At 72.6% G+C, this 115,343-nt stretch carries 100 protein-coding genes and 1 riboswitch (1 of these 101 running past the window's edge); of the genes, 36 read left to right on the forward strand and 64 right to left on the reverse strand.

The window, feature by feature from the left end; translation table 11 throughout:
• A partial coding sequence (glgX, locus tag ACFPZN_RS15485; protein ID WP_378282650.1) for a glycogen debranching protein GlgX occupies positions 1-1,248 on the reverse strand: 1,248 nt, incomplete at its 3' end.
• Between the two features lie 252 nt (positions 1,249-1,500).
• Between glgX and ACFPZN_RS15490 the strand changes: the two genes are divergently transcribed.
• Together ACFPZN_RS15490 and bfr are read left to right on the forward strand one after the other, a co-directional pair.
• Complete coding sequence (locus ACFPZN_RS15490; protein WP_378282651.1) at positions 1,501-1,818, forward strand: (2Fe-2S)-binding protein; 318 nt, start codon at positions 1,501-1,503, stop codon at positions 1,816-1,818.
• Between the two features lie 107 nt (positions 1,819-1,925).
• Complete coding sequence (gene bfr, locus ACFPZN_RS15495) at positions 1,926-2,423, forward strand: bacterioferritin (protein ID WP_378282652.1); 498 nt, start codon at positions 1,926-1,928, stop codon at positions 2,421-2,423.
• A 68-nt stretch (positions 2,424-2,491) separates the two neighbouring features.
• Here bfr and ACFPZN_RS15500 read toward each other — a convergent pair whose 3' ends face one another.
• From ACFPZN_RS15500 to ACFPZN_RS15510, 3 genes are all read right to left on the reverse strand, one after another.
• Entirely contained in the window at positions 2,492-3,529 is a 1,038-nt protein-coding gene (locus ACFPZN_RS15500) for an adenylate/guanylate cyclase domain-containing protein (protein WP_378282653.1), read from the reverse strand.
• Positions 3,530-3,764: 235 nt separating this feature from the next.
• Positions 3,765-4,643, reverse strand: a complete 879-nt coding sequence (locus ACFPZN_RS15505; protein WP_378282654.1) for a biotin--[acetyl-CoA-carboxylase] ligase — start codon at positions 4,641-4,643, stop codon at positions 3,765-3,767.
• Positions 4,644-4,723: 80 nt separating this feature from the next.
• Positions 4,724-7,321 (reverse strand): phosphoenolpyruvate carboxylase, encoded by a 2,598-nt coding sequence (locus ACFPZN_RS15510; protein ID WP_378282759.1) that lies wholly within the window; start codon positions 7,319-7,321, stop codon positions 4,724-4,726.
• Between the two features lie 100 nt (positions 7,322-7,421).
• Between ACFPZN_RS15510 and ACFPZN_RS15515 the strand changes: the two genes are divergently transcribed.
• From ACFPZN_RS15515 to ACFPZN_RS15530, 4 genes are all read left to right on the forward strand, one after another.
• Positions 7,422-9,020 (forward strand): acyl-CoA carboxylase subunit beta, encoded by a 1,599-nt coding sequence (locus tag ACFPZN_RS15515; protein ID WP_378282655.1) that lies wholly within the window; start codon positions 7,422-7,424, stop codon positions 9,018-9,020.
• Positions 9,021-9,065: 45 nt separating this feature from the next.
• Complete coding sequence (locus ACFPZN_RS15520; RefSeq protein ID WP_378282656.1) at positions 9,066-9,308, forward strand: acyl-CoA carboxylase subunit epsilon; 243 nt, start codon at positions 9,066-9,068, stop codon at positions 9,306-9,308.
• A 216-nt stretch (positions 9,309-9,524) separates the two neighbouring features.
• Positions 9,525-10,589, forward strand: a complete 1,065-nt coding sequence (locus ACFPZN_RS15525; RefSeq protein WP_378282657.1) for an NYN domain-containing protein — start codon at positions 9,525-9,527, stop codon at positions 10,587-10,589.
• 89 nt (positions 10,590-10,678) lie between these two features.
• Positions 10,679-11,926 (forward strand): YncE family protein, encoded by a 1,248-nt coding sequence (locus tag ACFPZN_RS15530; protein WP_378282658.1) that lies wholly within the window; start codon positions 10,679-10,681, stop codon positions 11,924-11,926.
• Positions 11,927-11,941: 15 nt separating this feature from the next.
• Here the strand turns inward: ACFPZN_RS15530 and ACFPZN_RS15535 are convergent, their stop codons facing one another.
• From ACFPZN_RS15535 to ACFPZN_RS15580, 10 genes are all read right to left on the reverse strand, one after another.
• Entirely contained in the window at positions 11,942-15,226 is a 3,285-nt protein-coding gene (locus tag ACFPZN_RS15535; protein WP_378282659.1) for a hypothetical protein, read from the reverse strand.
• A 10-nt stretch (positions 15,227-15,236) separates the two neighbouring features.
• Entirely contained in the window at positions 15,237-15,701 is a 465-nt protein-coding gene (locus ACFPZN_RS15540) for a TadE/TadG family type IV pilus assembly protein (RefSeq protein WP_378282660.1), read from the reverse strand.
• On the reverse strand, positions 15,698-16,138 hold the full coding sequence (locus ACFPZN_RS15545) for a TadE/TadG family type IV pilus assembly protein (protein WP_378282661.1): 441 nt from the start codon (positions 16,136-16,138) through the stop codon (positions 15,698-15,700). The genes ACFPZN_RS15540 and ACFPZN_RS15545 overlap by 4 nt, the downstream gene beginning before the upstream one ends.
• Positions 16,135-16,566, reverse strand: coding sequence for a TadE family protein (locus ACFPZN_RS15550; protein WP_378282662.1), 432 nt, complete (start codon positions 16,564-16,566; stop codon positions 16,135-16,137). Before ACFPZN_RS15550 ends, ACFPZN_RS15545 begins: the two co-directional genes overlap by 4 nt.
• 2 nt (positions 16,567-16,568) lie before the next feature.
• Complete coding sequence (locus ACFPZN_RS15555) at positions 16,569-16,790, reverse strand: Flp family type IVb pilin (RefSeq protein ID WP_378282663.1); 222 nt, start codon at positions 16,788-16,790, stop codon at positions 16,569-16,571.
• 37 nt (positions 16,791-16,827) lie between these two features.
• Positions 16,828-17,745: a type II secretion system F family protein gene (locus ACFPZN_RS15560; protein WP_378282664.1), complete on the reverse strand. Its 918-nt coding sequence runs from the start codon at positions 17,743-17,745 to the stop codon at positions 16,828-16,830.
• A 97-nt stretch (positions 17,746-17,842) separates the two neighbouring features.
• Complete coding sequence (locus ACFPZN_RS15565; RefSeq protein WP_378282665.1) at positions 17,843-18,865, reverse strand: type II secretion system F family protein; 1,023 nt, start codon at positions 18,863-18,865, stop codon at positions 17,843-17,845.
• The gene (locus ACFPZN_RS15570; protein ID WP_378282666.1) at positions 18,855-20,156 is read right to left on the reverse strand and encodes a CpaF family protein; all 1,302 of its coding nucleotides are present in this window, start codon (positions 20,154-20,156) and stop codon (positions 18,855-18,857) included. The genes ACFPZN_RS15565 and ACFPZN_RS15570 overlap by 11 nt, the downstream gene beginning before the upstream one ends.
• Positions 20,157-21,161 (reverse strand): hypothetical protein, encoded by a 1,005-nt coding sequence (locus ACFPZN_RS15575; RefSeq protein ID WP_378282667.1) that lies wholly within the window; start codon positions 21,159-21,161, stop codon positions 20,157-20,159.
• 2 nt (positions 21,162-21,163) lie between these two features.
• Positions 21,164-22,144 carry a hypothetical protein gene (locus ACFPZN_RS15580; protein WP_378282668.1) on the reverse strand — a complete coding sequence of 327 codons (981 nt, stop codon included), beginning with the start codon at positions 22,142-22,144 and terminating at the stop codon, positions 21,164-21,166.
• Positions 22,145-22,536: 392 nt separating this feature from the next.
• Between ACFPZN_RS15580 and ACFPZN_RS15585 the strand changes: the two genes are divergently transcribed.
• Positions 22,537-27,159: an FtsK/SpoIIIE domain-containing protein gene (locus ACFPZN_RS15585; RefSeq protein WP_378282669.1), complete on the forward strand. Its 4,623-nt coding sequence runs from the start codon at positions 22,537-22,539 to the stop codon at positions 27,157-27,159.
• Positions 27,160-27,166: 7 nt separating this feature from the next.
• Here the strand turns inward: ACFPZN_RS15585 and ACFPZN_RS15590 are convergent, their stop codons facing one another.
• From ACFPZN_RS15590 to ACFPZN_RS15605, 4 genes are all read right to left on the reverse strand, one after another.
• A complete protein-coding gene (locus ACFPZN_RS15590) occupies positions 27,167-27,721 on the reverse strand; it encodes an exonuclease (protein ID WP_378282670.1) in 555 nt (184 codons plus the stop codon).
• 156 nt (positions 27,722-27,877) lie between these two features.
• A complete protein-coding gene (locus ACFPZN_RS15595) occupies positions 27,878-28,399 on the reverse strand; it encodes a DinB family protein (protein WP_378282671.1) in 522 nt (173 codons plus the stop codon).
• Between the two features lie 102 nt (positions 28,400-28,501).
• On the reverse strand, positions 28,502-28,771 hold the full coding sequence (locus ACFPZN_RS15600) for a WXG100 family type VII secretion target (protein ID WP_378282672.1): 270 nt from the start codon (positions 28,769-28,771) through the stop codon (positions 28,502-28,504).
• Between the two features lie 231 nt (positions 28,772-29,002).
• Positions 29,003-29,542, reverse strand: a complete 540-nt coding sequence (locus ACFPZN_RS15605) for a hypothetical protein (protein WP_378282673.1) — start codon at positions 29,540-29,542, stop codon at positions 29,003-29,005.
• Between the two features lie 104 nt (positions 29,543-29,646).
• Here ACFPZN_RS15605 and ACFPZN_RS15610 point away from each other — a divergent pair, with 104 nt between their 5' ends.
• The 3 genes from ACFPZN_RS15610 (at position 29,647) to ACFPZN_RS15620 (ending at position 33,253) form a co-directional block, all read left to right on the forward strand.
• Positions 29,647-29,889, forward strand: coding sequence for a type B 50S ribosomal protein L31 (locus ACFPZN_RS15610; RefSeq protein ID WP_378282674.1), 243 nt, complete (start codon positions 29,647-29,649; stop codon positions 29,887-29,889).
• Between the two features lie 135 nt (positions 29,890-30,024).
• On the forward strand, positions 30,025-31,791 hold the full coding sequence (locus tag ACFPZN_RS15615; RefSeq protein ID WP_378282675.1) for an acetyl/propionyl/methylcrotonyl-CoA carboxylase subunit alpha: 1,767 nt from the start codon (positions 30,025-30,027) through the stop codon (positions 31,789-31,791).
• 163 nt (positions 31,792-31,954) lie between these two features.
• Positions 31,955-33,253 carry a hypothetical protein gene (locus ACFPZN_RS15620; RefSeq protein WP_378282676.1) on the forward strand — a complete coding sequence of 433 codons (1,299 nt, stop codon included), beginning with the start codon at positions 31,955-31,957 and terminating at the stop codon, positions 33,251-33,253.
• 386 nt (positions 33,254-33,639) lie between these two features.
• Here the strand turns inward: ACFPZN_RS15620 and ACFPZN_RS15625 are convergent, their stop codons facing one another.
• On the reverse strand, positions 33,640-35,025 hold the full coding sequence (locus ACFPZN_RS15625; protein WP_378282677.1) for an NAD(P)H-quinone dehydrogenase: 1,386 nt from the start codon (positions 35,023-35,025) through the stop codon (positions 33,640-33,642).
• Positions 35,026-35,121: 96 nt separating this feature from the next.
• Between ACFPZN_RS15625 and ACFPZN_RS15630 the strand changes: the two genes are divergently transcribed.
• Genes ACFPZN_RS15630 through ACFPZN_RS15640 form a run of 3 tightly spaced genes read left to right on the forward strand, consistent with a single transcriptional unit; the run spans position 35,122 to position 38,044 of the window.
• Entirely contained in the window at positions 35,122-35,574 is a 453-nt protein-coding gene (locus tag ACFPZN_RS15630; RefSeq protein WP_378282678.1) for a gamma-glutamylcyclotransferase family protein, read from the forward strand.
• A 10-nt stretch (positions 35,575-35,584) separates the two neighbouring features.
• Positions 35,585-36,385: a purine-nucleoside phosphorylase gene (locus ACFPZN_RS15635; RefSeq protein WP_378282679.1), complete on the forward strand. Its 801-nt coding sequence runs from the start codon at positions 35,585-35,587 to the stop codon at positions 36,383-36,385.
• A 3-nt stretch (positions 36,386-36,388) separates the two neighbouring features.
• On the forward strand, positions 36,389-38,044 hold the full coding sequence (locus ACFPZN_RS15640; protein WP_378282680.1) for a phospho-sugar mutase: 1,656 nt from the start codon (positions 36,389-36,391) through the stop codon (positions 38,042-38,044).
• Between the two features lie 99 nt (positions 38,045-38,143).
• On the opposite strand, the gene ACFPZN_RS15645 is transcribed toward ACFPZN_RS15640, so the two are convergent.
• The 5 genes from ACFPZN_RS15645 to ACFPZN_RS15665 form a co-directional block, all read right to left on the reverse strand.
• Entirely contained in the window at positions 38,144-38,779 is a 636-nt protein-coding gene (locus ACFPZN_RS15645; protein ID WP_378282681.1) for a PH domain-containing protein, read from the reverse strand.
• A 7-nt stretch (positions 38,780-38,786) separates the two neighbouring features.
• Positions 38,787-39,872, reverse strand: a complete 1,086-nt coding sequence (locus ACFPZN_RS15650) for an adenosine deaminase (RefSeq protein WP_378282682.1) — start codon at positions 39,870-39,872, stop codon at positions 38,787-38,789.
• A gap of 48 nt (positions 39,873-39,920) precedes the next feature.
• Entirely contained in the window at positions 39,921-42,767 is a 2,847-nt protein-coding gene (locus tag ACFPZN_RS15655) for a hypothetical protein (protein ID WP_378282683.1), read from the reverse strand.
• Positions 42,768-42,806: 39 nt separating this feature from the next.
• On the reverse strand, positions 42,807-45,575 hold the full coding sequence (locus ACFPZN_RS15660; protein WP_378282684.1) for a hypothetical protein: 2,769 nt from the start codon (positions 45,573-45,575) through the stop codon (positions 42,807-42,809).
• A gap of 349 nt (positions 45,576-45,924) precedes the next feature.
• Positions 45,925-46,152 (reverse strand): hypothetical protein, encoded by a 228-nt coding sequence (locus ACFPZN_RS15665; protein WP_378282685.1) that lies wholly within the window; start codon positions 46,150-46,152, stop codon positions 45,925-45,927.
• 168 nt (positions 46,153-46,320) lie between these two features.
• Here ACFPZN_RS15665 and ACFPZN_RS15675 point away from each other — a divergent pair, with 168 nt between their 5' ends.
• A complete protein-coding gene (locus ACFPZN_RS15675; protein WP_378282686.1) occupies positions 46,321-47,412 on the forward strand; it encodes a sensor histidine kinase in 1,092 nt (363 codons plus the stop codon).
• Between the two features lie 135 nt (positions 47,413-47,547).
• Here the strand turns inward: ACFPZN_RS15675 and ACFPZN_RS15680 are convergent, their stop codons facing one another.
• The 5 genes from ACFPZN_RS15680 to ACFPZN_RS15700 form a co-directional block, all read right to left on the reverse strand.
• Positions 47,548-48,801 (reverse strand): serine hydrolase domain-containing protein, encoded by a 1,254-nt coding sequence (locus ACFPZN_RS15680; protein ID WP_378282687.1) that lies wholly within the window; start codon positions 48,799-48,801, stop codon positions 47,548-47,550.
• Between the two features lie 397 nt (positions 48,802-49,198).
• Positions 49,199-49,846: a VanZ family protein gene (locus ACFPZN_RS15685; protein WP_378282688.1), complete on the reverse strand. Its 648-nt coding sequence runs from the start codon at positions 49,844-49,846 to the stop codon at positions 49,199-49,201.
• 275 nt (positions 49,847-50,121) lie between these two features.
• Positions 50,122-50,313: a DUF397 domain-containing protein gene (locus ACFPZN_RS15690; protein ID WP_378282689.1), complete on the reverse strand. Its 192-nt coding sequence runs from the start codon at positions 50,311-50,313 to the stop codon at positions 50,122-50,124.
• Entirely contained in the window at positions 50,313-50,501 is a 189-nt protein-coding gene (locus tag ACFPZN_RS15695; protein ID WP_378282690.1) for a DUF397 domain-containing protein, read from the reverse strand. The genes ACFPZN_RS15690 and ACFPZN_RS15695 overlap by 1 nt, the downstream gene beginning before the upstream one ends.
• Positions 50,492-51,286 (reverse strand): helix-turn-helix domain-containing protein, encoded by a 795-nt coding sequence (locus tag ACFPZN_RS15700; RefSeq protein WP_378282691.1) that lies wholly within the window; start codon positions 51,284-51,286, stop codon positions 50,492-50,494. The genes ACFPZN_RS15695 and ACFPZN_RS15700 overlap by 10 nt, the downstream gene beginning before the upstream one ends.
• Positions 51,287-51,482: 196 nt before the next feature.
• On the opposite strand from ACFPZN_RS15700, the gene ACFPZN_RS15705 reads away from it, so the two are divergent.
• Both ACFPZN_RS15705 and ACFPZN_RS15710 read left to right on the forward strand, forming a co-directional pair.
• Positions 51,483-51,875, forward strand: a complete 393-nt coding sequence (locus ACFPZN_RS15705; RefSeq protein ID WP_378282692.1) for an ATP-binding protein — start codon at positions 51,483-51,485, stop codon at positions 51,873-51,875.
• Between the two features lie 300 nt (positions 51,876-52,175).
• On the forward strand, positions 52,176-52,955 hold the full coding sequence (locus tag ACFPZN_RS15710; protein ID WP_378282693.1) for a methyltransferase domain-containing protein: 780 nt from the start codon (positions 52,176-52,178) through the stop codon (positions 52,953-52,955).
• A 238-nt stretch (positions 52,956-53,193) separates the two neighbouring features.
• Here the strand turns inward: ACFPZN_RS15710 and ACFPZN_RS15715 are convergent, their stop codons facing one another.
• Together ACFPZN_RS15715 and ACFPZN_RS15720 are read right to left on the reverse strand one after the other, a co-directional pair.
• Positions 53,194-53,538 (reverse strand): dihydrofolate reductase family protein, encoded by a 345-nt coding sequence (locus ACFPZN_RS15715; protein WP_378282694.1) that lies wholly within the window; start codon positions 53,536-53,538, stop codon positions 53,194-53,196.
• Between the two features lie 321 nt (positions 53,539-53,859).
• On the reverse strand, positions 53,860-54,489 hold the full coding sequence (locus tag ACFPZN_RS15720; RefSeq protein WP_378282695.1) for a TetR/AcrR family transcriptional regulator: 630 nt from the start codon (positions 54,487-54,489) through the stop codon (positions 53,860-53,862).
• 293 nt (positions 54,490-54,782) lie between these two features.
• Here ACFPZN_RS15720 and ACFPZN_RS15725 point away from each other — a divergent pair, with 293 nt between their 5' ends.
• The 4 genes from ACFPZN_RS15725 to ACFPZN_RS15740 all read left to right on the forward strand — a co-directional run bounded on the left by ACFPZN_RS15725 (position 54,783) and on the right by ACFPZN_RS15740 (position 58,820).
• A complete protein-coding gene (locus ACFPZN_RS15725; RefSeq protein ID WP_378282696.1) occupies positions 54,783-55,601 on the forward strand; it encodes an alpha/beta hydrolase in 819 nt (272 codons plus the stop codon).
• An 18-nt stretch (positions 55,602-55,619) separates the two neighbouring features.
• The gene (locus ACFPZN_RS15730; protein ID WP_378282697.1) at positions 55,620-56,975 is read left to right on the forward strand and encodes an ABC transporter substrate-binding protein; all 1,356 of its coding nucleotides are present in this window, start codon (positions 55,620-55,622) and stop codon (positions 56,973-56,975) included.
• Between the two features lie 229 nt (positions 56,976-57,204).
• Positions 57,205-58,002, forward strand: a complete 798-nt coding sequence (locus ACFPZN_RS15735; RefSeq protein WP_378282698.1) for a carbohydrate ABC transporter permease — start codon at positions 57,205-57,207, stop codon at positions 58,000-58,002.
• Complete coding sequence (locus ACFPZN_RS15740; RefSeq protein ID WP_378282699.1) at positions 57,999-58,820, forward strand: carbohydrate ABC transporter permease; 822 nt, start codon at positions 57,999-58,001, stop codon at positions 58,818-58,820. The genes ACFPZN_RS15735 and ACFPZN_RS15740 overlap by 4 nt, the downstream gene beginning before the upstream one ends.
• Positions 58,821-58,895: 75 nt before the next feature.
• On the opposite strand, the gene ACFPZN_RS15745 is transcribed toward ACFPZN_RS15740, so the two are convergent.
• The 8 genes from ACFPZN_RS15745 to ACFPZN_RS15780 form a co-directional block, all read right to left on the reverse strand.
• A complete protein-coding gene (locus ACFPZN_RS15745) occupies positions 58,896-60,173 on the reverse strand; it encodes a thymidine phosphorylase (RefSeq protein WP_378282700.1) in 1,278 nt (425 codons plus the stop codon).
• On the reverse strand, positions 60,174-60,578 hold the full coding sequence (locus ACFPZN_RS15750; protein WP_378282760.1) for a cytidine deaminase: 405 nt from the start codon (positions 60,576-60,578) through the stop codon (positions 60,174-60,176).
• Positions 60,575-61,933, reverse strand: coding sequence for an ABC transporter permease (locus tag ACFPZN_RS15755; RefSeq protein ID WP_378282701.1), 1,359 nt, complete (start codon positions 61,931-61,933; stop codon positions 60,575-60,577). The genes ACFPZN_RS15750 and ACFPZN_RS15755 overlap by 4 nt, the downstream gene beginning before the upstream one ends.
• Positions 61,930-63,351 carry an ABC transporter permease gene (locus ACFPZN_RS15760; protein ID WP_417281728.1) on the reverse strand — a complete coding sequence of 474 codons (1,422 nt, stop codon included), beginning with the start codon at positions 63,349-63,351 and terminating at the stop codon, positions 61,930-61,932. Before ACFPZN_RS15760 ends, ACFPZN_RS15755 begins: the two co-directional genes overlap by 4 nt.
• Complete coding sequence (locus tag ACFPZN_RS15765; protein ID WP_378282762.1) at positions 63,348-64,868, reverse strand: ABC transporter ATP-binding protein; 1,521 nt, start codon at positions 64,866-64,868, stop codon at positions 63,348-63,350. The genes ACFPZN_RS15760 and ACFPZN_RS15765 overlap by 4 nt, the downstream gene beginning before the upstream one ends.
• A 175-nt stretch (positions 64,869-65,043) precedes the next feature.
• A complete protein-coding gene (locus ACFPZN_RS15770) occupies positions 65,044-66,099 on the reverse strand; it encodes a BMP family lipoprotein (RefSeq protein ID WP_378282702.1) in 1,056 nt (351 codons plus the stop codon).
• A 355-nt stretch (positions 66,100-66,454) separates the two neighbouring features.
• The gene (locus ACFPZN_RS15775; protein WP_378282703.1) at positions 66,455-67,924 is read right to left on the reverse strand and encodes a M20 family metallopeptidase; all 1,470 of its coding nucleotides are present in this window, start codon (positions 67,922-67,924) and stop codon (positions 66,455-66,457) included.
• Between the two features lie 100 nt (positions 67,925-68,024).
• On the reverse strand, positions 68,025-69,191 hold the full coding sequence (locus ACFPZN_RS15780) for a glutamate--cysteine ligase (protein ID WP_378282704.1): 1,167 nt from the start codon (positions 69,189-69,191) through the stop codon (positions 68,025-68,027).
• A gap of 570 nt (positions 69,192-69,761) precedes the next feature.
• Between ACFPZN_RS15780 and ACFPZN_RS15785 the strand changes: the two genes are divergently transcribed.
• Entirely contained in the window at positions 69,762-71,018 is a 1,257-nt protein-coding gene (locus ACFPZN_RS15785) for a D-alanyl-D-alanine carboxypeptidase family protein (RefSeq protein WP_378282705.1), read from the forward strand.
• A 126-nt stretch (positions 71,019-71,144) separates the two neighbouring features.
• Positions 71,145-71,570, forward strand: a complete 426-nt coding sequence (locus ACFPZN_RS15790; RefSeq protein WP_378282706.1) for a nuclear transport factor 2 family protein — start codon at positions 71,145-71,147, stop codon at positions 71,568-71,570.
• On the opposite strand, the gene ACFPZN_RS15795 is transcribed toward ACFPZN_RS15790, so the two are convergent.
• The 4 genes from ACFPZN_RS15795 to ACFPZN_RS15810 all read right to left on the reverse strand — a co-directional run bounded on the left by ACFPZN_RS15795 (position 71,540) and on the right by ACFPZN_RS15810 (position 75,748).
• Positions 71,540-72,694: a YihY/virulence factor BrkB family protein gene (locus ACFPZN_RS15795; protein ID WP_378282707.1), complete on the reverse strand. Its 1,155-nt coding sequence runs from the start codon at positions 72,692-72,694 to the stop codon at positions 71,540-71,542. The two genes, ACFPZN_RS15790 and ACFPZN_RS15795, sit on opposite strands and share 31 nt — an antisense overlap.
• A 77-nt stretch (positions 72,695-72,771) precedes the next feature.
• Positions 72,772-73,317, reverse strand: coding sequence for a 2'-5' RNA ligase family protein (locus tag ACFPZN_RS15800; protein WP_378282708.1), 546 nt, complete (start codon positions 73,315-73,317; stop codon positions 72,772-72,774).
• A 235-nt stretch (positions 73,318-73,552) separates the two neighbouring features.
• The gene (gene trpS, locus ACFPZN_RS15805) at positions 73,553-74,662 is read right to left on the reverse strand and encodes a tryptophan--tRNA ligase (protein ID WP_378282709.1); all 1,110 of its coding nucleotides are present in this window, start codon (positions 74,660-74,662) and stop codon (positions 73,553-73,555) included.
• Between the two features lie 12 nt (positions 74,663-74,674).
• The gene (locus tag ACFPZN_RS15810) at positions 74,675-75,748 is read right to left on the reverse strand and encodes a hemolysin family protein (RefSeq protein WP_378282710.1); all 1,074 of its coding nucleotides are present in this window, start codon (positions 75,746-75,748) and stop codon (positions 74,675-74,677) included.
• Between the two features lie 266 nt (positions 75,749-76,014).
• Between ACFPZN_RS15810 and ACFPZN_RS15815 the strand changes: the two genes are divergently transcribed.
• The 3 genes from ACFPZN_RS15815 to galK all read left to right on the forward strand — a co-directional run bounded on the left by ACFPZN_RS15815 (position 76,015) and on the right by galK (position 80,400).
• Positions 76,015-78,126: a zinc ribbon domain-containing protein gene (locus tag ACFPZN_RS15815; protein WP_378282711.1), complete on the forward strand. Its 2,112-nt coding sequence runs from the start codon at positions 76,015-76,017 to the stop codon at positions 78,124-78,126.
• Between the two features lie 121 nt (positions 78,127-78,247).
• On the forward strand, positions 78,248-79,222 hold the full coding sequence (gene galE, locus ACFPZN_RS15820; RefSeq protein ID WP_378282712.1) for a UDP-glucose 4-epimerase GalE: 975 nt from the start codon (positions 78,248-78,250) through the stop codon (positions 79,220-79,222).
• On the forward strand, positions 79,219-80,400 hold the full coding sequence (galK, locus tag ACFPZN_RS15825; protein ID WP_378282713.1) for a galactokinase: 1,182 nt from the start codon (positions 79,219-79,221) through the stop codon (positions 80,398-80,400). Before galE ends, galK begins: the two co-directional genes overlap by 4 nt.
• A 40-nt stretch (positions 80,401-80,440) precedes the next feature.
• On the opposite strand, the gene ACFPZN_RS15830 is transcribed toward galK, so the two are convergent.
• The 5 genes from ACFPZN_RS15830 to ACFPZN_RS15850 form a co-directional block, all read right to left on the reverse strand.
• Complete coding sequence (locus tag ACFPZN_RS15830) at positions 80,441-83,170, reverse strand: hypothetical protein (RefSeq protein WP_378282714.1); 2,730 nt, start codon at positions 83,168-83,170, stop codon at positions 80,441-80,443.
• Positions 83,167-84,987 (reverse strand): HSP90 family protein, encoded by a 1,821-nt coding sequence (locus tag ACFPZN_RS15835; RefSeq protein ID WP_378282715.1) that lies wholly within the window; start codon positions 84,985-84,987, stop codon positions 83,167-83,169. Before ACFPZN_RS15835 ends, ACFPZN_RS15830 begins: the two co-directional genes overlap by 4 nt.
• A gap of 181 nt (positions 84,988-85,168) precedes the next feature.
• Positions 85,169-86,158, reverse strand: a complete 990-nt coding sequence (locus ACFPZN_RS15840) for a malate dehydrogenase (protein ID WP_378282716.1) — start codon at positions 86,156-86,158, stop codon at positions 85,169-85,171.
• Between the two features lie 332 nt (positions 86,159-86,490).
• The gene (locus ACFPZN_RS15845; RefSeq protein WP_378282717.1) at positions 86,491-87,708 is read right to left on the reverse strand and encodes an NADP-dependent isocitrate dehydrogenase; all 1,218 of its coding nucleotides are present in this window, start codon (positions 87,706-87,708) and stop codon (positions 86,491-86,493) included.
• An 81-nt stretch (positions 87,709-87,789) separates the two neighbouring features.
• A complete protein-coding gene (locus ACFPZN_RS15850) occupies positions 87,790-88,275 on the reverse strand; it encodes a DUF3017 domain-containing protein (protein WP_378282718.1) in 486 nt (161 codons plus the stop codon).
• A gap of 268 nt (positions 88,276-88,543) precedes the next feature.
• On the opposite strand from ACFPZN_RS15850, the gene ACFPZN_RS15855 reads away from it, so the two are divergent.
• Positions 88,544-89,272: an FHA domain-containing protein gene (locus tag ACFPZN_RS15855; RefSeq protein WP_378282719.1), complete on the forward strand. Its 729-nt coding sequence runs from the start codon at positions 88,544-88,546 to the stop codon at positions 89,270-89,272.
• A 113-nt stretch (positions 89,273-89,385) separates the two neighbouring features.
• Here ACFPZN_RS15855 and ACFPZN_RS15860 read toward each other — a convergent pair whose 3' ends face one another.
• The 4 genes from ACFPZN_RS15860 to purN all read right to left on the reverse strand — a co-directional run bounded on the left by ACFPZN_RS15860 (position 89,386) and on the right by purN (position 93,070).
• Complete coding sequence (locus ACFPZN_RS15860) at positions 89,386-90,237, reverse strand: bifunctional methylenetetrahydrofolate dehydrogenase/methenyltetrahydrofolate cyclohydrolase (protein ID WP_378282720.1); 852 nt, start codon at positions 90,235-90,237, stop codon at positions 89,386-89,388.
• 61 nt (positions 90,238-90,298) lie between these two features.
• A riboswitch (ZMP/ZTP riboswitch) is annotated at positions 90,299-90,385 on the reverse strand.
• Between the two features lie 29 nt (positions 90,386-90,414).
• A complete protein-coding gene (locus ACFPZN_RS15865) occupies positions 90,415-90,594 on the reverse strand; it encodes a hypothetical protein (RefSeq protein ID WP_378282721.1) in 180 nt (59 codons plus the stop codon).
• Positions 90,595-90,777: 183 nt separating this feature from the next.
• A complete protein-coding gene (gene purH / locus ACFPZN_RS15870; RefSeq protein ID WP_378282722.1) occupies positions 90,778-92,328 on the reverse strand; it encodes a bifunctional phosphoribosylaminoimidazolecarboxamide formyltransferase/IMP cyclohydrolase in 1,551 nt (516 codons plus the stop codon).
• Positions 92,329-92,398: 70 nt separating this feature from the next.
• Positions 92,399-93,070, reverse strand: a complete 672-nt coding sequence (gene purN / locus ACFPZN_RS15875; RefSeq protein ID WP_378282723.1) for a phosphoribosylglycinamide formyltransferase — start codon at positions 93,068-93,070, stop codon at positions 92,399-92,401.
• 169 nt (positions 93,071-93,239) lie between these two features.
• Here purN and ACFPZN_RS15880 point away from each other — a divergent pair, with 169 nt between their 5' ends.
• A complete protein-coding gene (locus ACFPZN_RS15880) occupies positions 93,240-93,710 on the forward strand; it encodes a DUF4190 domain-containing protein (protein WP_378282724.1) in 471 nt (156 codons plus the stop codon).
• Between the two features lie 29 nt (positions 93,711-93,739).
• On the opposite strand, the gene ACFPZN_RS15885 is transcribed toward ACFPZN_RS15880, so the two are convergent.
• From ACFPZN_RS15885 to sucC, 3 genes are all read right to left on the reverse strand, one after another.
• Positions 93,740-95,491, reverse strand: a complete 1,752-nt coding sequence (locus ACFPZN_RS15885) for a cell division protein PerM (protein ID WP_378282725.1) — start codon at positions 95,489-95,491, stop codon at positions 93,740-93,742.
• 189 nt (positions 95,492-95,680) lie between these two features.
• Positions 95,681-96,568, reverse strand: a complete 888-nt coding sequence (gene sucD, locus ACFPZN_RS15890; RefSeq protein ID WP_378282726.1) for a succinate--CoA ligase subunit alpha — start codon at positions 96,566-96,568, stop codon at positions 95,681-95,683.
• Positions 96,569-96,570: 2 nt separating this feature from the next.
• Positions 96,571-97,761 carry an ADP-forming succinate--CoA ligase subunit beta gene (gene sucC, locus ACFPZN_RS15895; RefSeq protein WP_378282727.1) on the reverse strand — a complete coding sequence of 397 codons (1,191 nt, stop codon included), beginning with the start codon at positions 97,759-97,761 and terminating at the stop codon, positions 96,571-96,573.
• A gap of 423 nt (positions 97,762-98,184) precedes the next feature.
• Between sucC and ACFPZN_RS15900 the strand changes: the two genes are divergently transcribed.
• A complete protein-coding gene (locus ACFPZN_RS15900) occupies positions 98,185-99,693 on the forward strand; it encodes a glycoside hydrolase family 15 protein (RefSeq protein ID WP_378282728.1) in 1,509 nt (502 codons plus the stop codon).
• Positions 99,694-99,702: 9 nt separating this feature from the next.
• Here the strand turns inward: ACFPZN_RS15900 and ACFPZN_RS15905 are convergent, their stop codons facing one another.
• Positions 99,703-100,470, reverse strand: a complete 768-nt coding sequence (locus ACFPZN_RS15905; protein ID WP_378282729.1) for a TSUP family transporter — start codon at positions 100,468-100,470, stop codon at positions 99,703-99,705.
• Between the two features lie 209 nt (positions 100,471-100,679).
• Here ACFPZN_RS15905 and ACFPZN_RS15910 point away from each other — a divergent pair, with 209 nt between their 5' ends.
• Positions 100,680-101,936: a Tm-1-like ATP-binding domain-containing protein gene (locus ACFPZN_RS15910; RefSeq protein WP_378282730.1), complete on the forward strand. Its 1,257-nt coding sequence runs from the start codon at positions 100,680-100,682 to the stop codon at positions 101,934-101,936.
• A gap of 114 nt (positions 101,937-102,050) precedes the next feature.
• Positions 102,051-103,058 (forward strand): cytochrome c-type biogenesis protein, encoded by a 1,008-nt coding sequence (locus ACFPZN_RS15915; protein WP_378282731.1) that lies wholly within the window; start codon positions 102,051-102,053, stop codon positions 103,056-103,058.
• A gap of 19 nt (positions 103,059-103,077) precedes the next feature.
• On the opposite strand, the gene ACFPZN_RS15920 is transcribed toward ACFPZN_RS15915, so the two are convergent.
• Together ACFPZN_RS15920 and pcrA are read right to left on the reverse strand one after the other, a co-directional pair.
• Positions 103,078-103,626: a GNAT family N-acetyltransferase gene (locus tag ACFPZN_RS15920; RefSeq protein WP_378282732.1), complete on the reverse strand. Its 549-nt coding sequence runs from the start codon at positions 103,624-103,626 to the stop codon at positions 103,078-103,080.
• A gap of 36 nt (positions 103,627-103,662) precedes the next feature.
• Positions 103,663-105,924 (reverse strand): DNA helicase PcrA, encoded by a 2,262-nt coding sequence (gene pcrA, locus ACFPZN_RS15925; RefSeq protein ID WP_378282733.1) that lies wholly within the window; start codon positions 105,922-105,924, stop codon positions 103,663-103,665.
• A 393-nt stretch (positions 105,925-106,317) separates the two neighbouring features.
• Between pcrA and ACFPZN_RS15930 the strand changes: the two genes are divergently transcribed.
• Both ACFPZN_RS15930 and ACFPZN_RS15935 read left to right on the forward strand, forming a co-directional pair.
• Positions 106,318-107,658 (forward strand): gluzincin family metallopeptidase, encoded by a 1,341-nt coding sequence (locus ACFPZN_RS15930; protein WP_378282734.1) that lies wholly within the window; start codon positions 106,318-106,320, stop codon positions 107,656-107,658.
• 71 nt (positions 107,659-107,729) lie between these two features.
• Entirely contained in the window at positions 107,730-108,017 is a 288-nt protein-coding gene (locus ACFPZN_RS15935) for a hypothetical protein (RefSeq protein ID WP_378282735.1), read from the forward strand.
• 1 nt (position 108,018) lies between these two features.
• Here the strand turns inward: ACFPZN_RS15935 and dhaM are convergent, their stop codons facing one another.
• From dhaM to dhaK, 3 genes are read right to left on the reverse strand one after another with little or no spacing between them, the layout of a single operon-like run.
• On the reverse strand, positions 108,019-108,399 hold the full coding sequence (dhaM, locus tag ACFPZN_RS15940; RefSeq protein WP_378282736.1) for a dihydroxyacetone kinase phosphoryl donor subunit DhaM: 381 nt from the start codon (positions 108,397-108,399) through the stop codon (positions 108,019-108,021).
• Positions 108,400-108,411: 12 nt separating this feature from the next.
• The gene (gene dhaL, locus ACFPZN_RS15945) at positions 108,412-109,026 is read right to left on the reverse strand and encodes a dihydroxyacetone kinase subunit DhaL (protein WP_378282763.1); all 615 of its coding nucleotides are present in this window, start codon (positions 109,024-109,026) and stop codon (positions 108,412-108,414) included.
• Between the two features lie 5 nt (positions 109,027-109,031).
• Entirely contained in the window at positions 109,032-110,027 is a 996-nt protein-coding gene (gene dhaK / locus ACFPZN_RS15950; protein WP_378282737.1) for a dihydroxyacetone kinase subunit DhaK, read from the reverse strand.
• 133 nt (positions 110,028-110,160) lie between these two features.
• Between dhaK and ACFPZN_RS15955 the strand changes: the two genes are divergently transcribed.
• A complete protein-coding gene (locus ACFPZN_RS15955) occupies positions 110,161-110,844 on the forward strand; it encodes a PIG-L deacetylase family protein (RefSeq protein WP_378282764.1) in 684 nt (227 codons plus the stop codon).
• Between the two features lie 67 nt (positions 110,845-110,911).
• Complete coding sequence (locus ACFPZN_RS15960; protein WP_378282738.1) at positions 110,912-111,385, forward strand: SRPBCC family protein; 474 nt, start codon at positions 110,912-110,914, stop codon at positions 111,383-111,385.
• Between the two features lie 9 nt (positions 111,386-111,394).
• Here the strand turns inward: ACFPZN_RS15960 and ACFPZN_RS15965 are convergent, their stop codons facing one another.
• Positions 111,395-111,928 (reverse strand): AAA family ATPase, encoded by a 534-nt coding sequence (locus ACFPZN_RS15965; protein WP_378282739.1) that lies wholly within the window; start codon positions 111,926-111,928, stop codon positions 111,395-111,397.
• Positions 111,929-112,109: 181 nt separating this feature from the next.
• On the opposite strand from ACFPZN_RS15965, the gene ACFPZN_RS15970 reads away from it, so the two are divergent.
• Complete coding sequence (locus ACFPZN_RS15970; RefSeq protein ID WP_378282740.1) at positions 112,110-113,033, forward strand: TIGR03564 family F420-dependent LLM class oxidoreductase; 924 nt, start codon at positions 112,110-112,112, stop codon at positions 113,031-113,033.
• 21 nt (positions 113,034-113,054) lie between these two features.
• On the opposite strand, the gene ACFPZN_RS15975 is transcribed toward ACFPZN_RS15970, so the two are convergent.
• A complete protein-coding gene (locus ACFPZN_RS15975) occupies positions 113,055-113,687 on the reverse strand; it encodes a LuxR C-terminal-related transcriptional regulator (RefSeq protein WP_378282741.1) in 633 nt (210 codons plus the stop codon).
• A gap of 176 nt (positions 113,688-113,863) precedes the next feature.
• Between ACFPZN_RS15975 and ACFPZN_RS15980 the strand changes: the two genes are divergently transcribed.
• Positions 113,864-115,072: an RNA-guided endonuclease InsQ/TnpB family protein gene (locus tag ACFPZN_RS15980; RefSeq protein ID WP_378282742.1), complete on the forward strand. Its 1,209-nt coding sequence runs from the start codon at positions 113,864-113,866 to the stop codon at positions 115,070-115,072.
• Here ACFPZN_RS15980 and ACFPZN_RS15985 read toward each other — a convergent pair.
• Positions 115,069-115,343 carry the end of an ATP-binding protein gene (locus tag ACFPZN_RS15985; protein WP_378282765.1) on the reverse strand. 898 nt of this gene lie beyond the right edge of the window, so the window shows 275 of its 1,173 coding nt (coding positions 899-1,173); the start codon falls outside the window, past its right edge; it ends in the stop codon at positions 115,069-115,071. The two genes, ACFPZN_RS15980 and ACFPZN_RS15985, sit on opposite strands and share 4 nt — an antisense overlap.

Genomic DNA, 115,343 nt, shown 5'->3' on the forward strand with positions numbered 1-115,343 from the left:
GGTGTCGCGGTACTTGCCGTTCCACTCGGTCCACAGCGGCGGGAAGTTGCCGACCTGGTAGCCGCCCTCGCCCACGTCCCACGGCTCGGCGATCAGCTTGACCTGCGACACCACCGGGTCCTGGTGGACGAGGTCGAAGAACGCCGCCAGCCGGTCCACCTCGTGCAACTCCCGGGCGAGGGTGGCGGCGAGGTCGAAGCGGAACCCGTCCACCCGCATCTCGGTGATCCAGTACCGCAGCGAGTCCATGATCAGCTGGAGCACGTGCGGGCTGCGCATCAGCAGGCTGTTGCCGGTGCCCGTGGTGTCCATGTAGTAGCGCGGGTCGTCCTCCACCAGCCGGTAGTACGAGGCGTTGTCGATGCCCCGGAACGACAGCGTCGGGCCCAGGTGGTTCCCCTCGGCGGTGTGGTTGTAGACGACGTCCAGGATCACCTCGATGCCGGCCTCGTGCAGGGCCTTCACCATCGCCTTGAACTCCAGCACCTGCTGGCCCCGGGTCCCCGAGGCCGCGTAGCCGTTGTGCGGGGCGAAGAAGCCGATGGTGTTGTAGCCCCAGTAGTTGCGCAGCCCCCGCTCCACGAGGCTGTCGTCGTGGACGAACTGGTGCACCGGCATCAGCTCGACGGCGGTCACGCCCAGCTTCACCAGATGGTCGACGATCACCGGATGGCCGAGCGCCGCGTACGTGCCGCGCAGCTCCGGCGGGATCTCCGGGTGGAGCCTGGTGAGCCCCTTCACGTGCGCCTCGTAGATCACCGTCTCGTGGTACGGGGTGCGCGGCGGCCGGTCGTCGCCCCAGTCGAAGTAGGGGCTGACCACCACCGACCGCATCGTGTGCGGCGCCGAGTCGAGATCGTTCCGGGACCACGGGTCGCCGAACCGGTACCCGAACAGTGACTCGTCCCAGTCGACCTCGCCCTCGATCGCCATCGCGTACGGGTCGACCAGCAGCTTGGACGGGTCGCACCGGTCGCCCCGGCGCGGGTCGTACGGGCCGTGCACCCGGTAGCCGTACCGCTGGCCGGGCATGATCCCGGGGATGTGGGCGTGCCAGACGAAGGCGTCCACCTCCGGCAGCGCGATCCTGGTCTCCCCGCTCGCCGGGGCGCCGCCGGGACCGGCCGGCCCGTCGAACAGGCACAGCTCGACCCGCTCGGCGACCTCGGAGAACACCGCGAAGTTGGTGCCGGTCCCGTCGAAGTGGGCCCCCAGCGGATACGCCTCCCCCGGCCAGACCTGTGCCACGTCCCGCCCTCCCGTCGTCGGGACGGATGCTTCCCCCCAAGGCCTTTCTCACACCGGCGGAAACCGCACCGGAACGCCCACCGGGCCTGGCCTGGGAGAACGTCGCGGGCGGGCGCGCGGGTGGGGTCCAGGCGGTTCGCGGGAGAAAAGAACCGGATGCCACTGGTCAGAACGGACATCGGTGGGTTACCTTAGGGGAGCCTTACCTTAATGAGGGTCCCCTAACCCCCGGGCTGAAAGGGCTGTCGCCGGATGTACGTCTGCATCTGCAACGCCGTCACGGAAGACGACGTGCGTGGCTGCCTCGATGGCGGCGCCTGCTCCCCCAAAGAGGTCAAGGCCGCCTGCGGGATGAAGCCCGGATGCGGGACGTGCACCAAGCGGCTGTACTCCCTCATCAGCGAGTACCGCACCGCCAGCGACCTGGTCGACGCCATCACCGGCGGCCCCGCGTCCCCGGTGATGCCCGCCGAGAGCACCGAGCCGATCCCGGTCGCCGGGCCGACGCTCAGGGTGCGCCGGTCCAACGGAGCCACGGGAAGGGGGGCCGCGCCCACCGCCGCCGCCTAGAGCACCGCCGCCGGAACCCCGTTCCGGTCATGTTTCGGTGAGGAACATGGACCGAGCGGGGGGTTAGTGCTGTCCAGATCTCGGCGGCCATGCGAACATGGTGATCCATGGAAGGCGACAACGAGATCATCGGGCTGCTCAACGAGCAGCTCACCGCCGAGCTCACCGCGATCAACCAGTACTTCCTGCACGCCAAGATGCAGGAGAACTGGGGCTACGTCCGCTTGGCCAAGTACACCCGCGACGAGTCCTTCGACGAGATGAAGCACGCGGAGCGGATCACCGACCGCATCCTCTTCCTCGAAGGGCTGCCCAACTACCAGAAGCTCGGCACGCTGCGGATCGGCCAGACCGTGGTCGAGCAGCTCAAGGCCGACCTCCAGGTCGAGCTGGAGGCCGTGGCCCGGCTGCGGCCCGGCATCGAGCTGATGCGCTCACGCGGCGACGTGACCTCCGCCAGGATCTTCGAGGACATCCTGGCCGACGAGGAGGAGCACATCGACCACCTGGAGACCGAGCTGAGCCTGGTCGAGGCCCTCGGCGAGCAGAACTACCTCCAGCGCCTCACCGACGCGCCCGGTGAGGGCATGAGCTCTCCCAACTGACGCCCCGCGGGCCCGGGGGGGGCTTGGGGATGCCCGCACCGGAGTGGACGGCCCCGCGCTGGGGGCGTTCACTCCGTCTCGGGGGCCCCGGAGGGCCGCCCTCCCGCACGGCGCAGCACGTAGGGCTGGATGATGCCCAGCCCGCGGACCGGGCGGCGGACGATCCGGGTCGTGGTGAAGGCGGGCACGTCCGCCAGGTGGGCGGCGAGCTCCTCGTCGATCACCACCGACCCGGGGCGGGCCAGGGAGGTCAGCCGGGCGGCGAGGTTGACGGTGGTGCCGAACACGTCGCCCATGAGCGGCAGGACGGGACCGTAGGCCGCGCCGACGCGGACGTCCGGCACCTCGGTCTCGTCCTTGATCGCGGCGGCGATGGCCAGCGCGATCTCCCCGCCCACGGCGGGGTCGTCGGCGCAGAACAGCACCTCGTCACCGAGCGTCTTCACCAGCCGGCCGCCGCAGGAGGCGACGATGTCGGAGGCGGTCTCCTCGAAGCGCTCCACCACCCGGGCCAGTTCCAGCTCCTCCAGCTCCCGGCTCATCTGGGTGAAGGAGACCATGTCGGCGAAGCCCACCGTGAGGGGGGCCCGCGCGGCGGTGGACCCGGGCTCCCGCGTCGCGGAGGCCGCGATGGCGCGGGTGCCGGCCGCGGCGAGCTGGCGCCGCCAGGCGTGCACGACGAGCGGCTCGAACTCCTCCATGTGCTTCTCGGCGATCTCCACGATGGTGCGGACCGCCCCGGGATCGGCCTCGCCGGACGGGTCGCCGATCGTGCCGCTGAGCAGGTTGACCTGCCACTCCGCGAGGCGGGTCATGGTCTGGCCGAACGCCCGCACCAGGCGGATCACGCCGTCCTCGTCGAGGAAGCCGTCGTCCATGAGCCGGCGGATCCGGTACAGCGCCGCGACGTCGCCCTCGGTGTAGGCGATCTCGCCGTCGGGCATCGAGGGGTAGCCGAAGGCCCGCCACACCCGGCCGGAGAACTCCCTGGTGACGCCGGCGAGCCGGACCGCGTCGACGCGGGTGTACCGCAGCTCGCCGCCGAGCAGGAGCTCTTCGATCTCCTTCGGATCCGGCGAAGAGCCCGGCCCGCCCTCTGCTGGCATCTCCCCTGCCCCTCAGCGCGCCGGCGGCGCGCTGGACGCCGGCGGCGACGTGGTCGAGTTCCGCGACATATCGTGGCAGACGCGGCCGTCCGCGGACGAAGGTCCGCCGCATCCGTCCGCGCGCGCCTGATCACCCACGTTGTGGGCCTCGCCACTTACTTTAGGCGGACATAAACCAGGCTTTCGGCTGTTCTTGTAATGATCTCGCTCATGCGTTCGATACACGCCGGGTCTCCTATGAGGGCCTCAGATGCACCACGTCCCCGGCGCCCACCGCGCGCTCGCCCTGCTCGGGGCTGACCACGACCAGGCGGCCCGCGTCGTCGACGTCGGCGGCGGCGCCCCGCAGCGTCCCGCCGCCGGGCAGGTCCACCCGCACGTCCTGGCCCAGCGTGACGCACAGGTCCTTGTAGGCGGTGCGCAGCCCGCTGGTCTCCGGGTCGCCGCCGAGCGCCGTCCACTCCCGGTACCACGTCTCGAACTCCCGGAGGATGGCGCGCAGCAGCGGCGCCCGGTCGCTCAGCGGCGCCCCCTCGATGGCCAGCGACGTGGCGGTGGGCACGGGCAGCTCGTCCTCCCGCAGGCCCACGTTGAGGCCGACGCCGACGACCACCGCGTCGTCGACCATCTCGCCCAGGATCCCGGCCAGCTTCCGATCGCCCACCAGCAGGTCGTTGGGCCACTTGAGCCGGATGTCGACGGCCACGTCCTCCCGGTCGCCCTCCTGGGCGAAGAACCCGGCCCCGGCCTCCGACCACGCCGTCATCCGCCGCACCGCCACCGCGACGGCCACCCCCGTCAGCAGCGGCACCCAGCCGAGCCGTTCGGCGGGCACCGAGGGCCGCAGGAGCATCGAGAACATCAGCCCCGAACGCGGCGGCGCCGCCCACGGGCGCCCCAGCCTCCCGCGCCCCGCGGTCTGCAGCTCCGTCGCCAGCACCGTACCCTCCGGCGCCCCCTCACGGGACGCGGCGGCCAGGTCGGCGTTGGTGGACCCCGTCTCCGGTACGACCCGCACGTCCCGCCACAGTGCGCCGGGCCGCACGAGCGCGCGCCGCAGCGCCCCCTCGTGCAACGGAGGACGATCAAGGTCGCCATACGGTGAGTCACTCACTGCTTCATTGTGGAGGGCCGACCCTCCACACCACCCGGCGGGTGGCCCCCGGGGTCAGCCCGTGTTGTCAGCCCGTGTTGTCAGCCGGTGTTCTGGAGGCCCGCCGCCACTCCGTTGACGGAGAGGAGGAGGAGTTCCTCCAGGTGGTCGCGTTCGGTCTCGTCGGCGACGCCTGCGCGCAGCGCGGCCAGGGCGCGCAGTTGCAGGTGGGAGAGGGCGTCCACGTACGGGTTGCGCAGCTCGACGGCGCGGGAGAGGACCTTGCGGTTCTCCAGGAGGCGCTCGTGGCCTGTCACTCCCAAGACGAGGGTGCGGGTGCGGTCGTACTCGGCCAGGACGGTCTCGCTCAGTTCGGGGCGTTCGCCCAGGGCCAGGTAGCGCTCGGCGATGGCGCGGTCGGACTTGGCCAGGCTCATTTCGGCGTTGTCGAGGAGGGCGGCGAACAGCGGCCAGGCTCCGTAGGCCTCCCGGAGTTCGTCCAGGTCGCGGCCGCCGTCTGAGACGGCGGCGAGGCCGCTGCCCAGGCCGTACCAGCCGGGGAGGTTGACGCGGGTCTGCGTCCAGGCGAACACCCAGGGGATCGCGCGGAGGTCCTCCAGGCCGCGGGCCGCCTTGCGGCGGGCCGGGCGGGAGCCGATGCGCAGTTCGGCGATCTCCTCCAGCGGGCTGACGCGGGCGAACCAGGCGGCGAAGCCGTCGGTCTCGATCAGCGAGCGGAACGCGGCGCGGGCCGCGTCGCTGATCTTGTCGGCCAGCGGTCGGTAGCGGGCGGCGGCGCGGCGGGCCCGGTCCTGGACGGCGCCGGTGTCGGCCAGCAGCACCGCGTTGGTCACCTGCTCGACGTGGCGGCGGGCGATCTGCTGGTGCCCGTACCGGGCGAAGATGACCTCGCCCTGCTCGGTGACCTTGAAGCGGCCCGCGACCGAGCCGGGCGCCTGGGCGAGGATGGCGCGGTTGGCGGGGCCGCCGCCGCGGCCGAGGGAGCCGCCGCGGCCGTGGAAGAGGGTCAGCGTGATGTCGTTGGCCGCGGCCCAGGAGGTGAGGGCCTCCTGGGTGTCGTACAGGCGCAGCGTGGCGCTGGTGGGGCCGAGCTGCTTGGCCGAGTCGGAGTAGCCGAGCATGACCTCCAGGCGGCGTCCGGTTTCGGCCAGGCGCCGCCGGACGGCGGGCAGCCCGAGCATCCCCTCCAGGACGGCGGGCGCGCGTTCCAGGTCCTCACCGGTCTCGAACAGCGGGATCACGTCCAGGACGGGCGCGTTGTCGCCGAGCGAGGCGGCCAGCTCGTGGACGGCCGCGATGTCGCCGGCCGACCGGGTGAACGACACGACGTAGCGGCTGCACGCCCGCACCCCGAACCGCCGCTGGATCCACGCCACGACCCGGAGGGTCTCCAGGACCTCCTCCGACATCTCGCTGAGAGGTTCGCCCGACTTCAGTTCGGCCAGGGTCCGCTCGTGGACCTCGGAGTGCTGGCGGATCTCCAGCTCGGCCAGGTGGAACCCGAACGTCTCCACCTGCCAGATCAGCTGCTGGACGCGGCCGTAGGCCAGGCGGGCGGCGCCCGCGTCCGCCAGCGACCCGCGCACGATCGTCAGGTCGGACAGCAGCTCGTCGGGCGAGCCGTAGGCCAGGTCGGCGTCGCGTTCGCGGGTGGCGGCGATCCGGGCCGCCGCGTACAGCAGGTACTGCCGGTGCGGCTCGTCCGGGGACCGCTTGGCGACCCCGTCGATCAGGCCGGGCTGGGCGGTGCGGGCCGCCGCCAGCGCCTCGCGCAGCGCGGGCGAGGCGGGCGTGGTGGAGGCGTGCACGGTCAGCTCGCGGCCGATGCGGGCGCAGGCGGTCTCCAGGGCGCGCAGCACGTGCTCGGCCTGGATCATCACCGCGTCCCGGGTGACCCGCGCGGTCACGTACGGGTTGCCGTCCCGGTCGCCGCCGATCCAGCTGCCCAGCCGGACGTACGCGCGCGCCTTCGGGGGACGGGTGCCGGTGCCCTCGGGGTCGAGGGCGGCGTCCAGGGAGCGGTAGATCTCCGGAACGGTCCGGAAGATCGTCTCGTCGAACGCGGCCATCGCGGTGCGGACCTCGTCCAGCGGGTCCATCTGGGTGTGGCGGCGCAGCGCGGTCCGCCACAGCAGGTCGATCTCCTCGCGCAGCCGCCGCTCCAGGTCGGCGGCCTCGGCGGCGCCCGGTCCCGCGTTCAGCTGGCCGAGCAGGTCGCTGACCCGCTGGATGGAGGTGACCACGGCGCGGCGGCGGGCCTCGGTCGGATGCGCGGTGAACACCGGGTGGAACTCCAGCCCCGCGATCGCCTCCGCCAGCCGCTCCTCCCCGCCCTCGGACGCGCGGATCCGCTCCACCGCGGCGGGCACCGAGCTGGGCACGGCCGCGTCCTCGGTGTCGCGCTCGCGCAGCGTCCGGATCCGGTGGTGCTCCTCGGCCAGGTTGGTGAGGTGGAAGTAGACGGTGAACGCGCGGGCGACCTGCCCGGCACGTTCCAATGACCAGCCGTCGACCAGCGCCGCCACCTCCGCGCCGGCGATCTCGCCGCGGCGGGCGGCGATCACCGCGTGCCGGAGCCGTTCGACGTCGTCCAGCAGCGCCTGGCCGCCGTACTCCACGAGGCCGTCGCCGAGCATGGCGCCGAGCAGGCGGACGTCGCGGCGCAGCGGTTCGGGCATGTCCTGCCGGAGGGTGTCGCGCGTGTTGGTAGCCACGCGCCCCAGGTTATGGGTCGCCCCGCCGCCGATCGCCCATCAGCCTCCGGTTACTCTGACCGGCATGGCGATGGAAGCTCCTGAACCCGCGGCGGAGATCGATATCCACACCACCGCGGGAAAGATCGCGGACCTGGAACGGCGCCGGTACGAGGCCGTGCACGCGGGCTCGGCGCGCGCGGTCGAGAAGCAGCATGCCAAGGGCAAGATGACCGCCCGGGAGCGGATCGACGCGCTGCTCGACCCCGGCTCGTTCGTCGAGTTCGACGAGATGGCCCGGCACCGCTCCACCAACTTCGGGATGGAGAAGAACCGGCCCTACGGCGACGGCGTCGTCACCGGGTACGGCACCGTCGACGGCCGGCACGTCGCGGTGTTCAGCCAGGACTTCACCGTTTCGGGCGGGTCCCTCGGCGAGGTGTTCGGCGAGAAGATCTGCAAGGTCATGGACCACGCGATCAAGACCGGCTGCCCGGTGATCGGGATCAACGACTCCGGCGGCGCGCGGATCCAGGAGGGCGTGGTCGCGCTCGGCCTGTACGCGGAGATCTTCAAGCGGAACGTGCACGCCTCCGGCGTCATCCCGCAGATCTCGCTGGTCATGGGCCCGTGCGCGGGCGGCGCGGTGTACTCCCCCGCGATCACCGACTTCATCGTGATGGTCGACCAGACCTCGCACATGTTCATCACCGGCCCGGACGTGATCAAGACGGTCACCGGGGAGACGGTGACGATGGAGGAGCTGGGCGGCGCGCACTCGCACAACACCCGGTCGGGCGTGGCGCACTACGAGGGCTCCGACGAGGCCGACGCGGTCGAGTACGTCAAGGCGCTGCTGTCCTACCTGCCGTCCAACAACCTGGCCGACCCGCCCGCGTTCGACGTGGCGGTCGACCTGGCCGAGGAGGAGGCGGACGAGGAGCTGAACACGATCGTCCCCGACTCGCCGAACCAGCCGTACGACATGAAGACCGTGATCGGGCACGTGCTGGACGACGGCGAGTTCCTGGAGGTCCAGGAGCTGTTCGCGCCCAACATCGTGGTCGGTTTCGGCCGGGTCGAGGGGCACTCGGTCGGCGTGGTCGCCAACCAGCCGATGCAGTTCGCCGGGACGCTGGACATCCACGCCTCCGAGAAGGCCGCCCGGTTCGTCCGGACCTGCGACGCGTTCAACATCCCGGTGCTGACGTTCGTGGACGTGCCCGGCTTCCTGCCCGGCACCGACCAGGAGTGGAACGGCATCATCCGGCGCGGCGCCAAGCTGCTGTACGCCTACGCCGAGGCCACCGTCCCGCTGGTCACCGTGATCACCCGGAAGGCGTACGGCGGCGCCTACGACGTCATGGGCTCCAAGCACCTGGGCGCCGACATCAACCTGGCCTGGCCGACCGCGCAGATCGCGGTGATGGGCGCGCAGGGCGCGGTCAACATCCTGTACCGGCGCGAGCTGGCCTCGGCCGACGACCCGGACGGCCGCCGCGCCGAGCTGATCACCGAGTACGAGGACACGCTGGCCAACCCCTACATCGCGGCCGAGCGCGGCTACATCGACAACGTGATCAAGCCGTCGGAGACGCGGGGGCAGATCATCCGGGCGCTGCGGTCGCTGCGCGAGAAGCGCAAGACGCTGCCGCCGAAGAAGCACGGCAACATCCCCCTCTGACCCCCGTGTTGTGATCACCCGACGTGCCGTGAAGGAGACGACGACGTGAGCAGCGCCGCCGGCAAGCCGTACCTGCAGATCGTCCAGGGCGACCCGAGCCCGGAGGAGGTCGCGGCGCTGGTGGCGGTGCTGACGGCCCGCGCACGCGCGCACGCCGCGGCGGCCGGGGGCGGGGAGCGGCGCGTCTCCCGCTGGGCCGACCGCTCCCGGCTGCTGCGCGGCCCCGTGGCGGAGGCGCAGCGGCCGCGCGGCGCGGGGGCCTGGCGGGCCAGCGGCCTCCCACGCTGACTCCGGCCCCGCGCCGGGACGGTCTCCCCGCGCGGGGTCGTTTCCCCCTTTTCCGGGGGCCACAGGGTCACGATCCCCCATCGGCCGCACACCCGGCGTAACGTGGCTGAACGCACACACATTTCGTGTGGACGCCGTGCGTGGGGCCATGCTGTGAGGACATCTAACCGTGGTTCGCACCCAGGACAGGCCCGTGCACGAATAAGGTGAAAGGCCATGGCCACCTCGGAGTTCGTTCCACAGCCCGCGCGTTACGCCGTTTTCGTCGACGCGGGATACCTCTACGCGGCCTCCGGTGCGCTGCTTCTCGGCTGCAGTTCGCGGCGCGAGTACCGGGTCGCCGCGGAGAAGCTGATCAAGGCCTTGACCAGTCATGCCGACAGCCAGTTGCTGGGCGAGCTGCTGCGGGTCTACTGGTTCGACGCCGCGCCCAAGCGGCAGCCCACGGTCGACCAGCGGGTGATCGCCAACCTGCCGCTGGTGAAACTGCGGCTGGGCAACCTGAACGCGCAGGGCCAGCAGAAGGGCGTGGACGCGCAACTGCGCGCCGATCTCGAGGCATTGGCCCGGCACCGGGCGATCACCGACGCGGTGCTGCTGGCCGGCGACGAGGACATGCTGCCGGCCGTGGAGGCCGCCCAGCGGTACGGCGTGCGGGTCCACCTGTGGGGCGTGGAGCCCACGCACGGCTCCAACCAGGCCGAGTGGCTGGTCTGGGAGTCCGACACGGTCGAGGTGCTGCCCGCCGACTTCCTCCGCCCCTACTTCACCAAGGCCAAGGTCCTGCCCGTCGCCGCCACCGCCCCGGCCGTGCGCGAACCGGTCGCCCCCGGGCGCACCCCGGTGCCGTCGCCGTCGCAGGTCTTCGCGGGGCGCACCCCGGCGGTCAAGCCGTCACACGCGGCGGCGGCCGTCCGCGCGGGCGCCGTCCCGGCCACGGCGGGCGCGCCCGCGTCCCCGGCCACGGTCGCCGCGGCGATGAACTCCACCGCGACGGCGCCGCCCACTGACGGCAAGCTCGGCCCCGACCGCGACCACATGCTGGAGATCGGCGAGCACGTCGCGCAGAAGTGGCTGTTCGAGCGCGGCCGCGACAACATCCGCGACCTGCTGCCCGGCCCGATCCTGCCGCCCGTGATCGACAAGGAGCTGCTGATCGAGGCGGAGAAGGAGCTCGGCTCCTCGCTGCGCCCCTACCAGGAGGCCCGCACCTGGCTGCGGGACGGCTTCTGGGAGCGGGTCTACCGCGAGTTCGGCATCGGAATCGGCAAGTCCGGCTAGCGTCCGGCGCGTCCGCTTGAGGACGATCGGCGGACGCGTTTGGTGATGAGCCGTACACGGGGCGTGCCGGAGGGGGTACAGTCCCGCCCGTGATGGGGGCACGCCGCGCACCGCGACCGGAGGCCCGTCGCCGGGCCGCCCCGGGACGGGCGGCGACCGCGACCCTCGCCTGCCTGGCCGCGGCCGGGCTGGTGGCGACCGGGTGCGGGTCGCCGGTGCCGTTCTACCGTCCGGGACGCGGGGCGCCGGACGCGCCCGCGATCGCGCTGGGCGGCCCCGCGCCGTACGCGCCGGACGGCGGCGGGCGCGGGAAGGGGAAGCACGTCGACGCGGCCGCGCCGCCCGGTGTGAACGTGTACGCCGCGACCGGCCCCGGAATGCTCGGGCCGGAGGCGCGGAGCCTCCCGCCGCGGGTGTACGTCCCGAACGCCGGCACCGGCACCGCCGACGTGATCGACCAGCGCACCGGGCGGCTGCTCGGCCGGGTCCGCACCGGCGGCGCGCCGTCCCAGATCGTCCCGGCCTGGGACCTGCGGCGGCTGTGGGTCGCCGATCCCGGGCACGGCCGGGTGCAGCCCATCGGCCCCCGCTACGCGCACCGCGGCCGGGCGCTGCCGATCTCCCGCCCCGGGCCGCTCTACTTCACGCCGGACGGCCGCGCCGCGCTCCTCATGGCGGGCCGTCACTCCGGCATCGATCTCCGCGACCCGCGCACGATGCGCCCGCTCGGGACGATCCGGCTGCCGTGCGCGGGCGCGCAGCGCGCCGACTTCGCCGCCGACGCGACGTACCTGGTCACGGCGTGCCCGTCGGCGGGCACCGTGGTCCGGGTCGACCCGTCCCGGCGGGCGGTCACCGGGACGCTGCGGCTGCCCGCCGGGGCGCGCCCCGCCGACCTGCGGCTGTCGCCGGACGGCGCCATGTTCTACGTCACCGACGCGGCGAAGGGCGGCCTGTGGCTGATCGACGCCGCGGGCTTCCGGACGGCCGGGTTCGTCCGCACCGGGCCGGGCGCGCAGGGGCTGGTGCTCGGCCGCGGGTCGCGCCTGCTGTACGTGCTGGGCGGCGACGGGACGGTGGCGGCGCTCGACCTCGCCACCCGGCGCGTGACGCGGCTGTGGCGGGTGCCGGGCGGGGGCGCCGCCGTCCCGGGCGGTGTGACCGCCGACGGCGCGGAGCTGTGGCTGGCGGCCCCGGCGGCGGGCATGGTGTACGCGCTGTCGACCCGGACGGGCCGTCCGGTGCACGCGGTCCGGGTCGGGGGGCGGCCCGGGGGCCCGTGCGTCCACCCGCAGCCCGCCCGCTACTCGCTCGGCGGCCCCGGCCTCTACCGCTGAGCGCGCCGGGCCTCTTCAGCGGGCCGCGACCTGCCGCCACTGCGGCATGAGCTCGTCCACCAGCGCCTCGGTCTCGGGCTGGAGCTGGTCGAGCAGCGGGTCGCGGACGACCCGGTTGCGCAGCTCGTCCACCACCACCCGCACCTGCGTCTCGTCGCCGGTGGCGTGGGTGGCGCGGAGCAGGTCACGCCACAGGCCCTCGTCGTCGGGGGCGAGCCGCAGCCCGGCGCGGGCGGCGCCGACCGCGCCCCGCAGGTCGTTCTCGTCCAGCCGCAGCAGCACCAGCCGGTGCGCGACGTCGATGACCCGGGCGGTCGCCTCGTACTCCAGGTCGTCGGCGGCCAGCCAGCCGTACCGGCCGCGCGGCCTGCCGGACAGCACCGGGCCCCGCACCAGGTCGAGCGCGTACGACATGTAGGCGGTCTCGGACGCCGGTTCGGCCGCCGACCGCCACACCAGCCAGCGGAACACCGCCCAGTCGACCCGCACCTCCGAGCCGAGCCTGATCCGGCCGCGGTCGTCGTAGTACAGGTTCGGGCGGCCGCGGGCGTCGCGTCCGAGCCAGTCGGAGACGCGGGCGACGCAGGCGTCCCGCACCCCGGTGGTGACGCCGCGCGGCCAGATCGCCCCGCCCAGCACGGTCGGATGCGCCCCGCCCGGGTGGGCCGCCAGGTAGATGAGGACCTCGGTGCACAGCGCCCGGCGGCTCTCGTCCATCGGGCCGGGCGCGTCGATCTCGATCGGGCCGAGGATCCTGATGTCGACCGACGACTGCCCGCCGTCGGGCGCGCCGGGCATCCCGGCCCCCGGCGCCTCCGCGACGGCCAAGCCGCCGGGCGCGGGACCCACGCCGGGGCCGGGGCCGAGCGCGGGCAGCGGCACCGACTCCAGCCGCGACGCGCCGCGGAACAGCTCGCCGAGGCCGCGGTAGTGCTCCTCGGGCACCAGCTGCGCGTCCACCTCGAAGCCGAGCACGCCCGCCTGCAGCCGCCCGCCGGCGTCGACGTCCCACGTCCAGGTCGCGCCCTGCACATCGCCGGGGACGAGGTAGCCGGCCGCCATCCGGGTGCCGGTGCGGGCCAGCGCGACCAGCCGGTCGGCCTCCCGCTCGGACGGCTCGTCCGCCATGATCAGGTAGTGCGGCATCCACGCCTCGCCGAACACCCCGCGGCTGCGGCCGGTGAGCACCGAGTCCATCCCGGAGGCCGCCAGCGCCTGCCGCACCTCCTCGCCGCGCCCCTCCAGCTCGGGCAGCGCCTCGTCCAGCACGGCCACCGTCCGGACCCGGTCCGGCGCGACCTCCGCCAGCGTCTCGCCCAGCTCGCCGCCGAAGCCCACCAGCGTGATCCGCATGTGGTCGGACCAGCGGTTGGTGGCCAGCTCCAGCGCCAGCGCCGCCAGCACCGACCGCCGGGTCTCCGCCGGGCCGCGCAGCGCGATCAGCCCGTGCGCGGCCTCCAGGTCGACCAGGATCCGGCCGCCGGGGTTGGTGCCGATCGAGACCAGCCCGGGGTAGGGGGCGAGGACGTCGCCGAGGTCGGCGGCGTCCAGGACGCCGAGCGCGTCGGCGGTCAGCCGCCACACCTGGCCGTCGTCGTGGGCCTGCCAGGGCGCGGGCGGGTTGCGGTCGGCGGGCGCGATCCACAGGTCGAGGCTGCCCGAGCCCAGATGGACCCCGTACACCGTGGGCAGCGCCCGGCCGCCCGCCGCCATCGACTTGGACAGGTGGCGCAGCCCCAGGTCGAGCAGGCGGGCGCCGTCGTCGTCGGCGCCGACGCGCAGCGCGTGCTCGGCCGCCGCGGCCGCCCCCTCGGGCCGGACGATCATGTGCCCGAACGCGCGGTGCCACATCTGCGTCCGGCGGCGCCGGCCCAGCGCGCCGAGCACGCCCGCGGCCAGCAGCGAGGCGGCGGCCAGGCCCTGCGGCCAGCTCATGTCGAACGGCAGCGCGGTGTCGTGCGCGTGGACGGCGTCGCGTCCCGGGACGGTGGCGCCGCCGGTGCCCGCGCCGCCGCCGAGCTCGTCGGTCGGCCGCGGCGCCGGGGTCCTGCTCTCCTGCTTCTGCTCCGGCGGCTGCGGGACCGGCTTGGGCGCCGGGGCGGGCGGCGGTACGGGCGCCGACGTGGACGGCAGCTCCGGCTCGGTCGGCTCGGCGGCGGGCGACTCCGGCGTGGGCACGCCGCCGTCCGGGACCTCCGCATCCGGCACCTCCGTCCCGGGAGCCTCCGAGCCGGGGACCTCGACGCCCGGGATCTGCGCGCCGGGCTCCTCCGGCCCGCCGCCGCCCCGCGTCGGCTCCGGATCGGGCGCGGGCGTGCGGTCGTCCGGACGGGGCGCGGGCGCGGGCTGCCGGTCGGGCTGGGGATCCGGCTGCGGGTCCGGCTGCGGATCGGGCGCCGGGGCCTTGTCCGGGACGGCGTGACCGTGCCGGAAGTAGTCGTTCAGGTCCTTCACCGGGACGACCTCGGCGTGCTTGGCGTCCGCCGGCATCTCCAGGATCCAGCCGGGCCGGATCAGGCTGGCGATGTTCAGCCTGCTGCCGTCCGGCTGCACGTGCCCCTTGTTGAGCTCGAAGACCTCCTTGTAGCGGCGGCCCTCGCCCAGGCACTTCTCGGCGATCTCCCAGAGGCTCTCGTGGTGCCGGCCCTCGGGCGGCTGCACCCGGTAGATCTTCGTCGTGGCGGTCTTCTCGATCGGCTGCGCGGCCTCGGCGACCGGCGCGGTGCCGGGCGCCCGCTCCACCGGCCGCTCCGGCGGGGCGGCCGCGATCGGCCGGAACTCCTGCGCCTGGGTCTGCACCGGCCGGTGCTGGTGCAGGTCCTTGCCGCCGCCGAACGCGGGCACGATCGTGGTGGTGGCGGTGAACAGCAGCAGCGCCGCGACCACCAGCCGGTGCACCAGCGACTGCGTGCCGCCCGCCAGCGGCACCCGGGCGGGCACGCCCACCCCGCGGATCCCCGCGTACACCTCCACGACCACGCACAGCGCCAGCTGCAGCCACGCCAGCCAGACCAGCGCCACCAGGATCGGGATCAGCGAGCTGTCGCTGATCGGCTGGGACAGGTCCGACAGCGTCGGCACCCGGTCGGGGATCGGCGACTCGAAGAAGGTCAGCAGCGCGAACGGCACCCCGGCCAGCAGCGCCACCAGGGCCGCAAGCGCGCCCAGCCCGGCGAGCACGTCGCCGGCGCCGCGCCGCCCGCGCACCCGCACGGGCTCGGGTGCGCCCTGCCCCAGCCGCCTCCCCGAGGCGTCCCGGACGCCCTCGGACCGCCTGCCGCCTGCGTGCCGTGCCGTCATCGGGTGTCCCCTACTGGTCCTCGTCGGTGACTGGTCGGGCGGACGCCGTCGAGGTCATCGTAAACTCCCCCAGTCCAGGCACGATGCCCAGCAGCTGGAGCCGCACCGTCAGCTGCACGGTCACGTCCACCTGCTCCTCGTCGGCCTCGCAGCGCGACCCGGTCACCTCGTCGTCGTAGCTCGCCACCAGGTCGCACGCCGCGGCGCGGGCGCGGGCCGGGTCGATCACCGGCTCCCCGGTGCGGCGCAGCGCGTCGGTGTCGATCTCGTTGGCGCCCGCGCGGGCGGCCTGCTCGGCCACGTCCGCCGCGCGCTGCCGGGCGTGGATCGCCAGCCCGCCGTCCACCAGCAGCCCGGCCAGCAGGAACACGGCCGGGGTGAACAGGACGACGTACATCCCGATCGTCCCGCGGTCGCGCAGGTCGCGCGGCACCCGCAGGCGGCGCGGCATCGTCAGGCGGCTCGGGCGCCTCATCCGTCGTCCCCGGTGCCGCCGCGGTAGGTGAAGGTGTCGATCGGGGCGAGCGCCTTGCCGCGCAGCGTCTTGCTGCCGGGCAGCCCGATGAACGAGAGGTCGGCCAGGTCGACGTCGCAGGTGATGGTCACCGCGACCCGCCCGCCCGGTCCCCAGTCGGTGGTGTCGGTGACCACGACCGGGCCGCCCGCGCACCAGTCGCGGCCGGTGAGGTTCGCGGACGCGGCCTCCTGCGCCAGCCGCTCGGCGGCTCCCGCGCTGCGGGCGATGGACGCCGAGCGGACGGCGTCGCGGGCCGCGCCGTCCACCTGGCTCTGCGCGTCCACCATCCGGCCCGCCCCGGCCAGCAGCATGAGGAACACCACGAACAGGGGCGTGACCAGCACCATCTCCATCGACATCGAGCCGCGGTCGGCGCCGTCCCGGGGAGGTCTCACGGGGCGCCTCCCCCGCACGCCACGCCCTCGCCCACGTCCGGGCGGAAGCACTCGATGGGGCCCTGCGAGCGCTGCGAGACGCGGAAGGTCATGAACGGCACGACCCGGACCGCCTCGCCGCTCACCTCGACCCACCGCTGGTCACCGGTCTCCCCGCTGCTCACCCGCAGCCCGCTGATGAGATTGCGGCCGATCTTCTGCACGTCGCCGGCCGCCTTCTCCTCGGCCGCGCCCTCCCAGCCGCCTCCGACCGGCCGGGTACGGGCCTCCCGCGCGCCCGCCTGCGCCGCCGCGAGGGCGACGTGGCGCGCGTGGTACACCATCGCGAACTGCACCACGGCGAGCATCACCAGGATCAGGATCGGCGTCAGCAACGCCCACTCGATCGACGACGCACCGCGGTCGCGGCGGTCCCGGCGCCGCGCCACCACTACTCCGTCCGGATGCTGTTGGCCTTGTTGACGATCAGGTTCCGGATCGTCGCGCCGATGGTGATCGCGATGACCGCGAGGATCGCGGTGATGATCGCCCATTCGATCGCCGAGGCCCCCTTGCCGCGCTCCGGCTCGTTGCGCAGCCGGTCGACGCGGCAGCCGACCAGGGCCCGCAGATAGACGACGACCGGGTCGTTCCATGGATTGATCGGACCCACACATCCTCCTTCAGGGGTTACTAGGCTCGCGTTTCCGTCAGGCCGCCATCACCCGCATCAGCGCGGGGTAGGCGAGGAAGACCAGGAAGGCGGCGCAGAGCAGGAGCTGCGCGACGAGCATCGACTGGGACCGCTCGCCGGCCTTGCCCTCCAGCTCCGACAGCTCGCGGCTGCGCATCGACGCGGCCCGGGCCGCCAGCGACTTGCGGATCTGCGCGCCGTCGTCGGCGACCAGCGCCAGCGCGCCGGCCATGTCGCGCAGCTCGGCGATGTCCAGCTCGTCGCCGAGCCGGCCCAGCGCCTGCCACGGGGTCTGCCCGGTGATCCGGGCGTTGGCGAGGGCGTCCCGGATGCGGTGCATCGCCCAGCCCTCGCCCACGTTGGACGCGGTCATCAGCGCCTCGGGGACGCCCCGCCCGCCGGCCAGGTTCATCGACACCAGGTCCAGGAACGCGCCGACGACGTGCCGGAAGTCCTGCCGCCGCCCGGCCGCCTCCTGCCGCAGCTGCATGTCGGGGAAGAAGAAGAACAGCACCGCGAAGAACACGCAGATCCACACCGGGACCTGGAACGACACCCCGGCGCCCAGCAGCGCGAAGTAGGCCACCACGACCGGGATGACCAGCAGCGCGCCCGCCGGCAGCAGGAACTTGGTGGCCAGGAAGCCTTCCAGGGAGCGTTCGGTGATGGCCAGGTCGGCGCGGATCGAGCGCAGCTTCCAGCCGCGCGACTCGCAGTACCGGGCCAGCTCCGCGCCGACCTTCGCGCGCAGCGTGCCGACCTTGTCGTGGCTGGGCGACATGCGGCGGGCGTCGGCGTCGTCCAGGTCGCGGCGGCGGGCGGCGTCGAAGGCGGCCAGCCGGGCCGACAGCCCCGGCCGGGCCGGGAAGATGGCGCGGACGAACAGGTAGAGCCCGGCGCCCACGAGGGCGCCCGCGAGCAACGGACCGGTCACGTCACACCACCCCGACGAAGAAGCGACGTCCGGCCATGGTCACACCATCCCCATGCCGCGCACAACGCCCCGGGCTGCGCGGTTCCGGTCGGTTCCCTCACTGGGCACCGCCTCCGCCCGCGTCCATCGTGTGGCGGCCGCGCAGCACGCTCTGGCCGTCCTTGGCCGCGCCCTTGGACTGCCAGGCGGCGAACGTCGTGGGCACCTCCCCCGGAACCCCCGGACGGGCCGTACCGGACGTGGTGAGGAAGCGGCTGGGCATCTCGTACTTGGCCAGGCGCCGCAGCCACAGGAAGCCCGCCCCGTACAGCGCGATCACCAGGCACAGCACGAGCTGGCCGAGGAGGTCGTCGTACGGCTCGACGTAGGAGTGGTTGAAGACGGCCAGGCCGATCGCCGTCCCGACCGAGACGCCGACGACGATGCGGACGCTGCGGCGGGTGGCGCGCCGGTCGGCCTCGACCCGGCGGCGCATGTCCAGCTCGGCGCGCGCGGACCCGGCCAGCGCGCCGAGCATGTCGCGCAGCCCGGGGCCGCGCAGCTTGGCGTTCAGGATCAGCGCGGCGATGACCAGGTCGGCGGACGGGTCGTCCAGGTCGTCGGCGAAGCGGCGCAGCGCGTCCGGCAGCGGGACGCGGGTGTGCATCCGGTCGACCAGCGTGCGCAGCGGCTGCTGCAGGACGGGCGAGGAGGCGCGCAGCGAGGCGGGGATGGCCTGCTCCAGGCCGACCGCGCCGGCGATGGTGTCGCGCAGCGACTCCGTCCACGCGGCGAGCGCCTCCAGCCGCGCCATGCTGCGGCGCTCCTCCGACGCGCCGCCCGCCAGGCCGTTCCAGGCCAGGACGAGCACGCCGGTGCCCGCGGCCGCGATCGGCCACCGGGTGACGACCAGCACCGCCAGGCCGACGATCACGGCGAGCGCGGTGCGGGTGGTGAGGGTCTTCACCAGCTCCTCGCGGCTGCGCCTGGGCGGCGGCCCCGAGCGGGCGGGCAGCCCGCGGATCGCCAGGGCCAGCAGCAGGAGCCCGCCGCCGGCGAGCGCGCCGGCGGCGATGGCCAGCAGCACGTCGGGCGCGTACATCACCGCGCTCCGCTCGACGTCGGGAGCGTCACCAGGCACCTCCGGCGGCGACGTCGTAGCCGAACTCGGCGAGCTCGTCGGCGCAGGCGATCGGCGCGGCGGGCACGGCGACGCCGTCCGGCCCGGCGGCGAAGATCTCCGACGACAGCACCCGGCCGTCCGCGCCCGTCACCTCGCGGACGCTGGAGACGAACCGGCGCAGCCGCCCGCCCCGCGCGTACTCGTTGCGCTTCTCGATGAACACCACGAAGTCGATGGCGCCCGCGATCAGCATGTGCGTCGCCTCGACCGGCAGCCGCTCCTCCGACTGGATCGCGTACGTGGCGATCCGGTTGAAGACCTCCATCGAGGAGTTGGCGTGGATGGTCGACAGCGAACCGTCGTTGCCCTGCGTCATCGCGTTCAGCATGGTGACGATCTCGTCGCCGAGCACCTCGCCGACGATGACCCGGGACGGGTTCATCCGCAGCGACCGGCGGACCAGCTCGGCCATCGAGATCGCGCCCTGCCCCTCGGAGTTGGGCAGCCGCTGCTCGAAGGCGACGCAGTTGGGGTGCAGCTCGGGGAAGGCGTCCAGGCCCAGCTCCAGCGCCCGCTCCACGGTGATCAGCCGCTCGTGCGCGGGGATCTCGTTGGCGACGGCGCGCAGCAGGGTGGTCTTCCCGGCGTTGGTGGCCCCGGCGAGCATGATGTTCTTGCGGGCGTGCACGGCGGCCTTGAAGAAGTGCCCGATCTCGGGGGTGAACGTGCCGTTGCCGACCAGGTCGGACAGGAACACCTTGCCCAGGCGGGCGCGGCGGATCGACAGCGCGGGCCGCACCGTCACGTCCATCACCGCCGACAGCCGGGAGCCGTCGGGCAGCCGCAGGTCCAGCTGCGGGTTGGCGGTGTCGAACGGCCGCGACGACAGCCCGCTGTAGGCGGCCAGGATCTGGATGAGCTCGACCAGCTCCTCGTCGCTCTCGGCCACCGGCTCGCCCATGACCTCGCGGCCGTCGGCGTACCCGATGAAGACCCGGTCGCAGCCGTTGATGTCGATGTTCTCGATCTCGGGGTCCTCGAGGAGCGGCTGGAGGCGGCCGACGCCGAACAGCGCCGCGTGCACGCCGGCGGCCAGCGCCTCCTCCTCTTCGGCGTTCGGCGGGCGCCGCCCGGAGGTGATCTCGCCGCGCGCGAACTCCTCCAGCACCTGGCCGATCAGGGCGCGCGCGAACTGCCGCTCGTCCTCCCCGGTCATGGGCGGGAGGCCGCTCGCGGCGTCGAGGCGGCGCTGCTGGGCCAGCCGGTCGCCGACCTCCTGGCGCAGCCGCTTGACCAGGCCGTGATCCACCTAGAGCCTCCCCTCCTGGTACTGCTGCCGCTCGGGCGGTCGCGCGAGCGGTTCCTGGACGCCGGGTCGTTCGTGGGGTTGGGGAGGATGCCCGGGAGCGGGCGGTGCGCCGGGGACGGCCTGGGCCGCGGGCGGCACGGGGCCGGCGTGGACGGCGGTGCCGAGGCGGCCGATGAGCGTGGCCGCGACCTCGCGCGCCGAACGGATCAGCAGCGAGCGGTCGAGCCGCCCGCCCCACCGCCCGGACAGCAGCTCCGCGCCCTTGGGGTCGAGCGCCAGCCCGCCCAGCACCGCCACCGGGGGCGGCGCGGGACCGTACCCGGGCCCGGGGCCGCCGGGGGACGCGGCGTCCTGGCCCTGCAGCCGGCTCTGGACGCCCGCGACGATCCGGTCGACCTCGGCGATCGAGGCGCGGAAGTCGCGCGGATCGGCCAGCACGACCACCCCGATCGGCGGGCCGCCGCGCAGCTCGGACGCCAGCGCAGCCACGCGCTCGCGCAGGTGGGCCACCTGCTCCAGGGTCGCGCGGGTGAACAGGACGACCATGTCGGCCTCGCGCAGCAGGTCGTTCAGCGGGGCTCCGGCGCCGAGCCGGCCGCAGTCGGCCAGCACGTCCACCGGGGACAGCCCGGCGAACGCCCGCCCGAGCGGGCCCCACAGCCAGGTCATGGCCTGCGCCTGCTCGGCGTTGGTGATCCCGACCAGCACGTCGAGCCCGCCGACCAGCCGCTGGCAGTGCTCGGCGATCTGGTCGGGGCGCAGCCCGCGGCGGGCGGTGGCGGCCAGGCTGAGCAGGCCGCGGGACGGGTTGAGCATGCCGCCGTCGCGCGCCCCGCCCCGTCCGGCGGGGTCGTCGGCGGAGGCCGGCAGCCGGTAGACGAGGTCGCCGCCGGCCTGGTCGCACTCGGCGACCAGCACGGGACGCGGCCAGACCGCGCCGAGCGCGACGGCCGCCGTCGTGACGCCCGGCGCCCCCTTGTCGGCCGCGAGCGCGATGAGTGCCACGGTCAGTCCCCGCCCGTGCCGTTCGGGGCCTGGCCGCCGCCCGGACCCTGGTTCGGTGCGCTTCTCGGTGCGCCGGTCGTTCCGCCGTTCGCGCCGCCGGTCCCGCCGGTCGTGCCGCCGCCGTTCTGCGCGGGGGTCTGGCCGCCGCCTCCGGCCGGGGGACTCTGCGAGCCCTCCGGCTGCGCGGGACGCTCGGTGCTGGGCGGCGGCTGCTGCGGCTGGCCGCCACCGGTCACCCGGGTGCCCTCCGGGATCAGCGCGACCGCGACCGAGCCGGCCGAGGCGGCCTGGGTCACCGCGGGGGCCTCGTTGGGCGGCACCGCCACGTCCACCGTGGTCTGGTCGCCGCGCAGCCGGCCGCTGTCGCCGCCCTGCGACACGCCCACCACGATCGCGTCCGCCGACAGGACGGTGCCGGCGCGGGGGCCGCCGCCGGTGCCGCCGCCGACCGCGTACAGGCTGACCCGCTTGCCGGTCTCCAGCCCGCGCGAGGGGAACTGGCCGGGTTTGAGCGCCAGCCCGAGCACGACCCGGCCCTTGGCGGCGTCGTCGGTGCGGCTGACCATGCGGTTGGTGAGCAGCGCGCCCTGGACGAGCGGGACGGCGGCGTAGGCGCGGGCCACCGCGGCGCGCTCGGTCCAGTTGATGTAGTAGTCGGCGCCGGTATCGCTGACCTGCACCTCTTCGAGTGCGCTGAGCGGGATCCGCTGCCCGGCCGCGACCGGCTGGGCGACCCGGATCGCCGAGACCCGCTGCCCGCTGGCCATGACCAGGTAGGCGCTGGTGAGCGCGCCGCCGAGGATGAGGAGCACCGCCAGCGCCGCGAGCGCGGGCTTGCGTTCGCGCGGGGCGACCGGGAGCCGCTGCCCGCCCGAGGCGCCCAGCCCCGACCGGCCGAGGCCGTCGCCGCCCTGGCCGCCGGCCGGACTGGTCGCGATGCCGCCCGCGACGGCCGACTGGTTGGACTTCATGGGACTGCCCACGCGCTCCCTTCCCGCCCCTGCGGGCCCCGCCCCCCGCGGGATCCCCGTTTCACCGGGCGATCCATGCTTGCGGTGCCGGTCATGCCGCGTCAATGGATTCGGCGAGGTGAAGCCTGGCCGTAACGTGATGCACACCCTTGACCAGCATTGACGCTGATCACATGCTTTCTTACGAACAGTCACAGAAATCACTGACAACTCGTGGCCGATTTCTGCTATTACGGAACGGATATGCCATGGGAGCAACATCACCTTGTACGGCGAGGCAAGGCGCGTAAGTACCGCGGGTAAGGCCATGGGCGCCCTTCGCGGGCAAGACCGCAAGCTCCGCCTCGCCGGGCGGGCCGAATTATTAAGCTGACCCGAGCGGCGGCGCGCCAGGGAGGGCTCGAATGCGGATCTCGTTCACGGCACTGACCGGCCAGGGGCCCCGGGACGTCGTGATCGACCTCGATTCCGAGGTGACCGTCGGCAGCGTCGCCCGGTCGCTGTCCGCCGCGCTCGGCGGCGCGGACGGCGAAGGCGTTCCCGCGGGCAGGGGGCCGGGCCCGGTCCCGCTGAAGCCGCGCTTCTCGAAGGAGTCGCTGCCGAAGCTCGCCGCGGGCGGTTCCGGCGCGGTGCTGGCGGCGGACGGTTCTCGCCCGGCCCCGAGCGCGAACGGCGCGAGCGGGGCCGGCGGCGCGGGCGCGGCGCTGTGGATGGACGGGCGGATGCTCGACCCGCAGGCCCGCGCCGTCCGGGAACTGCGGGACGGCGCCGTCGTGGCCGTCGAGCAGCGCACCGCCGCCGCCACCGTCCTGGCCGAGCCCACCGGGGTGGTCGAGGTGCGCGTGGTCGCCGGGCCCGCCGCGGGCACGGTGCACCGGCTCGGGCTCGGCGCCGCGGCGCTCGGGTCGGGCGGCGACGTGGACGTGACCATCGACGATCCCGCCGTCCCGGCGCGGGCGCTGCGCGTCACGGTGGGGCGCGGCGACGTCCAGGTCGAGTCGACCTCGCAGGCCATGGGCGGCGGCGCGCTGCTGGACGGCGAGCCGCTCTCCGGCGCGACGGCGTGGCCCGACGGGGGCATGCTGGCCGTCGGCTCCACCATCCTCACCCTCGCCCGCAGCGCCGCCCCCGACGCCCACCTGGAGCCGCTGCCCGAGGGCGGGCTCGCGTTCAACCGCCCGCCGCGCCTCAACCCCGCCGGGCGCGAGCGCCGCCTGGAGGTGCCCAAGCGTCCCGAACGCAATCCGCGCGAACGCCTGCGCCTCTTCGGCGCGCTGCTGTTCTCCGCGTTCGGTCTCGTCATGGCCTTCGCCCTGGGGCAGTGGTGGTGGGCGCTGTTCGCGCTCGCCTGGCCCGTGATGACGGTGGGCGAGTGGATCGGCGACCGGGTGCACGGGCGCAAGTCGTACAAGAAGGCGCTGAAGGAGTACCAGGGCAAGGTCGCCGAGTTCGGGGGCAGGCTCGACCGGCTGCGCAAGGAGGACGAGGCCGAACGGCGCACCGTCCACCCCGACCCGGCCGAAGTGCTGCTCACCGCCACCGGTCCCAGGCGGCGCCTGTGGGAACGCCGCATCACCGACGAGGACACGCTGCACCTGCGTCTGGGCCTGGCCGACCTGCCCGCGCGGATCGAACTCGCCGGGCTCGACGACGACCGGTCCGTTCCCGCCGATCCTGAACTGGGCGACGTGCGCGTGCCCACGGCGCATCTCGTGCCGGTCGCGCTGCCCCTGCCCCAGCTCGGAGTCATCGGCCTCACGGGTCCGCGGCACGCCTCACGCGCGCTCGCGCGCTGGATGGTGGCGCAGGCCGCCGTCCTGCACAGCCCCCGCGACCTGGCCATCGTGGTGCTCAGCGCCGACCAGGACGCGGGCGAGGAGTGGAACTGGGTGCGGTGGCTGCCGCACTGCGCGCCGCGCGAGGGCGAGGAGTGCATGGCCCTGGTGGGCACCGACCCGGAGTCGGTCGCGCACCGCATCACCGAGCTCGCCATACGGGTGACGGAGCGGCGCCGCACGGCGCAGGCGTCCTCCGGTTACTTCGGGCAGGGCAAGCCGGCCGAGAACGTCCCGTACAACATCCTCATCGTGCTGGACGGAGCCCGCGCGCTGCGGCGCGTCCCGGGGATGCCCATGCTCCTGTCGCGCGGCCCGGAGTACGGCCTGTACGCCATCTGCGTGGACGACGAGGAACGCCTCCTGCCCGAGGAGTGCACGGCCGTCGCCGCCTGGGATCCGCAGAGCCCCGAAACGCTGCGGCTCCGCGGCCGCGGCCTCGACGTGCTGGGGCCGGTGCTGGCCGACCAGGTCTCCCCCGCGTGGACCGACCGCGTCTCGCGCGCGCTCGCCCCGGTGCGGGACGTGTCGCGTGAGGACGCCGCGGAGGCCATCCCGTCCAATGTCCGGCTCCTGGACGTGCTCGACATGGCCACCCCCACGGCGGAGCACGTCCTGGCGTCGTGGGCGCGCACGGGCGGCCGCACCACCCGCGTCCCCATCGGGCTCGGCACCGACGGCACGCACCGGATCGACCTGCGCGCCGACGGGCCCCACGGCCTCATCGCCGGCACCACCGGCGCCGGCAAGTCCGAGCTGCTCCAGACCCTCATCGCGTCCCTGGCCGTGGCCAACCGCCCGGACGAGATGACGTTCGTCCTCATCGACTACAAGGGCGGCGCCGCGTTCAAGGACTGCGCCAGGCTCCCCCACACCGTCGGCATGGTCACCGACCTCGACGGCCACGCCACCGAACGCGCCCTGGAATCGCTGGCCGCCGAGCTGCGCCGCCGCGAGGAGATGCTGCTGCACGCGGGCGCCAAGGACATCGAGGACTACAACGACCTCCGGGCCCGCACCCCGGCCCTGGCGCCGATGCCCAGGCTCGTCCTGGTCATCGACGAGTTCGCCGCCATGGTCACCGAACTGCCCGACTTCGTGGCGGGCCTGGTCGACATCGGGCGCCGGGGGCGTTCCCTGGGGGTGCACCTCATCCTCGCCACGCAGCGTCCCGCGGGCGTGGTCACGGCCGACATCCGCGCCAACACCAACCTGCGCATAGCGCTGCGCGTCACCGACCCCGACGAGTCCACCGACGTGCTGGACGCAGCAGAGGCCGCCGGCATCTCCAAGGCGACCCCCGGCCGCTGCTACATCCGGTCGGGCGCTTCAGAGCTGCACGCCGTCCAGTCCGCGCGCGTGGGCGGACGGCGTCCCGGTGCGACGGCCTCCGACCAGGCGACCGTGCTGCCCGTGCCGTGGCAGGGCCTGGGCCGCCCTATGCCCGCCCCGCGCGAGGCCGCCGACGACACGATGGTCACCGACCTGGCCGTGCTCGTCCACGCCGTCGACGAGGCCGCCCGGCGCGCCGATATCCCGCGCCAGCCGTCCCCCTGGCTCAACCCACTGCCGGAGCAGGTCCGCCTGGCGCCCCGTACGGCGGCCGGCGGCTCGGTGGTCGACGTCCCCCCGATCCCGTTCGGCATCACCGACCTGCCCGCCGTGCAGAGCAGGGAGCCGCTCAGCCTGGACCTCGCCAACGGCGGCCACCTCTACCTGGCGGGGTCCGCGCAGTCGGGACGCTCCACCGCCCTGCGCACCATCGCCGGTTCCCTGGCGGGCGCGTGCTCGCCCTACGACGTGCACCTGTACGCCGTCGACTGCGGAGCGAACGCGCTGCTCCCCCTGGTCGGGCTCCCGCACTGCGGCGCCGTCGTAACGCGCGACCAGCTCGACCGCTGCGAACGCCTCCTGACCGCGCTCGCCGCCGAAGTGGCCCGGCGCCAGCAACTCCTGGCCGAAGCGGGCTTCGCGTCCCTCACCGAACAGCGCGCCTCCGTGGCCGCCACCGACCGCCTCCCCTACATGGTCCTCCTGCTGGACCGCTGGGAGGGCTTCATCGGCGCGTTCGAGAACTACGACTACGGCCGCCTGGTCGACGCCGTCCTCCGCCTCCTGCGCGAAGGCGCGTCCGTGGGACTGCGCGCCGTCTTCACCGGCGACCGCACCGGCCTCAGCGGGCAGATCTCCACCGTGTTCGACCGCCGCCTCATCCTGCGCATGGCCGACCCCAACGACTACGGGTACGCGGGCGTCCAGGAGAAGCAGGTCCCCGCGTCGATGCCGCCCGGACGCGCGCTGGAACTCCTCACTCCCGGCGTCCCCCTGCGCGAGTCGCAGATCGGCCTGCTCGGCGACGACCCGTCCGGCACCGCCCAGGTCGCGGCCCTCCAGGACTTGGCCCGCGCCTGCGTCACCCGCTACGGGCGGCTTCCGCGCAGGCAACGCCCCATCCACGTGGACGAACTGCCCGTCCGCGTCACCTACCGGGAGGCGATGGCACTCGACCAGGACTTCCTGGCCCCGTCCCCGCTCTGGACCCTCGTCGGCGTTGGCGGGGACACCCTCGCCCCCGTCGGCATCGACCTGCTGAACGAAGGCCCGGGGTTCGTGGTGGCGGGCCCGCCCCGCTCCGGCCGTTCCACCACGCTCCGCACGATCGTGCACTCCTTCCTGGACCCGACCGTCGCCGGAGGGCTCGTCCCGGTCGTCCTGGTCACCCCGCGCCGTTCACCGCTGCGCCTGCTGGCGGGCCGTCCCGGCGTCCTGGGCCTGCTCACCGGCGACTCCGAGGCCGACGACCTCATCGCCGCCATCGGCGACGAGCACCGCTACGTCGTCGTGGTGGACGACGCCGAACTCCTCGACGAGACCGAACTCGACGACTCCCTCCGCGACATCCTCCGCACCGCCCGCGACGGCGAGCACGCCGTCGTCATCGGCGGCACCACCGAGGACCTCGGCCGCGGCTACCGCGGCTTCCTCTCCGACGCCCGCCGCGCCCGCTCCGGCGTCCTGCTCTCGGTCGACAGCCCCGAGGACGGCGACCTGTTCGGCCTGCGCCTCCCCCGCAACGCCTCCCTGGGCGGCCCCACGGGCCGCGGCCTCTTCGTCGCCTCCGGTCTGACCACGGGCATCCAGGTCGCGCTCCCGCCCCCGGTCGGCGGAGACTCCGCGGGCTCCCCCCGCTGACCAGCCCCTACTCGCCCGCCCGGGAAGCCAGGACGGCCTCGAACACCGCCGCCAGCTCCGCCGCGTCCTCACCCGCGTGATGGGTGTGCGGAAGGCTGATGCCCAGCTTCTGCATGATGACGCTCTTGCGCGTGCTCACCCATTCGCAGCCGTCCAGGCCCATCCAGTAGCTGCGCAGGTCGATCCCTGCCCCACTGGCATTGAACGGGCTCTTGCCGAGGAACCGCATGAAGTACCAGTGCACGAACATGCCGTCGAACACCGCGGGCCCGGCCAGGAAGACCGGCCGCCCTTCCTTCCGCAGGCCGTTGATCCATTTGGCCGCGGCAGCCATCGCCTCAGCCGCCTCCGGCGCCTCCCGCACCAGCCGGTCACGGTCGAGGCCCGACACCGCCAGCGCCTCCGGCACGAACTCGTCCGAGATGGGCCGCACCTCGGTGTAGAACCGCAGATCGTCCCGCCCGACCACGGCCATCCCCAGCGAGATCATGCTGTAAGGCCCCGGAATCGGCCCGTCCGCCTCGACGTCCACCGCCACATAAAACTCCGGCAACTTCCCCATGCCGCCGAACCTATCCACCCCTCCCCCGCCCCGGCCATTCAATTTGCCCCGCCCCGGAACAGAGGAATGAACACACCGTAATCCCGATACGGAAATGCGCGGCCACCCATCCTCGGGCGCGGGCCGAGAGCCTCGGGACGGCGGAGTCGGCCCAGGTCAGGCCATGGATTGGGCGCCGTCCAGGGATTCTCGGATGATGTCGGCGTGGCCGGCGTGCTGGGCTGTTTCGGCGACGATGTGCACAAGGACCCGGCGGGCCGACCACTGTTCGCCGGGCGGGTTCCAGGGGGCCTCGGGAAGCGGGTGCGCGGCGTTCAGGTCGGGCAGGCCGGCGACCAGTTCGTCGGTCCGGGCGGCGACCTCGGCGTATTCGTCCAGGACGGCCGCGAGGGTCTCGCCGGGGAGCATCCGGAACTGGTCGGCGCGCCGCTGGAAGTCCTCCTCGGTCATCTCCGAGAAGGCGCCCATCGCCGAGGGGCCCTCCAGGATGAAGTCCCCCCAGCCCCGCTCGACGGCAGCGACGTGTTTGATCAGGCCGCCCAGGCAGAGCTCGCTCACGGTGGTGCGCCGCCCTGCCTGCTCGTCGGTCAGGTCGCGGACGGTGAAGCGCAGGAAATGCCGCTGCTTGGCGAGCGCGGCCAGCAGATCGGCCCGCTCGGTCGAAAGGTCGTCCCCCATGGCGGGAGTCATTCCCGCTCACGGGCCGGGCATCCGGAAAAGAGCGCGGGTCCCGGCCTCGGGGGGATGGGCCGGGACCCGCGGGTCAGGGGGAGACGGGCCTCAGCGGGTGGCCGCCTCGATGTTCTGCTGCGAGCGCTTGATGTCCTGACTGCCCTGCTCCAGCGCGACGGCCATCTTGTCGAAGGCGCTCTTGGCCTCCATCCAGGCCGCGCGGAACCGGTCCGCCTGCGGGCCCCACCAGATCTCCTGGCTGCTCACGGTGCGACCGTTCAGGTCCTTGATCAGAGCGTCCAGGTTGCGGGAGTGCTTGCTGAACATGCGGGACAGGTCTTCCAGCGCCCCGATGCTGGCGCCCCTCTTGTCGGTCATGATCGACCCTTTCGTCGCCGGAACGGCCACAGGCCTTGCGAATGCTTTCCAGGCAATGCCGACAGCCTACGACTCATCGTTCACAATAATCCAGCCGACCGCCGATCATGGCTGTTGATTGTGCCGTATTTCCCTGCCGCCCGTGCTGTCCGGATCCGGCCAGCCCGGACGCGTTCCTGACGTCGGCTATGACCCCAGGTCAATGAATTCGCAGGTCGCGGGCCGGGCTTTTCAGCGGGGATCGGGGTCGTTGATGGGGCGGGCGGCCGGATCGACGACGCGCTCGCCGGTGAGGATGATCGCCTCGCCGACGGCGGTGAACTCGAAGCGGCGGCGGACCGACTGGGTGACCTTGCCCGTCTCGTACCGGACCTCGGTGTGCTCGACGGCGTCGAGGGTGATGCGGTCGCCGGTGCGGACGGCGCGGGCCGCGTCCAGGCGGGTCCGGGCGCCGGTGAAGGCGGGGCCGCCCTCGACGGGGGCGCGGTTGCGGTTCTCCAGCTCGCGCGCGGCGCGTTCCTGGACGCGGGCCAGGCGCGGGGCGATCTCGACGCCGAGGATCTCGGTGGGGACGTGCCGGCGGTCGTGCCGGCCCTTCTCCACGAGCGCCTGGGAGCGGTACTGGACGAGGGTGCTGGCCACCACGGTGAGCTGGCGCCGGGTGTCGTCGTCCACCGTGGGGGTGTCGAGGCCCACGGCCGAGGAGGGCGGTACGGCGCAGACGGCCATGGCGAGGAGCGCCAGGCCCAGGCGTGTCCTGTGGAGGGCCATCGGACTCCCGCTCGTCGGCTGATCCCCCGCGAAGATACACCCGGGCCCCGGCGACCAGGGAATGAAAATGGTTATCATCCTGTTGGGCCGGTCAGGAGGTAGCGATGAAGAAGAACATTCACCCCGAGTACCGGGCCGTCGTCTTCCGCGACCGGGGCGCCGGACACGCCTTCCTCACCCGATCCACCGCCACGAGCGAGCGGACGATCGAGTGGGAGGACGGCCGGACCTACCCCGTGATCGACGTGGACGTCTCCTCGGCCAGCCACCCGTTCTACACGGGCCGGACCAGGGTCCTGGACTCGACCGGCGCGGTCGAGAAGTTCAGGCGGCGGTACGGGAAGTGACGCATGGGGCGGGCCCCGCGCGGGCCCGCCTTCCAGCGGCGCGAGGGGCACGAGAGCCCCAAAGGAGCCCCTTACCGAAGTCACGAAAACGGGATTATCTAGACTGCGCGTGCGAGGTTGAGGGAGGAGACCCACGTGCGCAAGGTCCTGATCGCCAACCGCGGTGAGATCGCGGTCCGTATAGCCCGTGCCTGTCGCGATGCGGGGCTCGCCAGTGTCGCGGTGTACGCCGAGCCGGACCTGGACGCGCTGCACGTTCGGGTCGCCGACGAGGCGCACGCCCTGGGCGGGCAGACCGCCGCCGACAGCTACCTGGACATCGACAAGCTCTTGAAGATCGCGGTGGACGCCGGCGCCGACGCCGTCCACCCCGGATACGGCTTCCTGGCCGAGAACGCCGATTTCGCGGCCGCGGTGGAGGGGGCCGGGCTGATCTGGATCGGTCCGCCGCCCGCCGCGATCACCGCGCTGGGCGACAAGGTGCAGGCCCGGCACATCGCGCAGAAGGTCGGGGCGCCGCTGGTCGCCGGCACCAAGGACCCGGTATCGGGGGCCGAGGAGGTCGTGGCCTTCGCCGAGGAGCACGGCCTGCCGATCGCGATCAAGGCGGCGTTCGGCGGCGGCGGGCGCGGCCTGAAGGTGGCCCGCGCGCTGGACGAGGTCGCCGACCTGTACGAGTCGGCGGTGCGCGAGGCCGTGTCGGCGTTCGGGCGGGGCGAGTGCTTCGTGGAGCGCTACCTCGACCGTCCCCGGCACGTGGAGACCCAGTGCCTGGCCGACAAGCACGGCAACGTGGTGGTCGTCTCCACCCGCGACTGCTCGCTGCAGCGCCGCCACCAGAAGCTCGTGGAGGAGGCCCCGGCGCCCTACCTGAGCAAGGAGCAGATGGACCTGCTCTACAACTCGTCCAAGGCCATCCTGAAGGAGGCCGGGTACGTGGGCGCGGGGACGTGCGAGTTCCTGGTCGGCCAGGACGGCACGATCTCCTTCCTGGAGGTCAACACCCGGCTCCAGGTGGAGCACCCGGTGACCGAGGAGGTCGCCGGGATCGACCTGGTCCGGGAGATGTTCCGGATCGCCGACGGCGAGGAGCTGGGCTACGGCGACCCCGAGCTGCGCGGCCACTCGATCGAGTTCCGGATCAACGCCGAGGACCCGGGCCGCAACTTCCTGCCCGCCGTGGGCACCCTGACCGCCTGGCAGCCGCCGTCCGGCCCGGGCGTGCGGCTGGACACCGGCTGCGTGGAGGGCCAGACCATCCCGCAGCAGTTCGACTCCATGATCGCCAAGCTGATCGTGACCGGCGCGACCCGGCGCCAGGCCGTCGAACGCTCCCGGCGCGCCCTGGCCGAGTTCACCGTCGAGGGGATGCCGACCGTGCTCCCCTTCCACAAGGCCGTGCTGGACGACCCCGCCTTCATCCCCGACGACGACGCGGAGCCGTTCTCCGTCCACACCCGGTGGATCGAGACCGAGTTCGACAACAACCTGCCCCCCTACGAGGGCGATGTCGCCGAGGACGAGGCGGCGGGCGACCGCGAGCGGGTGACCGTGGAGGTCGGCGGCAAGCGGATCGAGGTCGTACTGCCCGCCGGCCTGGGCGCCTCCGCCGCGCCCGCGGCCGGCGCCTCCGCCCCCGCCAAGCGGCGGGCCGGCAAGAAGGGCGGCAAGGCCCAGGCGTCCGGCGACGCGCTGGTCAGCCCGATGCAGGGCACGATCGTCAAGCTGGTCGCCGAGGAGGGCGCGACCGTGGCGGCCGGCGACCCGATCGTGGTCCTGGAGGCCATGAAGATGGAGCAGCCGCTGAACGCGCACAAGGCCGGCACCGTCACCGGGCTGGCGGCCGAGGTCGGCCAGACCGTCTCCAACGGCGCCGTGATCTGCGAGATCAAGGACGCCTGAGCACGACACCCCAGCAGGCCCTCGGCTCCCGGACCCGGGAACCGGGGGCCTGTTCTGTTGCGGTATTTAGGGCGGTTCCGTGATGCGAATCGGGTATGTCCCTGTTAGTCGGAACGGACGGCTGGGTCTGCTCGTCTACCTGGTGAGGAGGCAGACTCTAATCATGAACACCGAACCCCGGGGGCAGCGGGCGGTACGCCGCGGCGCGCTGGCGGCGGTCGCCGCCGCCGCACTCGTGCTGCTGTTCGGCTTCGCCGCGCCCGCCCAGGCGGACGACAACCCCTCCACCATCGCCAACGGCCTCGCCTCGTCCAGGCTCTACGTCACCCAGGACGCCCGCGGCCAGGTCACCATCGACCAGAACGCCGTCCTGGCGTCCCTCAACGGCAGCCCCGACGCCGACATCCGCGCCGTCGTGGTCCGCAACGGCGTCGGCCAGCAGGCCATGGGCCGCATGCTCGTCGGCGTCAAGGACCGCGTGGACAAGGGCGACACCTACGTCGCCATCACCGCCGACGGCACCCGCATGACCGGCATCTCCAAGATGTTCGACAGCGGCGAGATCAACCGGCTCATCGCCCGGTCCGACCCCGGCAGCGGCAACGCCCAGGCCCGCCTGACCGCGTTCGCCGGCCACGCCGAGCAGCAGGCCGACGCCAAGGCCCGCTCCGGCACCATCAGCGGCTTCGTCACGCTCAGCGTGGTCGTCCTGATCATGGCCGGCGCGTTCGGCGCCTTCCTCGTCGCCGGCAAGCGCCGCCGCGAGCGCGAGGCCCGGCAGATGGCCGAGCTCAAGAAGGGCGTCGAGGAGGACGTCATCCTGCTCGGCGAGGACATCGCCGCCCTCGACCTCGACGTCATGGACCACGGCCTCGACCCCGACACCCGCCGCGACTACGAGCGGGCCATGAACTCCTACGACGACGCCAAGACCGCCACCGACCGCGCCGCCAGGCCCACCGACATGGAGGACGTCACCACCGCCCTGGAGAACGGCCGCTACTACATGACCGCCACCCGGGCCCGCCTCGCCGGCGAGGAGGTCCCTCAGCGCCGCGCACCGTGCTTCTTCAACCCGCAGCACGGCCCCTCCGTCAAGGACGTCACCTGGGCGCCCCCAGGCGGCGTCGCCCGCTCCGTCCCCGCCTGCGACGCCGACGCCCAGCGCGTACTCAAGGGCCAGGACCCGGACGTGCGACTCGTCCCCTACGGCGACGGCCGCCGCCCGTACTACGACGCGGGCCCGGCCTACGCCCCCTACGCGGGCGGCTACTACGCCTCGTACGGCGGCCTCGACCTGCTCAGCGGCATGATGATCGGCACCATGCTCGGCTCCATGATGAGCGGCGGCTTCGGCGGCGGCTACGCCGACGCGGGCGCCATGAGCGGCTTCGGCGGCGACGGCGGCGACGTGGGCGGCGGCTGGGACTTCGGCGGCGGCGACTTCGGCGGCGGCTTCTAGCAGTGTTCATCTGGGGGGCCACCCCCCAGACCCCCGGGTCGGGGCGTTCGTGCCCTTGCGCTCGCCTGGAGGCTCGCTCCAGGGCACGCACCCCCCGGTGGGGGCTCCGCCCCCACGCCCCCGGCAGGGAGGGCTCCGCCCCCCTGCACCCCCCAACGGCCATCCATACGTGGAACCTCAATCCCCACAAGTCCACGCACCACCAATGGGCTTGTGGGGCCGTGGACCCCTCAATTCACCATGCGGTGTTGGTGGGGGGTGCAGGGGGGCGGAGCCCCTTGCCGGGGTGGGCGGACCCGTAGCGAGCCCCCAGGCGAGCGAAGGGGCCGATCGCCCCGCCCTGGGGGTCTGGGGGGTGGCCCCCCAGGTAAACACAGCCCCCAGAACTAGAACGCGTGTTCGGCCATCAGTCTTCTTGACGCCTCGGTGATGCTGCCCGAGAGGGACGGGTAGACGGCGAAGGTCTGGGCCAGCTGGTCGACGGTGAGGTGCTGCTGGACGGCCACGGAGACGCCCAGGATCAGTTCGCTGGCGCGTGGGGCGACGATGACGCCGCCCAGGACGATGCCGGTGGACGGGCGGCAGAACACCTTGACGAAGCCGTCCTCGAAGCCCTGCATCTTGGCGCGGGCGTTGCTGAAGAGGGGCAGCATCACGGTGCGGGCGTTGACTTCGCCCAGGTCGACCATCTTCTGGGTGACGCCGACGGAGGCGACTTCGGGGTCGGTGAAGATGTTGGAGGAGACCCAGCCCAGTTTGAGGGGCGTGACGGCCTCGCCCAGGGCGTGCCACATGGCGATGCGGCCCTGCATGCCGGCGACGGAGGCGAGCATGAGGATGCCGGTGCAGTCGCCGGAGGCGTAGATGTGGGGGACGCTGGTGCGGGAGACCTTGTCGACCTCGACGAAGCCGCGGGCGCTCAGGGTGACTCCGGCCTTCTCCAGGCCGATGCCGCGGGTGTTGGGTTCCATGCCGACGGTCATGAGGCAGTGGGAGCCCTCGACCTTGCGGCCGTCCTCGAGGGTGACGATCACGCTGTCGCCGGAACGCTCCACGCCGGCGGCCCTGGACCGGGACATGACGTTCATTCCGCGGCGGAGGAAGACCTCCTGGAGGACGGCGGCGGCGTCGGCGTCCTCGGTGGGGAGGATGCGGTCGCGGGAGGAGACGAGGGTGACGCGGGAGCCGAGGGACAGGTAGGCGCCGGCGAGTTCGGCGCCGGTGACGCCGGAGCCGACCACGATCAGTTCCTCGGGCAGTTCGGGGAGGTCGTAGAGCTGGCGCCAGTTGAGGATGCGCTCGCCGTCGGGTTCGGAGCCGGGCAGCACGCGGGGGGTGGCGCCGGTGGCGATCAGCACGACGTCGGCGATGATGCGGCGTTCGCCGACGGCGACGACGTGCGGTTCGACGAGGCGCGCCTCGCCCCGGACGATCTTGACCTCCTCGTAGGCGAGCCGTTCGGCGACGTCGAACGACTGGGCCCGGGCGAGGTCCTTCACCCGCTTGTTGACGGTGGGCAGGTCGACCTCGAGGCCGCCGACGATGCCGTCGGGGCCGCCGTTGAACCGCAGGCCCAGCCCTTCCGACTCCGACATCACCGCCATCCGGGTGGAGGTCGCGATGAGGGTCTTGGAGGGCACGCAGTCGGTGAGCACGCAGGCGCCACCGGGGCCGTCGCGCTCCACGACGGTCACGTCGGCGCCGAGCTGCGCCGCGACGAGGGCGGCCTCGTAGCCGCCCGGGCCTCCTCCGATGATCACGATGCGGGTCACGTACCCCATTGTTTCTCACTCGCGGGGGTGACCGGACCAGCGGCGCGCCCGGGGAGGTCCCCGCGGGGGCGGGGTCCTGACGTACGCTTGGCGACCGTGGCACTGTACGCGGCGTACGCCTCCAACATGGATCCCGAGCAGATGGCGGCCCGGGCCCCGCATTCGCCGATGCGCGGCACCGGCTGGCTGGCCGGCTGGCGGCTGACTTTCGGCGGCCAGGACGTGGGCTGGGACGGGGCCCTGGCCACGGTGGTCGAGGACGGCGGCGAGCAGGTCTTCGTCGTGCTGTACGACGTTCCGGCGTGGGACGAGGCCGAGCTGGACGCCTGGGAGGGCGCGGCCCTCGGCGTCTACCGGAAGATCCGGGTGCGGGTCTCCACGCTGGAGGAGGACGTGCTGTGCTGGCTGTACGTCCTGGACGACTACGAGGGCGGCCTGCCGTCGGCCCGTTACCTGGGCATTCTCGCGGACGCGGCGGAGTCGGCGGGCGCTCCGGACGACTATGTGAAGGATCTTCGCAACCGGCCGTGCAAGTCGATCGGCGACTAGTGTTCTGCTGGTGACCAACGACGCTTTCGCACTGGCGCGGGCCGCGGCCGATCGGCTGCGCGACCGGACGTCCTTCGATTCCTTCGACGTGGCCCTGGTGATGGGGTCGGGCTGGGTTCCGGCGGCGGACGCGCTGGGCGCGCCGGCGGCGGAGTTCGCGGTGACCGAGTTGCCGGGTTTCGCGGCGCCCGCGGTGGAGGGCCACGCCGGGCGCCTGCGCGCGGTCGAGGTGGGTGGCCGCCGCGCCCTGGTGTTCCTGGGGCGGACGCACCTGTACGAGGGGCTCGGCGTCGACCCGGTGGTGCACGCGGTGCGGACCGCGGTGGCGGCGGGGGTGCGGGCCGTGGTGCTGACGAACGCGGCGGGCGGGCTGCGTCCCGAGCACCAGCAGGTGGGGGATCCGGTGCTGATCTCCGACCATCTGAATCTGACCGGCGGCAACCCGCTGACCGGGGCGACGTTCCTGGACCTGACCGAGGTGTACTCGAAGCGGCTGCGGGAGCTGGCCCGGGAGGTGGAGCCGGCGCTGGCGGAGGGCGTGTACGCGGCGTTCCGCGGCCCGACGTACGAGACGCCGGCGGAGATCCGGATGCTGCGGACGCTGGGCGCCGACCTGGTGGGGATGTCCACGGTGCTGGAGGCGATCGCGGCGCGGCAGGGCGGCGCCGAGGTGCTGGGGGTGTCGCTGGTGACGAACATCGCCGCGGGGCTGGCGGAGGGGCACCTCGACCATGAGGAGGTGCTGGCCGCGGGGCGCGCGGCGGCGAGCCGCATGGGGGCGTTGCTGGCCACGCTGCTTCCCAAGGTCTGAGCGGTGGGGGACGTCGGGTTGCGGCGCCGTGCCGAGGAGTGGCTGGCGCAGGATCCCGATCCGGAGACGGCCGCGGAGCTGGGCGCGATCCTGGCGGCCGGTGACGAGGCGGTGCTGGCGGAGCGTTTCGGGTCCCGGCTGGAGTTCGGTACGGCGGGCCTGCGCGGCGAGCTGGGCGCGGGGCCGAACCGGATGAACCGGGTGACGGTGATGCGGGCGGCCGCGGGGCTGGCCGCGCGGCTGGGCCACGGCGGCGTGGTGATCGGTTACGACGCGCGGTACGGGTCGGAGCGGTTCGCGCTGGACACGGCGGCGGTCGTGACGGGCGCGGGGCTGCGGGCCTGGCTGCTGCCCCGTCCGCTGCCGACGCCGGTGCTGGCGTTCGCCGTGCGGCGTCTGGGGGCGTCGGCGGGGGTGATGGTGACCGCCAGCCACAATCCGCCGCGGGACAACGGCTACAAGGTGTACTGGGGCGACGGGGCGCAGATCGTCCCGCCGCTGGACGCGGAGATCTCGGCGGCGATCGACGCGGTCGGGCGGGTGGACGGGCTGCCGCTGGGCGAGGACTGGACGGTCCTGGGCGACGAGATCGTGGAGGCGTACCTCCAGGCGCTCTCAGGGCTGCCGCTGGGCGACGCGAGGGACGTGCGGGCGGTCTACACGCCGCTGCACGGGGTGGGCCGGGACGTGCTGCTGCGCGCCTTCGAGGGGGCGGGGTTCCCGGCTCCGGAGGTGGTCGCCGAGCAGGCCGAGCCGGATCCGGACTTCCCCACGGTCGCGTTCCCCAACCCGGAGGAGCCGGGGGCGATGGACCTGGCGCTGGAGGCGGCGGCCCGCTCCGGCGCCGATCTGGTGATCGCGAACGATCCGGACGCGGACCGGTGCGCGGTGGCGGTGCCGGACGCGGGCGGCTGGCGGCTGCTGACCGGGGACGAGGTCGGCGGGCTGCTGGCCGAGCACGTGCTGCGCCGGACCTCCGGAGCGGACCGGATGGTCGTGACGACGATCGTGTCGTCGTCGCTGGCGGCGTCGATCGCGCGGGCGCACGGGGCGCGGTTCGCGGAGACCCTCACCGGCTTCAAGTGGATCATGAAGGCGGGCGGGCCCGGGGACCGGATCGTGTTCGGGTACGAGGAGGCGCTGGGCTACAGCGTCGGCGGGATCGTCCGGGACAAGGACGGGGTGGGGGCGGCGCTGACTGTCGCGGCGCTGGCGGCGGAGGCGGCGCGCGAGGGCCGCACTCTCGTGGACCTGCTGGACGACCAGGCCCGCCGGTACGGGCTGCACGCCACGGCGCAGCTGTCGGTCCGGGTGACCGACCTCGCGCTGATCCCCGCGGCGGTCGCCCGCCTGCGGGCCGATCCCCCGGCCGAGCTGGCGGGACGCGCGGTCGAGCGCTTCGAGGACCTCGCGGAGGGCGTGGACGGCCTGCCGCCCACCGAGGGCCTGCGGCTGCGGCTCGCCGCCAGGGACGGGGGCGGGCCCGCGCGGATCGTGGTGCGGCCGTCGGGCACCGAGCCGAAGCTGAAGTGCTACCTGGAGATCGTCCGCCCGGTAGGGGAAGGGGACGACGTGGCCGCCGCCCGCGCGGAGGCCGGCGCCGACCTCGGCGCCCTGCGCGACGCGCTCTCGGCCGTGCTGGCGCTGCCCGCCGGCTAGAGCACCAGGGCGAGGCTGTGTTTCCGAAGTCCCGGCCTGCGTCGCAGTCGCATCACCGTCCAGGTAACGCGCTCGCGCGGTGACACATCGAGCCAGGCGCTAAATGACCAGGGCCAGGATGGCGGTCACGACCACCAGCGCGCCCGGGGCGGCGAGGGCGGCCACCGCCGTCCGCGACCAGACCAGCGCGCCGGTCGCCGTCTCCTTCGTGGCCGTCGCGCCCTTCTCCTTGCGCTTGGGGCGGTGGCGGTCGGCGATCTCGTTGAGCTGCTGGGCGGCGTACGTCGTCGGCGTGCGGCCCTTCAGCTTCGCGGCGGCCCCCTCCGGGGCGCCGCGGCTCTGGCGTGCGGCCCGCGCCTCCGCCTTCGCCTGGGCGCGGGGCGAGGTCTGCAGCACCCACGCCTTCACCGCGCGCACACCGTCGGGGGCCCCGGGGTCGGCGAACGTGAAGACCAGGGCGTGGGCGCCCGTGAGTTCGCGCAGGGCCGCCCACGGCACCCGCGCCTCCCGCAGCGGGTTCCGGACGGTCACCCCGCCCTCGTCGGCGACCACGGCGGGACGCAGCCCCATGACGTAGGCGATGCCGCAGCCGAGCAGCAGCACCCCGGCCATGACCGCCGAGGCCATGTCCCGCCCGCGCCAGGCGATGTCGATGAGGTTGAGCACGGCGAACGCCGTCCACGCCCAGGCGCCCACCCGCGCGGCGGTGGACCGTATCGTCAGCAGCGGGGTCATGTCCGAATCATGCCAGGCGGTCCGCCCGCAGCTCGGCGAACCCGGGCTTGATCACGCCGTTGATCAGCTCCAGCCGCTCGGTGAAGTCGATGAAGGCCGACTTCATCGCGTTCACGGTGAACCACTGCAGGTCGTCCCAGCCGTAGCCGAACGCGTCGACCAGCTTGGCGAACTCCTCGGACGGCGTGGTCCCGCTCATCAGCCGGTTGTCGGTGTTGACCGTCACGCGGAAGCTCAGCCGCCGCAGCAGCCCGATCGGGTGCTCCTCGATCGACTTGGCGGCGCCGGTCTGGATGTTGGACGTCGGGCACATCTCCAGCGGGATCCGCTTGTCGCGCACGTAGGCGGCCAGGCGGCCCAGCTTCGGCGTCCCGTCCTCGTCCTCGGTGATGTCGTCGATGATGCGGACGCCGTGGCCGAGCCGGTCGGCGCCGCACCACTGGATGGCCTGCCAGATGGACGGGAGCCCGAAGCCCTCGCCCGCGTGGATGGTGAAGTGGGCGTTCTCGCGCTGGAGGTACTCGAAGGCGTCGAGGTGGCGGGTGGGCGGGTAACCGGCCTCGGCGCCCGCGATGTCGAACCCGACCACCCCGGCGTCCCGGTAGCGGACGGCCAGCTCGGCGATCTCCATGCTGCGCGCCTGGTGCCGCATGGCGGTGACGAGGGTGCCGACCCTGATGCCGTGGTCGCGGCCGCCCCGCGCGAACCCCTCCAGGACGGCCTCGACGACCCGCTCCAGGGACAGCCCGGTGGCGGTGTGCAGTTCGGGCGCGTAGCGGACCTCCGCGTACACCACGCCGTCGCGGGCCAGGTCCTCGGCGCACTCGTAGGCCACGCGGGTCAGCGCCTCTTCCGACTGCATGACGCCGACGGTGTGCGAGAAGGTCTCCAGGTAGCGCTCCAGCGACCCGGAGTTGGACGCCTCGGTGAACCAGGTGCGGAGGTTCCCGGGGTCGGTGGTCGGCAGATCTCCGTAGCCGCCGTCCCGCGCGAGGTCCACGATGGTCTCCGTGCGCAGCCCGCCGTCCAGGTGGTCGTGCAGCAGGACCTTGGGCGCGCGCCGGATGTCTTCGAGCGACGGACGATCGTTCATCTTCGGAATCTACCCGGCGGCCACTCCCAGCGTGTTGGCAATAGTCGCCTAGAAAACCTGGAACTCCTGGCAGGCGACCGCGGCGCGGGCGATGTCGGGGCCGCGGTCCCAGAGCGCGGCCGGGTCGTCGGGCATCAGGGGCGCCGCCACCGCGTCCATCTTCGGGTACGGCAGCGTCCACGGCAGGAGCTTGCCGGGGTCGGCGGGGTCGGTGAACAGGTCGCGGATCTCCTCGGGGATCTCGGCGGGCTCCTGCCGGGACCACTGGCCGAAGCAGATCGTGGCGGCGTCGATCAGCGCGATCCCCGCGGCCTCGGCCAGCTCGCGGGCCCAGTCGGGGTTCTGCGGGACGGGGCCGCGCTCGTCCAGCAGCCGCTCGAACTCGGCGACCCGGTCCGCGCCGCCCCAGCCCTGCGGCTTGGCACGCCCCTTGATCTCCCAGCCGGGCATGTCGACGGGTCCGAACGCGCCGTCGGGCGAGTATTCGAGGGCGTCCGACCAGTCCGGGCGGTAGTAGTGGTGGCCGAAGATCAGGGCGCCGTTGGGGGTGCGCCACAGCTCCAGGTCGCGGGTGTGCGGGTGCGCGCCCGTCCAGGCCAGGGCGAGGCGGCGCCAGCGGCCGCCGCCGTCGCCGAGCGGCGTGCTCGCCCAGGCGTGCAGGGTCTCCAGGTTCGCGGCGCGGCGGCCGGTCTGCCAGGGCCGGGCGGCGGCCAGCGCGGTCTTTCCGAGCAGGCCGAAGTCGAGCGGCGGGACGAACGCCAGGTCTCCGGCGACGGCGATGGGATGGCCGTGCTCGCCGCGGGGCCGCGCGGCGGCGTCCTCCATGAGCTCGGCCAGCCGCCGGAACCGGGGAACGAGCGGCAGGGACCGGACGACGGGAAGGTCGGGACGGGTCCGCAGCACCTCCGGGAGCGCGGGCTGCGGCTCCAGGCCGAGGATGTCGCGCAGCCGGACCAGCCGGTACAGGCACTGGACGGCGGTGAGGGCGGCCTCGGCGATCTCCTCCCGCAGCCGGACCGAGGTGACGCGCGGGTCGACGGCCTCGGCGGCGGCCAGCGGCCCGGTGAACGCGGCGTCCAGCAGCCGCTCGGCCTGCTCGCGCCCGAGCCCGCGCAGCACCGCCGAGCCGTCCGGGTCGGCGGGTTCCAGGTGCGCCCACCAGCCGGGCGGCGGGACGGCCTCGGGGCCGGTGCCGCGCAGCTTCTCGGCGGAGTACGGCAGCAGCGCGGTGACCGTCCCGTCGTGGGCGGTCACCGTGATTCCGCCACGCGCGTAGGCGACGCGGGCCGGCCCGGGGGCTCCGGGGAAGGTGACCTCCGCGGAGGCCGGGCTTTGGGGGCGGCTGTACCGGGTGGCTTCGTCCAGGGTCAGGACGGGCCCGGCGGCGGGGTCGTCCTCCAGCCGGAAGGTCTGCAAGACGTGGTCAACGTAGCGGGAGGAGTAGGCGTTCTCCCCGTCGTACCAGGTCATGACGCCGTAATTCAGGTCCGGCCCCCGCCGCCGCTCGGCGCGGCCGCCGGGACCGACAATGTGGACGTCGCCGTTGCGGGCGGTCCAGGTGAGGAGTTCACCGTGCTGGAGGACCCGCACCGCGGAGCCGTGGGGCATGGGGGGATGGGCGAGTTCGGCCGGCAGGCCGCCGCGCAGCGTCGCCGACAGCGCGTCCCGAGGGTCGGGCAGCCGGAGCCCGGTACCGAAGTCGGCGTAACCGGCCTCGGCCAGCGGGACCAGGCGGGTCAGGGCGTGATCGAGTTCGGGCAGCGAACCGGAGGCCGCCCGCGCCTTCCAGCCCTCGACCAGGTCGCGGAGCAGATCCCGCAGCGCGGGCACCGAGCAGAAGGCGCGCAGGGCCTCCCTGTAGTCGACGTTGCCGTAATGGCCCAGGTCCTGGACGAACAGGTCGACCTGCACCTCGAACGCGTGCCGTTCCCCGGGCCCGGTCTGGAGTTCCGCCGCCAGGGCCTCGAAGTCGGTCTTCCCGGCACGCCAGCTCGGCGCGTCCACGCGATTCGCGAACGACGTGGTCTTGCTCCGCCGGATGTAGACCGAACCCCCCGGCGGCGGAACCCCCGGATCGCCCAGGTCGGCCTCGGCCGGCCTGTGCGGCGGGGTCCCGGCGAGCCGGTCGGGGGCCTGGTCGACGAGGCGCAGCAGCACCTCGGGCGAGCAGCGGCGGGCGGAGGTGAAGAACCACTCCGGCGGCACGTGCGCGCCCGCGTCCGCCTCGGCCAGGGCCTCCAGCCAGTACTGGCGGATCTCGGCGGCGAGGTCGGCGTCCTCGTCCGGTTCGGCGGCCAGCAGGAGGTCCAGGAGGGCGCGGTCGGCGGCGGCGATCCGCCCGAGCGGCCGGCGGGCGGCCCGCCAGATCGCGTGCGAGGCGGCCGGGAGCACGCCGGTGCGCAGGAGGCGCTCGGCCAGCCTCGCCTCCGCGTCCCCCTTCTTGACGCCCGCGGCCTTGGCCAGGCCCAGCAGGTCGGGGAACACGCGCGCGTACGGGACGAGCCCCACGGCGAAGGCGGCCTCCAGGATCTCCCAGAACCGGTCGTGGGCCTCGTCCGCCGCCAGTTCCGCGCCCATCAGCTTGACGTGGTCGCGCAGCGCCCCCGGCGCGACGGCGCCCCTGGGGGTGAACTCCAGGAACGCGGCATGCAGCACGTCCATGTCCCGCAGGGCCGGATGCTTCTTCTCGACCTTGCGGGCCTCACCGAACGCCCACGTCGCCAGCTCGCCCTCGCCCGCCGCGCCGAACTCCCGGCACGCCTGCTCGAAGAGCGGCGGCACATCGGCGGCGGGCAGCGGCCTGGCCAGCTTGGTCACGCCCGACTTGGCCTTGCGCGGGTCGGCGTTCGCGGCCAGCGCCGCGAGTGCGGGCTGGTGCGGGGAGGGGGTCGTCACGGGGTCCTGCTCCAAGGGATGGGCGATCTTGTCCGGCGACTAAGACCCCGCGGACGGGCCGTCAGTTCCCGCGATCAGCTCCAGATAGAGGGCCGCGGCGCGGTCGAGGTCGAGGCGCCCCTCCCAGATCTCGGACGGATCGTCGGGCACGAGCCGATCGCGGACGGCGAGCAGCTTCCACTGCGGGACGCGGTTGCCCCGGCCGGGCCATTCACCCGCGAACAGGTACCGGAACCGCTCGGGCACCTTGGCCAGGTCGACGAAGTCGTAGCAGACACGGGCGGCCCAGGCCCTGGGCATGCCGGTCCGCTCAGCGAGTTCCCGCGCCCAGGACGGCTCCATGGGCGCCGGGCCGCGCTCGGCCAGGAGCCGGTTCGCCTCGGCGATCCGGTCGGCGCCGCCCCACCCCTGGACGAAGCCCTCGGTCTCGTTGCGCAGGCCCGGGATGTCGGGGGGCGGGCCGAACGCGGCGTCCGGGGAGAACTCCACACCGTAGAGCCGCCTGTCGTCGCCGCGGGGATAGCGGTTCAGGGCGACCAGTGCCCCGTCCGGGGTGCGCCAGACCTCGCCGTTGGAGCCGCGCGCGTCACCGGCCACTTTCGTCAACGACAGCAGCCGCCATCGCCCACTTCCGTCGCCCCACGGCGTGTTCGCCCAGGCGAGGACGTTCGACGGCAGCCGTCCGGGCCGCCCGTCGGGTTCCCAGGCGTGCAGCGCCTGCAGCGCCCGGTAGCCGAGTGCCCAGAACGCGACCCACACCACGTCGTTGGGCGGAACGGGGAAGAGGGCTTCGACACGATCGAGCCGCCGCGTGCCCGGCTCGCCCGACGCCGCGGCCTCCTCCAGCACGCCCGCCAGCCTCCGGATCGCGGCGACGTCCCGGACCTGCGGCCCTGCGGGCAGGCCGGGACGGGTGCGGACGAGACGAGGAATCTCATCCGGCTGTGCGACGCCGAGCGCGTCCCGCAACCGGACCGCGTTCCGCACGCACCAGGCCGCCTGGTCCGCCACGTGGGCGATCCCGTCCCGCAGAAGGGGATCGGACACCCCCGCCAGGGCGGGCGCGTCGTTGACCAGCGCCGCGTCCAGCAGCCGAGCCGCGCCCGCCCGGTCCAGGGAGCGCAGCACGGCGGAACCGCCGGGATCAGCCGGGCCCATCAGCGGCCACCAGGCGGGCGGGAGCACAGGAAGCGCTCCCCCGCCGAACAGCGACTGCGTCGGCTCGAACGCGAGGCGCTCGGTGACCGTCCCGTCGGGGGCGGTGACGCGCAGCACGCCGCGCGCGTACTCGACGCGGCTCGGCGCCCCGGCCCCGGGGAAGACGACCTCCGAACACGACGGGCTGCGCGGCACGAGCGAACAGGTCTCCGGGTCCAGGCTGAGCAGGACCTCTCCACCGCGCCCGACCACGCGGTACGTCTGCCAGCGCCCCCGCTCATACCGCGAGACATAGGACGAGCCGCCGTCGTACCAGGGCATCCCCGACGGGAAGGACTTCTCCTCCCGTGAGCCGTCCGGCCCGTACACCGTGGCCCCGGCGCCCGGAACGTCGACCGTCAACCAGTCGCCGTGCTGGAGCACCGTCCGCCTGTGCCACAGGTACGGGTACTTGGACTGGGACCGCGTCGGCTCCATCGGGTGCGCGAGCTCGGCCCGGATGCCGCCGCGCAGCGTCCGCAGCAATGCCTCCACCGGATCGGCGATCTCCACGCCCTCGCCGAACCCGCCCTCGGCCAGCGCGGCCAGCCGGTGCAGCGCGTGCGCCATCTCGGGAACCGACCCGGACGCCGCCTCAGCCCGCCACTCGCCGACGAGCTCTCGCAGGACGTCCCAGACCGCGGGCTCCCCGTAGAACCGCCGGAACGTCGCGCCTGCGTCGGCCCGCATCCCCCCGGCGAGCTCCTCCACCACCGGCTTGAAGGCTTCGCGCACCCCCGGACCGGCGGCCTCAAGCTCCGCCGCGACCGCCCGCACCGCATCGTCGCGCCTGTACCAGTCAGAGACCGGCGGCCTCCCCCCGACCAGGAAGGGCCGTGCCGGATAGGGCAGGGCGGGATCGTCCCCGACGCCATGCCCCACCTCCGCGAACAGGCCGACGGCCTGCCCCGCGAGGGTCTGCAGAATCCCCGGATCGCACGCACGCGCCACCGTGAAGAACCACGTGGCCGGGACGCGCACGCCCGCCCTGGCGCTCGCCAGCACCGACAACCAGCTACGGCGGGTCTCGCCGACCAGAGCGGGCCGCCGCTCCCCCGTGGGCTCCGCGCCGATGAGCAGGTCCAGCAGCTCCGGATCGGCACAAGTAGCCCGAACCAGCGGATCGTGGGCCGTGTGCCAGAGCCCGTGGGAGGCGTCCGGCATCAGCCCGGCCCGCAGCAGCTTGGCGACGAGGGCGTCCTGCACGTCGTGCTTGGCGGCCCCCGCCGCCTTGCCCAGCCGGACCGCGTACGCGAGGAGCTGCTCGTCGGGGATCCGGCCCGCCGCGAACGAGGCGTCCAGGATCTCCTGGTACCGCCCGTGCGCCTCCTCAGGCCGCAGCCGACCCGCCATCAACCGGACGTGGTCGCGCAGCGTCCCAGGCGCGACCAGCCCCACAGGCGTGAACTCCAGGAACACCCCGTGCAGCCGATCCATGTCCGGGTCCGGTTCGGCCTCGCGCGCCATCGTGAACGCCAGGAGCGCCTCATCCCGCCTCCCCTCGGCGGCGAGGGAGCGGCACAGCCTCTCGTAGTACGGCGCGACCTCACTCGCGGGCACCCCGCGCGCCTCGCGCCTCAGGGCGTCCCGGATCTCACGCTTCTTGCTCATGTTCATCGGTCCCGGACGTAGTAGTCGCCCATCGTGCCGTCGAAGCGGCCCTTGGGGCGGCAGCAGCGTTTGAAAGCGCCGCCCGGAACCGCAGGGGCACGGGTCCTTGCCCCCGAGCTTCTCGATCAGCTCCTTACCAGCGCCGACCGTCCGGTCGCCTCGCTTGACCTGGGTCTCGCTAGAGGGAACCCCCTGCGGCGCTTGCTGATCGGCTCAAAAGGACGCCTCGGCGTCGCGGTCGCGGTACATGACGGACTCCTTCACCCGACGATCAGCGGACAGCCCCGACGCTACGGCCGAGCCCACACCACCGCCACCGAATAACACCCCCGCGAGCGATCAGCACCCCTCACCCCCACATCCCGGGTCGCGGCCGGCCACGATCGATCGCATCGGTGCGCAGTTCGTAGTGCCAGGGTTCGTTCCTGTAGATCTGGCACAGTCCGTAGAACTCAACACCGTCGTCAGTGGCATCCGTCGCCGCTTTGAGCAGCGCCTGGAGCAGATCGGGATTGAGGTTGGCGACGCCGGCATACTTGTCCGCCTCCAGGCCTAGGCAGCGTGGTGTCGCCGGCACGTATGCGGTTTCCGATATGCCGACGATATGGGCCGACTCGTAGCATCGAGGGCGTGCGCGTGTTGATCGTCGAGGACGAGCCCTATCTGGCGGAAGCCATCCGCAACGGACTACGGCTACCGTATCGACACGCGACCAGAGGGGGAGACCGTGGAGAGAACGCCCGGGTTGAGCGTTCGCCTCAAGCTCACCCTCAGCTATGCCGGGTTCCTCATGATCGCCGGCGCCCTGCTGCTCGCGGCGGTGTGGTTGTTCCTCCTGCGTTACGTCCCCGAGCGTCTGCTCATCGTCCCCACCGGCGCCACCAACAATGGTGTTTTTCCCGTCCGGTCCAACCTCCTGCGCGTCTTCGGTCCGAAGGCAGCCGCACTACTGGCGTTCCTGCTGGTGTTCGGCCTCGTGGGAGGGTGGCTCCTCGCCGGCCGGATGCTCGCCCCGCTGACCCGGATCACCGAGGCCACACGCATGGCCGCGACCGGATCGCTCTCCCACCGGATCCGGCTGCAGGGCAGCGATGACGAGTTCCGCGAACTCGCCGACGCCTTCGACACGATGCTCGCACGACTCGAAGCGCACGTCGCCGAACAGCGGAGATTCGCGGCCAACGCCTCTCACGAGTTACGCACCCCGCTGGCGGTCTCGAAGGCACTTCTCGACGTGGCCCGCACCGATCCGGCACACGACGCCGGCGAAGTCATCGACCGCCTCCACGCCGTCAACACCCGAGCGATCGACCTCACCGAAGCACTGCTCCTGCTCAGCCGCGCCGACCAGCGGTCCTTCACCCGAGAACACCTCGACCTGTCCCTCCTCGCGGAAGAAGCCACCGAAACACTCCTCCCCCTCGCCGAGAAGCGTGGCGTCACCATCGAAACCTCCGGCGACATCACCCCCACCTTCGGCTCGCACGCGCTCCTGCTGCAGCTGACCACGAACCTCGTGCACAACGCGATCGTCCACAACCTGCCCGAACAGGGCACCGTGCGGGTGAATACCGGCGTCCGCCCCGAGACCGTGGTGCTCACTGTCGAGAACACCGGCGAGAAGCTCACCCCGCAGCTGGTCTCGACATTCACCGAACCATTCCAGCGCGGCACCGAGCGCATCCACACCGACCACGCGGGCGTCGGCCTCGGCCTGGCCATCGTCCAAACCATCACCCACGCGCACGACGGAACACTCACCCTCACCCCGCGCTCGGCCGGCGGGATCAATATCACCGTGGAACTACCCGCACCGGCCCCGCACATCGGCAGGTGACGAATCCGGGAATTGACGCGCGGCCACTACGGCGAATCTGCGACAGGCGCATTGAGGGCACGGTAAAGCACTGTCATTCGGGTGCCCTGCGCGTGCCCGGCACGCGCAGGGCCTTCTCTTCGCGGTGGCCGCGCGTCAGGGCCGGCCGGTGATGGCTTGTATCTCCCGCTGGATGATCTCCTGGAACGGCACGCCGTCGTAGTTGCCGAGGATGACGCCGACCCAACCGGTGTACGGGTAGATGTTCCAGCTGGCGACGCTGCCGGGGTTGACGCCGGCGCGCCCGATCAACCACTGGCCGTTGACGAGCTTGACCGGCATCGTGTAGGTCCCGAACGTCGCGTCGGCGGGTGCTGCCTGGCCGTCCCGGCCACCTGCCTGGGGGGCATGGGGGATCTTGGCCCCGGTGAGCAGCTCGGCGTAGGGCCGGTCCAGCACCGTGCCGTCGCCCAGCGCGTGCGCGAACCGGACCAGATCCGGCGCGGTGGCGAAGCCGCCGTCCCCGGGGGGATCGATGAAGTTGCGGCCTGGGTTCTTGCCGAGTTGGTACGGGTCCGGGCTGCCCTTGTCCAGGTTGCGGACGGCGTCCACCCGGCTGCCGTCGGCCTGCAGCATGTACGAGTGCGCGATGTGCTCGTCGGTGAGCCACTGCGGCCTGGTGTAGAACGCCGTGCCGGTCATGCCGCAGCGCCCGAAGACGTGTTCCTGGACGTAGTCCCAGTACGTCGTGCCGGTCACGGCCTCCACGATCAGCGCGGGGATGGCGACCTCGGCGCCGGCGTGGTTGGTGGGAGTGCCCGGGGCGGCCACCGGCTTCGCCCGCCGGGCCCACTGCTCGCGGTACTCGCGCACCTCCTCCCGGCTCTGGAAGATGCGTTGCAGGTCCTCCTCCGGGGTGTTCAGCCCGGAGGTGCCCGAGAGCAGGTGGTGGATGGTCACCTTCTCGGCGATCTCCTTGGCGAAGCCCGTCAGGTAGGTGCCCACCGTGTCCCACAGCCTCACCTTGCCCTGCTGCGCCAGCTGCAGGATGGCCACCGCGCCGAACGGCTTGCCCGCCGAGCTGAGGTTGAACGCGACGCCCTGGTGGTTGCGGATCCCCTTCTCCTTGTCGGCCATGCCGTAGCTGCGGGACAGCACGGTCCGGCCCCGGTGCGACAACAGCACCACGCCGGAGAACTTGTCCTCGGCGGCCAACTTCGCCACGTACCGGTCATAGGCTCCGCCGGGCCGGGTGTCCGGCGGGATGTCGGAGCCGGTCGGGGGCGGGTCGGCGTGGCCGGGCCGGGCGTCCGCCAGCTGCGCGCCGGCCGCCACCACGCCGGCGGCGGCCAGCCCGCTCCACCCGAGCAGCCTCCGCCGGTCGACACCACGTACGGAATCCGAGTCCATGATCACGGTCCTTCCTGTGAACTGAGCGTTGATGCGCGGTGGCCCATGCCTCCACTGAAGACGGGGGACTGTTGCGGTGGCGTATGCGATTTTCGATACGCCCGCGATACACGGAATCCCGAACATCAAGGAACCGCGGTGGACCAGGCCACCGCCTGAACGCAGAACTCGCACTCGAACCGCCTCCGCGCAGCCCCGCAACCCACGGATCTGCGCTCGATCGACCGTCCCGCCCGGTCATGGCCGGCCGACGGGCCCGGCTCGACCGACTCGTGACGATCACGAACCGCGACCGTGATCGTCACATGGTGGCTGGGGACACGTTCACGAGGGACGCCGATCCCGAGGCCGTCCGGCTGTGCGCCTCGGGGCTGCTGACCGGCGTACCGCGGGCGGCTCAGCGGCCAGGTACCGGGGCCGGCCGAGGTCGGTCCGACAACTCTGTGGCCGTGGCGCGCCACCAGCGGCGCGATGCCAGGGCGGCCAGCCCGGCACCGGCGGCGTTGATCAGAACGTCGTCCACCGAGGACACCCGGTCCAGCCGCAGGACGTACTGGGCGGTCTCGACCAGGACCGAGCAGCCCGCCGCGAGCGCCAGGATCCGCGGTACCGACGCCAGCGCCGCGAACCGCAGGGGGGCGAGGAACCCCAGCGCCGCGAACACCAGCAGGTTGCCGACGATCTGGAACGTGTCCATCGTGAGCAGGTCCCGCAGCGGTACCAGGCTCACGACGGCGCCGGCCTCGTCACCCGGCAGCAGGATCATCCATACCCACGGCACCGTCCCGTAGACGATGCCGACCTCGGCCAGCGACATCCGCCATGCCTGCGCGACGCCGGCGGCACTCCGGCGGCGTGCCAGCGCCCACACCGCCAGCGCGGCCAACGGCAGGGCGAGCACCGTGATGAGCACCACGCCGTTGAACGTCCCGACCCAGACGTTCCACCCCGGCCTGCGCAGCGGCATGGACAAGATCCTCAGTACCGGGCCGCCCAGGCCGAACGCGGCGATCGCCGCCGCGAGGATCCCCAGACCGACGAGCACGATCCTGCGCGTACGACGGGCTGGAGCTGACAATGATGCGCTCTGATCCATGCCCGCATTGAAGCCGGAAGGCTGTATCGCGGGCGTATGCGTTTTTTCGATGCGCTGGACGACTCGTCCGTGGACACCGTCCCGCCGAGCACCCAGGACGAGCTCGCCGTCACGCCCGCGAGTCGCGGTCGCGGTACATGACGGACTCGTTCACCCGGAGGGCCAACGGCCAGCCTCCGACGCTACGGCCGAGCCCACACCACCCGCCACCGATTAACGCCCCATCACATGCTCTTGAGAGCCTCCGCAAAGCGCCGGAAGTCTCGACGACTCACCAGCATCTTGGGCCCATCGGGATCCTTGCTGTCACGGAACGAGACGACGTTCAGAAAACCAGCAAGCTCGACGCAATTATCCCCCGACTCATTACTGCGAGACGTTTTCCGCCACACAGCATTGGTTTCAGGTCCATGCATTAAGGCACTCCCTTGATGCACTCAGCAAACCGCCGAAAATCACCGCGGACCACCACGAGCCAGGGGCCATCGGGGTCCTTACTGTCACGGATCATGACGCCCCCCGGAGAAGAAGCCACCTCGACACAGTTGGAACCGTCTTCTTTGCTGCGGGCCGCCCTGCGCCACACGACATTACTCAGGTCCATCTTTCGTCAATCACCTTCCGAATGAGCGTAAGCGTGTCTTTTATGTTCAACGCTTCAGCTTGCAACATAGCGAAAGTCTCACTCACAAGCGCTACATGTTGAAGGTCAGTTGTGGTTTCGCCGCCATATGCGTTGTCAGTGTATACCACTTGACGCTGGTCACTTTGAGTAGCGATGACGAAGGGGGCCCAGACGTTGCGGATGTAACAGATCGGAGCTATCTGTAGGCCAACCTTGCTTCGACACGACAATTCCACGAGATGCTCGAGCTGCTGCCTCATCACCGCTTTTCCACCGACTTCTCGATAGAGAACAGTCTCGTCCATCACCACGCAAATAGTGGGCGCGGGCACCCGGTCGATGATTGCCTGTCGCCGCATCCTGTTCTTGAGCGCCTCCTCGTCGTTCAGTAGAGCACTCGCATAGTCTTCGGTCTGAAACAATCCATAAACAATTCTTTCCTCAAAAGCGCGGAGCATGATCGCGGACTGCTCGGCCTTGGGGAAGTTGACGAAGAACTTGGGGTACTTGTCCGACTTGATCGATTCTAGTAGCTCGTCCCACGCTTCGACGATGGTCGTGCCGGACTTGAGCGCCCGATCCAGACGCAGGGCGAAGTCACGGCGGCACCGCGTCCGCCCGGACTCGATCTGGGTGATGTAGCTGCGGGTCACGTTGACCATGCCGGCCAGCTGTTCCTGGTTGAGGCCAGCGGCCTTGCGCAGGCGCCTGACCTCCGCACCGAAGCTCAGGAACTCGGGCTTGATCTTGCTGAGGGCAGGCATGGCAACTCCATTTGTTAGCGAGCCCGGTAGTGGTCGTTAGCTTTCGGGTAGTCCTTCGGCGGTCTCCTGAGAGCATACGCACTCCTGTGACTGGATGGTGGTCGTTCGAGCACTTAGGGTGACCGGTCTGCGAATCCGGCGTATAGCGCCGGGGCCACGGCCAGGGTCACACGCCATCCATGGGAGGGATCTGGCGATGTCAGTAGCGGCTCTTGCTCCGGAGACGCCGTCTCTCGTCCTGGAGCCGACGGATCGGGCGCCTGGGCTGGCGCGGCGCTTCCTTGTGGAGCGGTACCGGGAACTCGGGCTCGGGGACGACTACGTCGGCCGGCTGGTGGTTACCGAACTCGTTACCAACGCCTATCGGCATGCGGGGGGCGGGGCCATCGTCGTCCGCGTCTTCCGGCAGGAGGGCTTGGTCGTCATCGAGGTCTGGGATCAGGGGGCCGGGCTGCCGGTGGTTCGCGCCGAGGATCACGAGGCGACGTGTGGGCGCGGGCTGCTGCTCGTGACCGAACTCGTCCACGACTGGGGCGTCCGCCCGCTGAACGAGGAGGGCAAGGTCATCTGGGCTCGCTGCGCCCTCTGATCAGCAGTTCGGCTCCCCCGCACGGTCCGTCATTGTGTCCGCATGGCGGTTCCGCACGGCGTGAGCGCGTTCGTAAGGTTCCGAGCAGGGGGCCGACGGAAAGGGATCTGTGAGCATGGGGAAGCACAAGAAGAAGATTCCGTGTGGCGCGTGCAACGGCCAGAAGGGAAAGTGGGAGTCCGACGACGGGAACAAGGTCTGGAGGCCCTGCGTGATGTGCAACGGGACGGGAGAGCAGTGAAGGCACGCGATGCTCTAGCAGCCGTCCCCAGGGAGCCGTTCATCCCTGATGAGATCTTCGTGCGCAACGAGGCGGGCTGGCTGGAGCCGCTACGCCGGTCCGAGGACCCCGATCGGTGGCGGGAACAGGTGGAGGCGGACGCCCCCATCGTGACTCGGGTCGGGCCGGATCCCACACTTCCGGTGGAAATGTGCGACCCGTCCACGGGACGGGGGATGCAGTCCACCAGTTCCAGCAGCGCCCCGTTCATCATGGCGCGGCTCATTGACTTTCTGGAACTGGAGCCGGGCATGCGGGTTCTGGAAATCGGGACCGGCACCGGATACAACGCGGCCGTGCTCGCCAAGATCGCCGGGCCGGGCAATGTCTTCAGCGTCGAGATAGACCCCGTGGCCACGTCCAGAGCCCGCATATCGCTCAAATCCGTCAATTCCCCCGCGACGGTGGTGACGGGGGACGGCGAACAGGGCCATCTGCCTGGGGCGCCCTATGACAGGCTCATCGCCACGGCCTCCGCTCACACCATCCCCTACGCGTGGGTTGAGCAGACCCGGCCCGGTGGGCTGATCCTGGTCCCGCTGGCGGCCACAGCGCATCCTGAGTGGCCCCTTGCCGCACTCAGAGTCCAAGCGGACGGAAGAACCGCTCAAGGGTGGTGTGTCGCGCCCTCGCCGTTCATGCCGCTACGCGCACAGCACGTCTCCCCCAAAGCCGTCCAGGACGCAGAGGAACGATGGAAGAAGGCTGGTGAGCCTGATCTTGTGCGGTACGGCGTGACTGTGACGGGTGAGGGGCAGGCGGTCTGGCTTGATTCGCCGGACAACCCGATCGTCTCCTGAAGGCGGGACCGGCCTCACGCGGAGAGCGGACGGAATCCAGCAAAGTGCCCCGTGCGTACGGTCAATGTGGCCGCCCGGAGATTCCGCATGATGTAACCCGACTCGAGGCCCGTTCCTGGCCATTCCACCTCGAGTCGCCCCCCAAGGGCGCCGAGCGGCCCAGTGCCACCGGCTCCTTCCTGGCCATCCGACCGTGTGTGTCGTCCGCCGTGCGCCTACCGCTCCCGGACGGTGTAGGTCAGGTGCGTGCCCTCGGGGAGGGCTCCGCGCGGACCGGTTCCAGGGCCACGCGGCCCGCGTCCACGCCCTCGAACAGGCGGATTCCAGAGCCGAACAGCACGGGTGAGAGCGCGATCGAGAACTCGTCGATCAGGCCGGCGTTCACGTACTCCAGGATCGTCGCGCCGCCGCCCGCGATGCGGACGTCCCGATCGCCGGCGGCCTCCCGGGCCTGGTCGAGCGCGGACTCGATGCCGTCGTTGACGAAGTGGAAGGTGGTCCCGCCCGGCCGCTCCCAGGGGTCGCGCTTCTCGTGCGTCACGACGAAGACCGGAGTGTGGAACGGCGCCTCCTCCGGCCACATCTGCTCGCCGGCGTGGACGACCGGGGACGGCCCAAGGCGTTGTTCGACGCGACGGCCGGATGGCTGCGGGAGCGGCGGGTGCTGCTACCGGAGGCCACGGCATTGGAACGGCTGTGCGGGAGGCGGCCAACGAGCCTGATCCTCTCGTTTGCGGCTGGTGACACGTCAGTTAACGGCGCCCCGAATCATGTGAGGCGCCGCCACTCCGCCAGCAGAGCCCCACCCCACAGCGCCCGCCACACGACAGCCAGCCGGCTTCCCGAACACCGACGTCTCAGGGCCAACCGGACACCCGAGGCGGAAGGAACGACGCCCGGCGAGTCACGTCACAGTCAGGAGGGCGGTCTGTTGCGCCGCCCATTGGGCGGCGGCGTCGGCGACCGGAATCGTCGGGTTGACGAGCCACGCCGCCTCGAGGCCGTAGCAGAAGGCGATGATCTCCATGGCTTTCAGCCGCGGGTCCACGTCGTCGCGCATTTCGCCCCGTTTCTGGGCGGACCGCAAGGTCGCCGCGACGCGGTCGATCGTCGTCCGGTAGCCCTCGGCCACGCGGGGGTGGAGGTCGGTGTCCTTGCCGACGTTCTCCGCGAGCACCACCGTGTTCAGGCCGATCAGGCTGTACACGCTGTCGTCCTGCGGGTGGCTCGGCCAGTCGGCCATGTGCCTTGCGATGATCCACAGGATTCCGAGGCCGGGATCGGGCCCGTCGCCCCACAGCCACTGCTCGGTGAACGCCAGGTAGCGATCGAGCACGGCATTGAGCAGCGCCTCCTTGCTGCCGAAGTGATACAGCAGCCCGGCCTGCGACACGCCTGCTTCGGCCGCGACGTCGCTGAGGCTGGTGCCCCGTGCTCCGTTGCGCGCGATGAACCGCACGGCGACCTCGACGATGCGCTCCCGAGTCTCGATGCCCTTGGCCGACGAAGTCTTGGGCCTTGGGGAAGGGGGCACGGCTGGTTCTCCCTCGCGCTGACGAAAGGTCGATCCAGCATAGACAACTGACTGAGTGCTCAGTAACCTCCTGGAAACAGACTGAGTGGTCAGTCAGTCTTGGGTCGAGGCAGATGGGGGACCGAGTGAGCGCAGAGTTCGGGCAGGAGCGGCCGGATGTCCGCGATGGGGGCGCGCCGCCTCAACCGCACGAGGAGGTCCGCGGGTTTCTGGCGCGGGCGGCGCCGTCGCCCGACCCCTGGGCCGCCGACCTCGCCGCTCTGCGCACGGACGCGCGGGAACGAGTCCTGGCGGTGACGGGCGATCCGCAACCCGTGGTGTCCGTCGAGGCGATCGACGCGGACGGAGTCGGGGGCCGGCTCTACCGGCCCACCGGTACGGAGCGTGCCGTGCTCATCTGGGCCCACGGAGGTGGTTGGATCCACGGCGACCTGGACACCGCGGACGGCGTCGCCCGGGCCCTGGCGAACCAGGGCGACTGCGCCGTGCTCTCCGTCGACTACCGGCTTGCGCCCGAGCACCCGTTTCCCGCTGCCTTCGACGACGTCTGGACCGCCGTCGAGTGGGCGCGCCGCGCCTTCGACGGTGTCGCCGTCGGCGGGGACAGTTCAGGCGGCAACCTCGCGGCCGCGGCAGCCCTCAAGGCTCGCGACGACGGGGTCGAGATGGCGGCTCAGCTGCTCGTCTATCCGGTGCTCGACAGCACGGAGGACACCGACTACAAGATCGCGTTCAAGCGGCGATACGCCCGCTTCGCCGGTCAGCCGGGCTTCGGTCCCAACACCTACCGGCGCCTCAAGCACATCTGGGAGGCCTACGTCCCCGACCCGGCGCTGCGCGCCAGTCCCTACGCGTCGCCGCTTCATGCACCGTCGTTGGCAGGCGTCGCACCCGCGGTGATCATCACCGCCGAACACGACTTTCTCCGCGGCGAGGCCGAGGACTACGCCAAGCGGCTGCGGGCCGAGGGCGTGCCCGTCGAGTCGCGCGAGTACGTCGGCCAGATCCACGGCTTCTTCGAGATGTTCAGCGTGATGACCGACTCGCACCACGCCGTCGGCGTCGCAGGGGATGCCCTGCGTCGCGCCTTTCGGCACCTCGACCCCATCTAGCCCCGCAAAGGAATTCCAGTGCGATCACTGACCCACTGCCGCAAGGCCGTCCGGATGGCCGCCGCCACGGCCGCCGGAGCGCTGCTCGTCTCCGCGTGCGCACCGGGCGCGACGTCCGAGGCGGACAAGCCGTCGAAGCCGGTGAACACAGACATCGGCGCCAAGCCCGTCACGCTGAACCTGCTCGTCACCAGCGGCACGGACGTGCCGTTCTTCACGGCACTCGGCAAGCGGTTCCACGCCAGGCACGCCAACGTCACCGTCAAGGTGACCAGCCAGGACTACGGCGCGCTGACCACCAACATCGCGCGCATCCTCGCCGGCAGCGACGTGCCCGACCTGGTCCGTGTCCCCCAGTTCGGCAATCTGATCAACAACCGCCTCCTGACGAACCTCGACCCCTACGCGAAAGCCTACGGCTGGGACGACTGGCCCCGATCGCAGTTCGCCTCGACTCGTGTCGCGGCGGATGGCAGACAGCGCGGAACCGGGTCGCTGTACGGCGCCGGCCCGGGTTTCGGCCTCACCGGCGTGTACTACGACAAGGCGCTCGCGCAGCGCATCGGGATGTCCCGGCCACCGGCGACCGTCGCCGAGTTCGAGGAGCTCCTCGCCAAGGCCAAGGGCGCCGGGCTGCAGCCGATCATGATCAATGGCAAGGACGGGGGCACCATGTACCCGTTGCAGAACCTGCAGATGGCCTATGCGGGCAACGCGCAGGGCGTCCAGGACTGGAACTTCGCCAAGCCCGGCGCGAGCATCGACACGCCGGCCACGGTGAAGGCCGCCACCACGCTGCACGGGTGGGCGCAGGCCGGCTATCTGCCGACCGACGTGAACGCCATCGACCAGACCAAGGCGCCCGCCGAATTCATCAAGGGCAAGACCGTCTTCTTGCCCAGCGGGAACTGGCGGGCCCCCGAACTGGACAAGGCCGGTCCGGGCAAGTTCGGCTTCTTCCTGTTTCCGCCCGGCGAAGCCGGCGGTTCCTCCTGGGCGATGACCGCCGCCGCCACACTGGGGATTCCGACGAAGTCGCCCAATGCCGACGTCGCGGCGGCATTCCTTGACTTCGTCCAGACCGACCCGCAGGCCCGGCAGGACACGGTGACCCTGGGCGGCCTCGTCCCGGCCGGGCCGGCGGATGGCGCCGTGCCCACCGCGCCGACCGGATCGGCCGTCGGCGCGACCGTCGCGGCGTTCCAGGCCCTGCTGAAAAGCGACGGGCTGGTGGGGTTCATGGCCGATGCCACCGCGTCGATCAACGTGAACACCCTGGTGCCGCAGACGCAGCTTCTGCTCAGCGGCAAGACGTCGCCGAAGGCGTTCGCGGCCAAGGTCCAGGACGACTATGAGCGCGATCTCGGGCGCTGACACCGCACCTGGTGATTCGGTTCGGTCCCTATCGGGAGGCCCAATGTCGACGATCTCCAATCCGCTCGGGGCGGGCGGGGCTTCGGCCACGTCGGTTCCGCGGAGCCGGACAGATGCCGGCGAACGTCCCGCGTCCGGTGAGGCGGGCCGGCGTTCCCGGCCGGCCTGGGCCCGGCAGTGGAGCGCACTGCTCTGGGTGGCGCCGGGGTTCGGAATGTATGCGGTTTTCGTGCTTTATCCGATGTTCCAGTCGGTGCAGTACTCCTTCTACCACTGGGACGGCATCGGCACGGCCACGCCGGCCGGGCTGGACAACTGGAAGGCGCTCGTCACCCGGGCGGAGCTCCTGCAATCCGTCGTACACGCCTTCGTCCTGATCCTGTTCTACACGGTGCTGCCGGTCGGACTCGGCCTGGTCGCGGCGACGCTCATCCGGGAGCTCAAGCCAGGCCCGTTCAACACCGTCGCCCGGGTGGTCCTCTTCATTCCCCAGGTGCTGCCGCTTGTCGCGGCCGGCATCGCGTGGACGTGGATGTACTCCTCGGACGGGCTCGTCAATCAGATCCTGCGGGCGTTCGGCCTCGGTTCGCAGACGCGGGCCTGGCTCGGTGACTTCACGTTCGCCCTTCCGGCCGTGGGCGTGATCGGCGTCTGGGTGATGCTCGGCTTCTGCACGGTGCTGATGCTCGCCGGCATCGGCAAGATCGACCCGTCCCTGTACGAGGCCGCCCGGTTGGACGGCGCGGGGCGGTTCCGCGAGTTCTTCGCCGTGACGCTGCCCGGGCTGCGTCAGGAACTCGTCGTCTGCACCACCTTCACCATGATCGCCGCCCTGGCCAGCTTCGACGTGATCCAGATCTCGACCCAGGGAGGACCCGGTTACCAGACCATGGTCCCCGGCGTGGAGATCTACCGGCTCACGTTCCTCCAGCAGCAGGTCGGCCAGGCATCCGCGCTGGCGGTGTTCCTGGCGGTCCTTGTCCTCGTCGTCATCTGGCCGATCCAGCGGCTGGGGAGGAAGAAGTGAGGACATCCGCCGCGCAGCGTGTCACCCGTACCGGCATCCTGCTCGCGCTGATGCTGTTCGCCGTCCTGCCTCTGCTCAGCATGTTCACGACCGCCCTTGCGGCACCGGGCAGCTCTCCGCAGGGACTCAGCTGGCCGGCGAACCCGCACTGGCACAACTTCGTCGACGCGTGGAGTTCCGCCAACTTCCTCGCCCTTTTCCGCTCCAGCGCATTGATCGTGTTGGGCGTCGTCCCGGCCACCGTGGCGATGGCCACCGCCGCCGGCTACGCACTCGCCCAGCTGAGAGTGCCCGGCGGAAAGGCGATCTACGCCCTATTGATCGTGGGCCTCACCTTGCCGTTCGAGGCGCTCATCACCCCGCTCTACTACAACATGCAGAGGATGGGCTTGCTGGGGACGCGAACAGCGATCATCCTGCCTCTCATCGGGCTGCTGATGCCGTTCGGCGTCTTCTGGATGCGGGCCCACTTCCTCGGCACCGAGACAGCGCTCACGGAGGCGGCGAAGATCGACGGCGCCGGCACCTGGCAGATTTTCCGCCGCATCCACCTGCCGCTGGCCACTCCGGCCCTGTCCGCGCTCTCGGTCCTGTTCTTCCTGGCCACCTGGAACCAGTACCTGCTGCCGCTCGTCCTCGTCGACGACGCGACGAAACGCACGGTGGCCGGGGGTCTCGGTGCCTTCCAGGGCCAGTACGGCACCGATACCGTGCTGCTCTGCGCCGGATCACTGCTGATCATCCTGCCCTCGCTGGTGATCTTTCTGATATTCCAGCGCAACTTCGTCAAGGCACTGCTGCAAGGGGCCGTCAAGTGACGGGGACCGATGCCCCTCCGGGATTCCCACCGTCTCACCGAGGCCGCCTTGGCTCGCCGGGCCACGCGGTCGTTGTCAGCCGACGCGGTCGAGGATGAGGGGGGACGGGTCGGGGACGGCGTCCTCGACGATCTCGACGGCGCCCTCCAGGGCCTCCAGGGCGCGGGGGAAGCGGGCGACGTCGTCGGCGTACAGGGAGAGCAGCGGGGCGCCCTCGGCGACCTTGTCGCCCGGCTTGGCGTGGCAGATGATCCCGGCGCCGAACGACACCGGGTCCTCCTTGCGGGCCCGGCCCGCGCCCAGCCGCCAGGCGGCCACGCCGACGCCGAAGGCGTCCAGGCGGGTGAGGACGCCCGCGAACGGCGCGGTGAACTCGTACGACTCGCGCGCGACCGGCAGCGGGGCGTGCGGGTCGCCGCCCTGGGCGGTGATCATGCGGCGCCACACGTCCATGGCCGAGCCGTCGCGCAGCGCGTCCGCCGGGTCCTTGGCGCCGGACAGGCCGGCGGCGGCGAGCATCTCGCGGGCGAGGGCGACGGTGAGGTCGACGACGTCGGACGGGCCGCCGCCGGAGAGGACTTCGAGTGATTCGGCGACCTCGACCGCGTTGCCGACCGCGTTGCCCAGCGGGCGGTCCATCGCGGTGAGGAGGGCGATCGTGCGGACGCCGTGGTCGGTGCCGATGGCGACCATGGTCTCGGCGAGGTCGCGGGCGTCCCGGTGGGTCTTCATGAACGCGCCGGAGCCGACCTTCACGTCCAGCACCAGCGCCCCGGTCCCCTCGGCGATCTTCTTCGACATGATCGAGGAGGCGATCAGCGGGATCGACTCGACCGTGCCGGTGACGTCGCGCAGCGCGTACAGCTTGCGGTCGGCGGGGGCCAGGCCGTCGCCCGCCGCGCACACCACGGCGCCGGTCGAGTTCAGCACGTCCAGCATCTCGATGGTGCTCAGGGACGCCCGCCAGCCCGGGATCGACTCCAGTTTGTCGAGGGTGCCGCCGGTGTGGCCGAGGCCGCGGCCCGACAGCTGCGGGACGGCCGCGCCGCACGCCGCCACCGCCGGCGCCAGCGGCAGGGTGATCTTGTCGCCGACGCCGCCGGTGGAGTGCTTGTCGGTGGTGGGACGGTCCAGCGCCGACCAGTGCATCCGCTCACCCGAGTCGATCATCGCCTGGGTCCAGCGGGACACCTCGGCCCGGCTCATCCCGTTCAGCAGGATCGCCATCGCCAGCGACGACATCTGCTCCTCGGCGATCTCCCCGCGGGTGTACGCGGCGACCGCCCAGTCGATCTGCTCCGGGCTCAGCTCGCCGCCGTCCCGCTTGGCCCGGATGACGTCGATCGCGTCCACCTAGCGGCTCCTCAGGTCGTCGGGTCCGAACGCGTCCGGCAGGACCTCCGTCATGGGTCTGATACCGCTGACGGTCTCCAGCAGCATGGCGGGGCCGCCGTGCTCGTACAGCAGCTGGCGGCACCGGCCGCACGGCATCAGCGGGGTGCCGTTGCGGTCGACGACGGCGACCGCGACGAGGCGGGGCCGCTCCGGGGCCCCCTCCCCGTACAGGGCGCTGATCAGGCTGCACTCGGCGCACAGGCCGACGCCGTACGAGGCGTTCTCGATGTTGCAGCCGGTGACGATCCGGCCGTCCGAGGTCAGTCCGGCCGCGCCGACCTGGAAGTCGGAGTACGGCGCGTACGCGCGTCCCATCGCCTTCCTGGCCGCGGCCCGCAGCGCCTCCCAGTCGATCGTGCTCAGCGGGCTTCTCCTCTCCGGTACGTCTGGCCGTTGGCGGCCGGCATCCGCAGCCGCTGGCTGGCCAGCGCCAGCACCAGCAGCGTGGTCAGGTGCGGGGTGAACGACACCAGCTCGCCCGGCACCGTGTCGCTGAGCAGGAACCAGGCCAGCAGCCCGGCCGCCGCCGCGACCGCCAGGACCGCGCCGGCGAAGGCGTTGCGGACGCGCCGCCGGTCCAGGTCGGTGGCGACCAGCGGGCGCAGCCGGTTGCCGCGCACCAGCTGCCACACCGCCACGGCCACCAGGATCACGGTGACGAACAGCAGCAGCGCGTGCACCGCCTCGCCGCCGCCGCGCACGTTCATCGCGTCGGTGTAGCCGAACAGCAGCGAGCCGGTGGCCAGCCCGCCGGGCCGCCAGTTACCGAAGATCATCGCGGCGAGGCCGATGAAGCCGCGGCCGCCGGTCTGGCCGTCCTGGTAGACCGGGGACGCCACGGTGACCAGGAACGCGCCGCCCAGCCCGGACAGCGCGCCGGAGATCATCACGGCCGCGTACTTCATCCGGTAGACGTTCACGCCCAGCGACTCGGCCGCGTACGGGTCCTCGCCGCAGGAACGGACGCGGAGGCCGAACGCCGTCCGCCACAGCACGAAGAAGCTCAGCGGGATCAGCAGCAGCGCCAGCAGGGTCAGCAGCGACATGCCGGTGGTGAGGCCGCGCAGGATCCCGGCCACGTCCGACACCAGGAACCAGTGGTGCCGTTCCAGCGCGCCCAGCACGTCGGGGCTCTTCCACCCGAAGAACTCGCCGCCGGACAGGACGGGCGCGGTGAGCGTCCCGACCGGTTCGATCGGCGGCGACTGCCGGGGGCCGCCGCCCAGCGCCTTGGCCTCGCCCGTGTTGAAGATCAGTCCGGCCAGGAACTGGGTGAGGCCCAGCCCCAGGATGTTGATCGCCACGCCGGAGACGATGTGGTCGACGCCGAACGTGACGGTCGCGACCGCGTGCAGCAGCCCGCCCAGCGCGCCGCCCAGGATCCCGGCCAGCACGCCGATCCACGGGCCCCACTGGTAGCCGGCCCACGCCCCGGTCCAGGTGCCGAGGATCATCATGCCTTCCAGGCCGATGTTGATGATCCCCGAGCGTTCCGACCAGAGGCCGCCGAGGCCGGCCAGGAAGATCGGCACCGCCAGCCGCAGGGACGCGCTGACCGTCCCGCTGGAGGTCACGTCGTCCGCGCCGGTCAGCACCCTGACCAGGGAGAGCAGCACCAGCAGCGCGCCCGCCAGCAGCAGGTAGTGCGGCCAGCGCAGCCGCCGCCGCGCCCCGTTCGCCTGTTTGACGGTGTTCTCGACCGCGGTGGTGACGCTCATGAGGGGGCCCCCTTGGCGGCGAGGTCGTGCCCGGTGGCCAGCTCGTCGGCCACGGTCCGCTGCTGCAGCCGGATCTCCCAGCGCCGCACCAGCTCGTAGACGATGACGACGGTCAGGACGACCACGCCCTGCATCACCCCGACGATCTCCTTGGGCACGTCGACCTCCTGCAGCACGTCGGAGGTCTGGTCGAGGAAGGCGAACAGCAGCGCGGCCAGCGCGATGCCCGCCGGATGGTTGCGGCCCAGCAGCGCCACCGTGATCCCGGTGAAGCCCAGGCCCGCCGGGAAGTTCAGCGAGTACTCGTAGGAGGCTCCCAGCAGCTCGGGCATCCCGATCAGCCCGGCCACCGCCCCGGACGCCACCATGGTGATCACGATCATCCGCCGGGCGCTGACCCCGCTGGCCTGCGCCGCGGTCGGGGACAGCCCGGAGACCCGCAGGTCGAACCCGAACCGGGTGTGGTTGACCACCACCCAGAACACCACGCCGACCACGACCGCCATCGGCAGCAGCCCGTACACCTGGCCGGGCAGGTCCGACAGCACCGGCGCGACCACCAGCGCGGTCACCACCATGAACACCACCGCGCCGATCGCGCCCAGCACCAGCCCCGGCGCGGCGCCGGAGCCCTCCCCGCCGGCGGCCTGGCGGCGGTGGACGGAGTACACGATCACGGCGGAGCCGACGATCAGCACCGCGATCAGGCCCGGCCCGGAGAACAGCGCGGTCAGCACGTCGTTGAACGGTCCCACCCGCCCCGAGTCGGGGATCGGCGCGGTCGCCACGTTGTTGCTGCCCGGCCTGACCTCGGCCAGCCGCTGGTCGTTGAGCAGGTAGGCGATCAGGCCGGTCGCGATCGCGTTCAGCATGATCGTCGACAGCACCTCGCTGACCCCGCGGGTGACCTTGAGCACCCCCGCGATCGCCGCCCACAGCCCGCCGATCAGCATCGCCGACAGGATCACCAGGAACTGGCCGATCGGGGCGGGCAGCGTCAGCGCCCCGCCCAGCGCCGCCGACAGCATCGCCGCCAGCCGGTACTGGCCGTCCACGCCGATGTTCAGCAGCGCCATCCGGAACCCGATCGCGACCGCCACCGCCGACAGGTAGTAGCGGGTGGCCCGGTTGAGGATGTCGACGATCGAGTTGTCGGTGGTGCCGTAGTCGATCATGCTGGTGATCGAGCTGAACGGGTCCGCGCCGGTCACCCGGAGCAGCCCCATCGTGATCAGCAGCGAGATCACCAGCGCCAGGACCGGCGCGCCGATCCGCAGCCCCAGGCCGCTCGGCCCGAGCCCCTGCATGACCGCCTTCCACGCGGGCACCGGAGCGGGCTCCGCGGCCGGGGGCTTCTCCGGGGCCTTCTCCAGGTCGGCGGGCGGGGTGTCCTCCGGGGCCTTCTCCGGGCCGCTCACGACGCCGCCTCGTCGACGGCGCCGGTCATCGCCGAGCCCAGTTCCTCGGGGGTGACCGTGCCCGGATCGACCTCGGCGACCAGCCGGCCGCGCAGGATCACGTGCAGGGTGTCCGACATTCCGATGAGTTCCTCGAGATCGGCGCTGATCAGCAGGACGGCCAGCCCGGCGGCCCGGGCCTGGCGCAGGTACTCCCAGATGGCGGCCTGCGCGCCGACGTCGATGCCGCGGGTCGGATGCGCCGCGATCAGCAGCCGCGGATCGCCCGACATCTCCCGCCCCACGATCAGCTTCTGCTGGTTGCCGCCCGACAGCGCGGCGGCGGGCACGTCGATGCCGGGGGTGCGGACGTCGTACTCGCGCACGATCCGGGTCGTGTCGCGGCGCGCGCCCCGCCGGTCGACCCACGGGCCCCGGACGTTGGGACGCTGCGTCTGGTGCCCCAGCATCCGGTTCTCCCAGAGGGCGCCCTCCAGGATCAGCCCGTGCCGGTGCCGGTCCTCGGGGATGTAGGCGATCCCGGCCTCGCGACGGCGCCGCGTGGGCCAGTGCGTGATGTCCTCGCCGCCGTAGCCGACCGTCCCGGCGTCGGCGTTCCGGATCCCCATGATCGTCTCGATCAGCTCGCCCTGCCCGTTGCCCTCGACCCCGGCCAGGCCCACGATCTCGCCGCGCCGGATGCGCAGCGATACCCCGTCGACGACCGGGCGGCCCTCGGGGGTGAGCACGGTCAGGCCGTCCACCTCCAGCTGCACGTCCTCGGTGACCGTGGACTCGCGCAGCTCCGGCGTCGGCAGCTCCGAGCCCACCATCAGCTCGGCCAGCCGCCGCGAGGTCACCTCGCGCGGATCGAGCCGGGTCGCGACCGTCGTCCCGCGGCGCAGCACCGAGATGCTGTCGGCCACCGACAGCACCTCGTCCAGCTTGTGCGAGATGAACAGCACGGTGAGCCCCTCGGCGCGCAGCTCCCGCAGGTTGCCGAACAGCTCCTCGACCTCCTGCGGGACCAGGACGGCGGTGGGCTCGTCCAGGATCAGCACCCGGGCGCCCCGGTAGAGCACCTTGAGGATCTCCACCCGCTGCCGGTCGCCCACGCCCAGCGACTCGACCAGCACGTCGGGGTCGACCCGCAGCCCGTACTGCTCCGACATCTCCCGGATCCGCCCGCGCGCCCCGGCGAAGTCGATCCGGCCGCGGCGGCGCGGCTCGGCGCCCAGGATCACGTTCTCCAGCACGGTCAGGTTGTCGGCCAGCTTGAAGTGCTGGTGGACCATGCCGATGCCGCGGCCGATCGCGTCCGCCGGGGTGCGGAACGACACCTGCCGCCCGTCGATCTCGATGGTGCCCTCGTCCGGACGCTGCATCCCGTACAGGATCTTCATCAGCGTGGACTTGCCGGCGCCGTTCTCCCCGCACAGCGCGTGCACCTCGCCGCGCTCGATGGTCAGATCGACGTCGCGGTTGGCCACCACGCCGGGAAAACGCTTGGTGATCGATGTCAGCCGTACGGCCGGCATCTCCTCAGGCACGAGTGCCCCTCCTGACTCGCTGTCGGCGGTCGCGCGCGGCGGGATCGATCGCGCGGCCCGCGGACGCGTTCCGGCGCCTCGCCCGTCACGGAAGTCCCTCGGTGACGAGAGTCCCACACGGGGAGGCGCCGGGGTGTGCTCACGCGGACCGCGGCCGGACCGATCAGGGCTTGACCGGGACCTGGATCTTGCCGGCCGTGATCTCGGCCTTGTAACCGTCCAGCTTCGTCTTGATGTCGTCCACCTTGTTGCCGGAGGCGGAGAAGCCGACGCCGTCGTTGGTCAGGTCGTACTTCTTGGTGCCCGGCTTGAAGGTGTTGGTGCTGACCGAGTTGACAAAGTCGAAGACCGCCAGGTCCACCCGCTTGATCATCGAGGTCAGGATGTAGTCCTTGGCCTCGGCCACCGCGGGCTGGTTGTACTGGTCGGAGTCGACCCCGATGGCCCACTTCTTGGCGCCGCCCACGGTCTTGATCACGCCGATGCCGGCGCCGCCGGCGGCGTGGTAGATGACGTCCGCGCCCGCGTCCAGCTGGCCCTTGGCCGCCTCGTTGCCCAGCGCCGGGTTCTTGAAGCCGTCGAAGTTGGGCGGCTGGGTGAGGTACTTGGCCGGCAGGATCTTGACGTCCGGGCGGGCGTGCTTGGCGCCCGCCTCGTACCCGGCCTGGAACTTGTGGATCAGCGGCACGTTCACGCCGCCGATGAAGCCGATCGTGCCGCTCTTGGACTTCAGCGCCGCCGCGGCGCCGACCAGGAACGAGCCCTGCTCCTCGGAGAAGCACGCGCCCAGCACGTTGGGGCCCTCGACCTTGCACTGGTCGGCGTCCACGACCAGGAACTTGGTGTCGGGGAAGTCCTTGGAGATCTTGTTGATCGCGTTGGTGTAGGCGAACCCGACGCCGATCACCGGGTTGTAGCCCTTGTTGGCCAGCAGCCGCAGCCGGGACTCCTTGTCGGCGTCCGGCTCGTCGGGCTTGGCGGAGATCTCCTCCGTCGTGATGTTCAGGGTCTTCTTGACCCGGTCCAGGCCCGCGGCTGCGGAGTCGTTGAACGACTGGTCGCCCCGGCCCCCGATGTCGAAGGCCAGCCCGACCTTCAGCGTCTTCTTCCCGCCCTCGGCGCCCGCGTCGTCGGCTTTCTTGCCACCGCACGCGGCAGCGCCGAGCACCAGCGCTGCGCCCGTCAGGGTGACGAGCGGGATCTTCATTGCACGGCGCAAGGCAGCGCTCCTTCCGTTCCCCTGAAATCGATCGGACGCTACCCCGCAAATCACGGAAATCGCCCACGCTGCACCGTTTCGCAACGCGTCCGTTACCAAGGTGTAGGTCTAGATCACCACAGGTCAGGACACGGACACCGAGATTCGGGGAGGGATCGCGCGCGGCGGGGACGAGGGGCGGGAAGGCGGTGACGGCGCAGGACGCGAGCGCGGGGGGACCGAGGGGAGGAAGGGAGAGAACCGGACTCGCGGGGAACGGGCCGGTCAAGCCGGGGCGGCCGGTCAAGCTGAGCCGGACGGTCAGGCCGCGGCGGCCGGTCAAGCCGGGGCGGCCCGTTCAGGCCGCAGCGGCCATTCAGGCGAGCGCCGCGCCCTCCACCGAGGTCTCGGCCTCGGCGGGACGGCCGCCGTCCCACAGCGCCGTCAGCGCCGTGGCCGTCAGCACCCGCACGCCGACCGCGATGCAGCTCTCGTCGACGTCGAAGTCGCCGCGGTGCAGGTCGTACTCGTCCGACGAGCCCGGGGTGCGCACGCCCAGCCGGGCCAGCGCCCCGGGGATCGACTCCAGGTACCAGCCGAAGTCCTCGCCGCCCAGGCTCTGCGGGGTCGGCACGGCGGCCTCCTCCCCCAGCACCTGCGCCGCGGCGTCCCGGAACATCTGCACGCTGGCCGCCTCGTTGACGGTCGGCGGCACGCCCCGCACGTACTCCAGCGACGCCTCCACGTCGTAGGCGGCCGCCACCGACTGCAGCAGCGCCTTCATCATCTCCGGGGCCCGGTGCCAGGCCTGGTCGTCCAGGCAGCGGACGGTGCCCTCGGCGATGCCGTCGTCGGGGATCGCGTTGGCCACCGACCCCGCCGACACCCGGCCCCACACCAGCGACAGGCTGGAGCGCGGGTCGACCCGCCGGGACAGCGCCGACGGCAGCTCGGTGACGATCTTGGCCAGCGCGTAGACCAGGTCGGCGGTCAGGTGCGGGCGCGCGGTGTGGCCGCCGGGGCCGGTCACCTTCACGTACACCTTGTCGCACGCCGCCGTGATCGGACCGGACCGCAGCCCCAGCTGCCCGACCTCGGTGCGCGGGTCGCAGTGCAGCGCGAACGCCCGGTCGACGCCGACGATGCCCCCGGCCGCCATCACGTCCAGCGCCCCGCCCGGCGTCTCCTCGGCGGGCTGGAACAGCAGCCGCACCCGGCCGGGCAGCAGCCCCGCCCGCGCCTGCTGCGCCAGGAACAGCCCGGCGCCCAGCACCATCGCGGTGTGCACGTCGTGGCCGCAGGCGTGCGCCACCCCCGGGACGGTGGAGCGGTAGGGCACGCCCTCCTTCTCGTCCTGCAGCGGCAGCGCGTCGATGTCGGCGCGCAGCGCGACCGTGGGACCGTCCTCGGGGCCGACGTCGCAGATCAGGCCGGTGCCGCGGGGCAGGATCCGCGGGCTCAGCCCGGCCTCCTCCAGCCGCTCGGCGATCTGCTTGGTGGTGCGGTACTCGGCGTACCCCAGCTCCGGGTGCATGTGCAGGTCGCGGCGGAACGCGACCAGCGCGTCCTCGTACCGGGCCAGGAAGGCGTCCAGCTGCAGTTGCAGGGCGGCCCCGCCCAGCGCGGCGGAGACGTCCCGGGCCGGCGGCCGCGACGGGTCCGCCCGGGTGGACGGGTCGAGCCGCCCGCCCGGCGCCGGCAGGCCGGCGGCCGGCCGTTCCGTGCCCGGCGGCCCGGCGTCCGACCGCTCCGCGCCCGCGGCGCCGCCGCCCGCCGTGCTCTGCTCCGCCGCCGGGGCGGTGGGTGGTTCAAGGCCGGGCATCACCCCGGGCCGCGGTTGGGTCATCTGCGCCCCCTGCGCGAGGGCGGAGCCGAACGGCCTCCGCCCGTTGTTTGTGTGTTCGTCGCCGGCCGCGCCGCCCTCCGGGGCGGCCGCCCCGGGATCCTCAGCCCCCGGCATCGGCCACCTCCCCGAGGGTGACGAACCTGTCCTGCTCGAACTCCTTGATCGCCGCGTCGACCATGTCCGACACGGTGCCGCCCTCGGCGCGGATCGCGCGCTGGCGCTCGTACGGAGCCCCGTACTCCAGGACCTCCCCGGCGACCTTGAGCTCCTCGGAGCAGCCGAGCCGGTCGGCGACCGGCTCCAGCTCGCGGATCAGCTCGTAGATGTCGTCGCGGAGGGGGGCGGTGCCGCCCGCGTCGTCGGTGATGACGATGGCGTCGAGCCCGTACCGGGTGGCGCGCCATTTGTTGTCGCGCACCACCCAGGCCGCCGGCCGCGGCAGCGTGTAGCCGCGGTCGAGCTGCTGTTCGAAGAGCGTGACCAGGCTCTGGCAGAGCGCCGCGGCCATGCCCAGCTCCCGCATGGTGGGGATCCCGTCGAACATCCGGATCTCGACGGTGCCGAAATCAGGATGCGGGCGGATGTCCCACCACACCTCCTTGATGCTCCGGATGGTACCCGCACGCAGCAAGGTGTCCATGTAGTCCTCAAACGCCGCCCAGTCGTCCAGCAGATGCGGCGGCCCGGCCGTCGGGAGCTGGCCGAACACCACCGCGCGGCTGGAGGCCAGCCCGGTGTCGTTGCCGCTCCAGTACGGACTGGAGGCGGTGAGGGCGAGGAAGTGGGGCAGGTAGGCCGACAGCGCGTTGACGATCGGGATCGCCTTGTTCACGTCGGTCACCCCCACGTGGACGTGCACGCCGAAGGTCTGGATGCGCCGGGCCAGCCACTGCATCTGCTCGATCAGCTCGGCGTAGCGCTGGATGGGCGCCATGACCGCGTCCCGCCAGTCGCTGATGGGGTGCGTGCCCGTGCAGGCCAGGGTGAGGCCGCGGGCGGCCGCGGCGGTGCGCAGCTCGGCGATCGTGGCGGCCAGGTCGTCCTTGGCCTGCCCGACGGTGTGACAGATGTCGGTCACGATCTCGACCGTCGACTCCATCAGCTCGTGCCGGATCTTGGGGTTGTCACCGCCCTCGCTGAGCGACGGCAGGGCGGCCAGCACCTCGCGGGCGTCCTGCCGCAGGTACCGGGTCTCCGCGTCGACGAGCTGGAGCTCCCACTCCACGCCCAGCGTCGCGCCGCGCGATGGGTTGAAGTCAATGGCCACGGCCAACCTCCGTCCACAATCCTCGCAGGTCGATGCGTGGCACGTGGCGCAATTCAGCCAGCGGGTCCCTAAGCCTGAACAAACGCGGATCCAGGCCGGGGCGTCGCACCCCATCATGGCGCCCAGTGCCCGCACCCATCGGGAAACCATGCCCTAAGCGGATCATTTGACTCGTACGGACGGGCGCCGATCACACCCCGTCACCCTTTTCGGTCATCGACCGACCAGCAATGCATGACCCGAACAGACTAGTCCGCCCGTCCGGAAATCAATGTGGCAACTCTGGGTAACGACGCCATGGCGCTGAGTGTCACGACTGTTCGGTGGGGGCATGGCCTGGGCGGCGGCGGAGCGGCCATGGCGCCCCTGTCCGGGCGCCACCGGGCGAGATGCCCGAAAACGCCGTGTACACGGGCTCCGGAGTAGTGACACAGGCATGCCTGATCTTCCGGACACGTCGCCTAGTCTTCTACTCTGCTGGAGATCACGAGCCGTGTGCGGGGCGACCGGAACGAGGGGCGGAAGCTTGCGAGCACAGCCACTGCCGACACAGTCGCGGGGAGGGCGGGCATGAGGCGTCCGGGACGGGGCGCCGCGGCGCTCGCCGTGCCACTGGTCACCGCGTCGTTCCTCGCGCCGCTCGACGCGCCGGGCGCGAACGCCGCCGCGCCGGCGGCCGGGCGGACGCCGGAACCGGCCAAGCCGAAGGAGCCGGTGGGCGGACCGCAACTGGGCGGCCGGGGCGTGATCGTCAACGCCGCGTCAGGGGTGCCCGCCGCACCGAAGATCAAGGCGTCCTCGTGGATCGTCGCCGACGCCGGCAGCGGCGAGGTGCTGGGCGCCAAGGACCCGCACGGGCACTACCTGCCCGCCAGCGCCATCAAGACCCTCACCACGCTCGCGCTCGTCCGCAGGCTGAACCCGGCGCAGATGGTCCTTCCCACCCAGGCGACCTGCGACGTCGAGGGCACCAAGGTCGGCATGACCACCAAGATGCAGTACAAGGTCTCCGACATGTTCTACGCGCTGATGATGATGTCGGCCAACGACGCCGCGCTCGGGCTCGCGCAGGCCAACGGCGGCCTGGAGAAGACCCTAGCCGACATGAACGCCGAGGCGCGCCGGATCAACGCCCACGACACCCTGGCCGGCTCCCCCAACGGCCTGGACAAGGACCTCGGGCTCACCGTCAAGACCCAGCACACCTCGGCCTACGACCTGGCGCTGATCCTGCGCGAGGGCCTGAAGATCCCCGACTTCCGCAAGTACACCGAGACCATCGACCACCCCTTCCCGGCCCCGCCCACCAAGAAGGAGCGCAAGCGGGGCAAGAAGACCGGCGGCTACCCGATCCACACCCACAACCGGATGCTCCCCGGGCAGTCCCAGGCGTACAAGGGCATGATCGGCGGCAAGAACGGCTACACGATCGCGGCCCGGCAGACGTTCGTGGCGGCGGCCGAGCGCGACGGCCGCACCATCGTGATCTCGCTGATGCGGGCCGACGAGCAGCCCTCCCGCCTGGCCAAGGAACTCCTCGACTGGGGTTTCGCGGCGGCCGGCAAGGCCAGGCCGGTGGGCACGCTGGTCCCGCCCGGCGACCCGGACGCCGCCAAGAAGAAGTCCTCGGACAAGAACCTGCTGCCGACCAACCCGATCACGCACGACGACTCGGCCGGGGGCTGGGGCCTGCTGGTGGCCGGGGGCGCGGCGGCCGTGGGCGTGGCCGGCGGGCTGCTGTTCCTGGGCATGCGGCGCCGCCGCGACGACGACGAGCCGCCGCCGCCCGGCGAGACCTCCGAGCCGGTCGGCGCCGGAGAGCGCTGATCCGCGCCCATCGGTGAGGGTGCCCGCACTGGTGGGCGTCCGGGGTCCCGGCCTACGCTCGAAATGGTGCCGGTCACCGCGTCGCCGCCGCTGGACGGCGGGCCGGTGCCGTGTGGAGGAAGCGCCGTGTCCCCTGACCACGCCCGTCCGTCCCCGGTCGCGACGGAGCATCCCAACACCTGCCTGATCCGGGACGGCTACACCGCCTTCGACAAAGGCGACATGGAGATCATCCGCACCCTGCTGCACGACCGGGTCGTCCACCGGGTGCAGGGCCGCGGCCCGCTGTGCGGCGACTACCGCACGCCCGAGGAGGTCCTCGGCTTCTACGTCCGCGTGTTCGAGCTGTCGGGCGGGACGTACCGCTCCGAACCGTACGCGGTCATGGCGGGCGACGGCTACGGCGTCGCGCTCGTGCACACCTACGCCGAACGGCCCGGGAGGGTCCTGGACGGCCGCGCGGTGGACGTGTTCCGGATCGAGGACGGCCGGATCACCGAGATCCGCACGCTCGCCGAGGATCAGTACGCCGACGACGCCTTCTGGTCCTGACCGCGCGGCTCCCGGCGGCGCCGCCCATCGCGGGCCGGCCGCTCGTCGCGGGCGGGCTGCTCGTCCTGGGCGGGCGCGGGCCGTACCGCCGCCGAACGGTCCTCCGGGCCGGACCGCCCGGCTTCACCGCCCGGCCCCTCGGGGTCGCGGGCGGCCGAGTCGCCGTCGGAGCCGCCGTCCGCGGAGCCGCCGTCCGCGGAGTCGGTGGTGGCGTCCGCGCTGAGCACGGCCCGCCGGGTCGCCGTCCACGCCGCCGTGAACATCAGGAACCGCGACACGATGTTGATCCAGATCATCAGCCCGACCAGCACCGCGAACGAGGCGTACACCGGGTTGCTGGTGACCCTGTCCAGCAGGAACGCCGCGACCTGCTTGAGCAGCTCGAAGCCCAGCGCGCCGAACAGCGCGCCCCGGTAGATCGTCCGCCAGGGCGCCCGGGTGCCCGACAGCCGGGAGAACAGCACCAGGAACACCACCGCGTCGAAGGCGATCGCCACGGCCAGCGACAGCAGCCGCAGCGCCACGCCCGCCCCGGGCACCTCGTCCCAGCCCAGCCAGCCCAGCACCGTGTGCGTGGCGGAGCCGGTGACCGTCGACACCGCCACCCCGGTGATCAGCATCGCGCCCAGGAAGAGCAGGACACCGGCGTCCCGCACCCGCATCACCAGGAAGTTGCCCTCCGGCTGCGGCGGGTTGTCCCAGATGTCGCGCAGCGCCTCCCGCAGCATCTGGACGAAGCCCAGCCCCGTGAACAGCAGCGCGACCAGGCCGACCAGCCCGACGGCGGTCTTGGAACTGGCGATCTGCTCCACCTGGAGCCGGTCCTTCAGCCCCGGCAGCAGGTCCTCGACGGCCTGCACGAAGTAGGCGCGGGCCTCGTCGCTCACCCCGAGCAGGTAGCCGAGCAGCGCGTACGCCAGCGCCAGCAGCGGGAAGAACGACAGGAACCCGTAGCAGGTCAGCGCCGCCGCCAGCCGGTCGCCGCGGCGGTCCTGGTAGCGCCCGTACGCGCGGCCCAGGTGGTCGAGCCAGGGCCAGCGGGCCCGGCCGGCGCGCAGCAGCCTCTCCCCCGCCTCCCAGGACGCCTCGATCCGGCCCCAGGCCCTGCCGATCAACTGGCGCATGTACCCCGTCTACCCCGCTGCGGCCGGACGATGCTCCGCTTTGTGATCATCCGGTCACCCGGGGAGGGGCGCGGCGGTCAGCCGGTGGCCGGCGCGGCGCCGGCGTCCGGCGCGGAACCGAACCCGAAGTGCCGCCGGGGCCGCCACACGCCGTCGGCGCCGTGCTCGTACACCGAGAAGCCGCGGACCTCGAAGGCCGCCTCGTAGCCCGCCAGGTCCTTGTACGCCTGGTCCATGACCTCCTCGGGGAGGTGGTGCGCGACCGTCACGTGCGGGTGGTACGGGAACTCCAGCTCCCGCGCCAGCGGCCCCGTCAGCACCCGCCCCTGCAGCCGCTCGCACCCGCCGATGCCCTCGGCCAGCGCGACGAACACCACCGGCGACACCGGCCGGAACGTGGCGGTGCCGCGCAGCCTGATCCCGAACGGCCGCTCGGTGGCCGCGACCGCGGACAGGTGGTCGTCGATCGCGGCCAGCGCGGCCGGGCCGCCGCCCACCTCGGTGGGCGGCACCAGCGTGATGTGGGTCGGGATGGCGTGCGCCAGCGGATCGCCGAGGGCGGCCCGCATGCGCTGCAGCTGGGCGCCGAACGGGTCCGGGATCGGGATCGCCACCCCGATCACGCGCGAGCCCTCGACGCCCCTGGGCGCGGCCCCCCAGACCCCTTGAAGGGCCCTGGACCCCGCCCCGCCCCTGCCTGCGTGCCTCCTGGGCGCGGTCCCCCGGACGCCCAGAAGGACTCCGCCTCTGTCAGCGTTGCCCCTGGAAGCGGTCCCCCGGACCCCCTGAAGGGCTCCGTCCTCGTCAGCGTTGCCCCTGGGGGCGGTCCCCCGGACCCCCAGAAGGGCTCCGCCCCTGTCAGAGGCCACGTCCCGCGAACCCCACCCGATCACGCACGACCTCCATGGTCCCCCGGGCGACCGCGCCCGCGCGGGCGGCGCCCTCGGCCAGGACGCGGTCCAGCTGCTCCTGGTCGGCCAGCAGCTTCAGCGTCCGCTCGCGGATCGGGGTGAAGGTGTCGAGCACCAGCGCGGCCAGGTCCTTCTTGAACTGGCCGTAGCCCGAGCCCTCGTACCGGCGCTCCAGATCCGCGATCGGCACGCCCTCCAGCGCGGAGTAGATCCGCAGCAGGTTGGCGATGCCCGCCTTGTTCTCCTCGTCGAAGCGCACGTCGGTGCCCGTGTCGGTGACCGCGCGCATGATCTTCTTGCGCATCGGGCCGGGCTCCTCCAGCACGTCGATGATCCCCTGGGGGGACGAGGCCGACTTGCTCATCTTGGCCGTCGGCTCCTGCAGGTCGGTGATCTTGGCGGCGGCCTCGGGGATGTAGGCCTCCGGCGGCACGAACGTCTCGCCGAAGCGGTGGTTGAACCGCTGCGCCAGCGTGCGGGTGAGCTCCAGGTGCTGGCGCTGGTCCTCGCCGACCGGCACGTGGAACACCCGCTCGCCGGGGCCGGGCGCGGGCGTGTAGAGCAGGATGTCGGCGGCCTGCAGGATCGGGTAGGTGAACAGCCCCACCGTGGTGCCGGCCGTGCCCTGCTTGGACGACTTGTCCTTGAACTGGGTCATCCGGCCCGCCTCGCCGAACCCGGTGATGCAGCCCAGGATCCAGGCCAGCTCGGCGTGCTCGGGCACCTGGCTCTGCACGAACACGGTGGCGCGCTCGGGGTCCAGGCCCATCGCCAGCAGCTGGGCGGCGGCGACCCTGGTACGGCGGCGCAGCGTCTCCGGATCGTGCTCCACGGTGATCGCGTGCAGGTCGACCACGCAGTAGAACGCCTGGTGGGAGTTCTGCAGCGCGACCCACTGCCGTAGCGCGCCCAGGTAGTTGCCGAGGTGGAAGGAGTCGGCGGTGGGCTGGATGCCGGACAGCACGCGCGGGATCGCGGTGCCCGCCTCGCCGGCGGACGCGGCGCCGTCCGCGGGGACGGCGGTGCTGGTCGGGCTGGGCGCTTCGGACATGTGCACGGATCGATTCTCTCAGGCCCCGTTCGAGGCGATGTCACTGGCAGGGGCACCGTCCGGGGCCGAGGCCCCGGAGACGCCGCCGGCGGCCGGGACGGCACCGGCCCGGTGGACGCCCGGACCGGCCACGAACCGCGACGGCCCCGTCCCGTCCTGTGCGGGCGGTGCTTCGGCTCCCGGCGGCTGCGGTGCCGGGGATTGCTGCTGCGGTACGACGCGCACGCGCGCCACCCGGCGGCCGTCCATGCGGACGACCGACAGCCGGCAGCCGGGAGCGTCCACGGCGTCGCCCTCGGCGGGGATCCGCCCGAGCGCGGCCATCACGTGGCCGGCGACCGTCTCGTACGGCCCGGCGGGCAGCCGGACGCCGGTCTCGGCGGCGAAGTCGTCGAGGTTGAGCAGACCGTCGACCTCCACCACCCCACCGTGCAGCCGTTGCGCTTGCGCGTCCTGCACATCATATTCGTCGCGGATGTCGCCGATGAGTTCCTCGACCAGGTCCTCCAGGGTGACGATTCCGGCAGTGCCGCCGTACTCGTCCATGACGATCGCCAGGTGGTGGCCGTCCCGGCGCATCTCCGACAGCACCGGCAGCACCCGCTGGGACGCCGGCAGGTAGAGCACCGGCCGCACCAGCTCGCCCACCGGCACGTCCCGGTCGGCCGGGCCCGGGACCAGCAGGTCGCGGATGTGCACGAAGCCGATCACCTCGTCGTGCGAGACGCGGCAGACCGGGAAGCGGGAGTGCGGGCTGCCGGCGGCGATCCGGGCGGCGGCCGCGAGGGGCAGCGCCGCGTCCAGGAACTCCACCTCGGTGCGCGGCACCAGCACCTCGCGCAGCGGGCGCTTCCCGGCGGCGAAGACCTCCTCGATCAGCGCCCGCTCGTCGGCGGTGAGCTCGGTGTTGGCGGCGACGAGGGCGCGGACCCGCTCGGCGGTGATCCGCTCGCGGAGCGCGGCGGGGTCGGTGCCGGTGATCCGGGCGACCAGGTCGGTGGTGCGCGTCATCACGCGGACCAGCGCCCGCGCGGGCGTTCTCGTACGCGCCGCGGCACGGGTGCGGGGGTGATCGCCGGTGTGCTCGTCCATGGCCGGTGTCCGCTTCCTCCGAGCCGGCCGGGGGCCGCCGGGCGGTGAGACTGCCAGGCTCGCAGGTTTCCTTGGCGATCCGTAGTTTCCCGTCATGATTCCTTGATGATCATGATGATTGAGTGGAGTGATCATTAGTGATGTGGGGTGTCCTCAGAGATCTGGCGTGGCGGGGGTGGGCGGGGGGCCGGTGGGGGTAGTGTGGGCGTCGAACATTCGTTCGGTCCCCTGCCGGTCCTGTGCCCGTGAGAGGATCCCCTGGTCCCGTGAGCCGCAAGCAGAGCCGCATGCAGCTCCTGGCCGATGGTGAGACCGGCCGGACGGCGTGCGCCCAGACGGTGCTGCGTGAGGGAGTGGACGAAAAGACCGGTCATGTGCTGACGGTGGCCGAGTTGGCCGCCCGGACGGGCTGGTGCGCGGACCTGGCGGGCCGGATGGCCGCCGCCGTGCTGACCCAGCGCTGGACAGCCGCCGACGTGGCCGCCCTGACCTCGGGGGTGGACGCGGCCGGCAAGGCGTTGCCGTCACACGCATGGATGGCGCTGCGCCGCCTGGGCTGGGACGTGCCGGATGGCGCCTTGCCGGAGGGGGTGCGGGTCAACGACCGGATCAGGCGGATGGCCCAGGAGCAGGCCGGGCGGCTGCTGCGGTCGGTGCGGTGGCGAACCGCGCTCACCGCCGGGATCCTGACAACCTGGCCCGCCGCCCCGAACAAGCGCACCGTCGCCGAGTGGGACGCGGTGCGCGCGGCAGTGCCTGATGGTAGGGGTCTGCCGGGCAGTGTGATCAAGGCCCGCACCCGGCAGATCGCCAGGTTCGAACGCGCACACGGCCGCCTTCCCGTGGATGTGTTCGAGTTGGAGGGCGTGCCGAACTCGGCGCGGGTGCTGCTGCTGGCCGCGTGCGACGCCCAGCAGGCCACCCTCGCCCGGCACGAGAGCGACCCCGGCCGGGCGGTGCTGCGGGTGCAGTTGCCCACCCGGCCGGACCCGCGGTCCTACGCCGATTGGACGTGGGTGTCCTGCCCGATCGTGCTGCCGTCCACGGTCCCGGCCAGGGCGGTGCTGCATCTGCCCACCCTGCGCCCCACCGTGTGCCCCAGCGGCGCCAAGGTGCGGGCCGACCTGGCCTTCACCCACGCCGTCCCCGCCGCCCGGCGCACCGGGCACACCATCGCGCTCGGCGTGGACTGGGGCCTGAACACGTTGCTGTCGGCGGGGGCGTGCCGCCTGCACCCCGACGGGCGCATCACCGCCATGGGCCACGGCGGCCAGTTCCGCGCAGGTGGGGTGCTGGGCAAGGGCCATCGGCTGCGCCGCCAGTCCGAACGCCTGCACGCCAAGATCTCCCACTACGAGTGTCTGGCTCCCCACCTGGCCCACCAGCACGAGCAGATCAGCGGCCAGGTCGGCGGCCGGGCAGCCTCCGCCGACGACCAGGAATTGGTGGCGGCGGTCAGGCATTCCCTCCTGGTGGCCGAGCTCAAGCACACCTCAGCCCGCCGGACCGGCTTGAACGCGGCGCTGGCGTGGGCGGCGGCCCGCTGGGCGGCCGATCAGGCCATCGCCGCCCGAGCGAGCGTGATCTATCTGGAGGATCTGCGCTCGATGGAGGCCAAGGGCCAGGGGCGCACCCACAACACCCGCATGTCCCAGACCGTGCGCGGGCAGATCACCGACCGGTTGCGGCACATCGCCGCCGAACACGGCATCGCCGTGGTCACCGTCCCACCCCGCAACACCTCCAAGCACTGCCCGGCCTGCCTGGTCCCCCTCAGGCACTGCAAGGCCCCCGACCGGCCCACCGAGCCGGGGTGGAAGTGGGCCATCTGCCCCGCCCCCTCCTGCGGCTGGCAGGGTGACCGCGACCAGGGTGCCTGGCGGCGCATCGCCGCCCGCGGCTTGACCCACCAGGCCACGACCGTGGTCGACCGGGCCGGCGGCCGCATGGCCATCGGCTCGGTGGTGGACACGCTCGAAGCCCACGCCATCATCGCGGCCCCCACCACGTGCCGGGGTGACCGGGCGGATAGGTCGAAGACCGATCCGACCCGCCCCCGCAAGACGCATCACCACTCCCGCCCCGTGCCCAGGCGACGCGGGGTTCCCTCTCCCGACCGACCACCCGGCACCCAGCCGGGGCCGGCGGGCCGGCGTCCGGAGGGACACGCCCCCCAGGACCCGACGACCGCACCGGCACTGCCCCGCGCGGCTCGACGGAACCAGGACGTGACCACGATCAGCATCACCCCCACCACCACACGGCCACACCGGCCGCGCGGAGCGGCGCTGGGCGCAGGATTCCACCTGCACGCCCACGCCACCCCACCCCGGTGGACACACCCCCGCCACACACCGCGCATGGCCAGGGATCCCTAAGCTGATCAGAGACGCTACCGGTTGCGCCGTCCCCAGCTAGCCTGGACGGCGTCCCGCGGGCCCCGGGGTGGGCCGATGTCCGCGCGACCCCGCGACGCCAACCGACCAGGAGGTCTTTTCCGTGAAGCTGCTCGTCACCGGAGGCGCCGGTTACATCGGCAGCGTCGTCTCCGCCCAGCTCCTGGAGGCGGGCCACGAGGTCGTGGTCCTGGACGACCTGTCCACCGGGCACGCGGACGCGGTCCCCGAGGGCGCCCGGCTGGTGCGCGGCACGCTGCGGGACGAGGCGGCCGGGGTCCTGGAGGGCGGCGGCTTCGACGCCGTCCTGCACTTCGCGGCCAGGTCGCTGGTCGGCGAGTCGGTGCAGAAGCCCGGCCTGTACTGGGACAAGAACCTGGGCGAGTCGCTGGCGCTGCTGGAGGCGATGCGCGGCGCCGGCGTGCGGCGGATCGTGTTCTCCTCGACGGCGGCGACCTACGGGGAGCCGGAGTCCACGCCGATCCTGGAGACCGACCCGACCCGTCCGACCAACCCGTACGGGGCGTCCAAACTGGCGATCGACACGGCGCTGGCCGAGTACGCCCGGCTGCACGGCATCGGCGGGGTCTCGCTGCGCTACTTCAACGTCGCCGGGGCCCGGCTGGCCGGGGACGGCGGCCGGAGCCAGGGCGAGCGGCACGCGGTGGAGACCCACCTGATCCCCAACGTGCTGAAGGTGGCGCTGGGCGAGAAGGAGTCGGTGAACCTGTTCGGCGAGGACTACCCCACGCCCGACGGGACCTGCGTCCGCGACTACATCCACGTCGTCGACCTGGGCGCGGCGCACCTGCTGGCGCTGGAGGCGTGCGCGCCGGGCGCGCACCAGATCTTCAACCTGGGCAACGGCAGCGGCTTCTCGGTCCGCGACGTGATCGAGGTGTGCCGGGCGGTCACCGGGCACCCGGTCCCGGTCGAGGTGAGCCCGCGCCGGGCCGGCGACCCCGCGGTGCTGGTGGCGTCCTCGGAGAAGATCAGGACGGGGCTGGGCTGGAAGCCCGAGCGGGACCTGCGCGCCATGGTCGAGGACGCCTGGACGTTCGTCCAGCGGTCCCGATGACCGAAGAAGGCACGGCGACGCTGACGGCGGCGTTCACCGAGGCGTACCGGCGGGCGCCCGAGGGCGTCTGGCACGCCCCGGGCCGGATCAACGTGATCGGCGAGCACACCGACTACAACGACGGGCTCGTCCTGCCGTTCGCGCTGGCCCGCGGGGTCTCGGCGGCGGCGGCGCGGCGCGACGACGGCGTGCTGGAACTGCGCTCTTTGCAGGCCGCCGACGCCGGGGTCACGGTCGTCCTGGACGGCGCGGGCCCCGAGACCGCCGGCGGCTGGGCGGAGCGCGAACGCTGGGCGGCCTACCCGTTCGGCGTGGCGGCGCTGCTGCGCGAGCACGGCGTCGGCGGCGCCTCCGTCCTCTTCGACTCCGACCTGCCGCAGGGCGCGGGCCTGTCGTCGTCGGCCGCGCTGGAGTGCGCGACCGCGCTGGCGCTGTGCGAGCTGTACGGGCTGGACGGCCTGGCCGCCGACCGGGCGGGCCTGGCCCGGATCGCGCAGCGGGCCGAGAACGAGTACGTCGGCATGCCCTGCGGGATCATGGACCAGTCGGCCTCGCTGCTGTGCACCGCCGGGCACGCGCTGATGCTCGACTGCCGCACCGGCCTGTCCGCGCAGGTCCCGCTCGACCTGCCCGGCAAGGACCTGGCGCTGCTGGTGGTCAACACCCGCGCCCGGCACACCCTCACCGACGGCGGCTACGGGCGGCGCCGCGCCGAGTGCGAGCGGGCCGCCGCGCTGCTGGGCGTCCCGGCGCTGCGCGACGTGAAGGACCTCCCCGCGGCGCTGGACCGCCTCGCCGACCCGGTGCTGCGCCGCCGCGTCCAGCACGTGGTCACCGAGAACCACCGGGTCGAGGCGACCGCCGGGCTGCTGCGCGCCGGGGCCGAGACCGAGCTGGGCGCGCTGCTGACGGCCTCCCACCTGTCCCTGCGCGACCAGTACGAGATCTCCTGGCCGGAGGCCGACCTGACCATCGACACGGCGCTGCGGGCCGGGGCCCGCGGCGGGCGGATGGTGGGCGGCGGGTTCGGCGGCTCGGTGATCGTGCTGACGGCGACCGGGCGGGCCGAGCGGGTCCGCGACGCGATCACCGCCGCGTACCGCGAGCGCGGCCTGGCCGAGCCAGAGTTCGTGGACGCCGTCCCCTCGCCCGGGGCGCGGCGCCTCCCCGCCGCCTGAGCGGCCGCCCGGGACTCGTGCGTCCCGGGCGGCCGGACGGTCACTCCTGTCCCTGCTGCCCCAGCGCGCCCTCGATGTCGGCGCGGAGCCGGGACGCGGTCTCGGCGGCGTCCTGCTCGCCGAGCTCGGTGAAGCCCGCCGCCGCCTCGTCCACCAGGCGCAGCGCCTCCTCGAAGCGGCCCAGCTCGGCCAGCACCCGGGACTGGTCGTAGGACACCCGCGCCGTCTCCCACGTCAGCGCCTGCGGGTTGCCGGCGGGCAGCTCCGCGAGGGCGGCCCTGGCCAGCCCCATCTCGGCCAGGCCCTCCTCCGGCTGCCGGCTCCACAGCCGGCACAGCCCCGCCTGCCTGCGGGTCCGGACGACGCCGTACGGGTCGCCGGCGGCCGCGAACGTCTCCGCCGCCTCGACGAACTTGTCGGCGGCCACGGCGTCCTTGTCGAGCTTCGTCAGGACCTCGCCCGCCAGCTCCAGCAGCCGCGCCGCGAAACCGGGGTCGCCGTCCCGGTCCTCCGCCGCCAGCTCCGTGAACAGCTCGGCCGCCTGCTCCTCGCCCAGCTCCCACTGCGCGTGCGCCAGCACCAGCCGCGCCCTGCGGAACGCCTCCGCGTCTCCGAGGCGCTCCAGCAGCGGCACCGCCTCCTCGGCCGTCTCCGCCGCCTCCAGGTGCCGGCCCGTCGCGTAGTAGCCGTTGGCCAGGTCCAGGCGCGCATAGGCCGCCTGAGGCGCCGCCCCGACCGCCGTGAACCCGGCCACGGCCTCCTCCGCGTCGGGAACCGCGTCCGCCGGACGGTCCATCGCCAGCAGCGCGCTGCCGCGCTCGGCGTGCGCCACCGCGATCATCCACGGGTCGACCGACCGCGCGAACGACACCGTCTCGTCGAAGACCGCCAGCGCGTCCTCCAGGGCCTTGGCGTCCGCCTCCTCGCCCTGGTGGCCCTGGTGCGCCAGCAGCTTGGCCAGCAGCAGCGACGCGTCCACCAGCTGCGGCGTGTCGCCGCTCTCCCGCAGCGCGGCGCGGGCGTCGTGCAGCAACGGGATCGCCTCGTCGCCGCCGCCCCTCCGCAGCAGCGCCCGCGCCCGCATCAGCCCGAGATCGCCCGCGTCGCCCCGCGTCTCCGGGACCAGCGGCTCCAGCGCGGCCAGCGCCTCGTCGGGACGGTCGGCGTTCAGCAGCGAGCCCGCCAGCCGCATCCGCGCCGCGAACGCCCGCCTGCTGCCCGCCGCGTGCTCGTCCAGGTGGGCCACGGCGGCGTTCAGCAGCCCCAGACCCTCCTCGTGCCGCCCCTGACCTGCCTGGATCGCCCCGACACGGCCCAGGGCGGCATGCCGCGCCACCAGATCCCCGGCCTCGGCGTACAGCTCCGCCGCGCGCTCCCACTCGGCCGTCGCCGCGTCGAAGTCGTCCTCGGCGAACCGCTCCACCCCGAGCCCGTCGATCCGCCGCGCCCGCTGCAGCACGGTCGGCGACGCGCCCGCGACCAGCTCGTCGTAGCGCCGCCAGGCCGGGATCGCGCGCTCCACCCGCCCGGCCGACCACTCCTCGTCGCCGATGTCCAGCAGCGCGTCGAGATCGTCGATCTCCGAGAGGTCCGGGACGGGCTCGGCCTCGGGCGCCGGAGCCTCGGCGGGCGCGGCGGGCGCGGCCGCCGCGGGACGGCGGTCGTACTGCGACAGCGGCAGATGCTCGACCACCGGCTCCGCGTCCAGCAGCTCCCGGATGACCCCGCTCTGGAACTCGTTCCCGTTCCGCGCGTCGAACCGCGCCGCCAGCTCCTCCGCCCGCCGCGCCAGCTCCACCCGCAGCTCGCCCACCGGCACCTCCACGGGCTCCCCGCCACCGGTGCCGCGCGAGATCGTCAGCCCGCCGTGCCCGGCCTCCTCCACCCGCCGCAGCAGCAGCGCCGCCGCCGCCGAGAACCGCATGTCCGCGAACGGGCTCGGCGCCTTCTCCAGCCACCCCAGATGCCGCTGGACGATCTCCAGCCCGCGCGCCTCGTTGCCCGTCCGCGCGCAGAACTCCACGTGATCGCCGATGTAGGCGAGCTCGTTCAGCCGCGTCCGGATCAGCCGGTACGCCCGCAGATGCGCGTTCCGGGCCTCCTCGAACCGGCCCGCCCGCACGAACACCGGCAGCAGCGTCGTCAGGATCGACTGCGGCTGCTCCGCGCAGTTCAGCTGCTCGGTCAGCACCGGCTCGGCCACGGCGAGGGCCTCCTCGTCCCGGCCCCGCCAGGCCAGCAACTCCGCCTTCCCGGTCGGATCGCAGCCCGCGCAGTCCGACAGCTCGTCGGGCTGCGTCGTGTGCCACATCGCGAACCAGCGCTCGGCCACCTCACCGCTGCCCAGATGCTGCGCCACCCGCGCCCGCCTGCCGTACACCGCCTGCAGGCTGTGCCCGCCCATCTTGTAGCGGCGCTCCATGTCCTCCAGCACCGACCGGGTCCGGTCCAGCGGCACCTCGGGGAACAGCGTCAGCGAATGCACGATCCACTTGAACTGCCACAGCAGCCGATGCTCGGCCATCTCCCCCAGGCCCGACGGGTCGGCGTCGTACTCCGACAGGCACCGGCTGAACGTCGTGAACGTCTTGATCGGCTCACCGCCGAACTGGTACGCGCTGCCCAGCTCCATCCGCACCTGGAACGCCAGCACAACGTCCCCGGTCTCCTCCGCCCGGCGCAGCGCCTCCTCCGTCAGCACCGTGCGCGCCTCCCCGTACGGAAGGGAGTACGCCCGCTCCATCAGCTCCTGGACCTGCTCAAGGCTCACTTGCCCTCCCCAGAGGATTCACCGCGACCAGAGGATTCACCGTGCATCGCCCATTCCAGGAGACCCAGGAACGAGCGGTTCAACGCCGCCGTGTCGGCGGGACGCAGCGGATGCTGCCCGTACAGCAGCGCCTGCCCGTACAGGCCCTGCACCGCCAGCTCGATCAGGGCGCCCTCGGTCAGCGCCGTCGCCCGCCGCGCCAGCGGATTGCGATGGTTGAGGACCAGCTGCGGACGATCCGCCGCGACCGCCCCGCTCAGCGCCCCCAGCACGTCCGACCACAGATCGTCGGCCATCTCCCTGGCCTCGGACACCTCCGCCTGGTGCCGCGCCGCCCGGCTGGTCAGGTACAGCGCCGGCAGCGACGCCGGATCGAAGTCGCGGATCACCACCTCGCAGCCCAGCCGCTCCACCGCCCGCTGCGCCGCCGCCAGGAACGGCCGCAGCGCCAGCTCCGCCGCCGGATCCAGCACCCCGAACGCGGTCGTCAGCTCCGCCGGGTCCAGCGGGCGCAGCACCGCGTCCGGATCGATCGCCGCCAGCCGCTCGATGATCTCGGTGTCGTGCACGTAGCCGCCGTTCACCAGCCCGACGCCCTGCGCGCCCGACACCGCCGACAGCCGCCGGAACTCCTCCACGCTGGTCACGTACCGCGCGTCGGGATGCCGCCGCCGGAACTCCGCCAGCGTCATCGGCCCCGCCGAGGTCTCGAACTCCAGCCACCCGTGCACGATCCGCAGCATGTCGTCGTCGTGCAGCGCCATCGCCTTGACACCCAGCTGGTGCAACCGCAGGAACCCCCGCAGCCGCGCCGGATCGGTCTCCGACAACCGCACCAGCCACTGCCGCAGCCGCTCCCCCAGCGCCTCCCGCGCCGACTCCAGCAACTCGTCCTCGTACAGCGCCTCCCGGCTCGCCGTCGGCCGCAGCTCCCCCGCGTCCACCACGCACCGCACGAAGAACGCCCACTCCGGCAGCAGCCCCTCGACGCTCTCCGCCAGCAGCATCCGCTTCAGGTAGACGCGGTGCGCGCCGCGCGCCGTCGGCGCCACCGGACGCGGCAGCACGAACGCCACACCGGTCAGCCCCGCCTCGGGCACCTCCAGATCGATCACGTCGAACGGCTCGAACCCGAACAGGTCCGCGCAGTAGGCGTCCAGCGCCCGGCGGCGCCGCGCCGGATCGCCGTGCGCCGCCCGCCACGGCGGCCCCTCGCCCGACACCGGCGCGCCGTCCACCGTCAGCTCCACCGGCAGCAGCGACCCGTACGAGCGCGCCAGCTCCGCCACCACCTCCGGGCTCAGCAGCTCCGCCGAACCCGTGCGCGGACGCAGCGTCACCGTCGTCCCGGGCTCGCCGCGCTCCCCCGGCTCCACCCGGTAGCGGCCGTCGGCGTACCCCGTCCAGCGGACCGCCGCCTCCGGGGCGTCCTCGCGCGCCGACCGGGTCACCACCTCGATCTCGTCCGCCACCAGGAACCCCGACAGCAGCCCGATCCCGAACTGCCCCAGGAAGTCGTGCCGGGCGAAGCCCAGCTCGTCCCGCTTCGAGGAACGGCCGATCGTGGCCAGCAGCCGGTGCACCTCGTCCTCGGTCAGCCCGATGCCGTCGTCGTGGACGCGCAGCCCGCCGCCGTCGAGGGTCTCGATCCGCACCCTCCCGGCCGGCCCGCCGTCGCCGTCCGCGCGGCCGCGCGCGGTGATCGCGTCCACCGCGTTCTGCAGCAGCTCCCGCAGGTAGACCCGCGGACTGGAGTAGAGATGCCTGCTGAGCAGGTCCACCACACCGCGCAGATCTACCTGAAACGCCTGTTCCACCCTGCCGTCCCTTCACCAGCCCGCGCGATCCGCACGCACTCCGCGCCGGCACGAGCCACGGCCGCGGACCGGCCAGTCAGCCTAGTAGCGGCGGCCGACAGACACGCACCCGTTTGTCCCGAGATGCCGAGGGCCCCGGATCGCGCCGCCGCGGCCCGTCAGAGGCGGACGCCCGCGCAGGTCAGATGAGCCCGAGCTTGCGGACCGCGTCGCGCTCCTCGGCCAGCTCGTTCACCGACGCGTCGATCCGCGCCCGCGAGAAGTCGTCGATCTCCAGGCCCTGGACGATCTCCCACTCGCCGTTCCGGGTGGTCACCGGGAAGGACGAGATCAGGCCCTCGGGCACCCCGTACGAGCCGTCCGACACCACGGCCATCGACGTCCAGTCGCCCTCGGCGGTGCCGTTCACCCAGGTGTGCACGTGGTCGATCGCGGCCGACGCGGCCGAGGCCGCCGACGACGACTTCCGCGCCTCGATGATCGCCGCACCGCGCTTGGCCACGGTCGGGATGAAGTCGTTCTCCAGCCACGCCTGGTCGCCGACCGTCTCGGCGGCGCTCTTGCCCGCGATCTCGGCGTGGAACAGGTCCGGGTACTGGGTGGCCGAGTGGTTGCCCCAGATGGTCATCTTCTTGATGTCGGAGACCGACACCCCCGCCTTCTTCGACAGCTGCGCCAGCGCCCGGTTGTGGTCGAGCCGCGTCATCGCGGTGAACCGCGCGGCGGGGACGTCCGGGGCGTGCTGCTGCGCGATCAGCGCGTTGGTGTTGGCCGGGTTGCCGACCACCAGGATCTTGACGTCGTCGGCGGCGCCGGCGTTGATGGCCTCGCCCTGCGGCTTGAAGATCCCGCCGTTGGCCTCCAGCAGGTCGCCGCGCTCCATCCCCTGGGTCCGGGGACGGGCGCCGACCAGCAGCGCGACGTTGGCGCCCTCGAACGCCTTGGCGGCGTCGTCGAAGATGTCGATCCCCGCCAGCAGCGGGAACGCCGAGTCGTCCAGCTCCATGGCGGTGCCCTCGGCGGCCTTCACCGCCTGGGGAATCTCCAGCAGGCGCAGGCGTACCGGGGTGTCGGCGCCCAGCAGCTGGCCCGACGCGATACGGAAGAGCAGCGCGTAGCCGATCTGGCCGGCGGCGCCGGTGACGGTGACGGTGACTGGGGTACGGCTCATTGCCTCTTCTTCTCCTGTGACCGGACGGGCTCAGGCGGCCATCCTTCGATCTCGAACCCGACCGCCCGAGAGGTGGCCCCACGCGGGATTCTCTCGTCGTCGAGATATTTCTCCGCCAGGCTATCGCGCGCCTGCCCCTCCGGTACGCGCAGGTGCGCCACCCGGCACGCCACCCCTCCCCGCCCCGCCCCCGAACACACCGAAGGCCGCCCCGGGATCACCGGAGCGGCCTTCGTCACCCCCGCTTACGCGGGGACAAGGGCGTGTCCGCCCCAACGAGCAACGCCAGGTCCGGACCACCCCCGCTTGCGCGGGGAGTACACGGCCCGATACTAGCCGTTGACCTTCTTCTGGAGGTTGGTGTCCAGGGCCTCGAGGAACTCCTGCGTCGTCAGGAAGGGAGTCGAGTCGCCGACGAGCAGGGCCAGGTCCTTGGTCATCTGGCCGCCCTCGACGGTCTCGATGCAGACCTGCTCCAGCTTGCGGGCGAAATCAGTGACTTCGGGCTGGTTGTCGAGCTTGCCGCGGTGCTCCAGGCCCCGGGTCCACGCGAAGATGGACGCGATCGGGTTGGTGGAGGTCGGCTTGCCCTGCTGGTGCTGCCGGTAGTGGCGGGTGACGGTGCCGTGCGCGGCCTCGGCCTCGACGGTCTTGCCGTCCGGGGTCATCAGCACGGAGGTCATCAGGCCGAGCGAGCCGAAGCCCTGCGCGAGGGTGTCGGACTGGACGTCGCCGTCGTAGTTCTTGGCGGCCCAGACGAAGCCGCCCTCCCACTTGAGCGCGGCGGCGACCATGTCGTCGATGAGCCGGTGCTCGTAGGTGAGGTTCTTCGCCTCGAACTCGGCCTTGAACTCGGTGTCGAAGATCTCCTGGAAGATGTCCTTGAACCGGCCGTCGTAGGCCTTGAGGATCGTGTTCTTCGTCGACATGTACAGCGGCATCTCGCGGTTGAGCGCGTACCGCATGGTGGTCCGGGCGAAGTCCCGGATCGAGTCGTCGAAGTTGTACATCCCCATCGCGATGCCGCCGCCGGGGAACTTGGCGACCTCGAACTCCATCGGCTCGCCCTCGCCGTCGGGCGTGTAGGTGATCGTCACCGTGCCCGGGCCCGGCACCACGAAGTCGGTGGCGCGGTACTGGTCGCCGTGGGCATGACGGCCGATGATGATCGGCTTGGTCCAGCCGGGCACCAGCCGCGGGATGTTGGAGGTGACGATCGGCTCGCGGAACACCACGCCGCCGAGGATGTTGCGGATCGTTCCATTGGGGGAACGCCACATCTTCTTCAGGCCGAACTCTTCGACGCGCGCCTCGTCGGGGGTGATGGTGGCGCACTTGACGCCGACCCCGTGGGTCTTGATGGCGTTCGCGGCGTCGATCGTCACCTGGTCGTCGGTGGCGTCGCGGTGCTCGATCCCGAGGTCGTAGTACTTCAGATCGACGTCGAGGTAAGGCAGGATCAGCTGGTCCTTGATGAATTTCCAGATGATCCGGGTCATTTCGTCGCCGTCGAGCTCGACGACGGGGCCCGCTACTTTGATCTTGGGCATGCTGTTGCTGTCCCTTTCCTACACCGGCCAGCAGTCCTTGTAAGGCTCAACTGCGAAGGCTATCCGAGAGGCGACGGAGGTCTAGACCTGGCCTCGACCTGGGCTTGACCCGGGGGGTACGCCGCCGGGCGCACCGCGCGGCGCACCGCGCGCTCCGCCGCGTTGCGACAGCAGGAAACGGACGCCCCGCACCACGAACACCACGGCGATGAGCAGGCCGAACGCCGCGGCCACGACCAGTCCCGTCTTGTTCATGGGCGGGACGCTGAGCGCGACGAAGGCGACCGCCTCGCCGAGGAACACCAGCGTCCAGCAGTCGATGGAGCGGCTCCGCACCGCCAGCATGCCGAGCTGGGCCTCGGGCAGCAGCAGCCGGGCCAGCGCGCCGAACAGCAGCGCCGCGGCGATCAGTACCGAGCCCTTGCGGAAGTAGTGGAAGAAGCACAGCACCAGCCCGGCCGTCACGCCGCTGAGGACGATCAGATAGGGCAGCCGGCCCAGCCAGTGCGGTCCGGTTCCCCTGCGCGTGGGGGCCTTGCGCCGCCTTCGGCGCAACTCGGTGCTCATACGACCGACCGTAGCCGGTTCCGGCCCCGGGCGCGTCGGCCCGTGATATCTGCCGGAGAAGGGGCCCTCTTGACGGGAGATTTCTTCCAACTTTACCGTCCAGGCCGCAATCTCTTCACTCCAGGAGCGTGACGGATGGGGCCCAGAACGTCCTGATGGACGCCACATGCCTTGTGGCATCGGTCCTACCGGCCAGTAGGAGGGTGTGACGGGTACGCGGCCGGGTAACCCGCCAGACAGGGGTCGCTAACTAGCTGGGAGGACTGCCGTGGAGGGGCCGTTCATGCGGATCGAGGACAGCGGGCTGGTGGTGCCGCTGCGCCCCGACGTCACGACGGTCGGGCGAGGGCGGGGAGTCGACATCCGCCTCGACGACCCGAGTGTGTCCCGATTGCACGCAGAGATCGTTCGGCGCGGCCCGTACGTGTACGTCGTCGACATGGGACTGTCCCGTAACGGGACCCGTGTCAATGGCCGCCCGATCGCCCGCAGAGTCCTGGAGGACGGTGATGTCGTCAGCTTCGGCACGGCGCGCTGCCGGATGGGGGGCATCCCCCGGGAGGAGGTCGATCCGGACGTCGAGCTGCGGCGTGCCGTGGCTCCGGAGCTCACCCGCCGCGAGGTGGACGTGCTGACCTCGCTGTGCCGTCCGGCGCTGTCGGACGAGGCGTTCGTCGCACCCGCCACCGCACGGGAGATCGCCGCCGACCTGGTCGTCACCGAGGCCGCGGTCAAGCAGCACCTGTTGCGGCTCTACCAGAAGTTCCGCATCCCCGAGGGCGCCAACCGGCGCACCCGGCTGGCCAACGAGGTCATCGCGATGGGTCTGGTCAGGCCACTGCCGCCGGTGCACGTACCGCAGCAGAACCGGCCGCCGATGGACGCCGCGCGGAGCCGCGGCCCGGAAGTCCGCCGCCCGGGGGGCCCGCACGCCCCGGGCCACGTCACCGCACCGGGCCGGCCGGCGACGACGGCGGCGGGGCGCCGGGCCAGCTGATGTGACCGTGCGACCGCCCCGCCCCGGGTAGCGCCAACGAGGGGCGGTCGCCACGCCACCCGTACGGGGCCGCGTCACGCGGCCCCGTACGTGTGGGTGGGTTCGCCGCGGGGTCAGGCGGAGGCGCGCTCGGCGGCCTCGACGACGTTCGACAGGAGCATGGCGCGGGTCATGGGGCCGACCCCGCCCGGGTTGGGCGCGACCCAGCCCGCCGTCTCGCGGACCTCGGCGGCGACGTCGCCGGCGAGCTTGCCGTCGACCCGGGAGACGCCGACGTCCAGGACGGCGGCGCCGGGCTTGACGAGGTCCGCGGTGATCAGGCCGGGGACGCCGGCGGCGGCGACGACGATGTCGGCCTCGCGGGTGTGCGCGGCCAGGTCGCGGGTGCCGGTGTGGCACAGGGTCACGGTGGCGTTCTCGCTGCGCCGGGTGAGGAGGAGCCCGAGCGGGCGGCCCACGGTCACGCCGCGGCCGATCACGGTGACCTCGGCGCCGCGCAGCGGGACGTCGAAGCGGCGCAGCAGCTCGACGATGCCCTTCGGCGTGCACGGCAGCGGCGCGGGCTGCATCAGGACGAGGCGGCCGAGGTTGATCGGGTGGAGGCCGTCGGCGTCCTTGAGCGGGTCGATGCGCTCCAGCACGCGCTGCTCGTCCAGGCCCTTGGGGAGGGGCAGCTGGACGATGTAGCCGGTGCAGGCGGGGTCGTCGTTGAGCTCGGCGACGGCGCGTTCGACGTCGTCCTGCGTGGCGTCGGCGGGCAGGTCGCGGCGGATGCTCTCGATCCCGACCTCGGCGCAGTCGCGGTGCTTCATGTTGACGTAGGCGGTGCTGCCGGGGTCGTCGCCCACCAGGACGGTGCCGAGGCCGACGGTCACGCCGCGCTCGCGCAGCGCCTCGACCCGTACCTTGAGGTCGGCCCGGATCTCCGCCGCGGTGGCCTTGCCGTCCAGGATCTGTGCCGTCATCTGTTCCTCCGCGCTGATCTGGCCGGGAGCCTTCCCGGGCGTCCCCGATCCCGGCTCGGATGCCGTCCACCCAGGCGCGCGGTGTCCGGACTGTGTTCGCTCCCCGGTGGTCGAGTCCACCTTGACCGCGCCAGTCGCGTCCCGGCCAGTCTATCGACGCTCTCCGCGCCCGTCGGCTCAGTCCTCGTCGGGGCGGGACTTCCAGGCGAGCAGGCGGTCGGTGCCGTGCCAGCCGATCTGGGCGGCCAGCATCGCGGCCAGGATGGCGGCGGCGAGGCCGATCATCTGGCGGGACTCGGCGAGCAGGGTGGCGGTCTGCGTCACGCTCGCCAGCAGCAGGGTCACCAGGACGTCCATAGACGGGGCTCCATGAGAGAGACGGGTCGCGCAGGGCCGGGTCCGGGGAAGTCCGGGGAAGGAGAGGCGCGCGACCCGCCAGAGGGTACCAACCAGAAACCGTAAAACCGCCCATGATCGGCGAAAACCCCCGGGATTCCCGTGCCGGAGCACGCGGAATCCCGGGGGCGGCGGACCCGGCGGTCAGTGGAAGAAGTGCCGGACTCCGGTGAAGTACAGGGTGATCCCGGCCTTCTCGGCGGCCGCGATCACGTCCTCGTCGCGGATCGAGCCGCCCGGTTCGACGATCGCCCGCACGCCCGCCTGAGCCAGCACCTCCAGGCCGTCGGGGAACGGGAAGAAGGCGTCGGACGCGCCCACCGCCGCGGCGGCCCGCTCCTCACCGGCCCGCGACACCGCCAGCCGGGCCGAGTCGACCCGGTTCACCTGGCCCATGCCGACGCCGACCGTGGCGCCGCCCGCGGCCAGCAGGATCGCGTTGGACTTCACCGACCGGCACGCCTTCCACGCGAACGCCAGGTCGCGCAGCGTGGCCTCGTCCGCGGGCGTCCCCGCCTTGAGGTCCCAGCCGGACGGGTCGTCGCCGGGCTCGCCCACCTGGTCGACGGTCTGCAGCAGCACACCGCCGTCGATCCGGCGGAACTCCACCGGGTCGGACGGGCCCTCGGGGCAGCGCAGCAGCCGGATGTTCTTCTTGCGGGTGAGGATCTCCAGCGCGGCGTCCTCGAACCCGGGGGCCACCAGCACCTCGGTGAAGACGTCGGCGACCTGCTCGGCCATCGCCGCGGTCACCGGCCGGTTGACCGCGATCACGCCGCCGTAGGCCGACACCGGGTCGCACTCGTGCGCCCTGCGGTGCGCCTCGGCCACGTCGGCGCCGATCGCGATGCCGCACGGGTTGGCGTGCTTGATGATCGCGACGGCGGGCTCGGCGAAGTCGTAGGCGGCGCGGCGGGCGGCGTCGGAGTCGACGTAGTTGTTGTACGACATCTCCTTGCCGTGCAGCTGCTCGGCCCCGGCCAGCCCGCCGGTGCCGGCGGTGTAGAGCGCGGCGCGCTGGTGCGGGTTCTCCCCGTACCGCAGCACGGCGGACCGCTCCCAGGCGGCGCCCAGGAAGTCGGGCCACTGCGTCTGCGCGGCGGTCGCGTCGGGCGCGTACTCGCCGGCGAACCAGGAGGCCACGGCCACGTCGTAGGCGGCGGTGTGGGCGAACGCGCGGGCCGCCAGGCGGCGCCGCTCGTCCAGCGTGAAGCCGCCGGCGCGGGCGGCCTCGAGCACCGCCGGGTAGCCGGCCGGGTCGACGACCACGGCCACGCTGGCGTGGTTCTTGGCGGCGGCGCGGACCATGGTGGGGCCGCCGATGTCGATCTGCTCGACGCAGTCGTCCGGCGCGGCGCCGGAGGCGACGGTCTCGGAGAACGGGTAGAGGTTCACCACCGCCAGGTCGAACGGCTCGACGCCGAGGTCGTCGAGCTGCTGGAGGTGGTCGTCCTTGCGCCGGTCGGCCAGCAGGCCCGCGTGCACCTTGGGGTGCAGGGTCTTGACCCGGCCGTCCAGGCACTCGGGGAAGCCGGTGAGCTTCTCCACCTTCATCACCGGCACCCCGGCGGCGGCGATGCGGCCCGCCGTGGAGCCGGTCGAGACGATCTCGACGCCGGCCTCGTGCAGGCCCTTGGCCAGCTCCTCCAGGCCCGTCTTGTCATACACGCTGATCAGTGCGCGCTTAACCGGCACTTGCCGGGGGGCCTGGGGGGTCGCCCCCCCAGAATCGCTCGGCACCCTGCCGGGGGCGGTGCCCCCGGCATCATTCGCGACCTGGCTCACCGGCCGGGCTCCCCTCATCGTCTGCGGACGTGTTACAGGTCCTGCACTTCATGGAGACCCGCCGGCCCTGGGCGGTCCAGCCGTCGCGGGCCAGCCGGCCCACGACCTCGACCATGAGCCGGCGCTCCACCTGCTTGATGCGCTCATGGAGGCTCTCTTCATCGTCGTGCCAGCGAACGGGCACGGCCTCCTGGGCGATGACGGGTCCGGTGTCCACGCCTTCGTCGACGAGGTGCACCGTACAGCCCGTGAGCTTGACCCCGTACGCCAGGGCGTCCCGCACGGCGTGCGCGCCCGGGAAGGAGGGCAGCAGCGCGGGATGGGTGTTGATCGTGCGGCCGCCGAAGCGGGCCAGGAACGCCGGGCCGAGGATCTTCATGAAGCCGGCGGAGACGACCAGGTCGGGCTCGTGCGCGGCGATGGCCTCGGTGAGCGCCGCGTCCCAGGCGGCGCGGTCGGCGAAGTCGGGGATGCGGACCGTGAACGTGGGCAGTCCGGCGCCCTCCGCGCGCCGCACACCGCCGGTGTCGTCGCGGTCGGCGCCCACGGCTACCACCTGGGCCCCGTAGGCTGGATCCGCGCACGCGTCGAGCAGCGCCTGTAGGTTGGTCCCCGCGCCGGAGACGAGGACGACGAGCCGGGCGGACACCATGACTCCTTGGTGGACGGTGCTGGTGGACGTCGGACCGGCGGCGGGCCTACCGCGGGCGCGGACCGGGGGCGGTCCGGGCACGGTGGCCTGACCGGCCGCCACAAAGCCTATCGGCCCTGTTCGGCGCGGCGGCATTCGCACCAGAGGTCGGCATCGGGAGGACGGAACGTTGAGTGAGCAGCCGGGACAGGGCGACGGCGGGATCGGCCGGGACACCGCCCCCGCCGCCGGCGGCCCCGCGGGCAAGGACGACGACGCCCGGCGCGCGGGACGGCGGGCGCTGTGGCTCGGCGGCGGCGCCCTCATCCTGACGCCGTTCTTCTTCCCGGTCGGGCTGGTGCTGGGCATCGCCGCGCTGGTGGTCGGGGTCAGGGCGCGCAAGCAGGCCGTCCGGGAGCGCTCCGCGGCGCCGGGGGCGGTCGGCGGGATCGTGCTGGGCGCGTTCGGGCTGGCGCTGGCGAGCTTCTGGCTCGCGGTGACGGCGGTGCTGTGGCCGCAGCTGAGCGGGTACCAGGAGTGCCTGGGCTCGGCCAACACCCGGACCGACGAGACCGCCTGCCGTGACCGCTACTTCTCCGAGATCGAGAAGAAGCTGAACCTGCCCGCGGGGAGCATGTCCCGCTACGGCGACATGTTCTGAGACGCGGCCTGGTCACACGAACCAGCCGGCTAGTCGCGGTCGGGGTCGTCCCTGAGGAAGTAGATGGCGCCGCCGCGGTTCTCCGTCCGCTCGACGTCTTCACGCGGCGCCGGGACTCTGCGCGGGGCGGGCTCGGGCTCGTCGTGGCCGGTCTCCTCCTCCGTCGCGCCGCGGCGCTCCGGAAGATCATCGAACGGCTCCGGCTCCGGCTCCGGCTCGGCGGGCAGCACCCCGGCCCTGCTGGGCCTGCGGGGCGCGAGCACCGGCTCGGCCTCCTCGAACTCCAGCGGGTCGTCGGTGTAGGGCGACGGCTTGCGCGCGGGCTTCCGCTCCGGGGCGGGCGCCGCGACCGGTTCGAGGACGGGCTCCGGCCCCTCCTCCTCGGGGACCTCCGCGGGCAGGGCCGCGGCCTTCTTCTCGCGGCGCCGTTCACGCCTCGTGGCGGCCCGCTCCCCGGGCTCCCCGGCCCGCCGCCCGAAGGGCTCCTCCTCGCCGGGCTCGGACGCGGGACGACGCATCGTCAGCCAGTTCGCCAGCCAGGCCGCGATGGCCGCGGAGATGCCGACCTCCAGGGCCGCCAGCAGGCCGACCTGCCACGGCGACGGGCCGACGGTCGCCATCCGTCCCCCGCCCAGCGGCCCGCCCGCCAGCGCGCTCAGCACGGCCGCGGCGGCCCCGGTCAGCGCGCCGGACATGAAGCCCCACAGCGGGGCGGCCTCGTACACCGGGCTCGGCATGGCGCGGACGGTCAGCACCCCGCCCACGGCGCCGGCGGCGAACGGCGCGGCCAGCGCGATCAGCGACACCAGCGGGGCCGGTCCGGGCTCGGGCAGCGCGGCCAGCGCCGGGAAGGTGGGGATGACGTCGAGGAAGACCCCGGACGGGGAGACCCCGGTGCCGGCGCCGACCGAGAAGCCGGGGCCGATCGCGTACGCCATCCCCCAGATGATCGCGTTGGGCAGGAACGCCAGCTGGAGCAGCAGGAGCAGCACGCCGCCGACGGCGCCGGGGGCCAGCGCGCCGTACAGCTCGGTGAACTGCGGCAGGTGCATCGCCAGGGACGCGCCGACCAGCACCGCGCCGGCGCCGAGCAGGACGGCGGTGGCGCCGGCGACGCCGATCACCAGCGAGCGGGGCCGTTCGGGCAGCAGCCGCAGCAGGGCGCCCAGCCCGGACCTGACCCGGCGGCCGCGCGCGGCGACCAGGGCGCGGGCCGCGCCGAGCGCGCCCGAGACCAGCGCCACCACGAACGCGGCGACCAGGGCCTGCCAGGCGGAGGCGCGGACGGTGGGCGAGGTCGCGGCGAGGGCCAGCAGCCCGGCCAGGGCGGCGTAGGGGGCGGCGAGCGCCACCGCGACGTGCAGCACGCCGATCCGGGGCCGATCGGGCACCCCGGCGGCCCTGATCATCCAGGCGCCGCTGCGGTAGAGCAGCGCGCCGGGCAGGACCAGCAGCCCCAGCGGCAGCAGCCCGACGCGTCCCTGCGGGACCGAGAACCCGGCGTGGTGGGACACCAGCCACAGGTTGACCGCCGTCCGGAAGACGCCGGGCAGGCCGGGTCCGAGGGCGGTGCGGGGCGCGGCGACCCAGCCGAGCAGGGTGATGGTGGTGAGCATGGCGAGCCCGATGCCGATGCACCACAGCGCGCCGACCAGCCCGGTGACGTACAGCGGCCGGGGCGCGCCTCCGCCGCCCTGGTCACCGCCGTCGTCGCCGGGGGTGCGGGCCGCGGCGGCCCGCGGCTCCGGTCTCGCTCGCTGTCCGGGACTCGCTTCGCTCACGCCGTCAATGCTGGCAGCAAGGGCCCGCCCCGGCCCTCCGCCCGTCCGGCGTGTCGTCTTTGTCATCGACGATCAGCACCGGCGCCGGAACCGGACGGGACGAAAGACGCCCGGGTCGCCGGGTGGCGGCTCGGGCGTCTTTCGGTCCTCGGGGAGGCGCGCCGGGCGCACCTCAGAGGGTCTTCCCCGTCAGAGGTTCTTCATGATGTCGCGCATCAGGCGGGCGGTCTCGCTGGGGGTCTTGCCGACCCGGACGCCGACCTTCTCCAGGGCCTCCTTCTTGGCCTGGGCGGTGCCGGCCGAGCCGGAGACGATGGCGCCGGCGTGGCCCATGGTCTTGCCCTCGGGCGCGGTGAACCCGGCGACGTAGCCGACGACCGGCTTGGTCACGTTCTGCTCGATGTAGGCCGCGGCGCGCTCCTCCGCGTCGCCGCCGATCTCACCGATCATCACGATCGCGTCGGTGTCCGGGTCCTCCTGGAAGGCCTTCAGCGCGTCGATGTGGGTGGTGCCGATGACCGGGTCGCCGCCGATGCCGACGCAGGTGGAGAAGCCGATGTCGCGCAGCTCGTACATCATCTGGTATGTCAGCGTGCCCGACTTGGACACCAGCCCGATCCGGCCGGGGGTGGTGATGTCGGCGGGGATGATGCCGGCGTTGGACGCACCCGGCGAGGCGATGCCGGGGCAGTTCGGGCCGATGATCCGGGTCTTGTCGCCCTTCTTCTCGGCGTACGCCCAGAAGTAGGCGGTGTCGTGCACCGGGATGCCCTCGGTGATCACGACGCAGAGCGGGATCTCCGCGTTGACGGCCTCGACCACGGCGTCCTTGGTGAACTTCGGCGGGACGAACACCACCGACACGTCGGCGCCGGTCTCGGCCATCGCCTCGGCGACGGTGCCGAACACCGGCAGGGACGTGCCGTCGAAGTCGACGCTCTGCCCGGCCTTGCGGGCGTTGACGCCGCCGACGACGGCGGCGCCGGAGGCGAGCATGCGGCGGGAGTGCTTCATGCCCTCCGAGCCGGTCATGCCCTGCACGATGATCTTGCTGTTCTCGGTCAACCAGATGGCCATTGTCACGCACCTACCGAGGCGAGTTCGGCGGCCCGCTTGGCCGCGTCGTCCATGGTGTCGACCTGCTCGACGCCGGGCAGCGCCGCGTCGCTCAGGATCTTGCGGCCGAGTTCGGCGTTGTTGCCGTCGAGCCGGACGACCAGCTTCCGGTCGACGGTCTCGCCGCGCTCGTCCAGCAGCTTGTAGGCGGCCACGATGCCGTTGGCGACGGCGTCGCAGGCGGTGATGCCGCCGAAGACGTTGACGAACACCGACTTGACGTCGGCGTCCGACAGCACGATCTCCAGGCCGTTGGCCATCACCTCGGCGGACGCGCCGCCGCCGATGTCGAGGAAGTTGGCCGGCTTCTGGCCGCCGAACTCCTCGCCGGCGTAGGCGACCACGTCCAGGGTGGACATGACCAGGCCGGCGCCGTTGCCGATGATCCCGACGCTGCCGTCGAGCTTGACGTAGTTGAGGTCCTTCTCCTTGGCGCGCGCCTCCAGCGGGTCGGCGGCGGCCTTGTCCTGGAGGGCCTCGTGCGACTCCTGCCGGAACGCGGCGTTGTCGTCGAGGGTGACCTTGCCGTCCAGCGCCATGACGCGCCCGTCGGCGGTGAGGATCAGCGGGTTGACCTCGACCAGGGTGGCGTCCTCGTCGGTGAACACCGCCCACAGCCGCTCGATCAGCTCGGCGGCGCCGTCGCGGGCCTGCTCCGGCAGCCGGCCGGCCTCGGCGATCGCGCGGCCCTTGGCGCGGTCGACGCCGTCGAGCGCGGAGATGTCCACCTTGGCGACGGCGTCGGGGTCGGTCTCGGCGACCTCCTCGATCTCCATGCCGCCCTCGGCGGAGCAGATCGACAGGAAGGTGCGGTTGGCGCGGTCGAGCAGGAAGGAGAAGTAGTACTCCTCGGCGATCGCGCTGCCCTGCTCGATCAGGACCTTGTGGACCGTGTGGCCCTTGATGTCCATGCCGAGGATCTGGCCGGCGAGGGCCTCGGCCTCGTCGGCGTCGTCGGCGAGCTTCACGCCGCCGGCCTTGCCCCGGCCCCCGGTGAGGACCTGGGCCTTGACGACGACCTTGGCGTTCCCCGCGGCGAACAGCTCCTCCGCGATGGTCCGGGCTTCCTGGGGAGTATGGGCGACCTTGCCGGTGGGCACCGGTACCCCGTACTCGGCGAAGAGTTCCTTCGCCTGATGTTCGAACAGGTCCACGAGGGCGTCCTTAACGGATCGACAGACAATGACCGCTCAAGTGTGGTGGCACAGGTGTCCGTATGGTGACACGGGCGTCCGCGCTGCCCGTCACCCGGGCGGTCCGCTCCGTCGATGCAGCCTAGTCTCCCCAGGTCCATGGTGATGCCGCCGGGGCCCGCCCAAGCGGAACCCCCAGGAAGCCCAAGGAATCCGCCGGAATACGTACGGTGGTCCGTACCGGCGCCCCGGCCACCGGTCCGATAGGCCGAGGATGCTCGGGGGTATGAACCTTGAGGAGGATGTCTGGTTTGCTCCCTGAGGAGGAGGATCCCGGAAGTGGCGCTTGATGTACTGATCTTTCGCCCTTTCGGGAGGGGTTGGGTGACCGCCTGAAGGCCCGGTGGCTTGGTGAGGGCCTGTTGGACAGGGGGAGGCGCTCCGGTGGCCGTGGACCAGATCGGGTCGTCCGCGCGGGCCGTGCGGAAGGCGGACCGGATCGGGACGCCCCGGGGGACCACGATGAGGAAGGTCCGGCGCACGGCCGCGCTCCTGCTCGTCGCCGCCCTGGTGGGCACCTGCGGCGCCACGTTCCCCGACCACGGCGGGCCCGGCTGGGCCAGTCCGGGGCTGGTCGGCGGAGGCGGCTGGCCGTTCGCGGGCGTCCCGGTGTCGGCGGAGGCCGCGAAGGGCGCCTCCTACATCCCCGGCAGCTCGGTGCTGCGGCTCGGGGACGGCCGGGTGCGGCTCGTCCCGTTCGGGACCGACACGGTGATCACGGTCGAGGCGTCCGATCCCCGGGTGGAGGACGCCGTGCTGGCCGACACCGTGTGGCTCACCGGCGGCGCCGTCCCCGACGGCGGGAAGGCCACCCCCGCGGCGAGCAGGGAGGTCTACCGGGAGATGGCCGAGCGCGCGCTGCTGGACCTGCGGCTGCTGACCCGTCCCAACGGGGCCTCCCAGGCGTCCTGGTACGGCGCGTGGCGCTACTCCTGGCCGCGGGACTCGGCGTTCACCGCCGCCGCGTTCGTGATGACGGGGCACCTGCCGGAGGCGCGGCGGATCCTGCGCTTCCTGGCCGGCGTCCAGGACGGGAACGGGCAGTGGGCGGCCCGCTACCACGCCGACGGGACCGCCGTCACCGACGGCCGCGAGCCGCAGCTCGACTCGCTGGGATGGGTGCTGTGGGCGAGCTGGCTGTTCCGCGCCCAGGCCCCGGAGGCGGCCGGCGACCTGCCCGAGCTGTGGCCGATGGTCGTGCGGGCCGCCGACCACCTCACCGGCTCCCTGGACGCGGAGGGCCTGCCGCCGCCGTCGTCGGACTACTGGGAGCGCAAGCCCGACACCGAGGAGGACCCGCGGCGGCCCACGCTGGGCGTCGTCGGGCCCGTCCTGGCTGGGCTGCGGTCGGCGGCGTCGCTGGCGCTGGGGGTCGGGCAGCGGGAGAAGGCGTCGGAGTGGGGGCGCGCGGCGCAGCGCGTCGCCGCCGCGGTCGAGCAGCAGTTCACGCCGTACGGGTACCCGCGCTCCCCGGTGCGGGGCGGGCTGATGGACACGTCGGTGACGTTCGTCGCGCCGCCGTTCGCCCCGTCCGACCCGGGGGTGGACGAGGCCGTGGCGAACGCGTTCCGGCGGACGAGCCTGCCCAACGGCGGCGTCCTGCCGGGCGAGAAGTGGTCGGGGAACCCCGATGTGGCCTGGACGCCGGAGATGGCGCTGTTCGCGCTGACGGCGGCCACGTCGGGGCGGGCCGCGGAGGCGGTCTCGCACCTCGACTGGCTGGCCGCGCACCGCACGTCGCTGGGCGTGCTCTCCGAGAAGGTCGACGAGCACGGGGAGCCCGCCTCGGTCGCGCCGCTCGGCTGGACGGCCTCGGTCGTCCTGCTGGCCCTGTCGGCGCTGGAGCGTCCCCTGCCGATCCCCGGGGCCGCCCAGGAGCCCCGGGTGTCCTGAGGGCCGCCGTCAGGCGAACTGCTCGTAGCCGAGCTTGAGCACCAGCGCGGTCACCACGCAGAGCAGCACCGCCCGCACGAACCCGGCGCCGCGGCTGATCGCCATCCGGGCGCCGGCCTGGGCGCCGACGATGTTGCAGACCGCCATCGCCAGCCCGAGCGCCCACAGCACCCGGCCCTGCGCGGCGAACACCAGCAGCGCGCCCAGGTTGGTCGCGGTGTTGATGATCTTCGCGTTGGCGGAGGCGTTGACGAAGTCGGTGCCCAGCAGGGTGGTGAACGTGAGGACCAGGAACGTCCCGGTGCCCGGCCCCACCAGCCCGTCGTAGAAGGCGATCAGGACGCCCGGGATCAGCACCGCCGCGCCCACCCGGCGCCGGTCGCGCAGGACGAGCCTGGGCTCCCGGCCCAGATCGGGCTTGAGCACCACGACGGCGGCCACCGCCAGCAGCACCACCATGATGACCGGCTTCAGCACGTCCGAGGAGATCGCGGCGGCGCACAGCGCGCCGCCCGCCGAGCAGGCCACCGCCAGCCCCGCGCCGGGCACCGCGACCGGCAGGTCGGGCTTGGCCCTGCCCAGGTAGGTGACGGCGGCCGAGGTCGTGCCCGCGATGGAGGCGAGCTTGTTGGTCGCCAGCGCGCTCGCGACCGGCGCGCCGGGGTTGAGCAGCATCAGGGCGGGGAGCTGAATGAGCCCTCCTCCGCCGACGACCGCGTCGACCCAGCCGGCGGAGAGCGCGGCCAGCAGCAGTAGCACGACCTGCGGTGCGTCCAAGGGGGCTCCCGGGGAGGAGTGAGCGGGGGGACACGGATGAGACGGGCGGGCACGTTCGGCGTAAGGAGCGAACTGGCCTGTCGCGGCTGAAATCTACCCTCCGGGATGTTCACACCTTCTGATCGGGTTGGCCCGCACCACCGCGGCGCCAGATAACTGGGGCGATGCCGTCGCTTGTCCGCCCCGCCGCGTCCGCCAACAGTGCTCATATGCCTGTTGTCGTACTGATCGGTATGTTGGACGTGCAGGGGCTGGAGTACGCGTGGCTCCGCGATCGCCTCGGATCGCTCGGCGCCGAGGTCGTCCTGGTCGACACCGGCGTGCTGGACGAGCCGGGCGTCGTCCCCGACGTGCCGCGCGAGGACGTCCTCCAGGCGGGCGGCACCGACCCGGCCACGCTCTCCGCGACGGCCGCGGACCTCCCCGGAGGCCCGGGACGCGACACAGCCCTCGCCTCGATGGCCCGCGGCGCCGCGGCGACCGCCGGGGAGCTCTTCCGCGCCGGGCGGCTGCACGGGGTCCTGGCGATCGGCGGCGGCGGCAACGCCACGGTCGCGGCCGAGGCCATGCGGGCGCTGCCGGTCGGCGTGCCCAAGCTGATGATCTCCAGCATGGCCTCGGGCGACGTGTCCCCCTACATCGGCGGCGCCGACCTCACGCTCATGTACAGCGTCGTCGACATCGCGGGCCTCAACCGCATCTCCTCCCGCGTGCTGGCCAACGCCGCCGACGCGATCGCGGGGATGGCCGCCGGGTACGCCGCGGGCCGTCCGCCCGCCACCGCCGACGGCCCGCTGGTGGGCGCCACCCTCGCGGGCGTCACCGGGCCGGGCGTGAGCGCCGCGCGCGAGCTGCTGGGCATCCTCGGGTACGAGGTCCTGGTGTTCCGTGCCACGGGCGCCGGGGGCCGCCCGTACGAGGCGATGGCCGCGGGCGGGCTGCTCACCGCGGCGCTGGACGCGACCCTGGTGGAGCTGTCCACCGGCCTCCTCGCCGGAACGGCACCGGAGGCGCGGCGGCTGGAGGCGGCGGTGCGCCACGGCGTCCCGCAGGTGGTGAGCCCGGGCGGGCTCGACATGGCCCGGTTCCGCGGCATCCCTCCCGACCATCTGGCGGGACGGCGCGTCCACACGCGCCACCCGTCGGTGACCCTGGTCCGCACCACCCCCGCCGAGTCCGCCGAGCTGGGCCGCCGGGTCGCGGCCGCGCTCCGCGACGCCACCGCCCCCACCGCCGTCCACCTCCCGCTGCGCGGCCTGTCCACGCTGGGGGCACCCGGCGGCCCCTTCCACGACCCGGCGGCCGACGCGGCGCTCTTCGGCGCCCTGCGGGACGGCCTTTCCGGCTCCCGCGTGGAAATTCACGAAATGGACACCGACCTCAACGATCCGGCATTCGGCCGGGCCATGGCCGATCATCTGCACACGCTCCTGACCGGTTTTCCCGTGCGCGCCGCCGCGTCCTGAACGGATTGCCCGCCGCACCGGAAAATGTCCGTTCCTCCCGGTACTCTTGCGGTTTCTCACGGTCGTGCCGCACAGTTCCCTGATCATCAGGGTCACGAACACAGGGAGACGCCGTTGCCCCCCGCCGGCCACGCCCAGCCCACGGGCAGGAAGAAGTTCGACCCCGACGCCGAGCTCAGCGGGTCCTTCGGCTGCCTCACTCCGGCCTTCTTCGCGCACGTGCTGGGCACCGCGCTCGTCCTGTCCCCGCTGAGCTGGGGCGGGGCCGGAGCCGTGCTGAGCGGCCTGGCGGCGTGCGGGGTGTTCGTCGCGACGATCGGGGTCAGTTTCGAGAAGTTCACGCCCGGAACGACGGCCTACCGGAAGGCGCGGCGGCTGGCCCGGTTCCTGATCTGGTACGGCCTGGCCACCTTCGCGGCGAGCCTCGCCGTGCTGTGCGTGCGGGACGGCGAGGGCGCCGTGTGGAACTCGGTCTTCTCCGTGGCGGTGTCGTTCGGGGGCCTGTGGGTGCGCGGGTCCCTACTGGGCCGGAGGCGGATGGTGGCGCCGCCGCTGGCGGACGCCCTCACCCTCGTCCTCCCCCTGCTCATGGTCCTCAACGCCGTCGCGTTCATGACCTATCCGGGGGTGACGAAGACGGCGGTGATCCTCACGCTCAGCGCGCTGGCCCTGCTGGTGGTCTGCATGGCCTGCAACCGCTACCGGACCCCGGTGCTCCTCAACCTGGCGCTCGTCATCGTCCTGCTGATCTTCCTGGCGACCAACAACCACCACCGGAGCGCGAGCGCGCTCTGGCTCACCTTCACCGGGGAGAAGCAGACCTGCCGCCTGCTGGTCAACCCGCACCGGAACACCTACGGCTACTCCGACGACCACGACTACTACCTGTGCCCGGGCGAGGTCCTCAGCGTCGACCGCCGCAGTGTCTTCGCTCCGACCGCGCCCGCCGACGAGGTGATGGTCCGGGACGGGACCCGCTGGACCACCGCGTTGCTCAAGCCGAGCGAGGTGAAGGCGAGCACCGCGGCCCTCTGGTTCGTCCACCTCGGGATCATCGTCGCCATGCTGGCCGTGATCCTGGTCATCGCCCTCGTCCGCCGAGGGAGGCCGGCCACCGCCTGACCGCGCGTTTCCCGGGAGCCTAGCCGGCCGTTCTCCATTCGCCGGCGAGCAGCGCCCAGATCATGGTGTCGCGGCGCTCTCCGTCCATCACGAACGCTTTGCGCAGGGTGCCTTCGTGGGTCATTCCCAGGCGTTCGGCGGCGGCCACGCTGCGCTCGTTCTCCGGGTCGCAGTGCCATTCCACGCGCGCCATTCCGCGCGGCCCCAGCGCCCAATCGATCATGTGGCGGGCGGCTGCGGTGATGAGGCCGCGGCCGCGTCCGGCCGTTCCCATCCAGACGCCGATCTCGCAATTGCGCAGCACCGGGTCGAAGGTGCGGAAGACCGTGCCGCCCTGGAGCAGCCCGTCGATCCAGATCCCGTAGATGCGGCCCTGGTCGGCGGCGCGCCGCTGCGCGTACTGCTCCAGGAGCGCGCGGGCGGACGGGACGTCGGTCACGGTCCTCGACCACGGGATCCACGGCGCGATGTCCTCGCGCACCCGGTCCGCGTGCTCGGCGAACTCCTCCGCCTGCCAGGGCTCCAGCGGGCGCAGTTCGGCCCCCTCCCCCAGCGGGACAGCGAACATGATCCCTCCCCTTCGCCCCGAACGCCCGAACGGCCGTTAGAGCTTCTCCACGGGGGCGTAGCGGAGGACGAGCCGCTTGACGCCGTACTCGCCGCCGAAGTCGATGCTGGCCGCGGCCCGCTCGCCCGCGCCGTCCACCGTGACGACGGTGCCCAGCCCGAACGAGTCGTGCGTGACCTTGTCGCCCGGGGAGAGCGCGGGGACGGGCCGGTTGCCCGGGGAGCGCACGCCCGGACGGGCCGCCATCCGCGACATGGCCGGGGACGAGGTCGACGAGGCCTCCCGCTCCCACTTCACCAGCGGGCCGGGCACCTCGCCCAGGAACCGGGACGGCGGGTTGACCTGCGGGGCGCCCCACGAACTGCGCATCGTGGCCCGCGTCAGGTAGAGCCGCTGCCGGGCGCGGGTGATGCCGACATAGGCCAGCCGCCGCTCCTCTTCCAGCTCCTTGGGGTTGCTCATGGCGCGCAGGTGCGGGAAGACGCCGTCCTCCATGCCGGTGAGGAACACGACCGGGAACTCCAGGCCCTTGGCCGTGTGCAGCGTCATCAGCGTGACGACGCCCTGATCGGTCTCCTCCGGCTGCTCCCCCGGCGGCACGGGGTTGCCCTTGGGGCCGCCCGGGATCGAGTCGGCGTCGGCGACCAGGGCCACCTGCTCCAGGAAGTCGACCAGGCGCCCCTCGGCCGACTCTCCGTCGAGGCGCTCCTCGAACTCGCGGGCGACGGCCTCGAACTCCTGGAGGTTCTCGATGCGGGTCTCGTCCTGCGGGTCCTTGGACGCCTGCAGCTCGGCCAGGTAGCCGCTCTTCACCAGCACCTGGTCGACCAGGTCGGCCGGGGTGAGGGTCTGGGCGGCGGCGCCCAGCTCGTCCAGCAGGGTCACGAACTCGCGGACCGCGTTGATCGAGCGGGTCGCCATGCCCGGGACGTCCTCGGGACGGCGCAGCGCCTGCCAGAACGAGATCCGCTCCCGCGACGCGTACGCCTCCACGCACGCCTCGGCGCGGTCGCCGATGCCGCGCTTGGGCACGTTCAGGATCCGGCGCAGCGAGACGGTGTCCTCGGGGTTGGCCAGCACGCGCAGGTAGGCCAGCAGGTCGCGGACCTCCTTGCGCTCGTAGAAGCGGACCCCGCCAACGACCTTGTACGGCAGCCCGACCCGGATGAACACCTCTTCGAACACGCGGGACTGGGCGTTGGTGCGGTAGAAGACCGCGACGTCGCCGGGGCGGACGTCGCCGTCGTCGGTGAGCCGGTCGACCTCCTGGGCGACGAACGCGCCCTCGTCGTGCTCGTTGTCGGCCACATAGCCGACGATCTTGGGGCCCTCGCCCTGGTCGGACCAGAGCTTCTTGGGCTTGCGGTCGGCGTTGCGCTCGATCACCGCGTTGGCCGCCGACAGGATCGTCTGGGTGGAGCGGTAGTTCTGCTCCAGCAGGATCGTGGTGGCGTCGGGGTAGTCGCGCTCGAACTCCAGGATGTTGCGGATCGTGGCGCCCCGGAAGGCGTAGATCGACTGGTCGGCGTCGCCCACCACGCACAGCTCGGCCGCGCCCACCCCCTCGACCGGCGCGGTCAGCTCGCGGACCAGCTCGTACTGGGCGTGGTTGGTGTCCTGGTACTCGTCGACCAGCACGTGCCGGAACCGGCGCCGGTAGTGCTCGGCGGCCTCCGGGAACACCTGCAGCAGGTTGACCGTGAGCATGATCAGGTCGTCGAAGTCCATCGCGCCGGCCTGCTGCAGCCGGGCCTGGTACATCTCGTAGGCCTCGGCGAGCGTCTGCTCCATGTGGGTGGAGGCCCGGTCCTTGAACGTCTCGTAGTCGATCAGCTCGTTCTTGAGATTGCTGACCTGGGCGGAGAACGCCTTGGGCGGGTAGCGCTTGGGGTCGAGGTCGAGCTCCCGGCAGACCAGCGCCATCAGCCGCTGCGCGTCGGCCTGGTCGTAGATCGAGAACCCGGTCGGGAAGCCGAGCCGCTTGGCCTCGCGGCGCAGGATGCGCACGCAGGCGGAGTGGAAGGTCATCACCCACATCGCGCGGGACCGGGGGCCCACCAGCGCGTCCACCCGCTCCTTCATCTCCGCGGCGGCCTTGTTGGTGAAGGTGATCGCCAGGATCTGGCCGGGATGGACCTCCCGCTCGCCCAGCAGATGGGCGATCCGGTGGGTGAGCACGCGGGTCTTGCCCGAGCCGGCGCCGGCGACGATCAGCAGCGGCCCGCCCGAGTGCACGACGGCGTCGCGCTGCTGCGGGTTGAGGCCGTCCAGCAGGGAGTGGGCTTCGGTCTTCGACATCATGTGCGAGTCTACGGCCCGGCACCGACCAAAAGGCGCCGTCCGCGCGAGCCCGTGCGAGACGGCGCGGGACCGCGCGGCGGTCGCGGACGGTGCGTCCATGGTCCACAGTCCGGAACCGGACAGCGCCCTGCCGACCTCGGCATACCGGCTTGACCAACCTTCCTGACGGGCACAACGTAGGCCGTGCAGGGCGGAGTCCGGCACGGTCCCCCGGCCCACGTTGATCTTTGTGGGCCCGCTGCGTGTTCCCGACCGTGCCCCTTGACGCCCGTCCTGCGTCGCGTAGGGCCACCGGGGCCTTACGCCCGGTGACGAAAGGCGGCCTCAAGGATGATCCACCGCCAGGACGCTCAGATCACGGACCCACCGCCCCCGCTCCTCGAAGGGGCGGTGCCGGCGCCGGCCCCCAAGCCCGTTCCCGTTCCCGTGCCGCCCGTGCCCGGCCACCGCTTCCTGGTCTACAAGCAGGACCCGTCGGTCGCCCGGCTCGGCGTGCGGGTGGCCTTCATTCCCTCGCTCGTCCTCAACGGCCCCGCCGACGCGCGCATCACCACCGAGCTCGCCGGCGTCACCCCGGTCGCCCGCAACGTCGACGGCGACTTCGTGTTCCCGGTGGACAGCGCGCAGTTCGACGCCGCGCACACCTGGGCGGTGGCGCGGCAGACCCTCACGCTGTTCGAGCGGCACCACGGCGCGCCGATCCGGTTCGCCTGGAACACCGGCGGCAACACCGACCGGATCACCGTCCACCCGCGCGCGGGCGTCGACCGGAACGCGTTCTACAGCCGTACCGCCAAGGTCCTGAAGTTCTTCTTCTTCACGCCCGCGGGGCGGCAGGAGCAGGTGTTCACCTGCCGCTCCCTGGACATCGTGGCGCACGAGACGGGCCACGCGATCCTGGACGGCCTCAAGCCGGGCTGGCTCGGCGTCGGCAACCCGCCCCAGACCGGCGGGCTGCACGAGGCGTTCGGCGACCTCAGCGCGATCTTCCTGACCCTCGCCCAGCCCGACCAGGCCGACGCCCTGGTCGCGATCACCCGGGCCAACCTGCACGACAAGAACTTCCTGGCGGCCGTGGCCGAGCAGTTCGGCACCGCCCTCGGCAAGGACTTCGGCCTCCGCAACGCCGACAACGACCTCAAGCTCAGCGAGGTGGGCAACGAGGTGCACGCGATCTCGCAGGTGTTCACCGGCGCGATCTACGACATCCTCGCCGACGTCTACGCCTTCGAGCGGGGCCAGCAGGGCGGCCGCAAGGACCCGGCCCAGCTCCTGATCGAGGTCGCCGACCGGCTCTGCAAGCTCCTCCTGGACGCGATCATCGCCTCGCCCGCGGTCGGCGCCACCTACGTCGACGTCGCCAACCAGCTCCTGCAGATCTCCGCCCAGCGCGGGGAGCCCGCCATCTACCGCACGTTCATCCGCAACCGCTTCGCGGTACGGGAGATCACCACCGCGGCCACCCCGCTGCGCGACCTGCTCAGCGGGCGGGTGAACATGGCCGACGCCGAGTACACCGGCGACGGCGAGGACGTCACCGACGTCCAGGACCACGACGAGCACTCGGCCAGCCTGCGCGCCGAGCAGAACCGCGGCCGCTGCTGCGGCACCATGCAGATGCCCGAGTTCCAGGCCGTCGACCCGGAGAAGCTCAGCCGGGGCGGCCCGCTGGAGGACGACGACATCCTCCGCGACGAGTTGGAGGAGCTCCGCAGGGCCTTCTCGAAGTAGCCCGTTCGGCGGGCCCCTGAACGGGCACCATGAGGGGGCCCGTCCAGCAGGCGAGGAAGGCGAGGACCGGTATGCGGGTCAAGGTGGAGAGCATCGGCGGCCTCACCGGCGAGGCGGTCGTGGTGGCGCTGTACGACACCGCGGAACTGCCGGACCAGGAGGCCGCAAGCGTCCGGGACGCGGTCGAGTCCCTGACCGAGGCCCTGGCCCGCGGCCCGGCCGCCGAGATCGGCGCCGACCTCCCCGGCCACCGCATCACCGTGACCGGCCCGGGCGACGCCGCGCCGCGAGTCTTCGAGGTCCGCGGAGCCCCCGCCGCGGACCTCGAAGCACCCCTGAAGATCCTGCTGGGCGAGTGACTCACAGTTTCCGGTGGTCGTACGCGGACTCCGCGGCGGCCACCACGGTCGGCAGGTCGGCGCCGGTGGCGGCCATGGACGCGGCGGCCACCGCGCCCTCCACGAGGGGCGCGTCCACCAGGACGACGTCGCCGGGGATGTCCTCCAGGACGACCTTGGCGGTGAGGACGGCGCTGCCGAGGTCGGCGAGCAGGACCACGCCGTCGCCGTCCTGGACCAGCTCGATGGCCTGTTCGACCAGGTCGGCGCTGGTGCCCAGGCCGCCTTCGGAGTCGCCGCCGGCGGGTTCGACGGCGGCCTTGCCGACGCCCATGGCGCGGGCCAGTTCGGTGACGCCGTCGGCCAGCGTCCTGCTGTGGGAGATCACCACGATCCCTACCATCGGGGTCTCCTTTCAGACGGTGTCGGCCAGGGCTTGCAGGATGACGGCGGTGGAGGCGGCGCCGGGGTCGAGGTGGCCGACGCTGCGGGGGCCCAGGTAGCTGGCGCGGCCCTTGCGGGCCTCCATGGGGACGGTGGCCTCGGCGCCTTCGGCGGCGCCCTGGGCGGCGGCGCGGGCGCAGGCGGCCAGGTCGGCGCCGTCGGCGAGGGCGGTCTCGTAGGCGGTGACGGCGGGGGCGAGGGCGTCCACCATGGTCTTGTCACCGTCGGCGGCCTGGCCGAGTTCGCGGACGCCGTCGAGTGCGGCGCGCAGCGCGGCACCGAGGGCGGCGGCGTCGATCTCCCCGGCGTCGCCGAAGGACTTGCCGGCGCGGCGCAGCGCGGTCCCGTAGAGGGGGCCGGACGCGCCGCCGGTCTTGGAGACGATCGCCCGGCCGGCGGCGATCAGCGTCTTGCCGGGGGTTGCGCCGTTGGGGAGGGCGGCGACGGCGGCGGTGAAGCCCCGGTCGAGGTTGTGGCCGTGGTCGCCGTCGCCGATGGCGGCGTCCAGGCGGGTGAGGCGTTCGGCGTCGGCGGCGATCAGGTCGGCGGCGTGGCGGATCCAGGCCGCGGTGGTCTCGGCGTCCATGGCGGTCACCGGCCCCAGCGCAGGCCGGGGGTCTCGACGGGCGCGTCCCAGAGGCGGGTCAGCTCGGGGGTGAGGCGGCAGACGGAGATCATGCAGCCGGCCATCTCCAGGCTGGTCACGTACGGGCCGACGAGGGGGCGGGCGGCGGTGGCGCCGTGCGCGGTCAGCCAGTCCGACACGGCGGCGTAGGCGATGTACTGCTCGATCAGCGGGGTGCCGCCCATGCCGTTGACCAGGACGAGGAGCTCTGAGCCCGCCAGGGGCATGTCGGCGTCGATGGCGGTCAGGGCGGCGTCGACGACCTCGGCGGCGGGCATGGCCGGGACGCGTTCCCTGCCGGGTTCGCCGTGGATGCCGATGCCGAGTTCGATCTCGTCCTCGCCCAGCTCGAAGGTGGGCCGCCCGGCGGCGGGCACCGTGCACGGCGACAGCGCGACGCCGAACGAGCGGCTGCGCTCGTTGACCTCGCGGGCCACGGCGGCGACGGCGGCCAGGCCGGCGCCCTCCTCGGCCAGCGCGCCGGCGATCTTCTCGACGAACAGGGTGGCGCCGGTGCCGCGGCGGCCCGCGGTGAAGGTGCTGTCCTCGACGGCGACGTCGTCGTTCACGATGACCGGGACGACCTCGATGCCCTCGTCCTCGGCCAGCTCGGCGGCCATCCGGAAGTTCAGGACGTCCCCGGTGTAGTTCTTGACGATGTGCAGGACGCCGGCGCCGCCCTGGACGGCCATGGTGGCGGCGAGGATCTGGTCCGGGACGGGGCTGGTGAACACCTCGCCGGGGACGGCGGCGTCCAGCATCCCGGGTCCGACGAATCCGCCGTGCAGAGGCTCGTGGCCGGAGCCGCCGCCCGACACCAGGGCGACCTTGCCGGGCCGCGGCGCGTCCGCCCGGACGACGGTGCGCTCGTCCGGGTCGACCCGGAGGGCGGGGTGGGCGGCGGCCAGGCCCCGCAGGGCGTCGGCGACGACGTCCGCCGGGGCGTTGATGAGTTTGCGCATGTCTCAGCTGTACCCCCGTCGGGGCGGTCGTCCCAGACCCGGCGAACCCGGCGGTTCCGGCGCGGGACGGCTTAGGCTGGGGAGCGTGACGAGGGTTCTGGACGACGGCGAAGTGCGGCGGGTCCTGGCCGTGATGGCGCATCCCGACGATGTCGACTTCGGCAGCGCGGGCACGGTCGCGGGGTGGACCGAGCGGGGCGTCGAGGTGGTCTACCTGATGGTCACCGACGGCGACGCGGGCGGTTTCGACGACGGGATCACGCGCGCGGAGATGGCCGAGCTGCGGCGGGACGAGCAGCGCGCGGCGGCCAAGTGCGTGGGCGTCACGGACGTGCGGTTCCTCGGCTACCCGGACGGGCGGGTCGAGGCGACGCTGGAGTTGCGCCGCGACATCGCCCGGGTGGTCCGGCAGGTGCGGCCCGACCGGGTGATCACGTCGAGCCCGGAGCGCAACTACGAGCGGATCTACCCGAGCCATCCCGATCACCGGGCGGTGGGGGCGGCGACGCTGGACGCGGTCTACCCCGACGCCCGCAACCCCTACGCCTTCCCGGAGCTGCTGGCGGAGGAGGGCCTGGAGGCGTGGACGGCGCGCGAGGTCTGGACGAGCGGCGGCCCGACGGTGAACCACCACGTGGACGTGACCGAGATGCTGCCGCGAAAGCTGGCGGCGCTGCGGGCGCACGCGAGCCAGACGGGGCACATGGGTGAGCAGCTGGAGGAGATGGTGCGGGGCTGGCTGGGGGGCAACGCCGTCGCGGCGGGGTTGCCGGAGGGCCGGCTCGCGGAGTCCTTCCAGGTGATCGACACCGCATAAGACCGCTTTGTGACTTATGCCCGTCTTCTCGGTAACGTAGGTGATCCCTTACCTCGGGGAGACCGTGATGCCGCAGCGGACCGGGCCGTACACCGTCGAGTGCAGCGCCACCTCGCGCGCCGACCCGGAGGTCATCTTCAAGCACCTGGCGGTGGCGGAGGCCTGGAGCGAGTGGGGCTCGTTCCCGTCCCGGGCCCGCAGGGAACGCGCGGGCGCGCCCACGCCCAACGGCATCGGCGCCGTCCGGGCCATCCCCCCGGCGCGCGAGCAGGTGGTCGAGTACGACCCGCCCCGCCACTACGCCTACGTGGCGCTGTCCGGGCTGCCGGTCAAGGAGTACCGCGCCGACGTCACGCTGGTGCCGCGGGGGCTGGAGACGCTCATCCGCTGGGAGGGCAGCTTCGAGCCCAGGTACGCGGGGACCGGCGGGCTGATCAGGGTCCTGCTCAACCGGGCGCTCTCCTCGTTCGCCCGGCGCGTCGCCCACCATTCCGAGCACTGCGAGCCCGGCTGCCCCGCCCGCCTGCCCGACGTGCTCTGACCGGCGCGGTCACTCCTGGGGGACGGCCCGCTCCAGGATCTCGTCCACCGTCTCCTCCACCGACTGGCCGGAGGAATCCAGCCACAGCCCCATCCGCGGCGTGTTCTCGCGCAGCGCGCGGTCGAGGTCGTCGACGGTGAACGGGCCGTACGCCTTCTTGGCGCGGCCCCTCTCCCGCTCCGCGATGACCTTGGGCTGCGGGGCCAGCACGACCACGTACAGGGGCCGCGTCCGGATCTGGTTCACGAGCCAGGGCAGCATCTCGCCGAGCACCACGTCCTGGAGGACGACGTTGAATCCCGCCTCCGCGTACGTGTCGGCGGCGCCGGCCGCCAGGCGGTGGCGCAGCCGAAGCTGGGCCAGGGCCTCCCGTGAAGGGTCGGGGCTCATCTCGGCGCGCCCGCCCACGATGAAGCGGCGGAACGCGTCGCCGCGCACGTGGGCCGACCGCGGCAGCCGTTCCGCCAGGGCCTGGGCGACCGTGGACTTGCCGGCCGCCTGCACGCCGGTGATGAGGTGGACCGCCGCCCCTCGTCCGTCCATGCTCAGCGCCCGAAATGGGTAGAACGCCGGAAACACATGCGATCACAGTGGCACACTCGGCCGTCGCCCGCACACCAGAATCCGATCACCGCGCGGCCTTCCCGCCCTTCCGTCCGGGTACCCGGAACATTCAAAGCTTCCCGATGGGAATACCCGGAAATCCACCGAGGTTCCCGCTGCCATGACCATCGGAGTAGTCATCCCCCTCCCCCGCACCGGCAACGCCGTCGACCTCCAGGTGGACCTGGCCAGGGAGGCCGCCGGCGCCGGCCTGCGCTCGGCGTGGTTCCCCCAGCGGTTCGACCACGACGCCATCACCATCGCCGGGATCGCCGGACGCGAGGTGCCCGGACTGGCCGTCGGGACCTCCGTCGTCCCCATCTTCGGCCGCCATCCGCTGCCGGTCGCCCACCAGGCGCAGACCGCCCAGGCCGCCACGCACGGCAACCTGCACCTCGGACTGGGGCTGGGCGCCCCCGCCTTCGTCGAGTCCAGCCTGGGCCTCCCCTACGACCGTCCCATCGCCCGGCTGCGCGACTTCCTCACCATCCTCCGCTCGATCTTCGAGACCGGCACCGCCGACGTCCACGGGGAGATTCTCACCGCCGCGCCGCCGATGCCCGCCGCGCTGCCCGGCGCCGAACCGCCCGTCCCCCTCCTGGTCGCCGCGATGGGCCCGCAGGCCCTCCGCGCGACCGGCGAGCTGGCCGACGGCACGCTGCCCTTCCTCGCCGGTCCCCGCGCGCTGGGCGAGCACATCGTCCCGGCCGTCACCGCCGCCGCCGAGAGCGCCGGACGCCCCGCGCCCCGCATCGTCGCGGCCGTCCCCGCCGTGGTCACCGACCGGGTCGACGCCACCCGCGAGACCGCCGCCGCGCAGACCGCCTTCTACGACTCGATCCCCTCCTACCAGCGGGTGATCGAGCTGTCCGGCGCCTCCCGCGCCGCCGAGCTGGTCACCGTCGGCGACGAGAAGGCCCTGGCCGCGGCCGTCCAGAGCTACCGCGACGCGGGCGCCACCGAGGTGGTCGTCACCCAGACCGACATCGCCGGCGAGCCCGACCGCCGCCGCACCTGGCAGGCCCTCGGCGCCCTCGCCCCCTGACCGGGTCCGTCCTGAAACCGCTCAGACGAGGCGGCGGGCGGCGGCCCAGCGGGACAGTTCGTGCCGGTTGGACAGCTGGAGCTTGCGCAGCACGCTCGACACGTGCGTCTCGACCGTCTTGACCGAGATGAACAGCTCCTTGGCGATCTCCTTGTACGCGTAGCCGCGGGCGATCAGGCGCAGCACCTCGCGCTCGCGCTGGGTGAGCTGGTCCAGCTCGGGGTCCACGGCGGGCACGTCGCTGGCGGCGAAGGCGTCCAGGACGAAGCCCGCCAGGCGGGGCGAGAAGACCGCGTCGCCCTCGGCGACGCGGGCGATCGCGTCGGTCAGCTCCGGGCCGGAGATCGTCTTGGTGACGTAGCCGCGGGCGCCGCCGCGGACCACCCCGATCACGTCCTCGGCCGCGTCCGACACCGACAGGGCCAGGAACCGGGACGGGACCGAGCCGTGCAGGCGGCGCAGCACCTCGATGCCCCCGCCGCCGGGCAGGTGCACGTCCAGCAGCACGACATCCGGCTTCGCCGCGCGGATCACCGCGACCGCCTCGTCGACGTCGCCCGCCTCGCCCACGATCTCCACGCCGTCGCCCAGCTCGGCCTTCACCCCGGTCCGGAACATCTGGTGATCGTCCACCAGCACCACGCTGTTCTTCATCGGATACCTCCGTGGAGACCCCGTCCTTGAGGGCGGGGAGGAAATGGTCCCCCTGCGGAGCAGAGGGGTCGGGGGTCCGCCGCCACGGCGGAGCCCCGCTGGCGTTCAAGGTGATAGGCGCCACCTGAGGGTGACGTTGAGTGATTATGTCGGTGGGGTCTGTTACGGTCACGACCGTGAAAATCGTGGTTCAGGTGAGGCTGCTGCCGACCGCCGAGCAGGCGGCCGCGCTCGCGGCGACCCTGACGGCGGTCAACGCCGCGGCCGACCACGCATCGGAGGTGGCCTACCACCGGTTCGCCCTGAACGCGCGGCAGGTCCCTTTGCATCGGGCCGTGTACGCCGATCTGCGGGCTCAGGGCCTGGGCGCCCAGGCCGCCGTCCGCGTGATCAAGAAGGTCGTCGACGCCTACACCACCCTGCGCGCCACCATCCGCGCCGGAAACCTGGGCAGGCACGACTCGCCCCGTCGGATCAAGGCCGAGAGCAAACCGGTCACCTTCCGCAAGGATGCGGCGCACCCCTACGACGACCGGAACCTGTCCTGGCAGACGGACGCACGGACCGTGAGCATCTGGACGGTCCACGGCCGCCTGAAACACCTCCCCTACACCGGCTCGGCCGCGCAGCTCAAAACGCTGGCCGAGCACCGCAGAGGCGAGAGCGATCTCGTGGTGCGGGGCGGGAAGTGGTTCCTGATCGCCACCTGCGATATCCCCACACCCGAGACGTATGAGCCCCGGGACTGGGTCGGGGTCGACCGGGGCATCGCCAACCTGGCCACCACCAGCGACGGGGTGAACCACCAGGGCCGGGGCCTGCAGCACTACCGGCGCCGCATGGCGCGGGTCCGGGCCGAACTGCAGGCCAAGGGCACCAAGTCCGCCAAACGCAAGCTCAAGAAGTGGGCACGCCGGGAGACCCGGCACGCCACCCACATCAACCACGCGATCGCCAAGAGCGTGGTGGCCGATGCCGAACGCACCGGACGCGGCATCGCCCTGGAAGACCTCCAGGGCATCCGCGACCGGACAAGGGTTCCACGGCACCGGCGGGTCACCCACTCCTCCTGGCCCTTCCACCAACTCGGAGACTTCGTCGCCTACAAGGCCGAGCGGGCCGGTGTCCCGGTCCTCACGGTGGACGCCCACCACACCTCCCAGACCTGCCCGCGCTGCCGGCACGTGTCCAGGAGGAACCGTCCCAGCCGGGACACCTTTCGCTGCGTGGTCTGCGGGCTCGCCGGCCCGGCCGACCACATCGCCGCCGTGAACGTGCGCACACGGGCGCGAACGGCGTGGGTGCTCGTCAACGCGCCCCATGCGGCCGTGTCACCGTCCTCTCGTCAGGGACTGTCACGAGCTGCAACCCCTGTCCTTCCTTAGGGCCGGGAGTTGATCTCCAGACGTACCTCGGTGCCCTCGCCGGGGGCGGTGCGGAGCTCGGCCGTGCCGCCGTTGCGCTCCATGCGTCCGATGATGGACCCCCGCACGCCCATCCGGTCCTCGGGGATCTGCTCCAGGTCGAAGCCCTTGCCCCGGTCGCGCACGAAGATCGCCACGTCGTCGCCCTCGACCTCGGCGTAGACGGAGACGCTGGGCGCCCCGCTGTACTTGGCGGCGTTCACCATGGCCTCGCGGGCGGCCTGCAGGGCCG

Origin of the sequence: Actinomadura rugatobispora (genome assembly GCF_042656285.1) — a bacterium.
GTDB classification, from domain to species: domain Bacteria; phylum Actinomycetota; class Actinomycetes; order Streptosporangiales; family Streptosporangiaceae; genus Spirillospora; species Spirillospora rugatobispora.

Coding starts and splice junctions, on each gene's coding strand:
- ACFPZN_RS15490 (WP_378282651.1), top strand. CDS start 1,501: ATGTACGTCTGCATCTGCAACGCCGTCACGGAAGACGACGTGCGTGGC.
- bfr (WP_378282652.1), top strand. CDS start 1,926: ATGGAAGGCGACAACGAGATCATCGGGCTGCTCAACGAGCAGCTCACC.
- ACFPZN_RS15500 (WP_378282653.1), bottom strand. CDS start 3,529: ATGCCAGCAGAGGGCGGGCCGGGCTCTTCGCCGGATCCGAAGGAGATC.
- ACFPZN_RS15510 (WP_378282759.1), bottom strand. CDS start 7,321: ATGCCCGAACCGCTGCGCCGCGACGTCCGCCTGCTCGGCGCCATGCTC.
- ACFPZN_RS15515 (WP_378282655.1), top strand. CDS start 7,422: ATGGCGATGGAAGCTCCTGAACCCGCGGCGGAGATCGATATCCACACC.
- ACFPZN_RS15525 (WP_378282657.1), top strand. CDS start 9,525: ATGGCCACCTCGGAGTTCGTTCCACAGCCCGCGCGTTACGCCGTTTTC.
- ACFPZN_RS15535 (WP_378282659.1), bottom strand. CDS start 15,226: ATGACGGCACGGCACGCAGGCGGCAGGCGGTCCGAGGGCGTCCGGGAC.
- ACFPZN_RS15540 (WP_378282660.1), bottom strand. CDS start 15,701: ATGAGGCGCCCGAGCCGCCTGACGATGCCGCGCCGCCTGCGGGTGCCG.
- ACFPZN_RS15585 (WP_378282669.1), top strand. CDS start 22,537: ATGCGGATCTCGTTCACGGCACTGACCGGCCAGGGGCCCCGGGACGTC.
- ACFPZN_RS15590 (WP_378282670.1), bottom strand. CDS start 27,721: ATGGGGAAGTTGCCGGAGTTTTATGTGGCGGTGGACGTCGAGGCGGAC.
- ACFPZN_RS15595 (WP_378282671.1), bottom strand. CDS start 28,399: ATGGGGGACGACCTTTCGACCGAGCGGGCCGATCTGCTGGCCGCGCTC.
- ACFPZN_RS15600 (WP_378282672.1), bottom strand. CDS start 28,771: ATGACCGACAAGAGGGGCGCCAGCATCGGGGCGCTGGAAGACCTGTCC.
- ACFPZN_RS15605 (WP_378282673.1), bottom strand. CDS start 29,542: ATGGCCCTCCACAGGACACGCCTGGGCCTGGCGCTCCTCGCCATGGCC.
- ACFPZN_RS15610 (WP_378282674.1), top strand. CDS start 29,647: ATGAAGAAGAACATTCACCCCGAGTACCGGGCCGTCGTCTTCCGCGAC.
- ACFPZN_RS15620 (WP_378282676.1), top strand. CDS start 31,955: ATGAACACCGAACCCCGGGGGCAGCGGGCGGTACGCCGCGGCGCGCTG.
- ACFPZN_RS15645 (WP_378282681.1), bottom strand. CDS start 38,779: ATGACCCCGCTGCTGACGATACGGTCCACCGCCGCGCGGGTGGGCGCC.
- ACFPZN_RS15650 (WP_378282682.1), bottom strand. CDS start 39,872: ATGAACGATCGTCCGTCGCTCGAAGACATCCGGCGCGCGCCCAAGGTC.
- ACFPZN_RS15660 (WP_378282684.1), bottom strand. CDS start 45,575: ATGAGCAAGAAGCGTGAGATCCGGGACGCCCTGAGGCGCGAGGCGCGC.
- ACFPZN_RS15680 (WP_378282687.1), bottom strand. CDS start 48,801: ATGGACTCGGATTCCGTACGTGGTGTCGACCGGCGGAGGCTGCTCGGG.
- ACFPZN_RS15690 (WP_378282689.1), bottom strand. CDS start 50,313: ATGCATGGACCTGAAACCAATGCTGTGTGGCGGAAAACGTCTCGCAGT.
- ACFPZN_RS15695 (WP_378282690.1), bottom strand. CDS start 50,501: ATGGACCTGAGTAATGTCGTGTGGCGCAGGGCGGCCCGCAGCAAAGAA.
- ACFPZN_RS15700 (WP_378282691.1), bottom strand. CDS start 51,286: ATGCCTGCCCTCAGCAAGATCAAGCCCGAGTTCCTGAGCTTCGGTGCG.
- ACFPZN_RS15705 (WP_378282692.1), top strand. CDS start 51,483: ATGTCAGTAGCGGCTCTTGCTCCGGAGACGCCGTCTCTCGTCCTGGAG.
- ACFPZN_RS15715 (WP_378282694.1), bottom strand. CDS start 53,538: ATGTGGCCGGAGGAGGCGCCGTTCCACACTCCGGTCTTCGTCGTGACG.
- ACFPZN_RS15755 (WP_378282701.1), bottom strand. CDS start 61,933: ATGAGCGTCACCACCGCGGTCGAGAACACCGTCAAACAGGCGAACGGG.
- ACFPZN_RS15765 (WP_378282762.1), bottom strand. CDS start 64,868: ATGCCGGCCGTACGGCTGACATCGATCACCAAGCGTTTTCCCGGCGTG.
- ACFPZN_RS15775 (WP_378282703.1), bottom strand. CDS start 67,924: ATGACCCAACCGCGGCCCGGGGTGATGCCCGGCCTTGAACCACCCACC.
- ACFPZN_RS15785 (WP_378282705.1), top strand. CDS start 69,762: ATGAGGCGTCCGGGACGGGGCGCCGCGGCGCTCGCCGTGCCACTGGTC.
- ACFPZN_RS15795 (WP_378282707.1), bottom strand. CDS start 72,694: ATGCGCCAGTTGATCGGCAGGGCCTGGGGCCGGATCGAGGCGTCCTGG.
- ACFPZN_RS15810 (WP_378282710.1), bottom strand. CDS start 75,748: ATGGACGAGCACACCGGCGATCACCCCCGCACCCGTGCCGCGGCGCGT.
- galK (WP_378282713.1), top strand. CDS start 79,219: ATGACCGAAGAAGGCACGGCGACGCTGACGGCGGCGTTCACCGAGGCG.
- ACFPZN_RS15840 (WP_378282716.1), bottom strand. CDS start 86,158: ATGAGCCGTACCCCAGTCACCGTCACCGTCACCGGCGCCGCCGGCCAG.
- ACFPZN_RS15845 (WP_378282717.1), bottom strand. CDS start 87,708: ATGCCCAAGATCAAAGTAGCGGGCCCCGTCGTCGAGCTCGACGGCGAC.
- ACFPZN_RS15850 (WP_378282718.1), bottom strand. CDS start 88,275: ATGAGCACCGAGTTGCGCCGAAGGCGGCGCAAGGCCCCCACGCGCAGG.
- ACFPZN_RS15860 (WP_378282720.1), bottom strand. CDS start 90,237: ATGACGGCACAGATCCTGGACGGCAAGGCCACCGCGGCGGAGATCCGG.
- ACFPZN_RS15865 (WP_378282721.1), bottom strand. CDS start 90,594: ATGGACGTCCTGGTGACCCTGCTGCTGGCGAGCGTGACGCAGACCGCC.
- purN (WP_378282723.1), bottom strand. CDS start 93,070: ATGGTGTCCGCCCGGCTCGTCGTCCTCGTCTCCGGCGCGGGGACCAAC.
- sucD (WP_378282726.1), bottom strand. CDS start 96,568: ATGGCCATCTGGTTGACCGAGAACAGCAAGATCATCGTGCAGGGCATG.
- ACFPZN_RS15910 (WP_378282730.1), top strand. CDS start 100,680: ATGCCTGTTGTCGTACTGATCGGTATGTTGGACGTGCAGGGGCTGGAG.
- ACFPZN_RS15920 (WP_378282732.1), bottom strand. CDS start 103,626: ATGTTCGCTGTCCCGCTGGGGGAGGGGGCCGAACTGCGCCCGCTGGAG.
- pcrA (WP_378282733.1), bottom strand. CDS start 105,924: ATGTCGAAGACCGAAGCCCACTCCCTGCTGGACGGCCTCAACCCGCAG.
- ACFPZN_RS15935 (WP_378282735.1), top strand. CDS start 107,730: ATGCGGGTCAAGGTGGAGAGCATCGGCGGCCTCACCGGCGAGGCGGTC.
- dhaM (WP_378282736.1), bottom strand. CDS start 108,399: ATGGTAGGGATCGTGGTGATCTCCCACAGCAGGACGCTGGCCGACGGC.
- dhaL (WP_378282763.1), bottom strand. CDS start 109,026: ATGGACGCCGAGACCACCGCGGCCTGGATCCGCCACGCCGCCGACCTG.
- dhaK (WP_378282737.1), bottom strand. CDS start 110,027: ATGCGCAAACTCATCAACGCCCCGGCGGACGTCGTCGCCGACGCCCTG.
- ACFPZN_RS15955 (WP_378282764.1), top strand. CDS start 110,161: ATGGCGCATCCCGACGATGTCGACTTCGGCAGCGCGGGCACGGTCGCG.
- ACFPZN_RS15960 (WP_378282738.1), top strand. CDS start 110,912: ATGCCGCAGCGGACCGGGCCGTACACCGTCGAGTGCAGCGCCACCTCG.
- ACFPZN_RS15965 (WP_378282739.1), bottom strand. CDS start 111,928: ATGGACGGACGAGGGGCGGCGGTCCACCTCATCACCGGCGTGCAGGCG.
- ACFPZN_RS15970 (WP_378282740.1), top strand. CDS start 112,110: ATGACCATCGGAGTAGTCATCCCCCTCCCCCGCACCGGCAACGCCGTC.
- ACFPZN_RS15975 (WP_378282741.1), bottom strand. CDS start 113,687: ATGAAGAACAGCGTGGTGCTGGTGGACGATCACCAGATGTTCCGGACC.